The organism is Paraburkholderia translucens, from assembly GCF_020881035.1.
In the GTDB taxonomy this organism is placed as follows: domain Bacteria; phylum Pseudomonadota; class Gammaproteobacteria; order Burkholderiales; family Burkholderiaceae; genus Paraburkholderia; species Paraburkholderia translucens.
Genome location: NZ_JAJITC010000002.1, coordinates 398,831 through 513,181, shown reverse-complemented (window position 1 = coordinate 513,181; position 114,351 = coordinate 398,831). Strand labels below are relative to the sequence as shown.

Below are 114,351 nucleotides of genomic sequence, written 5' to 3'. Positions count from 1 at the left end.
GCGCCCGCTCTACGACGAGCCGTTCGTCGTGGCGCTGCCGTCCGGCCACGCGTGGGAAAGCCGCCCGAAGATCGACCCAAGTGATTTGAAGCAGGAAACCATGCTGCTGCTCGGCAGCGGCCATTGCTTCCGCGATCACGTGCTCGGCGTGTGTCCCGAGCTGATGCGCTTCTCGCAGAATGCGGACGGCATCCAGAAGACCTTCGAGGGCTCGTCGCTCGAAACGATTCGCCATATGGTCGCGAGCGGTGTCGGCATTACGGTGCTGCCGCGCATGTCGGTGCATGAGGTCAAGCCGCATGCGGGCGGGATCGACGCGGGCCTGCTCAGCTACGTGGCGTTCGACGAGCCGGTGCCGGATCGCCGCGTCGTGCTCGCGTGGCGCAAGAGCTTCACGCGCATGCCCGCGATCGACGCGATCTGTGACGCGATCGCTGCCTGCGACCTGCCCGGTGTCAAGAAGCTCGATTTGCCGGCCGCCGTCAACTGACGCATAGCTGCCGCGAAAACGCGCGCCCCTATTGAATAGATATAATTAATCAAACGCAAACATTCAATAGACTTGTTATAGTTTCTTCCACCGATTGCGCGACCCCTTTGATCGACTAGTCTCAACGCCCCGGCCTGACGCTCGGGGCGCGAGACAGTGAACAGCATCGAACCGGGTCGCTTCCCGAAGTGGCGCTTCGCGATTCAGGTCATGCCGGAAGCGGTAAGCAACGGATGGCAAAGCAGTACTAACGCAATCGGCGGCGCGGCGCCTCGTGCTGCGTCCGTCACGATACGATCCGGGAGTACGGTCATGATTCGGATGATGATGGCAAACATCGGCGCGCCGGCCGCGATGAACGGCATGCAGGCGCGTCGGCCGGTGTTGATGTTGCGCAAGGTGGCGGGCTTTGCGATCGTCGCGAGCGGCTTTGCGGTGATCGCCGCGCACGGGTTGCAACACGTGCTGGGCGGCTGAGCATGGGGGCGCCGCAAGGCCGCGCAGCAAGGCTTTGAGGTACGTCTTGCGGAAGCTTTGCGGCATTTCACGCTACACTGTCGAACGTTTTAAGTCTGTTTTTGCAGACCGTCATTTGCCGACCGGTTCGTATAACTCTTCAAAGGAGTCGTCATGGCCAAGAAGGAAGCCGCAGCCGTACAGCATGTCAATATCGGGATCAGCGACAAGGATCGCAAGAAGATCGCCGAAGGGCTGTCGCGTCTGCTCGCCGATACCTACACGCTGTACCTGAAGACCCACAACTTCCACTGGAACGTCACGGGTCCGATGTTCAACACGCTGCATCTGATGTTCGAAACGCAATACAACGAACTCGCGCTCGCGGTCGACTCGATTGCCGAACGCATCCGCGCACTGGGCGTGCATGCACCGGGCAGCTACAAGGACTTCGCGAAGTTGTCGTCGATCCCCGAAGCGGATGGCGTGCCGGCGGCCGAAGAGATGATCCGCCAGCTGGTCGAGGGCCAGGAAGCCGTGGTGCGCACCGCGCGCGCGATTTTCCCGTCGACCGAAGTTGCTAACGACGAGCCGACCGCCGACCTGCTCACGCAACGCATGCAAACGCACGAGAAGACCGCGTGGATGCTGCGCTCGCTGCTTGCTTGAGTTGCCCTTCAGTTGCCCTTAAGTTGCTCTTAAGTTGCTCTTGAGTCACAGCTGAGGCCGGCTCTGGCCACCCCCATGCCGCGTTGAAAGCGAACAGGCCTCCCCGCACGGGAGGCTTTGTTTTTTGCGCCGCCGCCGCGCGAATCCAGGCGCACCGAGCGCTTCCCGTAGAATAGGCGCACCGTGTTCGTACTTCACCGAATTCGTCCCATGTTCGCCCGACTTCCCCTGTATCTGCGCCTCGTGCGCATGGACAAGCCGATCGGCAGCCTGCTGTTGCTGTGGCCGACGCTCAACGCACTGTGGATCGCGTCCGGCGGCCATCCGTCGTGGCAGTTGCTGGTCATCTTCACGCTCGGCACGGTGCTGATGCGCTCGGCGGGCTGTGCGATCAACGACTATGCGGACCGCGATTTCGACCGTTACGTGAAGCGCACCGAAAACCGGCCGATCACGTCCGGCAAGATCAACGCATGGGAAGCTGTCGTGCTGGCCACCGTGCTGTCGCTGATCGCGTTTCTGCTGATTCAGCCGCTCAATGCGTTGACGAAGGAGTTGTCGGTGGTCGCGCTGTTCGTCGCCGGCACGTATCCGTTCATGAAGCGCTTCTTCGCCATTCCGCAGGCGTATCTGGGCATCGCGTTCGGCTTCGGTATCCCGATGGCGTTCGCCGCGGTGCAGGACCATGTGCCGCTGCTCGCCTGGGTGATGCTGGTCGCGAACATCTTCTGGGCCGTCGCGTACGACACCGAATACGCGATGGTCGATCGCGACGACGACATCAAGATCGGCATCCGCACGTCGGCGCTGACATTCGGCCGTTTCGACGTGGCCGCGGTCATGCTGTGCTACGCGGTGACGCTCGGCATCTACGCCGGTATTGGCGTGACGCTCGGGTTTGGCCTGCTGTACTGGCTGGGCTGGGCGGTCGCGGCGGGTTGCGCGATCTATCACTACACGCTGATCCGCCACCGCGAGCGCATGGCGTGCTTTGCCGCGTTCCGCCACAACAACTGGCTCGGCGGCGCGCTGTTCGCGGGAATCGCCGCGCATTACGCGGCGACTTCGTTTTAACTCGCGTTACTGCTTGCCGAACTCGTCGCCCATCTCTCGCGCGCGTGCATCGGCGGCCAGTGCGCCGCGCACGATTGCATCCTTGATGCCGCTCGCGTCGAATGAGGCGAGCGCCGCCGCGGTCGTGCCGCCTTTCGATGTCACGCGCTCGCGCAGCACGCTCAAAGGCTCGTCGGAATTGGCCGCGAGTTGCGCGGCACCCGTGAACGTCGCGACCGCGAGCGCCCGACCCTGAGCTTCCTCCATGCCGAGCTGGCGCGCGGCTTCCTGCAGCGCTTCGATGAAATAAAACACGTAAGCCGGCCCGCTGCCCGAGATCGCGGTCACCGCGTCGATCTTCGCTTCGTCGTCGAACCACACGGTTTCGCCGACGGCGCCGAGCAACTGCGAGGCGAGTGCGCGGCCTGCTTCGTCGACGCTGCTGGTGGCGACGAGACCCGTCACGCCCATGCCGATCAGCGCCGGCGTATTCGGCATCACGCGCACGATACGGTCGTGGCCAGCGAGCCAGCGCGACATGTCACCGATGCGAATGCCGGCGACGATGCTGACGATGAGCTGCGACGCGCGCAGATGCGGTGCAACGGTCTCGGCGACGCTCTTCAGGATCTGCGGCTTCACCGCGAGCACGACTGCGTCGTAATCGGCGAGCGCGGCGTCGGCGGCCGTGCCGGTGCGGATGCCGAATTGCCGCTCGTTGCGCTTGCGCGCGTCTTCGTTCGGATCGATCGCGTACAGGTTAGCGGGCGCGACGCCGCGTTTGATGAGGCCGCCGATCAACGCGGCGGCCATGTTGCCGCCGCCGATAAACGCAATTTTCATGATGGTCCGGATAAGTTCAGTTGAGGTGCGGGAATGCGATGAGGGCTTCGCGCAGGCAGGGTCGCGCGAAGCCCGCAGAAAAGCTCAGTGCGAATAATCGCGCGCACCGAAGATCGCGGTGCCGATACGCACGATCGTCGCGCCTTCGAGCACGGCGGCTTCAAGATCCGCCGACATGCCCATCGACAGCGTATCGAGCGCGAGCCCGCCGTTGCGCAAGCGCTCGAACAGCTCGCGCAGCTCGCGATGCGGCGCGCGTTGCGCGTCGAGATCGCCAGCCGGTTCGGGAATCGACATCAGTCCGCGCAGGTTCAGCTTCGGCAGCGAGGCGATCTGTTGCGCGATAGCGGGCGCCTCGGCGATCGCGACGCCGCTCTTCGATGCTTCGCCGCTGACGTTGACCTGCAGGCACACGTTGAGCGGCGGAAGATTGTCGGGACGCTGCTCCGATAGCCGCTGCGCGATCTTCAGGCGATCGATCGAATGCACCCAGTCGAAATGTTCGGCGACCGGCCGCGTCTTGTTCGATTGCAGCGGCCCGATGAAATGCCATTCGAGCGACGCGCGCAGATCGGCGAGCGCCCGGATCTTGTCGAGCGCTTCCTGCACGTAGTTCTCGCCGAACGCATGTTGACCGGCCGCATGGGCGGCGCGCACGGCATCGGCGGGAAACGTCTTGGAGACCGCGAGCAGCGTCACGGAATGCGCGTCACGGCCGGCCGCTTGCGCGGCCCTGGCGATGCGCTGCTGCACGTCAGCGAGGTTGTGACCCAGATGGTGAAGCAGATCGGACATGGAACGAACCGGTGTTCAGCGAAGACGTTGCCCCGATTATACGGACAGCATGTGCTCGACCAGTTCGATCCAGTGCGCGACCGGCGTCGACGTGCCGCTTTGCAGATGCGCGATGCAGCCCACGTTCGCCGAGACGATGACCTGCGGCTCCTGCGCCTGCAAACGCTCGAGCTTCTGGTCGCGCAGGGCGTAGGACAGCCGCGGCTGCATCAGCGAGTAGGTGCCGGCCGAGCCGCAGCACAGATGGCTGTCGGCGGGCAGCCGCACTTCGACGCCGAGTGCGCCGAGCAACTGTTCCACCTGACCGCGGAGCTGCTGACCATGCTGCAGCGTGCAGGGCGGATGAAACGCGACGGTGTGCACCGAACGGCGCCGCGTGATCGCGACGAGCTGTTCTTCGAACTCGGGCAGGATTTCGGAGAGGTCGCGCGTCAGCTCGACGATGCGGCGCGCTTTTTCCGCATAAGCGGGATCGTGGCGCAGCAGGTGCGCGTATTCCTTGACCATCGCGCCGCAGCCCGACGCGTTCATCACGATCGCCTCAACGCCTCGTTCGACGTAGGGCCACCATGCGTCGATGTTCGTGCGCAGATCGTCGAGCGCTTCGTCGTTATAGCCGAGGTGCAGGCGGATCGCACCGCAGCAGCCGGCTTCGGGCGCGACCAGCGTTTCGATGCCGAGCGCGTCGAACACGCGCGCGGTCGCGATGTTCACATTGGGCATCATCGAGGGTTGCACGCAGCCCGCGAGCATCAGCACCTTGCGTTCGTGTTTCGCGCTCGGCCATTCGAGCGGACGCTGGCGCGCGGGCACCTTGTCGCGCAGCTTCTTCGGCAGCAGACCGCGCACGTGCTGGCCCAGCCGCATCGCGGGCGTGAAGATCGCGCTGTTCGGCAGCACGCTCGCGAGCAGGCGGCGCATCAGCCGCTGATTGAGCGGACGCGTGACTTTCTCTTCGGTCAGCTTGCGGCCGATTTCGACGAGCCGCCCGTACTGGACGCCGGACGGACAGGTCGATTCGCAGTTGCGACAGGTGAGGCAGCGGTCGAGGTGAAGCTGCGTGCTGCGCGTGACCGGCGCGCCTTCGACCATCTGCTTGATCAGATAGATGCGCCCGCGCGGCCCGTCCAGCTCGTCGCCGAGCAGTTGATAGGTCGGGCAGGTGGCCGTGCAGAAACCGCAATGCACGCATTTGCGCAGGATGGCGTCGGCTTCGTCTCCATCGGGCGTATTGCGTATGAAGTCCGCGAGGTTGGTTTGCATCGCGTCGCTCAGAAGTCGGAGTAGAGACGGCCGCGGTTGAAGATGCGGGCCGGGTCGAAGGCGTGTTTGAGGCCGCGATGGATTTTCATCAACGGCGCGGGCAGCGGCGTGAACACGCCGGCGCTGCGGTCGTAGCCGTGGCCGCTGCGGAAGATAGTGGCGTGGCCGCCAGCCTGCTTTGCGCTGATGCGCACGGTTTGCGCGTCGGTGTCGGTGATCCACCAGCGCTGGCCGCCGCCCCATTCCATCAGTTGCGCGCCGGGCAGTTGCAGTGGCTCGGTGATCGACGGTAGCGCGAGCCGCCATAGCGCGGCCTTCGGTGGAATCCCCGCAAAAAACGAATCGGTCTGTTCGCGCAGGCCGGCCCAGAAACGTTCGGCTTCGACCGCATCGACGACTTCGCCGCCGAGCCCGGTGCGCGCGGCCTTGACGGCGGCTTCCGCGCCGCCGAGCCGCACCGCGAGCGTGCCGTTGCGCCAGGCGCTCGCGGTGATCGGCAGCGGCCGGCCGCCCCATTCGTTGAGCTTGCGGACCGCGTCGGTGCCGTTCATGTCGAACTTCAGGGTGGCTTCTGCCTGCGGCCGCGGCAGCACTTTGACCGACAGTTCGAGGATCAGCCCGAGCGTGCCGAGCGAGCCCGCGAGCAACCGCGATACGTCGTAGCCCGCGACGTTCTTCACGACCTGGCCGCCGAAGTGCAGCACCTGGCCCTGGCCGTTCATCACGACAGCGCCGAGCACGAAGTCGCGCGCGGCGCCGACGGCCGGGCGGCGCGGTCCGGAAATCCCGGCGGCGATGCAGCCGCCGAAGGTGGCCTGCGGGCCGAAGTGCGGCGGCTCGAACGGCAGCATCTGGTCGTGCTCGGCGAGCGCGGCTTCGATTTCCAGCAGCGGGGTGCCCGCGCGCGCGGTGATTACGAGCTCGGCCGGATCGTATGCAGTGATGCCGCGATAAGCGCGCGTGTCGAGGATCTCACCTTCCAGCGTCTGGCCATACCAGTCCTTGGTGCCGCCGCCGCGTATGCGCAACGCGCGTCCCTCGGCGCTGGCCGAACGCACGCGTTCGGACCATACGGTGACGATGTCGTCCTCTTCCATGGTGTCCTGCTCGTTGTGTTTCGTTTGATTGTACCGGGCGGGGCCTTGCTGGCAACCCGGAGCGCACCCGCATTGAGGGTCGGGTGCATCGGCCCGAAGAGGACGCCATGCGCCGCCCAGGCCGCACCCGCGCCTGCACCAGCGCGGGCGCGGCGAACGGCGGGCGCATCAGCCGCTAGAAGCGCGGCAGTTCGGGATGAGGCAGCAGCCCGCCGCGCACGTGCATCTTGCCGTACTCGGCACAGCGCGCCCGCGTCGGGATGCCTTTGTCGGGGTTCAGCAGGCCGGGCGCGTCGAAGGCCCGCTTGACCGCGTGGAACGTGTCGCGCTCCTCGGGTGAGAACTGCACGCACATCGAATTGATCTTCTCGATACCAACGCCATGTTCGCCCGTCACCGTGCCGCCCAACTCGACGCACGCCTCGAGAATGTCGCAACCGAACAGTTCGGCGCGGTGCCACTCGTCCTGATCGTTGCCGTTGAACAGGATCAGCGGATGCATGTTGCCGTCACCGGCATGGAATACGTTGATGCAGCGCAGTTGGTACTTCTTCTCCATTTCCTCGATGCGCGCGAGCAGTGGCCCGATACTGCGGCGCGGCACGGTGCCGTCCATGCAATAGTAGTCCGGCGAAATGCGGCCGGCGGCCGGAAACGCATTCTTGCGCCCGGACCAGAAGCGCAGCCGCTCCGCCTCCGTGCGCGAAATCTGGATGCGTGTCGCGCCGTGCTCGCGCAGCACCGCGGTCATGCGCACGATCTCGTTCGCGACTTCCTCGGGCGTGCCGTCCGACTCGCACAACAGGATCGCCGCCGCGTCGAGGTCGTAGCCCGCGTTGACGAACTCCTCGACCGCCCGCGTGGCGGGCTTGTCCATCATTTCCAGACCGGCCGGGATGATGCCCGCGGCGATGATGCCCGCGACCGCATCGCCGCCTTTGACGACATCGTCGAAACTGGCCATGATGACCTGCGCCATTTGCGGCTTCGGAATGAGCCTGACGGTCACCTCGGTGACGATCGCGAACATGCCCTCGCTGCCGATCAGCACCGCGAGCAGGTCGAGCCCCGGTGCGTCCGGCGCGAGTGAGCCGAATTCGACGATCTCGCCTTCCATCGTCACCGCGCGCACGCGCAGCACGTTGTGCACGGTGAGGCCGTACTTCAGGCAATGCACGCCTCCGGAATTCTCGGAGACGTTGCCGCCGATCGTGCAGGCGATCTGCGACGACGGGTCGGGCGCGTAGTAAAGGCCGTATGGCGCCGCGGCCTCGGAGATCGCCAGATTGCGCACGCCCGGCTGCACGGTCGCGGTGCGCGCATACGAGTCGACCTCGACGATCTTGCGAAAACGCGCGAGCGACACCACCACGCCATGCTGAATCGGCATGGCGCCGCCGGACAGGCCGGTGCCAGCGCCACGAGGCACGATGGGCACCTCGAGGCGGTGGCAGATCTGAACGATGCGCTGCACCTGCGATTCGGTTTCCGGCAACGCGACTGCAAGCGGCAGACGCCGGTACGCGGCGAGGCCGTCGCAGTCGTACGCGACGGTGTCTTCCTCGCGATACAGCAGACAGTGGTTCGGCAACACGGCCATCAGCGCCTGCACGACTTCGCGCTGACGCTGCGCGAGGACTTCGGCCGACAGTTCAGCGGGTGCGTTCATGTGAGTTGTCTCCTCGAGGCTTGCGCGGGTCTGGCTTGCCGGTTCGAGCCGGCTGATTCGTGCGGCTTGCTGCGGGTCACTTTCGTATTCGGGCCGGTGCGGTTGCCGCGGGGGAGTTTCAGCGGCTTGCCGCGGCCAGGCCTTGCGGCGCCGATCAGCCCGCCGCCCATGCGAAGATCTTGCCCGGATTCATCAGGTTGCGGGGATCGAGCGCATGCTTGATCGAGCGCATCGTGTCGACCGCGACGTCGCCATGTTCTTCGAGCAGAAAGCCCATCTTGTGCAGGCCGATCCCATGCTCGCCGGTGCAGGTGCCGTCCATGCGCAGCGCGCGCTGCACGATGCGATGGTTCAGGCGCTCGGCTTCCTCGAGCTCTTCGGGCTTGTCCGGATCGATCAGGATCGCGACGTGGAAGTTGCCGTCGCCGACGTGACCGACGATCGGGCAAGGCAGCGGCGAAGCCATCAGGTCCTGCTCCGTTTCGACCACGCACTCGGCCAGACGCGAGATCGGGACGCAGACGTCGGTAGTGACCGCGCGCGAGCCGGGCTTCAGTTGCAGCATCGCGAAATAGGCGTTGTGGCGCGCGTTCCATAGACGGCTGCGGTCCTCTGGGCGCGTCGCCCATTCGAAGCCTTCGCCCCCATTTTGCGCGGCGATTTCCTGCACGAGTTCGGCCTGTTCCTTGACGCCGGCCTCGGTGCCGTGAAATTCGAAGAACAGCGTGGGCGCTTCGCGCAGCGTCAAGTTCGAATGACGGTTGATCGAGCGGATCGCGAGCGAATCGACGAATTCGACGCGTGCGATCGGCACGCCGATCTGGATCGTCTCGATGACCGCGCGAACTGCATCGCCCATTGACGGGAATGCGCACACCGCGGCCGACACCGCTTCCGGATGCGGATAGAGGCGCACGGTGATTTCGGTGATCACGCCGAGCGTGCCTTCCGAGCCGACGAACAGACGTGTGAGGTCATAACCCGCCGACGATTTGCGCGCGCGCGAGCCGGTCTTGATGACGCGGCCATCGGCGAGCACGACCGTCAGGCCGAGCACGTTTTCGCGCATCGTGCCGTAGCGTACGGCGTTGGTGCCCGACGCGCGAGTGGCCGACATACCGCCGATACTCGCGTCCGCGCCCGGGTCGATCGGGAAAAACAGGCCTGTGTCGCGCAGCGCTTCGTTCAACTGCTTGCGTGAGATGCCGGGCTCGACGGTGACTGTCAGGTCTTCGGCGTTGATCGACAACACGCGGTTCATTTCCGACAGATCGATCGACACGCCGCCTTGCACGGCGAGCAGATGGCCCTCGAGCGACGAGCCGTTGCCGTACGGGATGATCGGTACATCGTACCGGCCGCACAGCCGGACGGCGGTCTGCACGTCTTCGGTTGTGCGCGCAAAGACGACGGCATCAGGCAGTTGCGGATCGAAAGGCGATTCGTCACGTCCGTGGTGCGCACGCACGGCTTCGGCAACGGACACGCGCTCACCGAAAGCGGCCTTGAGCTGGTTCAGCAATTCGGCGGGAAACGGCCGGCGCAGCGGGGCCGGCGGCACGGGATGGTTCACGCATGTCTCCAGTCGATCAGAGCAAGTGCTGAGCACTTACCCCGATCCCACGAAAGTTTCTTTGAGTAGCAGCCTGTTTACCGCAGCTGTTTCATTTTACGCCGTTCGCCCGCCAGCCGGCATCGGGCCGGCTGCGGCTCATAGAGTGGCGACGATTCCGCGATGCGTGCAATATGCATGAACGTGGTGGCCGTATCACCACTGAATCCAGGGGGACATCATGGGCAATCGCCTGAGCAAGATCGCCACTCGCACCGGCGACGACGGCACCACCGGTCTCGGCGACGGCCGCCGCGTGCGCAAGGACAGCGCGCGCATCGCTGCGATTGGCGACGTCGACGAACTCAACTCGAATCTCGGCGTGCTGTTGTGCGAAAACCTGCCCGAGAACGTGCGCGCGACGTTGGTCGCGATTCAACATGACCTGTTCGATCTTGGCGGCGAACTGTGCATTCCCGGCCACACGATGATGACCGACCAGCAACTCGCACAGCTCGACGGGTGGCTCGCCGACTACAATGCCACGTTGCCACCGCTGAAGGAATTCATTCTGCCGGGCGGCTCGCGCGCGGCTGCGCTCGCGCATGTGTGCCGCACTGTGTGCCGCCGCGCGGAGCGCGCGATCGTCGCGCTCGGTGAACATGAGGCGCTGAACGCCGCGCCGCGTCAGTACGTGAACCGGCTGTCTGATCTGCTGTTCGTGCTGGCGCGCGTGCTCAATCGCACGGACGGCGGCACCGATGTGCTGTGGCAGCACGATCGCGGCGCGCGTTGAATGGCGAACCCCACGCGCGCATAGAGACGCGCGGAGCTGCGCACGAGCCGACGCTCAACCGACGGCGAGCGTCACCGGCTTGCCGATGCGGCTCAACATTTCGACGAGCGTGTCGATCGTGAACTTACTGGTTTTCTTGTTGACGACGTCGGACACGCGCGGGCGTGACACCATCAGAATTTCGGCCGCCTCCGCCTGCTTCAGATGATGCTGTTCGATCCATGTGGACAGTTCGGTCATCAGCTGCTCCTTGAGCAGCCGTGTGTCATTGATCTGCTTTTGCGATGCAGCGTGAAGGCGCTTCGCTTCCTCGACGGAAAAACCGAGTTCGAGGAACACGTTCGCGCCGGCTCGCGTTACGTGACGAATGTTGGTGTCGATCGTCATGATTCGATGGTCCTGTAGTGGGTGATCGCGCGGTAGCGCGTTTCGGCAATTTTCCTGTCCTGCGGTCCGAGCCTCTGCGTCTTCTTCTGAAAGCAATGCAGCACGTACAGCGCTTCGGCGTATTTGGTCACGTACATCACGCGGAAAATGCCAACTTCGTCCCTGATGCGAATTTCGCGCGTTCCCGCGCCGATGGAGTCGAACGGTTTCCAGTCGTCGGGGTCGAGTCCGGACTGAATCTTGTGAAGCTGAAACCCTGCCAGACGACGTGCTTCATTTGGGAAAGCGAGCAAGTCACGGTAGCTGGAACCTGGCCAGCGAATCTCTTTTTCCTGCTCCATCGCCACCTCGTGTATAAAATCTTATACGCAGTTTCCAACCTGGTCAAGCCGTGCGTGCAACCAGGCAACGAGCTATGACCATACCGAGGCAGCGGGCTGCGTACCATTCATCCGAATGGCCAAAAAAAACCCGACTCGAAATCGAACCGGGTTTTTCCACGGACTGCTGACGAGCCGCCAAAGTGGCGACAGGGCGCGGGTATTCAGTTGCCGCTGCCGCGCGCGATGCGGCGCTGTCTGACCGCTTCGGCGAGGCCTTCGAGCACGGCGACGCTTTCGTCCCAGCCGATGCACGCATCGGTAATGCTCTGGCCGTATGCGAGCTCGCGGCCTTCCTGTAGATCCTGGCGGCCCGCGACGAGGTGCGACTCGACCATCACGCCGACGATCCGCTCGTCACCCGCGGCGATCTGACGGCCGATGTCCGCGCACACCGGAATCTGATTCTCGTGCTTCTTCGAACTGTTCGCATGGCTCGCGTCGATCATCAGACGCGCGGCGAGACCCGCCTTGCCGATGTCGGCGCAGGCCGCGTTGACGCTGTCGGCGTCGTAGTTCGGCGTCTTGCCGCCGCGCAGTATCACGTGGCAGTCCTCATTGCCCGCCGTCGAGACGATCGCCGAGTGGCCGCCCTTCGTGACCGACAGGAAATGATGCGGCTGCGAGGCGGCCTTGATCGCGTCGACGGCGATCTTCACGTTGCCGTCCGTGCCGTTCTTGAAGCCGACCGGGCACGACAGCCCCGACGCCAGTTCGCGGTGCACCTGCGACTCCGTCGTGCGCGCGCCGATCGCACCCCACGAGATCAGATCCGCGATGTACTGCGGGCTGATCATGTCGAGGTACTCGGTACCAGCCGGCAGGCCGAGTTCGTTGATGTGCAGCAGCAGTTCGCGCGCGGTGCGCAAGCCTTCATTGATCTTGAAGCTGTTGTCCATGTGCGGATCGTTGATGAGCCCTTTCCAGCCCACCGTCGTGCGCGGCTTTTCGAAGTACACGCGCATCACGACCTCGAGCTCGCCGGCGAAGCGCTTGCGCTGCTCGATCAGACGGCCCGCATATTCGATCGCGGCCTTCGGATCGTGGATCGAGCACGGGCCGATCACGACGATCAGACGGTCATCCATGCCATGCAGAATGCGATGCATCGCAGTGCGCGAGTCGTAGATCACGTTGGACACCGTCTCGTCGCAGGGAAACTCGCGGATCAGGTGCGCGGGCGGCGTGAGTTCTTTCAATTCGCGGATGCGGACATCGTCGGTATTGTGCGGGGGCATGTGGTTCTCCTGAGTCGGTTCGTAGCGTGTTCGCGCGGGTGGCGACGATCAAAAAATGGTCAACGACAAAATGTCGGATAGGTGTCGAAAAGCGTGAGACGAAAAAAAACCGCCAGGCTGGCTGGCGGTTTTTCGGGAATTCTCGGTGTCCTGCGTGCACTAACACCCCTCTCGATCCGCCAGCGGTCTGAGATACCAAAAAAAGTAAAAATAAAACTTGGCGGACATGGCGAAGTGAAATGCGTCGCTGGTCAAAAAAAGGTGAGTGACTTTATAACCCGCTACAGGCTCGGCTGACAAGCCGGGACATCGAAAAATGCGGAAAACCCGCACGCTTCGCCATTTGTGTGCGCGAAGCGTGCATTTGTCGCGAGATCAGGCCGTGCCGCCGACCGTCATGCGTTCGATGCGCAGCGTCGGCTGACCGACGCCCACCGGCACGCTCTGGCCTTCCTTGCCGCATACGCCGACGCCCGAATCGAGCTTCATGTCGTTGCCGATCATCGTGACGTACTTCAGCGATTCCGGGCCGCTGCCGATCAGCGTCGCGCCCTTGACAGGGTACGTGACCTTGCCGTTCTCGATCATATAAGCCTCGGAAGCCGAGAACACGAACTTGCCGTTCGTGATGTCGACCTGACCGCCGCCGAAGTTGACCGCATACAGGCCCGTCTTCACCGACTCGATAATCTCCTGCGGATCCTTGTCGCCGTTCAGCATGTACGTGTTGGTCATGCGCGGCATCGGCAGCGCCGCGTACGATTCGCGCCGCGCGTTGCCGGTGATCGGCATCTTCATCAGACGCGCGTTCAGCGAATCCTGAATGTAGCCCTTCAGGATGCCGTCCTCGATCAGCGTCGTGCACTGGGTCGGGTTGCCTTCGTCGTCGATATTGAGCGAGCCGCGGCGGTTCGGCAGCGTGCCGTCGTCGACCACGGTGACGCCCTTCGCGGCGACCTGCTCGCCGATGCGTCCCGCGAACGCCGACGATCCCTTGCGGTTGAAGTCGCCTTCGAGCCCGTGGCCGATCGCCTCGTGCAGCAGCACACCGGGCCAGCCCGGGCCGAGCACGACGGTCATCGCGCCAGCCGGCGCCGGACGCGCGTCGAGATTGACGAGTGCGGCGTGCACCGCGTCGTCGACGTAGCGCGACAGCACATCGTCGGTGAAATAGCCGTAGTCGAAGCGGCCGCCGCCGCCGCCGCTGCCGATTTCTCGGCGGCCGTTCTGCTCGGCGATGACCGTGACCGATACGCGCACGAGCGGGCGGATGTCGGCCGCGAAGCCGCCGTCGCTGCGCGCGACGAGCACCACGTCGTATTCGCCGGCGAGGCCGGCCATCACCTGCTGGATGCGCGGGTCACGGCCGCGCGCCATCTGCTCGATGCGCTCGAGCAGCTTGACCTTCGCGGTTGCGTCGAGCGAATGGAGCGGGTCGGACGGCAGGTACAGATCGCGCCCGGCGATGCCGGTCAGCGACGACGCCACCTTGATCTTCTGCTTGCCGCCGCCTGCCTTGGCGATCGCGCGCGTGGCGATGGCCGCCTGGCGGATCGCTTCGGGCGACAGGTCGTCCGAGTAAGCGAACGCGGTGCGGTCGCCCGACACGGCGCGCACGCCGACGCCCTGATCGATGCTGAAGCTGCCAGACTTCACGATGCCCTCCTCGAGACTCCACGCTTCGCTGCGGGTGGCCTGGAAGTAGAGGTCCGCGTAGTCGACGCGGTGCGTGAAGATTTCGGCGAGCGTGCGCGTGAGCAGCGACTCGTCGAGACCATAGGGCGTGAGGAGGATGTCCTTGGCGGCGGCGAGATTACGGATACCGGGTTCGATGATGTTCATGCGAAGTATGTTCTGCTCGATACGGAGAGGTCGGGGAGCGCTTGCGTCGCTATATGCGTGGCAGGCGCCGCAGTTTCAATGTCGGTTTCAGGTCAGCACGCGATGACGCCATGCCGGCAGGCTCTGCCGCACTTCGTCGATGCGCGCGCGATCGAGGTTGCCCGCGACCACGCCGGCGCCCTCGTCGCGCACCGCGACGATCTCGCCCCACGGGTCGATCAGCATGCTGTGGCCCCAGGTGCGGCGGCCATTTTCATGTTTGCCGCCTTGCGCCGCGGCGAGCACGTAGCACTGGTTTTCGATCGCGCGAGTGCGCAGCAACAGCTCCCAATGCGCGCGGCCGGTCGTGTAGGTGAATGCGGATGGCACGACGATCAGCGCGCAATCGCCCAGGCGCCTGTACAACTCGGGAAAGCGCAGATCGTAGCAGACCGACAGGCCGACCCGTCCGAATGGCGCGTCGAAGCCCTGCACGTCGGTGCCGGGGCGGATCGTGCGCGCTTCGTCGAACGCTTCTTCGCCCTTTTCGAAGTTAAACAGGTGGATCTTGTCGTAGCGCGCGGCTTCGTTGCCCTGCGGGTCGAACACGAGCGTCGTGTTCAATACGCGCGATGCCTCGGGCGCGGTCAACGGCATGGTGCCGCCGATCACCCAGATGCGGTGACGGCGCGCGGCGTCGGCGAGAAAGCGCTGGATCGGACCGTCCCGATACGGCTCGCGCACGGCGAGCTTGTCGGTGTCCTTGAAACCCATGAAGCAGAAATATTCGGGCAGCAGCACGAGTTGCGCGCCATCGGCGGCGGCTTCGGCGATCAGGCGCTCCGCATCGGCGAGATTGCGCTCGCGATCCGGCGTGCTGACCATCTGCAGCGCGGCGACCCGGAACGGGCTGCTCAATGGCTCGCCGGATGCCGCGTCGATCGGGGAAGAAGAGGCGTGTGTTTCGCTCATGAGCGTGTCGAAAGGCTCCCGGCAAGGCAGCGGCGCGAAACCTGCGCGCCGCATGCATGGTTCTGGGCTGGCTCGGCCCCGTTGGCGCATTGAGTCGGCGAGGCTGCAGGAGCGGCCGCGAGGTGCGGGACAGCGGCGCCGGCGACGGCGGAGCGGACAGGCGAGATTGCCGGGAGGCGAAACCGCGCGAACCCGGCCAAACTTAGTGCGCTTCCACGGTCGAAGCCGGAACGTCAATCTTACCGCGTTCGGTCGTGACCCGCTCGATGTGCGGTTTCGACCACGAGCCGGTGATCGCGTACTCGCGCGCGAACACCTGCGACACCCCATGCGACAACGCGACATCGGCGACCAGCGCGCCGAGGCCGATCAGCGGATTGATGATCGTCGCGACGATCACCGCGGAGCCGGCGCTGACGGTCGGCACCACGTGCAGGTGCAGGTCCTGGGTCCTCTGGGCGATGTCGACCGAGCCTACCATCTCGGCGCGTGCCGGCGCAGTCACCATCCTGAAGTTGTCGGTGCGGGCGATGCCGTCATGAATCTGCGCGGTCCCGGTCACACTCGAAAACGGCAGGCCTTCGCCGATCACGTCACGGAAATCGAGCGTGGCGATGCGCGCGAGGCTTTGCAGACTCAGCACGCCGAGCAGCGTCGCGACGCCCGGGTCGACCTTGAGGATCTGGCCGTGGCGCAGATCGAGCGCCAGGTTGCCGTTCAGCGTCGAATAGTCGATCGTGGTCGGGCCGCCTTGCCACACGGCCTTGCCGGCAAGCGAGCCGGTGCCGCCCTTGAGCGTCCTCGGCAGACCGAAGCGTTCGAGCATCGCGCCGGCATCCTTGACGTCGAGCTTGAAATCGAACACGGTGCGACGCGGCGTGGTTTCGTCGGCCGACGTGGGCAGCTCGGTCGACGTGCGCCAGTTCGCGGTCGCGGTGAGCGTCGCGGTGGGGTTCGTCACGACGAGCTTGTCGAGCTGCCAGACCGGCACGCCGTTTTCGTCGAAGTTGTGTGCGTCGACCTCGAGCCGGCCGACATTGCGATCGCGCACGATCAGCTCGTTCACGACCAGATCGATCGACGGCATGTTCAGAGCGGGCGCCGACATCGCCGGGCCGAGCAGGTCCCTGTCCTCGACCGACGGAATCACGATCCGCGCGAAGCGCGCCTGCAGCTCGCCCGGAGAATCGGGGGTCGCGCCCGGCAGCCACGATACGTGGCCGGACACCTGGTTCGACGCGATGTTCGCCTGCCACGTGCGGTCCGTGTGCGATGCGCCGACGATCACATTGTCCCAGTGGCGCTTGAGCAGCGTCAGCTTGTCGATGTGCAGCGCGAAACGATTCGGCAGGAATTGCGTGAGCGTCGGATTCGGCGCGGGGGCGGGGGTGGCGGCGGGGGTGGCGGCGCTGCTGGCCGTGTTGCTGCCGTTCGCCCCATTCGCACCGGCCGCGGCCGCGCGCAGCTGCGCGATGAGCGCACGCCAGGCGTCGGCATGGAACTCCTTGACGTCGACGGCGGCGACCACGCCCTCGGACGGCAGGTCGGCGGGGCGGTTCACACCAATCGCGCCGCGCACGACGGTGGGTGGCGTATTGGGCTGCACCCTCGGCTGATAGCGCAGCAGGTACGCGGCGGCGACCGGCCCGAACGTCAGTTCGGCGCGCTCGAGGCCGGCTTCGCCCGGCGCCGTCGCCGGATTGACTGAGAAACGGAGCGGCATCGGCGTGCCGGCCGCCTTCTTGAACGGCGCTGGAAAATCGAGCGCGAGCCCGGTCAGATCGGAGTTGGCGCTGACTTGCGGCAGGCGGCCCTTCACGCCGGTGACGCTCAGCGCATACGGCGCGCTGCCGCTCATATGCGTGAGCACCTGCGTAGCCGGACCACGCAGATTCAGCTCGCGCGCGGCAGCGACAGCGATGTGGCCGTTGAGCGCGAGCGCGTACGTGCCATCCTGGCGAAAGCCGCCGTTCGCGTGCACGTCGCCGCCGAGGAAGCGCCCGGAGAGCCGCTCGGTCTCGGCCGAACGCTCCGTGAAACGCACCCGGCCGGTGAGCTGCGACAGCGGCGGCACGTTGTTCGCGCTCAGGCGGTTGTTCTGGAAGCCGAGCGCGCCTTCGACGCCGATATGCGGCTTCGGCGTGCGCGGGATCGTCAGCTTCAGCGCCAGCGACGCCGACCCTTCGGCACGGATCTTCTCGGTCTGATGCCGCGCCATGATGCCGAGCGAGCTGCCGTTCACGTAGTCGAGCATGTCCGCGAGCGGGCCGCGGCCGTTGCCCTGGATGATCAGGTTCGAGCCTCTCGTGCCGAGATCGTCGATGCGGCCGTTCACGCCGGTCAGCGCGACGCGCTTGTAGCGCCCCCGGTCGATGTCGAAGCGCAGCAGGTTCTGCTTGAGCTCGAACACGCCGTCGATGCCGTCGAGCGGCGGCCACACGTTTGGCGTGCCGTTGCGCATCTTGCGGGGCGGGAACGGCGTTGGATCGAATTTGCCGCCAGTGACGGGCGCGACGATGTGGAAGATCCCGGCGTCGGGGTCGCGCGCGTAGGGGAACTTGGTCAGGTCGCCGTGCACTTCGATCGTGCCGCCACGCGACACGCCAGCCTGCAATCCGTGGCCGAGGTAAATGCGCAGCTTTTCGCTGACCGCTGTGGGCAGATAGCGGGCAATGCGCGTGACCTGCGCGCGCTGGAAGTCGGCCTTCAGGTCGAGCGACCCGCGGCCGTGGCCGGGATTGCTGTAACTCGCGGTCACGGTGGCCTCGACGTCCGGGTTCGATACGCCGAAATCGTTGAGCTTGACCGCGAACGCCGGACGCGTGTCGCCCGGCGCCTTCGCACCCATCGTCCAGTCGGCGCGGCCGTGCAGATGGGCGAACGTGAGGCGCGGATCGTCGAACACGCCTGGCAGCGTGATCGCAACGTCGGACGTGTCGAGGTTCGCGCGGCCGCCTTTTTCGTCGGCGTCGACATTGCCCCACAGGTTTTCGATGCCGGGGACGCCGGCGCGCGGGTGTCCGCGCGGCGTGAGGCCCGGCCCCGGTTCCTGGGCGGCGAAGCTGATGCCCTGCAGATCGCCCTTGAAGCGATAACGCTCGATCGGCTCCGAACCCGCCGGCCGCCGGTCGCCGCCGAACTCGCCGGATTCCGGCTTGCTGCGCTCGACCTCGATGACATAGTTCGCGACGAGCCCGCGCGGATTGATACGCACGAGTTCATTCAACAGGCGCCGCGGCAGCGGCAGCGCGCGGCTGAATTCGGCGAGGATCCCGAGATCGACGCGATCGCCGCTGACTCTCAAAAGCTGCCCATGCTGGAGCGATGCGGTTCGGTAGCGGCCGTCGAGGGTCTCGAAGTGCAGGATGCGCGTGAGCGGGGTGCCGTCTTCGAGCGGCGGCTGGCCGAGCTCGGCTCTCAGGTCCGACAGCTGCAGCGTGTAGTCGCCTTCGCCTGCTCCTACGCGCCATCGAAAATGGGCGACCGGCAGGAGCAGCTTCGGCTGGGTCGGGTGCACGCGCAGCGCGACGTCGTTGCCGTCCAGCTGGCCGGTCGCCTCGGTCATGCGGCCTTCGCGGAAGTCGATCCAGATTGCATTGTCGACGCGGCCGGCGAACGTCTCGATCGGGAATGCGACGTAGCGCGCGAGCGTTGGCAGATCGACCGGGCCCGTCGAGACGTACGCCTGGCCGTTCCAGTTGATCGGTTTGCCGATTGCGGAGAGCAGGGCGTGACGGAAGTGCATGCGGAAATCGATCGGGCCTTTCAGCACCTGGCCGTCGGGCGGCGCCTGCAGCGCCATGCGGTGGTCGTAGCCGTCATTGAGGATCGCGATGCGGATGTCGCGCAGCGCGAGTTCGGGCTCCTTGCGAGTCGCGTCGCGCCAGCGCAGCACCCCGCCGCGCACCACGATCGCCTGCTGGCGCAGCAGCCAGGTGGTCAGTATGGCGTTGCCGCTGTGGCGCGTCGGCACCGGCACGCCCGCGACTGACAGCACGCCGTCCTCGCTGCGCGACACCAGCACGTCCGGCTGATCGACGATCAGACTCGACAGCGCAGGATGAAACAGCCATAGCGAGCGCCAGGACATCGTCGCCGTGGCGTGCGGAATCGTCAGCGCGGGTCGGCCGTCGTGGTCGCGGATGACGAGGTTCGTAACGTCGAGCCCCGGCTGGAAGCCGCTCCAGTGCGGCGCGAGGCGGCCGATCGTGAATTGGGCGTTCAGGGCGTCGGAGACGGCGGCTTCGATGCGCGGCCGGAAGAGATCGGCGCGCGGCAGCACCACGTAGCGCAAGCCGAGGAACAGTCCGGTCGCGATGAAATAGAGGACGAGTGCGAGCGTGGCGAGCACGCGCAACGTCCGACGCAGCACAATGTGGTCGCTTCCGCGCAGATGCCGGACCTGCGATGGGTCTTGCGGGTCGGCGGATTCGTTTCGCTCGGACATGCTGCGGCGGCTGGGCGTATGGTAGTTTTGCGAGTTAACGACGAAATGTAACACACGGCAAAGCGTCGGCGGGCCTCCTGCAAACCCTGTCCGCACGCTGCCTCGCGGACCGCGAGGGGCCTTGCGCGAAGGCATCCGGGGCGGACTTCGGCGCGCTTGTCGCCGTGTGCCGATGACTCAACAGAACGCTACGACGACGACTTCGTGACGACATCCGGACACCGTCTAAAACCGCCGCGCAAATACAATCATGCAACGAGCGAGCCAGATTTTCGATGACTGACGCCATTCTCCTCAGTTCCAGCTATTCGCACTACGCCGCGCGTGCTGCCGCGGCCCGCCCGCAACTCGTCGCGCGTGTCAGCGCGCTTGCCGACGAGCCGCTGACGCGCGAGCGCATCGACGCGCGTCTCGATGCATTGTGTGCCGAGGCGGCGGGGCCAGCCGGTGCTCCGCTCAACGAAGACGCGCTGAAGCGCGCGCTGCGCCAGCTACGCACCGAAGTGTTCTGCGCGGTGATGGAGCGCGATCTGGCCGGCGAGGCCGATATCGCCGAAGTCACCGGCGCGATGACCGATCTCGCGGAAGCGACGATCCAGCGCGCGCTGGCGGTGCTGAGCGCCGAGCTCGAGGCGCTGTACGGCGAGCCGCGCGGCACGCAGGGCGAACGGCTCTCGCTCGGCGTGGTCGGTATGGGCAAGCTCGGTGGGCGCGAGCTGAACGTATCGTCGGACATCGACCTGATCTTCGTTTATGAGGACGACGGCGAGACCGCCGGCGGCCAACGCTCGCCGATCGCGACCCAGGAGTTCTTCACGCGTCTCGGCAAGCGGCTGATCGGCGCGCTCGCCGAAGTCACCGCCGACGGCTATGTATTTCGCGTCGACATGCGTCTGCGGCCGAACGGCGATTCGGGGCCGCTCGTGTGCAGCCTCGGCATGCTCGAAGAATATTTCTACGTGCAGGGGCGGGAGTGGGAGCGCTACGCGTGGATCAAGGGGCGGCTCGTATCCGAGGGGGCGAGCGCCGCGGCGCAGCGGCTGCACAAGCAGCTCGACGCGATCGTCACGCCGTTCGTCTATCGACGCTATCTCGACTTCGGCGTGATCAGCGCGATTCGCGCGCTGCATCTGCAGATTCGCCAGGAGGCGCAGCGCCGCGCCTCGATGCGCCCCGACAAGGCCGACGACATCAAGCTCGGCCGCGGCGGTATCCGCGAAATCGAATTCAGCGCGCAGGTGTTCCAGCTGATCCGCGGCGGCCAGGACGCCGGCTTTCGCGTGCGGCCGACGCTCGCGGTACTGCGCCACGCGGCGACTCACGGGCTGATGGACTCGTCGGTCTGCCTGAAGCTGTCGCAGGCGTACCGCTTTCTGCGCGAGCTCGAGCATCGTCTGCAATACCGCAACGACGCGCAGACCCACGCGATGCCCGTCGATGACGAAGACCGCGTGGCGCTCGCGCGCACGATGGGTTGCGACGACTATTCACAATTGATGACGAAGCTCGACGCGCATCGCGAGTTCGTCGAACAGCAGTTCGACCAGATTTTCGCCGACAAGGTGGGCGGTCGCGACGGTTGCGCCGCGCCCGAAGACGGCGCGGCCGCATGGGTGTGGAGCAGTGCGCTGGCCGACGACAGCGCCGAGGACGCGCTGCGCGAGCGCCTCGTCGAACTGGGGGTGGCCGAGCCCGGCGCGCTGCTCGCGCGGCTGCAGGCGGTGTGGCGCTCGTCGCGCTACGCGGGCCTGAACGAGCGCAGCCGGCAGCGTTTCGATATCGTCGCGCAGCGCGCGCTCGAAGCCGCGCGCACGCTGGAGCCGGCCGGGCGCCGCGGCGATACCGTCGCGCGCTTTTTCGATCTGCTCGAGACGGTGAGCCGGCGCGGCGCGTATCTGGCGCTGCTCACCGAGTATCCGCAGGCGCTCCACCAGGTGCTGTCGGTGCTGGGCGGCTCGCGCTGGGCGGCCGGCTATCTGATCCGCCATCCGCAACTGCTCGACGAGCTGCTCGACGGCGAGGCGATCAACAGTCCGTTCGACTGGCCCGAATTCAAGCGTACGCTGCGCCGGCGGCTCGCGGCCGCCGACGGCGTCGAGCAGCAGATGGATCTGTTGCGCCACGCTCATCAGGCCGAGGTGTTTCGCATTCTGCTCATCGATCTGGCCGGCAAGCTCTCCGTCGAGCACGTCAGCGACCAGCTGTCCGCGCTGGCCGACGCGGTGCTCGACGTGACGCTCGAAGCCGTGTGGAAGCAACTGCCCAAACGTCACCGCGACGCGCCGCGCTTCGCGGTGATCGCCTACGGCAAGCTGGGCGGCAAGGAGCTCGGCTACGCGTCGGACCTCGATCTGATCTTCCTGTACGACGATCCCGACGATGCCGCGGCCGACGTCTACGCCACCTATACGCGGCGCCTAATCACGTGGCTCACGACCGCGACCGGCGCCGGCACGCTGTTCGACGTCGATCTGCGGCTGCGGCCGAATGGCGAGTCGGGCCTGCTCGTCACCGATCTCGACGCGTTTCGCCGCTACCAGCTGCGCGAGGGCGACGCGGCGAACACCGCGTGGGTGTGGGAGCACCAGGCGCTGACGCGTGCACGCTACTGCGCGGGCGATACGGAGATCGGCGCGAAGTTCGAGGCAATCCGCGAACAGGTGCTGACGACGCCGCGCGAAGCGCCGCCGCTCGCGAAGGAGATCGTCGAGATGCGCGCGCGTGTCGAGGCGGGACACCCGAACCATACGCCGGCGCTGTTCGACCTCAAGCACGACCGCGGCGGAATGGTCGATATCGAGTTCACCGTGCAGTACTGGGTGCTGCTGCATGCGGCGCGCGATCCCGAGCTGATTCGCAATACCGGCAATATCGCGCTGCTGCGCGAGGTGTCGCGTTTCGGGCTGATGAGCGAGGTGGAAGCGGAGACGGTCGGCGCCGCGTATCGGCGGTATCGCAAGCTGCAGCACACGCTGCGGCTCGACGGGATGGAGAAGGCGCGGGTCGATCCCGCGCTGGTCGCGACCGAACGCGAAGCGGTGCTGGCGTTGTGGAAGAGGGTGTTCGGGTGACGTTGCTGACGCGCCTTGCGTAGCGCGTCACGCGTGGCCGGGATGGGTGTGACGTCCCGGCCACGCCGGCCCAGGCCATATGTCGTGGCCTGCACGCGGCGCAAGCTCAGGCGGTCAGCATTTCCTTTGCGTGCTTGCGCGTGGTCGCGGTGATTTCGAGGCCGCCGAGCATGCGTGCGACTTCCTCGATGCGGCTCGCCTTGTCGAGCGAGGTCACGCTGCTGAGCGTGCCGCCCTTGCCGTCGCCGGTCTTTGCGACCTGGAAATGATGATCGCCGCGCGCGGCGACCTGCGGCAGATGGGTCACGCACAACACCTGGCGCGCCTCGCCGAGCTGTTGCAGCAGCCGCCCGACCACTTCGGCCACGGCGCCACCGATACCGGTGTCCACTTCGTCGAAGATCAGCGTCGGTGTCGGGCTGGCCGTGCTCGCGATCACCGCGAGCGCAAGACTGATACGCGCCAGCTCGCCGCCGGACGCAACTTTCGCGAGCGGCCGCAGCGGCACGCCGGCGTGACCGGCAACGCGAAACTCGATCTGCTCGAGCCCATGCGCGCCGCCTTCGGGCAGCGGCACCAGCGCGACTTCGAAGCTGCCGCCTTTCATCGACAGTTCCTGCATGCCGGTCGTGACCGCCTCGCCGAGCGCCTTGCCCGCTTTCGCTCGCGCCTTCGACAGCTTTTTCGCCTCCGCGACGAACGCTTCCTTCGCTTGCGCCTCGGCGGCGCGCAGGCCGTCGAGGTCGGCGGCCGCGTCGAGCGCGGCCAATTGCTTGCGGCGCGCTTCGTGTTCTTCGGGGAGCGTCTCGGGTTGCAAGCGGAATTTGCGCGCGGCCGAGTGCAGCGCGTCGAGGCGCTTTTCGACTTGCGCGAGCCGCTCGGGATCGAGCTCGAGCTTCTGCGCGTAATGGCTCAGCGAATACGCCGCTTCCTGCAACTGGATTTCCGCCGGTTCGAGCGCGGCGAGCACGTCGTTCAGGGCCGGGTCGATCTCCGCGAGGTCGCGCACCTTCGTCACGATCGAGCCGAGATGCGTGATCATCGCGTCGTCCGATTCCGACAGCGCACCGAGCGCGCCCTGCACGCCGTCGATCAGATTCGCCGAATGCGACAGCCGCCGATGCTCGGTGTTCACTTCTTCCCATTCGCCCGGTTGCGGCGCGAGCTTGTCGAGCTCGGCGAGCTGCCACGCGAGTCGCTCGCGCTCGAGTTGCAGCTCGCGATCGCGCGTCTGCGCGTGCTCGACCGCTTGCGCCTTGTCGCGCCACGTGCGCCATGCGCGCGTGACCGCGGCGGCCATCTCGGACAGGCCCGCATGCGTGTCGAACAGCTCGCGCTGCGCGTCCGGGCGCATCAGCAACTGGTGCGCGTGCTGGCCGTGAATGTCCACCAGCATTTCGCCGACCTCGCGCAACTGCGCGAGCGTGGCCGCCGTACCGTTGATGAATGCGCGCGAGCGGCCGCTCGCGTCAACCACTCGCCGCAGCATCACCGTACCGCCGTGCTGGCCGTCGTCGGCTGCGCCGAGCGCCTGCGCGTCGAGCCATTGATCGACGAGCGCGTGCGTCTCGAACTCCGCGGTGATGTCGGCACGGCTCTGGCCGGTGCGCACGACGCTTGCCTCGGCGCGCGCGCCGAGCGCGAGTGCGAGCGCGTCGATCAGAATCGACTTGCCGGCGCCGGTTTCGCCCGAGAAAACGGTAAAGCCGCTGTCGAATTCGAGATCGAGCGCGGCGACGATGACGAAGTCGCGTATCGAGAGGTGGCGAAGCATGGAGGTCGTCGGGTGAGCTTGGGATTCGGGTCACGGCCGCGGCGGCGCGCGCGCTTGAACGCGCCGCTCAGGGCCTCGGGTCTTCTTCGTGCGACGGGTACTCGTGCCAGTGCAGCTTCTTGCGCAGCGTCGCGTAATAGCTGTAGCCGACAGGATGCAGAATCGGCACCGTGTGACGCGAGCGGCGAACTTCGATCGTGTCGCCGAGCTCCAGCGACGTGAATGACTGCATGTCGAAATTAACGTTGACTTCGCGCCCGGAGACGATCTGGATGCTGACCTTCGATTCGTCCGGCAGCACGATCGGCCGGTTCGACAATGCGTGCGGCGCAATCGGCACGAGCACGATGCCCTGCAGTTGCGGATGCAGGATCGGCCCCTGCGACGACAGCGAGTACGCGGTCGAGCCGGTCGGCGTCGCGACGATCAGGCCGTCCGAGCGCTGGTTGTACATGAAGCGTCCGTCGACCGACACGCGCAGTTCCGCCATGCCCGAGAAGCCGCTACGGTTGACCACCACGTCGTTGAACGCGAGCGCGTGATAGATCGGCGTGCCATCGCGCACGATGCGCGCTTCCAGCAGCATGCGCTCCTCGCGCTCGAAATTGCCGGACAGCATCTGCGGCACGGTCTCGCGCATGTCGGAAATCGGAATGTCGGTGATGAAGCCGAGCCTCCCGTGATTGATGCCGATCAAGGGCGTGCGATACGGCGCGAGCTGGCGACCGATGCCAAGCATCGTGCCGTCGCCGCCGAGCACCACGGCGACGTCGGCGCGCGCGCCGATCTCACCGGGAGGCAGCGTCGGGTAGTCGGTCACACCGATTTCGGCAGCGGTGTCGGCTTCGAACACGACTTCGAGGCCGAGCTTCGCAATGCACGCGGCGAGTTCGGTGAGCGGCTCGCCGATGCCTGGCGTATTGCTGCGCCCCACGAGCGCGACGGTCTTGAACTGGCTGGTCACTTGCATGCCGGCATTACACCATAGCTGGGGCCTGAAAAGAATCGCAGACCAACCCGGTAGTGGTTTGCCGCACACGCGGCGTCTGCGTAGGTTGCGATTATCGTTAGAATGGTGAAGACCTGATGACATGCGAGCCTGCCGACGGCCACGCATTTGGCGGGAGCGGGCGCCGCGGGCGCTCGCGGCTGCGGTGCCATTGAGCTAAAATTTTTCGTCATGCTAGATCCTCGCGCACAAACCCTCCTCAAAACGCTGATCGAGCGCTACATCGCCGAAGGTCAGCCGGTCGGCTCGCGCACGCTGTCGCGTTATTCGGGCCTCGAACTGAGTCCGGCCACGATTCGCAACGTGATGTCCGACCTCGAGGATCTGGGGCTCGTGATCAGTCCGCATACTTCGGCGGGGCGCATTCCGACGCCGCGCGGCTACCGTCTGTTCGTCGACACGATGTTGACGGTCGAATCCGCCGCCGACGAGGAAGCGGTGATGCGCACCGTCAAGACCACGCTGCAGGCGGGCGAGCCGCAGAAGATCGTCGCCGCGGCGGCGAGCGTGCTGTCCAACCTCTCGCAGTTCGCCGGCGTGGTGCTTACGCCGCGCCGCAGCCACGTGTTCAAGCAGATCGAATTCATGCGCCTGTCCGACAAGCGCATTCTGCTGATCATCGTGACGCCCGAAGGCGACGTGCAAAACCGCATCCTCGCTACCCAGCGCGACTTTTCGCCGTCGCAGCTCGTGGAAGCCTCCAATTACATCAACGCGCACTTCGCGGGCCTGTCGTTCGACGAAGTGCGCCGCCGCCTGCGCGAGGAAATCGACGAACTGCGCGGCGACATGACCTCGCTCATGCACGCGGCCGTCACCGCGAGCACCGACGATTCCGACACCGGCGAGACCGTGCTGATCTCGGGCGAGCGCAATCTGCTCGAAGTCGCCGACCTTTCGTCGGACATGGCGCGCCTGCGCAAGCTGTTCGATGTGTTCGACCAGAAGACCAGCCTCCTTCAGTTGCTCGACGTGTCGAGTCATGCGGCGGGGGTGCAGATTTTCATCGGCGGCGAATCGACTCTGGTGCCGATCGAGGAAATGAGCGTCGTCACCGCGCCGTACGAGGTGAACGGAAAGATCGTCGGCACGCTCGGCGTGATTGGGCCGACCCGCATGGCCTACAGCCGCGTGATCCCGATCGTCGACATCACGGCGCGGCTGCTGTCCATGACGCTGAGTCAGCAGTAGTCCTCGCGCCGCGCGCGGCTGCCGTCTTCGCAGCCCCGTGCCGGCCATCATGCGCGAACGCGCGGCGTCTGCCAATCGTCCGAATGGCCATGGGTGTCTGGCGGGGCCGGGCGGAACCCGCGCCGCTATAATGAATCTCCATTGAATCGACTCGCCGCATGAAGCGGTGATTCTGCTGCCTATGCGTTTCGACCTCGAGCGGCCTTCACAGAACGCCACGTCGCATCGCGTCGCCGTGTTGCTGATCAATCTCGGCACGCCCGACGCGCCGACGCCGCGCGCGGTGCGCCGCTATCTCGCACAGTTCCTCTCCGACCCGCGCGTGGTCGAAATTCCCGCGTTGCTGTGGCAGCTCATTCTGCGTCTGCTGATTCTGCCGTTTCGTGGCCGCAGCTCCGCCAGGAAGTACGCGGCGGTGTGGACGCCCGAGGGCTCGCCGCTGCGCGTGCATACCGAGAAGCAGCTGGAGGGCTTGCGTCATCTGCTGCAACTGAACGACTACACCGTGCTGGTCGATTACGCGATGCGCTACGGCACGCCCGGCATTCCGGCCATGCTCAACCAGCTGAAGCTCGCCGGCGCCGAACGCGTATTGCTGATGCCGATGTATCCGCAGTATTCGTCGTCGACTACCGCGACTGCGTTCGATGAAGCCTTTGGCGCGCTCAAACGCATGCGCAACCAGCCGGAAATCCGCACGGTGCGCCAGTACGCCGATCACCCGGCGTATATCGCGGCGCTCGCCGCGCAGGTGCATCACTATTGGCATCAGCACGGCCGCCCGGACTTCGCTGCGGGCGACAAGCTCGTGCTGAGCTTTCACGGCGTACCGAAGCGCACGCTCGACCTGGGCGACCCGTACCACGAACAATGCCAGCAGACCGCCGCGCTGCTGATGCAGGCGCTCGGGTTGTCGCCGGTGGAATGCCGCATCACGTTCCAGTCGCGCTTCGGCAAGGCCGAGTGGCTGCAGCCCTACACGGCACCGACGTTGAAGGAACTCGGCGCGGCAGGCGTGCGACGTGCCGACGTGTTCTGCCCAGGCTTCACCGCCGACTGCCTCGAGACGATCGAGGAAATCGGCATGGAAGTGCGCGACGAATTTTTGCGGGCGGGCGGCAAGGAGTTTCACCGGATCGCCTGTCTGAACGCGGCGCAGCCGTGGGTTGCCGCGCTCGGCGAAATCGTTGCGCAGCATCTGCAGGGATGGCCGGTGCAGGCGGTACCCGTGCCGCACACCACAGGAGCTTGAGTACGCAGATGAACTATCGCATTTCAACCGAACCGGGCGCCAGGCTGCGCATAGACAAATGGCTGTGGGCAGCGCGCTTTTTCAAGACGCGCTCGCTGGCTGCGGACGCGGTCGAGAAGGGGCGTGTGCGCATCGCCGGTGTGGCTGTGAAACCGGCGAAGGACGTGCGTGTCGGAGATCTGGTCGAAATCGAGATCGAGCGGTTCGTGTGGCAGGTCGAAGTGCTGGGCGTGTGCGACGTGCGCGGCCCAGCGAGCGTGGCTCAGACGCTTTATGCAGAAACCGCGGAGAGCAGGGCGAAGCGGCAGGTCGAGCAGGAGCGGCGCAGGGTGTACCACGAGCCGGCTGCCGCGCTGCACGGGCGGCCGACCAAACGCGACCGGCGCACTATCGACAGATTTTCAGGTGGGGATTGAGGAACTGCTCCATCGTGGCTCTCGCGCCGCCATACTCGGTGGTGTGGTCGTTGACCGCACCGGACATGCAGATGGTCGTGGTGCCCCCGATCAGTACCAATGCGACCACCCCGATTGCAAAGGTCAGTTTCACGGTACTCCCCTTGGGAAGATGGTGGGCTGAAGCAGCGATCGGAACAACTGTAGGGCTTCGGTAAGCCCTTGCGTCAAATTAGGGTTAACGTGGCATTTCTGCTGTATGACTGGAGAATAGGCCAGTTGCGGGCCGCACTCAATGTCTATCTGATCGCGCCACGATAATGGTCGTTACGGCGCATTTCGCCTGCCCGAAGGTGCTGCGAAAAAACCGCCGGAGCCGCTTGAAACGGTCCATTCAGGCCCCATCTGCGGTCCGGACTGGCGGTCGCCGCGAAGGCGCGTGTCGCGATTTTGCAACGCACAAATCGCCGCGTGTTGGAACGGTTTTCACCGTCTTTGGCTTTCACTTTTTTACGACTTTCAGCGACATGGAAAACACGCAAGAGAACCCGACGAGCCAGACTCCCACGCCCGCCGACGAAGCCGCGCGCCAGGCCGCCGAGGCCGCTCAGGCCGCCCAGGCCGCTGCTCAGCAGCCGGACGCCGGCACCGCCGCTGAAGCGGCGCCGGACGCTGGCGAGCAGGCGCTGGCCGAGGCTCAGGCGAAGATCGCCGAGCTGCAGGAGAGCTTCCTGCGTGCGAAGGCGGAAACCGAAAACGTGCGGCGTCGCGCCCAGGAAGACGTCGCCAAGGCGCACAAGTTCGCAATCGAGAGCTTCGCCGAGCATCTGCTGCCCGTGGTCGACAGTCTCGAGGCGGCCGTGGCCCATTCATCCGACGACCTGCAGAAGGTCCGCGAGGGCGTCGAGCTCACGCTGCGCCAGCTGAGTGGCGCGCTCGAGAAGGGCCGCGTCGTCGCCATCAATCCGGTTGGGGAAAAGTTCGACCCGCATCGTCATCAGGCAATTTCGATGGTGCCGGCCGACCAGGAGCCGAACACCGTCGTCGCGGTGTTGCAAAAGGGTTTCGTGATCGCGGACCGCGTGCTGCGTCCCGCGCTCGTGACGGTCGCGGCGCCGAAATAAGTACGGCGAGGCGCGCGCCGGGCGTGTGCGCCCGTCGCGCCTGCATCGTCGTTTCGCATCGCTTCGCGTCGCAAAACGTCCAGTCGATTCAGGCACTTGCGGCCAGCAACGCCGGGTCGCCGTGCAGGCTGACGGAGCGGGCGCGCAGCGAAGTTTCAAGGGCCCGCCCCGTGATTGAAAAAAATTAAAGACCGCATCGCATAAAAGGTCTTGAAAACGATGTGGCCGCACTTATGTTGAGTGCAGGTATGAATTGAGAGCGGATCGCCCCGCCGCCAGATGGGCCAACCGGGCGCTTTCCGCAGCGATCAAAGTCAGGAGATTCGTAAAAATGGGCAAAATCATCGGCATCGACCTCGGCACGACCAACTCGTGCGTGGCGATCATGGAAGGCAACTCGGTCAAGGTCATCGAGAATTCGGAAGGCGCGCGCACCACGCCGTCGATCATCGCGTACATGGAAGACAACGAGATCCTCGTTGGCGCGCCGGCCAAGCGTCAGTCGGTCACGAACCCGAAGAACACGCTGTACGCGGTCAAGCGCCTGATCGGCCGCCGCTTCGAAGAAAAGGAAGTGCAGAAGGACATCGGTCTGATGCCGTACCGGATCGTCAAGGCCGACAATGGCGACGCATGGGTCGAAGTGCGCGATCAGAAGCTGGCGCCGCCGCAGATTTCCGCTGAAGTGCTGCGCAAGATGAAGAAGACCGCTGAGGATTACCTCGGCGAAACCGTCAGCGAAGCGGTGATCACGGTTCCGGCGTACTTCAACGACAGTCAGCGTCAGGCCACCAAGGACGCGGGCCGCATCGCCGGTCTCGAAGTGAAGCGGATCATCAACGAACCGACCGCAGCCGCGCTCGCATTCGGTCTCGACAAGGCTGAAAAGGGCGACCGCAAGATCGCCGTGTTCGACCTCGGTGGCGGCACGTTCGACATCTCGATCATCGAAATCGCCGACGTCGACGGTGAAATGCAGTTCGAAGTGCTGTCCACGAACGGCGATACGTTCCTCGGCGGCGAAGACTTCGACCAGCGCATCATCGATTACATCATCAGCGAGTTCAAGAAGGAGCAGGGCGTCGATCTGTCGAAAGACGTGCTCGCGCTGCAGCGCCTGAAGGAATCGGCTGAAAAGGCGAAGATCGAGCTGTCGTCGAGCCAGCAGACCGAAATCAACCTGCCGTACATCACGGCGGACGCATCGGGTCCGAAGCACCTGAACCTGAAGATCACGCGCGCCAAGCTCGAAGCGCTGGTCGAAGACCTGATCGAACGCACCATCGAGCCGTGCCGCGTCGCGATCAAGGACGCAGGCGTGAAGGTCGGCGAAGTCGACGACGTGATCCTGGTCGGCGGTATGACCCGTATGCCGAAGGTGCAGGAGAAGGTGAAGGAGTTCTTCGGCAAGGACCCGCGCCGTGACGTGAACCCGGACGAAGCCGTGGCCGTGGGTGCCGCGATCCAGGGCCAGGTTCTGTCGGGCGACCGCAAGGACGTGCTGCTGCTCGACGTGACGCCGCTCTCGCTCGGCATCGAAACGCTCGGCGGCGTGATGACGAAGATGATCAACAAGAACACCACGATCCCGACCAAGCACGCGCAGGTCTACTCGACGGCTGACGACAATCAGAGCGCCGTGACGATCAAGGTGTACCAGGGCGAACGCGAAATGGCAGCGGGCAACAAGCTGCTCGGCGAGTTCAACCTCGAAGGCATTCCGCCGGCACCGCGCGGCGTGCCGCAGATCGAAGTGAGCTTCGACATCGACGCAAACGGCATTCTGCACGTCGGCGCGAAGGACAAGGCGACCGGCAAGGAGAACCGCATCACGATCAAGGCGAACTCGGGTCTGTCCGAAGCCGAAATCGAAAAGATGGTGAAGGACGCCGAAGCGAACGCGGAAGAAGATCACAAGCTGCGTGAGCTGGCCGACGCCCGCAATCAGGGTGACGCGCTCGTCCACAGCACGAAGAAGGCGCTGACCGAGTACGGCGACAAGCTCGAAGCTGGCGAGAAGGCCAAGATCGAAGCCGCGTTGAAGGACCTCGAAGACGCGCTCAAGAGCAGCGCGAGCGACAAAGCCGCGATCGAAGCGAAGATCGAAGCGGTGGCCACGGCCTCGCAGAAGATGGGCGAGAAGATGTACGCCGACATGCAGGCTGCGCAAGGTGCCGAGGCGGCAGCGGGCGCGGCGGGCGGTGCCGGTGCATCGGCGGGCGCGAGCGAGCAGGCCGACGACGTGGTCGACGCTGAGTTCAAGGAAGTGAAGAAGGACTAAAGCCAGGTCGGCATCCGACCGTAAAGCCGTGCACAGCAATGTGCACGGCCCGGCTGCACGAGAACGGCGCCCCTCTGGCGCCCTCAAGTGCAAGAGCGGTTTTCTCGCGCCTGGCGAGCCTTTTGGGCTCTCCGGGCACGTTTGTTTTATGGAGGGCGTTGTTTTGAACCGTGCTCTGGCGCGGCGCAGACAGCGGCCGGACGAGTCGTGAGACTCCACAGCATTCACAAGGAGCTGCCGCGTCGCTTTGCGCGGCGGCGTTGAACCGATATGGCGAAACGGGATTACTACGAGGTTCTGGGCGTCGCAAAGAACTCGAGCGACGACGAAATCAAGAAGGCTTATCGCAAGCTGGCGATGAAGTACCACCCCGACCGCAATCCGGGCAACAAGGATGCGGAAGAGCATTTCAAGGAAGTGAAGGAAGCCTATGAAATGCTGTCGGATTCGCAAAAGCGCGCTGCGTACGATCAGTACGGCCACGCGGGCGTCGATCCGAACATGGGTGGGGCCGGCGCGCAAGGTTTCGGCGGCTTTGCCGATGCGTTCGGCGACATCTTCGGCGACATCTTCGGCCAGGCGGCCGGCGGCGGACGCTCAGGCGGCCGCGCGGGCCCGCAGGTGTATCGTGGCGCCGATCTGCGCTACAGCATGGAAATCACGCTCGAGCAGGCCGCGCACGGCTACGACACGCAGATTCGCGTGCCGAGCTGGGTCTCGTGCGAAGTGTGTCACGGCTCGGGTGCGAAGCCGGGCACCAAGCCGGAAACCTGCCCGACCTGCAGCGGCTCGGGTTCGGTGCGCATGTCGCAGGGCTTTTTCAGCATCCAGCAGACTTGCCCGAAGTGCCACGGCTCCGGCACCTACATCCCCGAACCGTGCAATCACTGCCACGGCGCAGGCAAGGTGAAGGAAACCAAGACGCTCGAAGTGAAGATTCCGGCCGGTATCGACGACGGCATGCGCATCCGCTCGGCCGGCAACGGCGAGCCGGGCATCAACGGCGGCCCCTCGGGCGATCTGTACGTAGAGATTCATATCAAGCAGCACTCGGTGTTCGAGCGCGACGGCGACGATCTGCATTGCCAGATGCCGATCCCGTTCACCACCGCGGCGCTCGGCGGCGAGATCGAAGTGCCGACGCTCGCCGGCCGCGCGAGCTTCACGGTGCCCGAAGGCACGCAGTCGGGCAAGACGTTCCGTTTGCGCGGCAAGGGCATCAAGGGGCTGCGCTCGAGTATCGCCGGCGATCTGTACGTGCACGTGCAGGTCGAAACGCCGGTCAAGCTTACCGAGGCGCAGCGCGATCTGCTCAAGCAGTTCGAAAAGGCGCTCGTGGAAGGCGGTGCGCGGCATAGTCCGCAAAGCAAGAGCTGGTTCGATCGCGTGAAGAGCTTTTTCGATTGATCTGATTTGGCGGTCAGTATGGCGGTGAACAGTCGCGACGCGGTGTTCGCTCTACTCGACGATTGCGGTGCAACGGCGGCGCTTCCGTCGAGCCGCTTGTACACGGGTTTCGTGCGCGAGCGGGTGTGTACCGGGGCGGCGCAGCTCGAAGCGGTGTGCGACGGCGTCGCGGCGGATACCCGCAACGGTGTGCACGCCGTCGTGCTGGCCGACTATGAATTTGGGCGTTCGCTTGTCGGCATCGATCAGCTTCGGCCCACTGAAACGCAGCGTGGCAATGCCACGCTGCGTTTTTTATTGTTCGAACACTGCACGAAGCTGGCGCGCGAGGAGGTCGACGCGTGGCTGATGGCGCGCGATAACGGCGCGCTGGAGCCGTCGGTCGCGGGCACGGCGAACGTGCGCGAAAGCGTCGATCGCGCGCAGTTCGAAGCGGCGATCGACGCGATTCACGCCGCCCTGTGCGCGGGCGATTCCTATCAGGTCAACTACACGTACCGGCTCGGCTTCGACGTGTTCGGCTCGCCGCTCGCCTTTTATCGGCGTTTGCGCGCGCGTCAGCCAGTGCCGTTCGGCGCGTTGATCGGGTTGCCGGACGATGCGTGGGTGCTGTCGTGTTCGCCCGAGCTGTTCGTCGAAAAGCACGGCGCGACGCTGCGCGCGCGGCCCATGAAAGGTACGGCGCCGCGCTCGGATGATCCCGTCACCGACCAGGGCAACGCCAGGTTTCTCGCCAATGACCCGAAGAATCGCGCCGAGAACGTGATGATCGTCGATTTGCTGCGTAACGATCTGTCGCGGGTCGCCCGGATCGGGTCGGTCAACGTGCCCGCGCTTTTTTCCGTCGAGCCGTATGCGTCGGTGTGGCAGATGACGTCGACGGTGGAAGCGACCTTGCTCGGCGGTACCTCGTTTGCGACGATTCTGCGCGCCCTGTTCCCCTGCGGCTCGATTACCGGTGCGCCCAAGCATCGCACGATGCAGTTGATCGACGAGCTGGAAAGCACGCCGCGCGGGCTTTATACCGGTGCGATCGGGTGGCTCGATGCGCCGGGCGACGATCACGATTGCGGCGACTTCTGTCTGTCGGTGGCAATCCGCACGCTGACGCTGACGGCGTCGGCGCAATCCGGCGGCATGGACTGCCTGCGCGGCAGCATGGGCATCGGCGCGGGCATCGTGCTCGACAGCGTGGCCGCCGAGGAGCACGAGGAGTGTCGATTGAAAGGACGTTTTCTGACCGGCGCCGAGCCGGGCTTCGACCTGTTCGAAACGATGTACGTGACGCGGGAAGACGGCGTGCGCCATCTCGAGCGGCATCTGCTGCGCTTGTCGTCGAGCGCCACGACGCTCGGCTTCGGGTGCGACGAAGGGCGCATTCGTGAGGAGATTGCCGCGCAGTGCGCGCGGCTGCCGGCGCAGACTCCGCACCGCATGCGGCTAGCGTTGAGCAAGAGCGGCGCGACGCAGATCACAGCGGCGGTACTTGCGCCTCTGGCGGATGCGATCGTAGGCGTTCTGCTTGGCTCCGACGCGCAATTCGCGCCGACACACGCCGCCGATCCGCTGCTGCGCCACAAGACCACGCGCCGCGCCGACTACGACCGCGGGTGGCGCGAAGCGGAGGCCAAAGGCGCCTTCGATACGCTGTTTTTCAACGAACGCGGCGAGCTGACCGAAGGCGGCAGGTCGAACGTGTTCGTGAAGCTCGCGGGACGATGGTGGACGCCGCCGCTCGCCTCAGGCCTGCTGCCTGGCGTGATGCGAAGCGTGTTGCTCGACGAGGCATCGGGCCTGCAGGCAGCTGAAAAAGTGCTGACCCAGGCTGATGTGCTGAACGCCGACGCGCTGCTCGTGTGCAACGCGTTACGCGGCGCGGTACCGGCACGGCTCGTTCGTTAGAGCGCTGATGCCGGAATGCCGCGCGCTCGCGCGGCAAGTAAGGATTAAAACGTGTGCTCGGCGCCCGGAAACGTACCGTCCTTCACCGCTCGCACGTAGGCCTCGACGGCAGCCTGAATGCTCGGCTGTCCCTGCATGAAATCTTTCACGAAGCGCGGCCGCTTGCCTGGGAAGATCCCGAGCATGTCATGCAGCACGAGCACCTGACCCGAGCAGTCGAGGCCCGCGCCGATGCCGATGGTCGGAATGCGCAGCTGCTTCGTGACTTCTCCCGCGAGTTGCGAGGGGATCGCTTCCATCACGATCAGTTGCGCTCCGGCTTCCTGCACAGCGAGCGAATCGCGCAGTAGTTGGCTCGCGCCCGCTTCTGTCTTGCCCTGCACCTTGAAGCCGCCGAACGCATGCACCGACTGCGGTGTGAGACCGACGTGCGCGCACACCGGAACCGAGCGCTCGACCAGAAACCGCACGGTGTCCGCGAGCCATTCGCCGCCTTCGAGTTTCACCATTTGCGCGCCCGCGCGCATCAGTTCGACCGAACTCCGGAACGCGTCTTCGCGCGTGCCGTACGTGCCGAACGGCAAGTCCGCGACGATCAGTGCCGACGGCCGGGCGCGCGCGACGCTCGCCGTGTGATACGCGATGTCGGCAAGCGACACCGGCAGCGTGGTCGCCTGGCCTTGCAGCACGTTGCCGAGCGAGTCGCCGATCAGCAGCGTGTCGACTCCCGCGCGATCGAGCAGCGCGGCGAAGCTCGCGTCGTAACAGGTGAGCATCGCGATCTTTTCGCCGGCGTCGCGCATTGCCTGCAGTTTCGGCACGGTAATCGCGCTCCGGCCCGCTTCCTGCAAATAAGTCATGGTCAATCCAATCAGATAAAAGACATGGCCGCCGCCGCTTACAGCGACGTGCCTTTGACAAAGAATTCCTTGCGGCCGCGCATCGTCCCGATGCGTTCGGCGAGCAGCGCAAGGTCCGCGTCGGAGTCGAGCGGATTCAGGTGTTCGGCGTTGACCGTCAGCACGGGCGCGTGGTCGTAGTGGTAGAAGAATTCGTTGTATGCGTCGCACAGCACGCGCAGATACGCATCGGAAATCTGCAGCTCCATCGGCACCGCACGCTTCTGGATGCGCGCGAACAGCACCTCGGGGCTCGCCTGCAGATAAACGACGAAGTCCGGCGCCGGCGCGCTGGCGTCGAGCCGTCCGGCAAGCGAGCGATACAGCTGCCACTCGTCTTCCTGCAAGGTCAGACGCGCGAAGATGTCGTTTCGCTGCGTGACGAAGTCGGCGATCAACGGCGTGCCGCCCGCCTGCGCGGCGCTCACTTCCTGCGCCTGCTGCGCGCGTTGTAGCGCAAAGTGCAGCTGTACAGGCAGTGCATAGCGCGCGGTGTCGCGATAGAAGCGTTCGAGAAACGGATTGTCTTGTGGCCGCTCGAACAGTTCGTGCATCGACCAGCGTTGCGCGAGGCGCCGCGCGAGCGACGTTTTGCCGACGCCAATCGGCCCTTCGATCGCGATATAGCCGAACGGCGGGTGCAACTGCGGCGCGGTAACCGTGAGCGGCGGCGAACTCATTCGCAGCGGCCTTTGTCGGCGGAATTGCCGGTCAGCGCATTGAGCATGGGACACTGGCAGGGCGACTTCACCTTCTCGATGCGCTGATCGCTGACGCTGTCGAGCAGCGCGGCGGCCCGGCCATGTCGCGGAATGACGATCGCCGCGTCGATCTCGACGAGCGGTACCAGCGCAAACGCGCGCTCGACGAGGCGCGGATGCGGCACGATCAGATCGGCTTCGTCGATGGACTGATCGCCGAACAGCAGGATGTCGAGGTCGAGCGTGCGCGGCGCGTTGCGATATGGCCGCTCCCGGCCGAACTGATGCTCGATCTTGTGGCAAAGCGCGAGCAGTTGCCGCACGAGCAGCGTGGTTTCCAGCTTGACGACGCAGTTGAAAAAGTCGTCGCCGCCCGCGTCGATCGGGGCAGTACGATACAGGCTCGATTTGGCGAGCACGGTGATGGTGTGCTGTTGGGCGAGGCACACCACCGCGTCTTTCAGGGTCTGGCGCGCGTCCCCGAGATTCGCGCCGAGGCCGAGATAAGCAACCGTCATGGCATAGCTTCCTGCATCTATCGTTCGACGGCTTTCCGCGAACGCCGCGTCAGTCTTCGTACGAGCCTTCACGGCCCGCGTCGTTGTCCGTGCGTTCGGCGGACGAGCCGCCCTCCACTCCGTCGCCTGATTTGCGGTTTCTGGCGCCACCGCGCCGCCGTCGTTTTCTTGGGCTCCGGTCCTTCCCGCCTTGCGTGAGCAATGCTTCGCGAGCAGCGGCGTCTCCTTCGATGAACTCCGTCCACCATGCACCGACCGACTCGTCGAGTTCGCCCGATGCGCAGCGCAACAGGAGGAAATCATACCCCGCTCTAAATCTTTGGTGTTCCAGCAGCTTCATCGCGCTCCGGCCCGAGCGCTTTTCGAGGCGCAGTTGCAGGCCCCAGATTTCGCGCATGTCGGCCGAGAAGCGCTTGTGGATCGCGAGCTTTTCGGTCTGCATATCGAGCACTTCGTCCATCGCGCGATGCAGCGCGGGCACCGGATATTCGCCTTCGGCCTCGAATTTCTGCCAGCGCTGCTGCACGTCGTGCCACAACAGTGTCGCGAACAGGAAGCCCGGCGACACCGGCTTGCCGGCGAGCACGCGGGCGTCGGTATTGGAGAGCGCCAATGAAATGAATTTTTCGCCGGTCGGCTGCTCGAGCACGACGTCGAGCAGCGGCAGCAGCCCGTGATGCAGGCCTTCCTGGCGCAGCCGCTTCAGGCACGCGAGCGCGTGACCCGAGAGCATCAGCTTCAGCATTTCGTCGAACAGACGCGCCGCGGGCACGTTGTTGATCAGATCGGCCATCTTCCCGATCGGCGCGCGCGTGGCGTCGTCGATGTCGAAATCGAGCTTGGCGGCAAAGCGTACGACACGCAGCATGCGCACCGGGTCTTCGCGATAGCGCGTGGCCGGGTCGCCGATCATGCGCAGCAGGCGCGCGCGCATGTCGGCCATGCCGTTGTGATAATCCAGCACGGTTTGCGTGGCCGGATCGTAGTACATCGCGTTGATCGTGAAGTCGCGGCGCGTGGCGTCCTCGTGCTGCTCGCCCCACACGTTGTCGCGCAGCACCCGGCCGCTCGCGTCGACCGCGTGGGTGCGACGGTCGAGCTCGTCACGCTTCAGACGCTTCGGGGGCGGCGCGTCGGCCGCGGGCGGGTCGACCAGTGCGCGGAACGTCGAGGTCTCGATGATTTCCTGGCCGAACTGCACGTGCACGATCTGGAAACGCCGGCCGATGATGCGCGCGCGACGGAAGAGCTTTTGCACCTGCTCGGGCGTCGCGTCGGTCGCGACGTCGAAGTCCTTCGGCTTTACACCAAGCAGCAGGTCGCGCACCGCGCCACCGACGATGAACGCGCGGAAGCCCGCCTGCTGCAGTCCCTCGGTCACACGGATCGCGTTGCGTGAGATCAGCGTGGGGTCGATGCCGTGCACGTCGTGCGGAATGATGACGGGTACGTCCGGCTCGCGCGGCGCTTTCGCGGCGGCGGACTTGCGACGCGGCCGCGCGGTCGTGCCGGAGCCGGACTTGGCGCGCGCCGTCCTTTTGCCATGAGCGTCGCTGTCGGCGCTGGCCGCGGCGTGGGTTTCGGTGGAGAGCGTGTCGTCAGCGGTCGCCGTGTCCTGGCCGAATAGCTTGCGGATGAGTTTCTTGATCACGAGGGTTGGAAGAGTTCGAGGATGCGCCAGCCTTTGGCCTGCGCATGAGCGCGCAACGTGTCGTCCGGATTGGTCGCGATGGGATCCGTGACTTTTTCGAGCAGCGGGATGTCGTTGTGCGAATCGCTATAGAAATAGCTGTGCTCGAAGTCGCTCCAGCTCTTGCCGAGCGACGCGAGCCACATTTCGGTGCGCACGATCTTGCCTTCCTTGTAGCTCGGCGTGCCGGTCGGGCGGCCGGTGTAGGCGCCGTGCGGATCGCCGCCGACGGTCTCCGCCTCGCATGCGATCAGCGTGTCGACGCCGAACGCCTGCGCGATCGGCCGCGTGATGAATTCGTTGGTCGCGGTGACGACGCAGCACAGGTCGCCCGCTTCGCGGTGCTGTTTCACGAGCTCGAGCGCGACCGGCTGGATGGCCGGTGTGATGACCTCGTGCATGTACTGCGCATGAAGGTCGGCGAGCTGCGCGCGCGTGTACTTCGCGAGCGGCGTCAGCATGGCGATCAGATAGGCGTGAATGTCGAGCTTGCCGGCCTTGTAGTCGGCGTAGAAGCGGTCGTTTTCGCGGGCGAAATTTTCGGCGTCGACCATGCCTTTTTTCACCATGAAGCGGCCCCATTCGTGGTCGCTGTCGGTGGGGATGAGCGTGTGGTCGAGATCGAACAGTGCAAGGTTAGCCATGGGGGCCTATTTTACTTGAAGCGGACAGAGCGGCGTGTGAACCCGGCGCGGTGGCGGGATCGGGCGAGGCGAGCATGGTGCGCAACAGCGGCAGCGTGACCGCGCGCTTCTGTTCGAGCGAGAAGCGGTCGAGCGCGTCGAGCAGCGCCATCAGGCTCGGCATGTCGCGGCGAAAGTGCGTGAGCAGGTAGGCCGGCACGTCGTCGGCGAGCATGATGCCGCGCTCGCGCGCCGCGCGTTTCAACACCGCGGCCTTCGCGTCGTCGGGCAGCGGCGCGAGGTGAAACACGAGACCCCAGCCGAGCCGCGTGCGCAGATCTTCGCGCACCGTCATGCCGATCGGCGGCGCGTTGCCCGCGGCGACGAGCGCGCTCGTCGGATGCGCGCGCACTTCGTTGAACAGGTTGAACACGGCGATCTGCTGCGCGGCCGAAAGCGCGTCGCAGTCGTCGATCGCATAGAGCGCGACGCGCGGATCGAAGCCGAAGGCGGCGAGGCTGCTTTGCGGACCGGCGAAGCGCGCATGGCCCGGCGGCGCTTCATGCACGAGCGCCTGCAGCAGGTGCGTGCGGCCGCTGCCGGCTTCGCCCCAGACGTAGAAGGTGCGATCGGCGACCGGCCCGGCGGCGAGCGCGTTGTCGAGCTCACGCAGGCGCGTGACGAGCTCGGCGTTGGCGCCGGCGAAGAAATTGTCGAATGTCGATGGCGGCGGGGTGCCGAGATCGAGCGTCAGTTGACGAAGCACAGTAGGTTAATGCCGAAAATGAGGTTCGGGCCGCGAGTGGCCCGGACCTCGGGGCCTGGAACGTTGCCAGGCCGTCAGTTGTCGTAAAGCGTGCTCGCCGGGTTGCCAGGCCGCGCGTCGCGAGGCGCGGCGGATGGAATTGCGCGGGCCGGCGCCGGAATCGGGGTCTCGTGCAGCAAAGTCGTTTCCCGGATCTCGACGCAACGCGCGATTTCCAGCCAGCCGGCCAGCATCGGGTAAAATTGCATTTTACCGACCTTCGAGCTTTTCCCCATGAATCAACCGAAATCCACCCCGCATTCAACCGATTCGGCCCAAGGCTTGTCGTATCGCGACGCCGGCGTGGACATCGATGCGGGCGACGCCCTCGTCGACGCCATCAAGCCCTTTGCCAAGAAAACCCTGCGCGACGGCGTGCTAGGCGGCATCGGTGGATTCGGCGCGCTGTTCGAAGTGCCGAAGAAGTACAAGGAACCGGTGCTCGTGTCCGGCACCGACGGCGTCGGCACCAAGCTGCGCCTCGCATTCCAGCTGAACAGGCACGACACGGTCGGCCAGGATCTGGTCGCGATGAGCGTCAACGACATCCTCGTGCAGGGTGCCGAGCCGCTGTTCTTCCTCGACTATTTCGCCTGCGGCAAGCTCGACGTCGGCACGGCGGCCACCGTGGTGAAGGGCATTGCGCAGGGCTGCGAGCTGTCGGGCTGCGCGCTGATCGGCGGCGAAACCGCGGAAATGCCTGGCATGTACCCGGACGGTGAATACGACCTGGCCGGTTTCGCGGTCGGCGCGGTGGAAAAGAGCAAGATCATCGACGGCAGCAAGATTGCCCCCGGCGACGTGGTGCTCGGCCTCGCCTCGAGCGGCATCCATTCGAACGGCTTCTCGCTGGTGCGCAAGATCATCGAGCGCGCCAATCCCGATCTGAACGCCGACTTCGACGGCCGCACGCTCGCCGAAGCGCTGATGGCGCCGACGCGCATCTACGTGAAGCCACTGCTGGCGCTGATGCAGCAGATCGAGGTCAAGGGCATGGCGCACATCACGGGCGGCGGCCTCGTCGAGAACATTCCGCGCGTGCTGCGCGAGGGCCTGACGGCCGAGCTCGACCATCGCGCGTGGCCGCTGCCGCCGCTGTTCTCGTGGCTGCAGAAGCACGGCGGCGTCGCCGATGCCGAAATGCACCGGGTGTTCAACTGCGGTATCGGCATGGCGGTGATCGTGTCGGCGGCGGATGCCGAAGCAGCGATCGGTCTGCTGTCCGCGGCGGGCGAGCAGGTCTGGAAGATCGGCACGGTCCGCGAAAGCGCGGCGGGCGAAGCGCAAACGGTCGTGGTCTAAAGATTGACGCGAGTTCGCGTGGTGCGCCGCAACGGTGCGCCGCGCGGGCTTCGAATCCCCTGCTTCAAATCCCGCGCTTTACATCCTCCCGCTTCAAACCTCTTCGCTTCCTTCGCCCTGATCGGCGTCTCAGATGAGCGACTCGATCAACTCCACTACCCGCGCCGTCGCGTGCGGATCGCAGCAATCCACCACCTGTCTTTCCGGCATGCTGCGCAGCCATGTGAGCTGCCGCTTGCAGAGCTGCCGCGTTGCGAAGATGCCTTTGTCGCGCATGGTCCGATAGTCGACCGCGCCATCGAGGTACTCCCACACCTGCCGATACCCGACGCAGCGCATCGACGCCATTTCGGGCAGCAGATCGCCGCGCGCGCGCAGCTTCACGACTTCATCGACGAAACCGTGCGCGAGCATCGCATCGAAGCGCTGCTCGATGCGCGCGTGCAGCACGCCGCGCTCGGACGGCTCCAGCGCGACCGGCACGAAGCGCCACGCCGACGCGGCATCGTCGATGCGCGCGGGCGCGACGAGGAGCGTCGACATCGGCTGGCCGGTCAGCAGGAACACCTCCAGCGCACGCTGGATGCGCTGCGAGTCGTTCGGCGCGAGACGCGCGGCCGTGACGGGATCGATCCCGGCGAGCCGCGTGTGCAGCGCCGGCCAGCCGTCGCGGGCGGCTTCGGCGTCGAGTGTCGCTCGTACTTCGGCATCGGCGGAGGGCAGGTCGTTGAGTCCCTGCGTGAGCGCCTTGTAGTACAGCATCGTGCCGCCGACCAGCAGCGGCAGCCGCCCGCGCGTATGAATCTCGCCGACGAGCCGCAACGTGTCGGAGCGAAACTGCGCGGCCGAGTACGAGTCGGCGGGGTCGACGATATCGATCAGATGATGCGGCGCGACCGCGCGTTCCTCGGCGGTCGGCTTCGCGGTGCCGATGTCCATCTCGCGATAGACGAGCGCCGAATCGACGCTAATGATCTCGACCGGCCGCCGCGCGGCGAGAGCGAGCGCAGCGGCGGTCTTGCCCGACGCGGTGGGGCCGAGCAGGCACGGGATGGGGGTGGGGCGTGACGTCATGGGCAAACGCGCGCGCGGCGCAACGGTGTGATTCAGCGCGGTGCGTTACTGCCCGCGCATGAAGAGCCGATCGAGATCGGCCAGCGTCAGCTGGTACCAGGTCGGACGCCCGTGGTTGCACTGGTCGGCGCGCTCGGTCGCTTCCATCTGGCGCAACAGCGCGTTCATTTCGTCGAGCGTCAGACGCCGGTTCGCGCGCACCGCGTGATGGCACGCGAGCGTGCCGAGCAGTTCATGCTGACGCTCGGTTAGCACGCGCGAGCCGCCGAACGCGTGCAGGTCGGACAGCACCGCGCGCGCGAGCGCTTGCAGATCGGCGTCCTTCAGCAGCGCGGGTACCGCGCGGATCGCGAGCGTGGTCGGCGACAGCACCGCAAGGTCGAAGCCGAGCGCATCGAGTGTGTCGCGCTCTTCCTCGACCGTGCCGATCTCGACCGGGTCGGCCTGCATCGTCTGAGGGATCAGCAGCGGCTGCACGGCGATCGTGCGATCGGCGAGCGCGTTCTTGAACTGCTCGTACAGGATGCGCTCGTGCGCGGCGTGCATGTCGACGATCACGAGCCCGTGGCGGTTCTGCGCGAGCACATAAATGCCGTGGACCTGGCCGAGCGCGAAGCCGAGCGGCTGATCGTCAGTGGCGTCGAATGCGGGAGATGCCGGGCGCGACGCGAATGGCGCTGCGTCGTATGGCGACGTCGAATCGATGGCCGAGTCGCGCGCTTCGAACAGCGATGCCCCTTCGACTCGACCGGCAAGCGGATCCTTGCGGCCGAACAGCGCGTCGTAACCCGCCAGCGGTTGCGCAACCGGCAGCGTGCCTTGCGTCATGCGCGCCTGGCGCATCCAGGTGTTGCCCGGCTGCGAGGCGCCGAAGCTGCTGAATCCGCTGCCGCCAGCAAGGCTGTCGCGGCTTCCGGCGCCAAAGCCCGCGCCGCTCGAAAGACCGGCGCCGGTGCCGATGCCGTCGCTGGCGCGACTTGCACCACCAGGCGGCGTCGAACCAAACGAAGCGGGGCCACCGTTCGACGGCTCCAGATACGCCGCATGTCCACCTGCCGTGGTTTCCGGCGACGCGCCCGCGTGCCGCGCGAGCGCGCGCTGCACTGCATGGAACACGAACTGGTGGATCGAGCGCGAGTCGCGGAAACGCACTTCGATTTTCGACGGATGCACGTTCACGTCGACGCCTTCGGGCGGCAGATCGAGAAACAGCACGTACGACGGAAAGCGCTCGCCATGCAGCACGTCTTCATACGCGGCGCGCACCGCATGCGTAAGCAGTTTGTCGCGCACGAAGCGGCCGTTGACGAAGAAATACTGCTGGTCCGCGCGGCCGCGGCTCGCGGTCGGCAGACCGGCGCAGCCGTAGATCGCGAGCGGGCCGGCGGATTCGTCGAGCGGCAGATGGGCGGTCGCGAACGTTTCGCCGAGAATCTTCGCGACGCGCGCGGGCGGCTCGCTGGCATTCCAGTGCTCGACGGCCTTGCCGTTGTGCAGCACTGAAATCGCGACATCGGGCCGCGCGAGCGCGGCACGGCGGATCTGTTCCAGACAATGGCCGAGTTCGGTCTGCTCGCTCTTCAAAAATTTTCGGCGCGCGGGCGTGTTGAAGTACAGCTCGCGGACTTCGATCGTGGTGCCCTGGGCGCCGGCGGCGGGGCTCAGCACGCCGGTTTGCGCATCGATGCGCACCGCATGCGGCACGTCCGCGGTGCGGCTCGTGATGCTCATCTGCGCGACCGACGCAATCGAAGCCAGCGCTTCGCCGCGGAACCCGAGCGTGGCGACTGCCTCCAGTTCGGCAAGCGAGCGGATCTTGCTGGTCGCATGGCGGGTCAGTGCGAGCACGAGTTCGTTCTCGGGGATGCCACAACCGTCGTCGGTGATCGAGATGCGTTTGACGCCGCCCTCATCGAGCAGGATGCGCAGTGTCCGCGCGCCCGCGTCGAGCGCATTCTCGAGCAGTTCCTTGACCACCGACGCCGGCCGCTCAACCACTTCGCCAGCGGCGATCTGGCTGATCAGTTGATCGGGGAGGGGCTGGATCGCGCGCAGCGGACGCGGCGCGGGCGCCCCGCTGGAGGCGTTGGAGAGTGCGGTCGAGGCGGGGGTGCCGGCAGGCGTTTCGGAGAACTCGGACATGGCGAAATTATAGCGACTCGGCGCACGCCGCCCAGGCATGTGTCCAATCAACAGATTTTCAATCGACCCGAGGCACTTTCTGTATCATGTCGCGGTCAATTCGCAGCGATCGGCCCACAGCTTGCTACCTCTATTTCCGGGTCGCGCGGCGGCCGTTTTCCCATCCACGCACATACTGGTTTAAAGGACGTTCCTTGGATACGTTGCTACACTTTGCCAACCTTGTCCTGCACATCGACAAGTTTCTCGGGGACTTCATTCACGTATACGGCGCCTGGGTCTACGCGGTGCTGTTCGCGATCGTGTTCGCCGAAACCGGGCTCGTCATTCTGCCTTTTCTGCCGGGCGATTCGCTGCTGTTCATCGGCGGCGCGTTCTGCGCGACCGGGCAGATGCATCTTGGGCTGCTGATCCTGTTGCTGCTGGTGGCGGCGGTCGCCGGCAATACGACGAACTACATGATCGGCCGCGCAATCGGCCCGCGCGTGTTCAATACGCACATTCCGGTGCTCGAGCGTTTCCTCGATCGGGCCGCTCTGCAGAGGACCCACAACTTCTACGAGAAGCACGGCGGCAAGACGATCGTGCTGGCGCGTTTCATCCCGGTCGTGCGGACGTTTGCGCCGTTCGTCGCGGGCGCGTCGGCAATGACCTGGAGCCGCTTCCAGTTGTTCAACGTGGTCGGTGCGCTGTCGTGGGTGCTCTTGCTCGTGCTGCTCGGCTATTTCTTCGGCAACATCCCGTTCATCCGTCAGTACCTGAATGTGATCGTGCTGGTCGGTATCGGCGCGGCGATCGTGCCGGTCGTGCTCGGTGGCTTGTGGAAGATGCTGCGCAAGCATGACGCAAACGTGAGTCAACACTGACGACGGGCTGTTTGCTGTACTTCGGGCCTTGAAAACACAAAGGCGTCGCGAAACTCGCGACGCCTTTTTTCATGCGGCTGCCCGAACGCCGGTCGCGTTCGCGCGGACGTCCGATGCCGTCAATCGCTCGTGATCGCGCGCGGCGCGAGCGGTGTTTCCGGCGTCGGATAGCCGGCTTCCTTGAAGGTCTGCACGATCGCGCGATTGGTGTCGAAGTAGACCTGCCAGTAGTTCTGGTTGGACGAGTAAGGGCGCACGCACAGCAGCGGTCCTTCCGGCGTGAAGCTCAGGATCTCGATGTCGGGCGCCGGGTTGACGGCCACGTTCGGAATCTTCGTGACGGCGGCTTTCAGGCGCGCGATCGCATCGGTCGGATCGACGCCATTGGCGATCTTCGCGGTCAGCTCGACGCGCCGGAACGGCAGCACGCTGAAGTTGGAAATCGTGTCGGAAAAGATCTTGTTGTTGCCGACGATGGTCGTCACGTTGTCCGGCGTGACGATCGTCGTGCCGAACAGACCCAACTCAGTGACGGTGCCGGTGACGCCCGCGGCAGTGACGAAATCGCCCACCTTGAACGGCCGCAGCACCTGCATGAACACGCCGGCCGCGAAGTGCGCGAGGAGGCCGCCCCACGCGGTGCCGATCGCGAGGCCGAGACCGGCGAGCAACGCGGCGAACGACGTCGTCTGCACCCCGAAGATTTCCAGGATCGCCAGAACCAGCAGCAGGTTGAGCAACGCGCCGAGAATCGACCCGAGGTAGTGGGCGAGCGTCGGATCGACCTTGCCGTTGCGTGCGAGCATCTTGCGCAGCAGGCTGGAGATCAGCCCGATGACCCAGCGGCCGACAATCCACAGCACGATGGCGCCGACGACCCTGGTGCCGATGTCGACGCCCCGGGTCATGATGAATGTGCGTACGGTTTCGATATCCAAGATGTTTCCTCGTTATTAGTTGCCATCAAGGGATTGAACGGCGGTGTTGCCGTGACCCGCAGCACGCGGTCTTCGGGAGTTATAGGCAACGGCGCCCGCTTGCGCAAGCACCGTTCCTGGCGCGAAGCCGAAGAAATCCTCGGACGAAGAGGCCCGTCGGGCATCAGATGCTCGCCCCGCGCATTCACCTGCCGCTGTGGCGAAAACACCAAAGCAAGGTTGTTTGAATTTTGAAAAGTCGCGCCCTGCGTTTATCCGTGCGAGGATGAAATCGTCGGTAGTCCCGATACGAAGATCCAGAGTCACGGGGGCTCGATGAGCAGCATTCCGCTAATTTGGGCAGCAGTGCCGCATAACGGCGATGGCGTTGTCTTTCAGATCCGGCTTGGCCGCGGACTTCAGCGTTTTCATGTGTCGCGGCGCGTGCTCGAGCGCGTGTTCGAACTCGAACGAAAAGCGTCCGACACGCGCCAACTCGAATTTTTCTACGCGCACGAACAGCGCATCCTCGAGCTCGCCAGTGCAAAGCGTTCGACGCCCAACTCGACCACTGTTTCACTGCAAGCCGCCGATTTCGGCGTCTCGAATGACAGGGAGCGTTGGGCGAGGCCGAGCGGCATCGCGCACGGCCTCATCTAGGGGAGCTGGCGCGTTGACCCATGGACGCGCATGAAGAATGACGACCGGCCAGATGGCAGGTCGTCACTTGTGAATCGAACAACTCGCTCAGGACTTCGGCACGAGTGCGACGCCACGCAGCGCCTGACCAAACGGCGCGGTCTGCATCACGGTGAATCCTTGCGCCGAACTCACCGTCGAGCCGCTGATGCTCACCGTGATCTTGACGAGCTGGTTCGAGTCGGCGCCCGCGTCGAACGCGGTGCCCAGGCTGTTGCCGATCGTCGAGGTTACCGCGTAGATCGTGAACGAACCGTCGCAGTTGACCTGGCCCGTGATGTTGCGCAGGCCGTCGGGCGTGGTCGTGTAGCTCGCGCCCTTCGTACCGTACACGCCGGTGGTGTCGGTCACTGTGTAAGGGGTGCCGAGGTTCAAGCCCTTCGTCAGGTTGGCGAGCGGCTTCCACGTGCCGTTCTGGTTCTGATAGACCCACAGGCCGCCGCTGCCGCTCACCTGGTCGCCCGCAATGCCGTCGCCTTCGTCGGCGACGAACATGATCGACGGATTCGACGCGGGGATCCACATGCCGAACGGATAGACCGTGCCGGTCACCTGGCTCGGCGACGTGAGCGCAGTCAGGTTCGTCGCGAGGGCCGTCGTGAAGCCCGGCACGATCGTGATCGCGGCGTTTTGCGGCAGCGTACCGCCATTGGCGAGCGCGCCGGTCGCGCCCACCTGGTACACGGTGTTCACGCCATTGCCGCCACTACCCTTGGAGACATACATCGTGCCGTCCGGGCCGACGAAGAGCCCGCGGAGGTTGACGTCCTTGCCGGTTTTGTCGGCGGCCGTCGGGGGCGTCGTCGGCAGGCTCGTGATCGAGAAGCCGAACTGATCGCCAGTCGCACTGCCGCCCGTGATCGAACCCATCGACGCCAGTGAGCACGCCGTTCCAGCTGGCGCGACCGCGTACGTGCCGGTGCCCGTGCCGGACTGGAATGCACCGATCACCTGCGTGAACGCGCATTGGCTGCCGGGGGCGATCGTTTGCACGCCGGTGTTCATCGTCAGCATGTCGAGCTGCGCCGTCGTCGGCTTCGGATTCTTGCCCGAATTGCCGGCATTACCGACGATGTAGTACATGCCGTTGGCCAGCACCGCTGCGCGGCTGTTGTTGCCAGCGTAGGCGTTGGTGTTCGTGAACGACAGGCTGTTGTCGGCGAAATTCAGCTGCGCGACGGTACGGTAGGTCGGCGTTGCGACATCGGTATTGGTCGTGTCGACCACGCCCGGCGTGTTCGAGTTCGAGATGTCGGCCTGGTCGATCGACGTGTTGTAGCCGGTGAAGGTCAGCGACTTCTGATCCAGCGACACGTTCAGCGCAAGCTCGGACTTCGAGGCGAAGCTGGTGGCGAAATTGACGTTGTTTTTCGCGGCCTGCGCGGTGATGTCCAGCGTTTGCGACGGGCTCGTAGCGTTCGGTGCCCACTGATCGAGATAGGCTTCCGAGGTCACGCCGAAGTTGGCGTCATTCGCGTCGTTGGTGAACACATTTGGAAAGGTGCCCGGCGTGACAGCGGTCACCGGCGCTGCATTGGTGGTCGTGGGTGTCGCGTTATAAGGCAGCGTGCCGCTCAGGGTGAACGTCGGGTCGTAGGCCGTGCGCGAAACCAGCAGGTTGCCAGGCGCGTAGTTGCTGGTGGAAGTCGTGGACGTGGTCGGCGTGCCCGGGGTGCTGCTCGTGGTGCCTTGCGACGCCGGGTTTTGGTTGCTGCCGCCGCAGCCGTAGATGGCGGAGATCAGAACCGCGATCGGAAGCGCCTTCAGGGTAGTTTGCATTCGGTTCGCTTGAGTAGGTGGTGAATTTTTTTGAAAGTTGCAGCCGGTATTGCAATGCGCGAGGCTACAAACCACCCGTGGCACGAACATGAATCAAAAATTACTAAAAATTATGAATGCGGCGATGCGTGGGTGCTTTTCGTCCTGATCCACGAATGCGTTCTTCGAATCGTGACCGGGAGCGTTGGCTAGACCACTGCCAGGCGCTTCTGAGAAGCACGCTTCAGGGCTTACCGTCCGGTTCTTGCCCGTGTCCCGGGAAACCAGCGGGGAAGCATGGTGATCAGTACGTCATCCTTGAGGACGATGTGATGGAACAGGGCAGCGAGGGCGTGCAGTCCCGCAAGCCACATGATCGCGTCGCCGAGCAACTTGTGGATCGATGCGAACGTTGCGCCTGCACCGTGTGAGATGCCGATTAAAGGTGGAATCTCGACTCCGGCGACGAGCGTCAGAGGGTGTCCTTCGAGCCACGCGCCAGCCACAGCGGTCAGCGGAAGCGCAATGAGCAGCAGATACAGCAGCGATTGGACGACTGTCGCCACGAGATCCATCCAGCGTGACCCGGAGGGTGCCTTGGGTTGGGCATCGATCGTCCGCCACAGCAATCGGATGACAGTGAGCGCGAACACGCACAATCCCAATGTCTCATGGAGTCGCCGGTCGAACTCGTGGACGGACGAGTACACGCGCTGCTCCGATCCGCCTGGCCCATACACAAATGCGACGAGGACAAGAACCGCAGTACACCAATGGAAGAATTGGGCTATCGAGCCGTAGCGCAGGCCAGTGCTTTTCACCATCGGGCTTCTCCTTTGCTGGTCAAGTTGAGCGTCAATCGAGCGATCAGTAGGGCTGCAGACGAAGAGCCGGTCGCGTAGGCGGACCATTATCGCTCTCCCGTCGATCGATGGGGCGGTTCTCGAAGGCGCTCTAGTCGGCTGGCAAGCAGCGCGGTCGAGCAAGGTGGGCACGCGATCCACAACACGGTCGCACGTCCCGTCGGCAGCGCATACACCGACGTTGCCAACGTGTCGCGACCGGAGTGCCGGCCACCGGAATGCCGGCCACCGGAGTGCCAGCCACCGAAACGCGGCCGCCCTGCGCGAGCGAAGACAGTGGAAAGGTCAGCGAGGCTTTTCGCGGACCAAAGAAAAAGGGCCTAGCCGAAGCTAAGCCCTTGAATCTTTTGGTAGGCCGTACTGGATTCGAACCAGTGACCAACGGATTAAAAGTCCGCTGCTCTACCAGCTGAGCTAACGACCCAAAAGAGAAGCGAGATTGTATCGGCGCATCAATGCCCTGTCAACTCTGCACGGCCATCAGGCCAAAATGAAAAGCCCGGGCATCGCTACCCGGGCTTTCCAGCGAGAGGCGCGCGTGACCATCACTTCAGACACTGCGCGTTACTGCCAACTACATCAATGCGCGATCAATCCGCCACCACGTCCTACTTGATTTGCGACAGCTTGCTCTGCGCCGACTGCGCGACGTCCGAGCCGGCGTATTGCGCGACGATCTGCTCGAGCGTCTTTTTTGCCGCGGCCTTCTGGCCTTGTTCGAGCTGATTGTTTGCGATCGCGAGCAGCGCTTCCGGAGCACGCGGATGCTGCGGGTACTTGGCCACGATACCTTGCCAGATCGCCGTCGAGCCCTTGTAGTCGCGCAGGGCATACAGCGCGTTGCCGAGCCAGTATTGCGCCGTCGGCTGATACGGGCTGTTCGGATATTTGGAGATGAAGCTGCGGAACGATGCCGCGGCGTTCTTGAAATCGCCGCTGCGGAATTGCTGTGAAGCCGCGTTGAACGCATCGGTCTCACCCGGCTGGACCTCGCCCTGGACGCCATCCACCGTCTGTTGCTGCGGCTCGAATTTCTTCAGGCGCGCGTCGAGATCGGTGTAGTAGTCCTTCTGCTGCTTTTGCAGCGTCGTGAGCTGGTTCGCCATGTCCTCATTCTGTCCGCGCAGCGTTGCGACCTGCTGGTTCAGCTGGTCGAGTCGGTTGGACTGATCGAGAATCGTGCGCTGCGCCGCCGACAGCTGGCTCGACAGACTGTCAGTCTTCGAGCGCAGATCGAGAATGGCCTGGCGGGCCTGATCGTCGTCGAACATGCCCGCATGGGCAGGCACGGCCGCGAGGGCCGTGCCTGCGACGCAGGCCGCTGCGGCAAACCGCAGCCATGAGAAACGATGCGTCATTCGGCTTATCATCCGTTGACTTACTGTTGATACACGAGGTCAGCGCGGCGGTTCTGTGCCCACGACGCTTCGTCATGACCCGTTGCCAGCGGCTTTTCCTTGCCGAGGCTCACGGCTTCCATTTGCGAATCCGGCACGCCCATCAGCGACAGCGAACGGCGCACGGCTTCAGCACGCCGCTGGCCGAGTGCGAGGTTGTATTCGCTGGTGCCGCGCTCGTCGGTGTTGCCCTGGATCAGCACGTGACGCTGCGGGTGGCTCTTCAGATACTGCGCGTGTTGTTGCAGCAGCGGTTGATAGTCGTCCTTGACCGAGTAGGCGTCGAAGTCGAAGTAGATGCTGCGCTTAGCGAGCGGGCTGTTCGGATCGTTCAGCGGGTCGACGTTGACCGTCGCCACGTCGTTCGGGTTCGGTTGAGCGCCGCCAGCGCCCTTGTTGGCATTTTCGTCGAGCTTCACGCCCGAGTGACATGCGGCCAATGCACCGACCATCACGACGGCGAATGCGAAACGAAGTTTGGACATCATTTGATTACTCTCCTTGTGTTGTTGCATCAACGTTATTGCATAAACGGGCCCCAGGACGGCTCGCGTACGTTGCCGCCTTGAACGGACAGGACCTGCCGAGTGCGACCGTCGGTCGATACTGCGGCCAACACGCCACGGCCGTTCACCTCAGTGGCGTAAAGAATGTACTGACCGTTCGCCGCGAAGCTCGGCGATTCGTCATGTGATGTGTCCGTCAGGCCCGTGGCGGTCCCGCCTTGCAGGTCCTGGAGATACAGCTTGAAAGCACCGCCGACGCGCGAGATGTAGGCAAGCTCCTTGCCGTCAGGACTCACACGCGGGCTGGTGTTATAGCTGCCCGTGAACGTGACGCGTTGCGCGCTGCTCGCGCTTTCGCCTTGCGCCGGCATTTTATAGATTTGCGGTGCACCGCCGCGGTCGCTGGTGAAATAGATCCATTGACCGTCAGGGGAGTAGGTCGGCTCGGTGTCGATCGAGCTGCCCTGCGTGAGACGACGCAGGCCGCTGCCGTCCGCGTTGACCGCGAAAATCTGCGTATTGCCGGTGCGCGACAGCGCGACTGCGAGCGTGCGGCCATCCGGCGACCAGGCCGGCGCACTGTTGTTGCCCTTCTGATCCGACACGATCACGCGACGGCCCGTGGGCAGGTCGTGAATGTAGACGATCGGCTTTTTCTTTTCGAACGATACGTAGGCGACCTTGGTGCCGTCAGGCGACCAGGCGGGCGAGATGATCGGCTCGGGGCTCGACAGCGCGATATGCGCGTCCTGGCCGTCCGAATCGGAAATCTGCAACTGATAACGGCCGCCCGTCTTGATCACATACGACAGGCGCGTCGCGAACACGCCGCGGTTGCCCATCAGCTTGGCGTAAATGTAGTCAGCGACCTTGTGTGCGCTCATGCGCAGGCCGCTTTCCGGGCTCACCAGCACGAGGCCGCCGAGGCTTTCGCCCTTGACCGTATCGTACAGCTTGAAGCGCACTTCGTACTGGCCGTTGGGAAGACGGTTCACGCTGCCCGCGACGAACGCGTTGGCGCCTTTGGCCTTCCATGCGCCGAGGTCCACGGAATCGGTTTCGGAGACCGGTGTCGAACCTGCGTCGACATTCGTGAATTTGCCGCTGCGTTGCAGATCCTGACGCACGATCGTGCTGACCTGCTGCGGGGAGTTCGCTTCATTGGCGAAATTCGCCGTTGCGATCGGAAACTGGGTGGATCCGACGCCCGTCACGAGGACGTTGAGTTGTGCGTTGGCGGCGCCGCCGACGGCGATCAGGCACGTTGCCACGAGTGTTCGCAGGCCTAGCTTGGTCATCAAACTCATGCTGTATGGGTTCCTCAAAACGGTTTTACTCAATACTCAAAGACAGCAGACAGACCGGAAAACGGCTATTTCGTTCCCACGCAACGCCGCGCGGGGCGGGTGGGGCGTTGGCCGTCAGTCGGCTGCCAGGCCGTAATCAACCTGCCGGGCGCAGCGTGATATAGAAGCTCTCCGGTGTCTTGCCGTTGACGTCCTGCGGCATCGGATTGGAACGCTGGACGGCGCGCAGTGCAGCTGCATCCCACGCGTCGTTACCGCTGCTGCGTGACACGCTTGCGCTCAGCAAGGTGCCGCTCGGTGCGCAACGTACGGCGATCACGGTCTCCAGACCTTCAGTTTCGCCGCCCCACGAAATGTTCGGCCGCACGACCCGGCGCACCTTGTCCGCATAGCCCGGCGATGCCGCCGTGCCTCCCGAGCCGCTGCCCGTTCCGGTCTTGCCGAGGCCATTGCCCGACGACCCCGCTGGACCAGCCATGCCCTGCATCTGCGCAAGGCGTGCGCGACGCTCGGCGTCGAGCTGCTTCTTCGCTTGCGCGGCTGCATCGGCTTGCGCCTTGGCCTTCGCCGCTTTCTCGGCGTCAGCCTTCTTCTGCGCTTCCGCCTGAGCCTGCTTTTGCTGCTGCTCCTGCTGTTCTTTCAGTTGCTGCTGCTTCTGCTGCTCGGCGAGTTGCTGTTGCTTGAGCTTCTCGGCCTGCTGCTCCTGTTGCTGCTTGAGCTTCGCCGCTTTCTGCGCGGCGAGCTGGGCCGCCTGCTGCTGCGCCAGCTGCTGCTGACGCTTCGCTTCCGCTTCCTGCTGCTCTTTCAGTTTCTGCTGGCGCTGCTGTTCGGCCAGTTGCGCGGCGCGAGCCGCTTCCTGTTGCTGGCGCTTCTTCTCCTGCAGCGCGATGTCAGCCTGCTCGTCGCGCACGGGCGGGGCAGGGGCGACCGGAGCGGGCGCGGGCGGTGGTGGAACCGGATGCGGGATCGCCGAATCCGGCACCTCGGTCCACAGTTCCGCTTGCTCACCCTCGGGCGTGCTGTTCTGCCACTGGATGCCGTGATACAGGAAGAATCCGAGCAGCGCATGCATCACCAACGCGAACAGAAAAGCTCGCCCGGTGCCGCGTTCACGCGGTGGCTGAAGCGGATATTCGGAGTTCTTGCGGATCATTGCGATTTGACGAGCAATCCAACGCGCTTGACGCCCTGAGCCTTCAGTTCAGACATCACGTTCATCACGACTTCGTACTTCACGGTTTTGTCGGCGGCGATCACGACGGGCTGATCGGGGTGCGATTGTGCGCGATCGGCGATGAAACCGTTGAGGCCAGCTTTCGTCATGTCTTCCTGCTGCTGCGTGCCGGAGTCGTCCTTGTACTTGACGCTCATGTTGCCGTCGGCGCGGATGTTGACGATCACGGGCGGCGTCTGTTGCTGCGGCGCGGCGCCGCCGACGGTCGGCAGATTGACGATCGACGGCGCGATGAGCGGCGCCGTGACCATGAAGATCACGAGCAGCACAAGCATCACGTCGATGTACGGCACGACGTTGATGTCGGCCATCGCGCGCCGCTGGCGCGAGCCGCGCATGCTGGAGGAGCGGGAGCCTGCCATCGTGGCCTCCTTACTGTGCCTGGCGCTGCAGGATGTTCGAGAACTCTTCGATGAAGGTTTCGAAACGGATCGCCAGACGGTCGATGTCGTGCGCGTAGCGGTTGTAGGCGACGACGGCCGGAATCGCGGCGAACAGGCCGATCGCGGTGGCGGTCAGTGCCTCGGCGATGCCCGGCGCGACGTTCGCGAGCGTGGCCTGCTGCACATTGGCGAGGCCGCGGAACGCGTTCATGATCCCCCAGACCGTGCCGAACAGACCGATATACGGGCTGACCGAACCGACCGACGCGAGGAACGCGAGGTTCGCTTCGAGCACGTCCATTTCGCGCTGGAACGCAGCGCGCATCGCGCGACGGGCTCCGTCGAGAATCGCGCCGGAATCGTTCAGGCGCTTCTCTTTACCTTTCAGGAATTCGCGCATGCCGGACTCGAAAATCCGCTCGAGTGCGCCAATCGTGTGGCGGTTGTTCGCGGCGCTCTGATACAGCGCCTGCAGGTCGCCGCCCGACCAGAAATCACGCTCGAAGCGCTCAGTTTGCGCGCGCGCCCGGCGAATCGCAAACCACTTGCGGAAGATGAAAGTCCAGGAGAGCAGCGACAGCAACAGCAGCAAAGCCATAACGGCCTGGGCCAGCAGGCTCGCGTTGAGTACGAGTGAAACGATCGACAGATCTTGTGTAGTGTTCATAAAGGTTCGTTTTAACGTCCCGGGAAGGGGGCGTCCGGCTGCAAGGCCGCTTCAAGCTTGCCGTGGGCAAAACGGAAGCTTCGGCGATATCGAAGCCGAACCATGCTTTGTGTTACCTGACCGGTATGAGTTCGCTGGCCCCGTAACAACGAGGCGCCGGCGTCGTTCGTTGACATGTCGCCGCTGTTCAAGCCCCGTGCTGGCTCACGCCCGCCCCGCGTCGCAGGGCGGCGAGAACCGGAGCCGGAATCGCGGCCGGCCGCAGCGTCGCGCGGTCCACGCAGCCAACCCGGATCGAACCGGTAGCCAGCAAGGCACCTTCACGCCACGCTTCCTGCGCGAAGTCTAGCGAAGCTCGGCCAAGACGCTCGATCCGGCTGACGATTCTCACGATGTCGTCGAGCCTGGCCGGGGCCCGGTAGTCGACCGCGGTACTGCGCACGATAAAAATCGCGTCGCTTTCTTCCGCTAGCCGGTGCTGGTCGACACCGCACGCGCGCAGCCATTCGGTGCGCGCGCGTTCGAAAAATTTCAGGTAATTGGCGTAAAACACGATGCCGCCGGCGTCGGTATCTTCGTAGTACACGCGGATGGGCCACGTGTAGCCGATTTCCGCGCCGGGCTGGCTTCTCGACATATTCATGCGGCGCATTCTACCGGAACGCACACTAAGGGGTCTGTTTCAAAGTGTGCGGTCCGTGTGGCGGGCTTCGGCGGGGATCGTGGCCGGCTGTGCCGGGCGCGCCGGGACTGCGAGGAGCGGGACGCCGCCGCCCTGCGAAAAACCATCAACGGGAGTGGCGAGGCGAATTGCCGCACCGGCGGGCGTCCCCGCCCGCTCCCAAACTCAGCCGCGATGCACGGCCAGACCGCCGAACGACTGCGCGACCGGCATCAGCTCGATCGTATTGATGTTGACGTGGGCCGGGCGCGTGGCGATCCAGTAGATCGAATCCGCGATGTCTTCGGCCGTCAGCGGCTGCACGTTTTCATAGACCTTGGCGGCCTTCTCGTCGTCGCCGCGGTAGCGCACGTTCGAGAATTCGGTGCCGCCGCACAGACCCGGCTCGATGTCGGTCACGCGCAGCGCAGTGCCGGCGAGGTCGGCGCGCAGGTTCAGGCTGAACTGGCGCACGAACGCCTTGGTCGCGCCGTACACATTGCCGCCCGCATACGGCCAGCGGCCCGCCACCGAGCCAAGATTGAAGACATGACCGCGATTGCGCTCGACCATGCCGGGCAACAGCGCATGCGTGACCTGCACGAGGCCCGTGCAATTGGTCTCGATCATGGTGTTCCATTCGTCGAGGCTTGCCTTGTGTGCCGGTTCGGTGCCGAGCGCGAGGCCGGCGTTGTTGACGAGCACGTCGATCGCGGCGAACCCGTCCGGCAGCGCGGCCGGCACGGCTTCGACGGCGGCGCGGTCGCGCACGTCGAGCTCATACGGCAGCAGCGCGTCGCCGAGCTCGTCGGCGAGCGCCTGCAGGCGGTCCTTGCGGCGGGCGGTGGCGACCACGCGATGGCCGCCCTTGACAAATGCGCGGGCGATGGCGGCGCCGAACCCGGCCGACGCTCCAGTGACAAACACGATCATTGCAGTTCCCTGGTCGGTAAGAGACAAAGGCCCCAAGCCTACTTCCAATGCGGCGTTGCGGCAAGAACGCACGAGCCGGATCGGCGCCTGTCGCGGCGGCGCGCAGCGGGTCTGCGACGCGGGCAGTGCGCTTCCGTCAGACGGTTGCGTGGCGGGCGCGCCCGCATGGCCGGATGGCGCGCCAGCGGCGGCTTGGGCGCCTGCAAGCCGGTTGCCTATTCGGGGCTCTTCCAATACACTAACGCGCTCGACCCTGCGTGACTGGCGATAGAACCGAGTCGTCCGACTCAGCCGATTCAACCAATCGGGTTCAAGGTGGAACAACCCACCGTGAAGCGCAGGGTGCCGTTTTGCCGTTCGCCTGGGCAGCCGTGAACCGCGCGCATGAATCTGCGCTGACGGTGGCTGGCCTACCTCGCGTGTGCGGCGTCTCTCCATTCGCCACGTCACGGCAGACCTCACCACCCGCAGCGATGCATACTCCGCTGTGTACCCTCTACGCAGGATTCGGCGCACGACCCGGTCAACCTGAAAACACTCAACGGAACCCGTATGTTTGACAGAGCCCAAAGCACCATCGCCAACGTCGATCCTGAACTCTGGAAGGTCATCGAGCAGGAGAACCGCCGTCAGGAAGAGCACATCGAACTGATCGCGTCGGAAAACTACACGAGCCCGGCCGTGATGGCCGCGCAAGGCTCGCAACTCACGAACAAGTACGCCGAAGGGTATCCGGGCAAGCGCTACTACGGCGGCTGCGAATACGTCGACGTCGCAGAGCAACTGGCGATCGATCGCGTGAAGCAGCTGTTCGGCGCCGAAGCCGCGAACGTGCAGCCGAACTCGGGCTCGCAGGCGAATCAGGGCGTGTTCTTCGCGATGCTCAAGCCGGGCGACACGATCATGGGCATGAGCCTCGCGCACGGCGGTCACCTCACGCACGGCTCGCCGGTCAACATGTCGGGCAAGTGGTTCAACGTGGTCAGCTACGGCCTGAACGAAGCCGAAGACATCGACTACGACGCTGCTGAAAGGCTCGCACACGAACACAAGCCGAAGCTGATTGTGGCGGGCGCATCCGCGTTCGCGCTGCGCATCGATTTCGAACGCATGTCGAAGATCGCGAAGTCGGTCGGCGCCTACTTCATGGTTGACATGGCGCACTACGCCGGTCTCGTCGCCGCGGGCGTCTATCCGAACCCGGTGCCGCACGCCGATTTCGTCACCACCACCACGCACAAGAGCCTGCGCGGCCCGCGCGGCGGCGTGATCCTGATGAAGGCCGAGTTCGAGAAGCAGATCAACTCGGCGATTTTCCCGGGCATCCAGGGCGGTCCGCTGATGCACGTGATCGCCGCCAAGGCCGTGGCGTTCAAGGAAGCACTCTCGCCGGAATTCAAGGCCTATCAGCAGCAGGTCGTCGAGAACGCGCGCGTGCTCGCTGAAACACTGGTCAAGCGCGGTCTGCGCATCGTGTCGGGTCGCACCGAAAGCCACGTGATGCTGGTCGACCTGCGCGCGAAGAAGATTACCGGCAAGGCTGCGGAAGCGGCGCTCGGCGCGGCGCACATCACGGTCAATAAAAACGCCATTCCGAACGATCCGGAAAAGCCGTTCGTGACCTCGGGCATCCGCCTCGGTTCGCCGGCCATGACCACGCGCGGCTTTGGCGTGAAGGAAGCCGAGCAGGTCGGCAACCTGATCGCCGACGTGCTGGACAACCCGGAAGACGCCGCGACGATCGAGCGCGTGAAGGCGCAGGTCGCCGACCTGACCAAGCGTTTCCCGGTCTACGGCTAAGCCGTCATGCATTGCCCCTTCTGCCGCCACGCCGATACGCAGGTCGTCGACTCGCGCGTATCCGAAGACGGCGCGACGATTCGCCGGCGCCGCCGCTGCCCGGCCTGCGACAAGCGTTTCACGACGTACGAGCGGGTCGAGCTGGCGTTGCCGTCGGTCGTCAAGAAGGATGGCACGCGCACGGAGTTCGATCGCCGCAAGATCGTCGCCAGCATGCAACTGGCGCTGCGCAAGCGCCCCGTTGCGGTGGACGCGATCGAGGCGGCGGTCGCGCGCATCGAGTATCAGCTGCTTGGCAGCGGCGAGCGCGAGGTGCGTAGCGAGCGCCTCGGCGAACTCGTGATGAACGAGTTGCGCGCGCTCGATACGATCGCCTATGTCCGTTTCGCTTCCGTGTACCGGCGCTTCGAAGACGTCTCCGAATTCGAGGACGTGATCGAGGAATTCCGCCGCGCCTCTTCCCCGCCCAAGCCTTCCCGCAAGCGCTGAGCGTGCGCGTGCCGCACCTGAGCCGCGGTCGTTCGCATTCATCGCCTCGCGCCTTTCGCGCCTTTTTTCACGCATTGCTTCTCCCGCCTCCGTGATGGATCGTCACGTGCATTCTCGCGTGCGCCAGCGTCTGAATGCCACCTGGCCATTCGGACGATGGTGGGAATCGCCGTAAATCGCTAGATTGGCTGCATCCGTTCAAACGATCAGGTATGCAGATGAAATGCAAGGAGACTCACCGGCCCTCGCGCGCCGGTTTCACGCTCGTTGAAACGCTGGCGGTGATCGCGCTCCTGATGCTGATTGCCGTGATGGCAATGCCGTCGTTTGCCGCATGGCATATGCGCGATCAGGTCGACGCGCGCGCGAGGGCGCTGCTATCGACGCTCGCCTATGCCCGCAGCGAAGCGCTACGGCGCGGTACGCGCGTCACGGTATGCCGCGTCGATGCGGCGCGCGTTTGTCTTGCGTCGGGCCGACCCTGCGCCGACGGCATCGTCGATTGGGCCTGCGGTTGGGCCGTGTTCGCCGAGCGCGGCGGCAAGGCGTCGCTGCTGCGCGCGCAGCCGGCGCTCGCGGCGGTGAGCATCACCGGCGTCCAGACGGATATGACGTTCACACCGCCGGCTGGGCAACTGATCGGCGCGTTTCGCAGTTTCGACATTGCGCCGCGAAGTCCAACGAAATCGATGCAGGGGAACCCGTGGCGGCGCTGTATCAGTATCGCGGCAGGTGGTCGCGCGCGGCTCGCGGAGGGCGCGTGTGGAGCGACGTCATGAGGCGGTCCGTACTCGATACCGGTTTGCGCGCCCGCGCATCGGCCTGCGTCGGCAGTTCGCTGATTGAGGTGATGCTGGCGGTAGCATTGATCGCGATAACCACTTTGGGTTTGATCGCGGCTCAGGTGTGGACCGCACGCGAAGCCCGCGCAATGGCGCTGCGCGAGAACGCCACGTGGCTAGCCGATTCGATTGCCGAAGCGGCGAGTACGTCTTCCATGGGGGAGCTTGCGCTCAATCAATGGAGCGCGCGGGCGAGGGCTGCGCTGCCGCACGCCGAGGTGTCGATTGGCGAGAGCGGCGCGGTCGCGACGGCGCGCGTGACGTGGGCGTTCGTGCAGGACCGGCCGGCTGCTGGCCACGTGATCGACAAACCGGAGTCTTGCGGCGGGATCGATGCGCCAGCCGGATCATCGTGCGTCGCGTTGGCGTTCGCGAAATGAAGCGGCCGTATTGCGCGCGCGGCCATACGCTGATCGAATTCGTGATCGCGATGGCGCTCGGGCTGATCGTGACAGCGGGTGCCGTGTCCCTCTACACGGCGCAGCGCAACGCGTTCGTGCAGGCGAGCAACGCAGCACGGATTCGCGAAGCCGGATTGACCGCGCTGATGCTGATCGGTCAGCAATTGCAGATGGCCGGCTTCGTTCCCGCCGATGTCAGCGGCTACGACGCCGCGCCTGCGTTGTTCGGCTGCGCGGGCGGTCGTCCGACCGGCGCCGACGACAGCCTCGCCTGCACCCCGCTGAGCACCGGCTCGGATGGCGTCGCGATCCGTTACGTTGCAGACGTCGTATCGACGTGGCCATCGTCGAGCGGTCAGATCACCGACTGCGTCGGGCAGGCCGTCAAAGGCGGCGACACGGCGCTCGGTGATCAGGGCGTGCCGGTGGTCAATCGCTACTTCGCCAATGTCAGCGGCTCGACCGGGGAGCCGGAACTCTACTGCGTGGGCAGCGGCAATGCCGGGTCCGCGCAGCCGCTGGTGGAAGGCGTCGAGCGCGTGCGGCTGCGCTATTGGCTGGCCGGCGCGGCGGATGCGGTGACTGCGTCGGCAGTGCCGGTGGATCAATGGTCGAACGTCGTCGCGGTCGATGTCTGCGTACTGGTGCGCGGCGCGCCGCAAGGGCAGCGCTCGCGGTACGTCGACTGCGATGGCGCGAGCGCGCTCGGCACCGACTTGCGGCCTCGGCAGGCGTTTTCTCGACGCGTTGCGCTGCGCAACCGCATGGAGGTGCCGGCGTGATGGACCGTGACACGGCAACGCTGCGCGGCAAGCCAGAATACTTAGATAAGCGAAGTTGTCGAACCCATGTCCGCCGTGGGCATCAACGCGGTGTCGTGCTAGCCATCGTGCTGTTGGTCTCGGCCATGATGCTCGCCACGTCCGCAATCTGGTTCGAGACATCGCTCGCGGCGGCTCGCGCGGCGACCAATGTGCGCGACCATCTGCAGGCTTTCCATGCGGCGGATTCAGCGCTGACCTTGTGCGAGCGCGACGTGCTGTCGACAGGCGACGCGGCCCCAGCGCCGCTCGTCCCCGGCAAGCCGGCCCAATGGAAGCTTGAGGCCGCGTTCGATACAGGCGCCGTCACCCCTGTCGCTCAGTGGCCCGGATCATCGCGCGCGCCGCAATGCCTGATCGAGCCTTGGCGTCTCGCGAGTCGACCCAACGCCAACGCCTATCTGCTGACCGCGCGCGGCTTCGGCCAGAGCAGCGAGTCGCAGGTCTGGTTGCAGATGGAGCTGGTGATCGAGGATGGCGCGATCGAACGTCATTGGCGGCGCGTTGCCGCGCGCCCATTCTGAGGAACGCACCGACCGGAGACGTATGAGAAGGCCAAATATATGCGCATTTACGCTGATCGAACTCGTGATCGCGCTCGCGATTGTCGCCACGCTTGCTGCGTTTGCGATCCCTACGTACCGCAGTCACATCGCGCGCACGCATCGCATCGATGCGGCGTCGGCGCTCTATCGGGCTGCGCAATTCGTCGAGGGTGCAGCGAGCGATGGCGTGCCTGCCTTGCCTGCGGGACTCGATCAGGCACCGCAGTTCGGCACGCCGGTGTATCACGTGCGCGTGTTGCCCGCGGACGACACGAACGGCGGCTATTGGATCGAAGCGGCGCCCGCGGAAGCGGGCCCGATGCGCGACGACCCTTGCGGCACGTTCGTGCTGGATGCGACAGGTCAGCGGGACAACAGAAACGACGCGGGCGGCCCTGTACCACCAGGCAGTGAATGCTGGAATACGGGTTAGCGGATCATTGAAATCCACTCACGACGGCAGCGAGCTCGATAGGCGCTTCACATCGACTCGGCCCGCGCGGTGGCGGATTGCGCCGCAGCGGAAGCTGCCGCTGGGTCGTTCTTCATCTGCTGCCAGATGCGGAATGCTTCCCACACTCCGAGCGCAATGCCGCCCCACTTGAGCGCGGGCTTTGCGCCCGAGACGATCGTCGAGCGCAGCGGTTTGGCGAGCAACAGCGAAACGATCGAGCTGACGAACGGATACTGCTTGAGCAAGGCGCCGATGGTGCCCGCGTTGAGCACACTCGCCTTCGCACCCTTGCCGACGCGCACGCCGCCTAAACCGGGAATGACGAACTTGAGCCAGCTGAAACGCGTGACGGCCTCCCGAAATTCGAAGGTGGCCTGTGCGAGTTCGACGCGCTCGACGTCGGCACGCACGAGCAGCAATTCCTTGCGCAGCGCCCGCAGATGCGGCGCGCTCAAATCCTTCGGAAGGCGCTTGCTGCGAAAGGCGGTATCGGATCGGGAGGGGCTCATGGCATGTCGGCGGCAATGGAGGTGGGGCGATGGATTGGATGCAGTCAAACCTGCCCGTCAGTCGCGGTTGCGAAACGCTTCACGATCCTTCTGGAACTCGGCGATGGTCGCTTCGAATACCATCGGCGCGTTGCGCAGACCGCTGCGCGCCTTCAGCGCACAACCGAGGCCGGCAATCGCGTAGACCGCGGTGATGCCGGCGAGCGCCTGCCATCGGTAGGTGTCCCAGAATGCAATAGCGATCAATGCGGTCAACGCGATCAAGGCCATCGACGCGAGCATCATCGCGGCAAGGCCGAGAAACAGCACGCCAAGCAGGCGGTCTTTTTCTTCGGCGAGTTCGATGCCCACCAGTTCGAGCCGTGTTTGCAGGATCGCAAACACGGAACTGAGAATGCGGCGCAACGGGCTGTGCTGTGCGCGATGCGAGTGTGTTTCGGTCGTCATGGCTGTGGGCGTTGCGCGTGAGGGTCTATCCGGCGCGCACGCGCGCCAGCAGAAGGGGACCGGCCAGGCTCGCGCCGGTCCGCCCATTTCGACGATGCGCCGGACGGGCCTGCTCCGGCGGCCTCACCGGTCTTTATTTGCGATTGATCAGCAGACCGACCAGCACGCCGACGCCGGCGGCGATGCCGATCGACGCCCACGGGTGCTCGTGAACATAGTCGTCGGTGGCGCGGGCGGCCTTCTTGCCTTTTTCGACGACCACGACCTGAACGTCGGCTGCCTTTTCTTTCGCTTGCTTCAGGCGCGTCAGCGCGGTCTCGCGCAGTTCCGACGCGCGTTCGCCGGTAGCGCTCGCGGCCTGTTTCAGCAGGTCTTCAGCGTCCGCGAGGACGGTTTTGATATCCGACATCAATCTCTCCTTGTTGACTTCCGACATTGACAGCTCCCTTTGTCTCACGCTACGCGAGAATCGTAACCAAAGAAACGGTTGCTGGCGAGGCATAGTCGCGGCTGCTTGCCGCCGCTGCATCAACCGTTCCCGACAGCGCACGGCGTTAAGAAAACCCAGTTGAGGGCGCTCTGCTCCAGACCGATAAGGGATTGAGTTGATCTGTCCCGCAAAGTTTCCGTCAAATGGGAGAAAATTACAAAAACGCATAAAGTACTGACGCGATGTTGGTTCGCCACGCACCACCGCTGCCTTATGCTTTATAGCGCTTTATGGCGACGATCCACCGCGGACACACGCAAACCATCCCGAATACCTCAAGGAGATGCACTATGAGTCTACGTCTTGGCGACATTGCGCCGGATTTCGAACAGGAGTCGAGTATTGGCCGTATCAGGTTTCACGAGTGGCTCGGCAATAGCTGGGGCGTGCTGTTCTCGCATCCGGCCGACTTCACGCCGGTCTGCACGACCGAGCTGGGCCTCACCGCGAAGCTCGCGAGCGAGTTCGAAAAGCGCAACGTGAAGACGATCGCGTTGTCGGTCGACAGCGCGGAGTCGCACAAGGAGTGGATCAAGGACATCAACGAGACGCAGGCCGCCAACGTAGGCTTTCCGATTCTCGCGGACGGAGACCGCAAGGTTTCCACGCTGTACGACATGATTCATCCGAACGCGAACGAGACCTTCACCGTGCGTTCGCTGTTCGTGATCGATCCGAACCGGAAGGTGCGTCTGATCATCACCTATCCGGCGAGCACCGGCCGCAACTTCGACGAAGTGCTGCGCGTGATCGACTCGCTGCAGCTGACCGACAGTCACTCGGTCGCGACGCCGGGCAACTGGAAGCAGGGTGATGACGTCGTGATCGTGCCGTCGCTGAAGGACGAGGAAGTCATCAGGCAGAAGTTCCCGAAGGGCTACAAGGCGCTGCGTCCGTATCTGCGCCTGACGCCGCAGCCGAACCGCTAAGCGGCGCGGCACCGAATGAAAAGCCGGCTCGAGGGAGCCGGCTTTTTGCCGTCATCGGTACTGCGACATCGGAATCAGAAGAACGCCTGAATGCCCGTCTGCGCACGGCCGAGGATCAGCGCGTGAACGTCGTGAGTGCCTTCGTAGGTATTGACGACCTCGAGGTTCACCAGATGTCGGGCGACGCCGAACTCGTCCGAGATGCCGTTGCCGCCGAGCATGTCGCGCGCGAGGCGGGCGATGTCGAGTGCCTTGCCGCACGAATTGCGCTTCATGATCGAGGTGATTTCGACGGCGGCGGTGCCTTCGTCCTTCATGCGGCCGAGCCGCAGCACGCCTTGCAGGCCGAGCGTGATTTCGGTCTGCATGTCGGCGAGCTTTTTCTGGATCAGCTGGTTGGCGGCGAGCGGCCGGCCGAACTGCTTGCGATCGAGCACATACTGACGCGCGGTGTGCCAGCACGCTTCAGCCGCGCCGAGCGCACCCCAGGCGATGCCGTAGCGCGCCGAGTTCAAACACGTGAACGGACCGCGCAGGCCGCTCACGCCCGGCATGATGTTCTCTTGCGGCACGAACACGTCGTCGAGCACGATTTCGCCGGTGATCGACGCACGCAGCCCCACCTTGCCGTGGATCGCCGGCGCCGACAGACCCTTCCAGCCCTTCTCGAGAATGAAGCCGCGGATGTGGTCCTTGCCGTCTTCCTCGAGCTTCGCCCACACGACGAACACGTCAGCGATCGGCGAGTTCGTGATCCACATTTTCGAGCCCGACAGCGAGTAGCCGCCATCGACCTTCTTCGCGCGCGTGACCATGCCGCCCGGATCGGAACCATGGTTCGGCTCGGTCAGACCGAAGCAGCCGATCCACTCGCCGCGCGCGAGCCTGGGCAGATATTTTTCCTTCTGCGCGTCCGAACCGAATTCGTGGATCGGCACCATCACCAGCGACGACTGCACCGACATCATCGAGCGATAGCCGGAGTCGATACGTTCCACTTCACGCGCGATCAGCCCGTACGCGACATAGTTCAGACCGGGGCCGCCGTACTGTTCGGGAATCGTCGGGCCGAGCAGGCCGAGCTCGCCCATTTCGCGAAAGATCCCGATGTCGGTCTTTTCGTGACGGAACGCTTCGAGCACGCGAGGCTGCAGCTTGTCCTGCGCGTAAGCCGCAGCGGCGTCGCGCACCATGCGTTCGTCTTCGGTGAGCTGCTGATCCAGCAGCAATGGGTCTTCCCAGTGAAACTGCGCGGCTACGGCCATGACGTATCTCCCGATTCTCTCGCTCGGAACGAGCTTGACTTGAGTTCCGCCCTGCGAAACAATGTTTTGCAAACGACGATCGAGTGTAGCACCCTATGAGGCTGCCATCCACATTCTCCGCCGCGCTCGACGAACGCAAGTTCGTCGTGGCCCTCGCTCGCGGGCTGGACCTGTTGCGCGCGTTCCGGCCGGGCGAAACGATGCTCGGCAACCGCGATTTCGTCGAACGCACGGGATTGCCGAAGGCGACCGTGAACCGGCTCGCTTACACGCTGAGCGTGCTCGGCTATTTGCGGCTCGACGAAACCCACGGCAAATATGCGCTCGACGCGGGCGTGCTGTCGCTCGGCTTCGCGCTGCTGTCGGGTACCGACACGCTCGAACTCGCGCGCCCGCACCTGCGCAGCCTCGCGCGCGAGGTCGGCGCGGCGGTCTCGCTCGGCTGCCGCGACGGACTCGACATGGTGTACCTGGAGACGATCCGCAGCGAAACCGCACTGACGCTCGGCCTCGCATCCGGCTCGAAACTGTCGATGCTGACGAGTTCGATGGGCCGCGCGTATCTTGCCGTGCAGCCGCCCGACGCCCGCGCCGCGCTACTCGCGGAACTGAAGAAAGCGGCCGGCAAGGCGGGGCCGACGCTCGTCGCCAAAGCGGAAAAGGAGATCGCCGCGTTCGCAACCGAGCACTGCTGCTACTCGTTTCGCGCGTGGCACGACGACGTGAACGCGGTCGCGGTGCCGTTTCGCGAGCCGCGCGAAAAGCGCTGGCTCGTGCTCAGCTGTAGCGGGCCCGCGTCGTCGATGGGGGAGCAAGTGTTTCGCGAGAATGTCGCGCCACGCCTGAAGGCGCTCGCGCGGCGCCTGGGCGAGCCAGGCTGAGGCAAGCCAGGCCGAGGTGATCCAGGGGCGCCCCGGCCCGCTGGGCGCACACCGTGTCACGCCGCCCGGTCGTGATAATGCGCGGTGAACAACGGCCCCTGCACGAAGCGCACGTCGTACTGCTGGAGTGCCAGGAACTGCGCCTCATCCATTACGCGATTGAAAATCAGCGGCACCCGCAGCCGGTTCGCGTAGCCGACGAGCGGCTTCACGGTCGCGTCGCGCAACGCGATCGCCGCATCCATCTTGATGAAGTCGAGCCGCGCGGTTTCCGACACCGACAGAATCTGCCCCGCGTTCGACAGGTTGCCCGCCACCTTGAACCCGTAGTGCTGATAACTGCGCGTCAGATAGCCGAGAAAAGTCTTGTGCGCGACCGCCGCTGGCGGCAGCTCGATCACGATGCGCGCCGGACTCAGGTTGAACGACGTCAGCACGCTCGAAAAATGCCGTCCGTGGTCGTACTTCACGCTCTTCAGCAGCCGCTCGTGCACGCGCAGAAACAGGAGCCCATGCCGCTGCGCGCCGAAGAAGTTGATTGCGTGCAGCGCGCGCGACATGCGGTCCAGCGCGACCAGCCGTTGGTCGTCGGCGATCTTGTCGAACGGATCGAACACGTCGAACGGCGGTGCGTCGAGCCTGTGCGTGACCGCCTGAAAGCCGAGTTCGTCTCCGAACCGGTCGACTCCCTCCGCGCCGCACGATAGCGACTGCGCGAGGCCATGCACGCTGATGTCGAAGATCGGTTCGTAGGCGCTGGCGAGTTCGATGCCGTCGAAGCGCGCAAGCGCGATGCCTCCGTGCGTGCCGTGTCCCATCGCCAGATGCTCGCCGAGAAACGGGTGATGAGCGGCGCGGGCGATCAGATCGGGGATGGTCGGCGAAATCATGAGGGCGGATGAGTGGCGACGGTGAACGCGCACCGGGCGCGTGACGACGCGACGCGATGGTCGCATCCATTGATGGTAGCAGTCCGCGCCGTGCTCACATGAACAAAATGTTCATAACGATATTGGCCGCATGCTTATCGGCCAGGGGGCTGAGCGGGGTGTGAACAACATCCGGAGCGCTATTCCAAGGGTATACGTTAGTTTCACTATCCGTGATTGGTTTTACGATGCGTAACTCCCGGCGTCGCCAAAATTAATGGAAAAGCGCTCGTGAGCGTGACGCGGCAACGCAGCCACGTGACCCGAGTGAAATCGGTCCGGCTGCACGGATCACGTATTAGTCTGGAAGCAGCAGCGCAACCCGCGGAGAACCATGTATGGATACCTCAACTCATACGCCGGCTGACGAGCGCCTGCGGCTCGATATCGAGCCCGGCTACCAGTCCGGTTTCGCGAACGAATTCGCAACCGAGGCCTTGCCGGGCGCGCTGCCGACCGGCCGTAATTCGCCACAGCGCGCGGCCTATGGCTTGTACGCCGAACAGCTTTCGGGCACCGCGTTCACGGCGCCACGCGCTCACAACCGCCGCTCGTGGCTGTACCGCATCCGCCCGGCCGCCATGCACAAGCCGTTCACGCTGATACCGTCGGAGCGCCTCGTCGCGAACTTCGCCGGGGTCCCGCCGACGCCGCCGAACCAGCTGCGCTGGGACCCGCTGCCGATGCCAACCGAGCCGACCGATTTCATCGACGGCTGGGTCACGATGGCAGGAAACGGCTCGGCCGAAGCGATGAGCGGTTGCGCGATTCATCTATACGCGGCGAACCGCTCGATGCAGGACCGCTTCTTCTACAGCGCCGACGGCGAGCTGCTGATCGTGCCGCAACAAGGGCGCTTGCAGATCGCGACCGAGATGGGCCGCGTCGATATCGAACCGTTCGAAATCGCGGTAATCCCGCGCGGCGTGCGCTTCGCCGTGAGCCTGCCGGACGGCAGCGCGCGCGGCTATATCTGCGAGAACTTCGGCGCGCTGTTGCGTCTTCCGGACCTGGGGCCGATCGGCTCGAACGGTCTCGCGAATCCGCGCGATTTCCTGACGCCGCATGCCGCGTACGAAGACCGCGAAGGCGCCTTCGAACTCGTCGCGAAGATGAACGGCAATCTGTGGCGCGCGGAGATCGGTCATTCGCCGCTCGACGTCGTGGCCTGGCACGGCAACTACGCGCCGTACAAATACGACCTGCGCCGCTTCAACACGATTGGCTCGATCAGCTTCGACCATCCCGATCCGTCGATCTTTCTGGTGCTGCAATCGCAAAGCGACACACTGGGCGTCGATACGATCGACTTCGTGATCTTCCCGCCGCGCTGGCTCGCAGCCGAAGATACGTTCCGCCCGCCCTGGTTCCATCGCAACGTCGCGAGCGAGTTCATGGGTCTCGTGCATGGCGTCTATGACGCCAAGGCCGAGGGCTTCGTGCCCGGCGGCGCGAGCCTGCACAACTGCATGTCGGGCCACGGCCCGGACGCGGACACGTTCGAGAAGGCGTCGCATATCGATACCTCGGTGCCGAAGAAGGTCGACGACACGATGGCCTTCATGTTCGAGACGCGCACGCTGATCAGGCCGACGCGCTTCGCGCTCGAAACCGCGCAACTGCAGGCGCATTACTACGAATGCTGGCAAGGCCTCAGGAAACACTTCAATCCGGAGCAACGGTGAACGTCGTGAGCGATCTTTGGGCGACGCTCGACAGAGATGCCGATCGGCTACAACGGACACGCGTCGTCGGTGGTGGTGAGCGGCACGCCGGTGCGCCGTCCTAACGGTCAGCTGAAGCTGCCGGATGAGAAGCGCCCGGGGTTCGCGCGTGCCGCAAGCTCGATATCCAACTGGAGACGGTTTTCGTTATCGGCGGCGGCAATGCGCTGGGCGGGCCGATCGCGTGCGCTCACCCGCCCAGCAACCCAAACACCGCGACCCCGTTCGTCGTGCCGACATACACTTTGCCGTTCGCGATCAATGGCGTGATGAACTTGTTGCCTGTGCCGAACTGATCGCGCGTGCCCATCTGGTTGCTGTTGTACAGCTCGGCGAGCGTGACCGGGTCGAACGCATGCAGTGCCGCGATGGTGCCGTTCTCGGCGGCCCACACGATGCCGTTCGTGGCGCCGTTCGCCGAAATGCTCGGGGTCGTGCCGGGATAGACGAAGGTCATCGCGCTCTGCGCTGTCGGCGTGATCGACAGCTTCGCATTGGTCACGGTGAACGCCTTCAGATGATCGCCGACCGAGCCGAAATACACGCGCCCGTTGAAATACGCTGGCATGCCGAACACGCCCCCGGCCAGCTGCGCGGGAAGCTCCTGATAGATGTTGTTGACCGTCGCGTTGAACCTGCCCATCGAGTCGCGATTCGCCACGTAAATGGTGCTGTCCTTGCCCGCGCCGACTGCCAGATGCTGCACGACGCCGTTCGCGTCGGTCAGGTCCGGCAGCACGAGCGCGCCGCCGGAACCCAGGTCGATGTCGCCGCTGGACTCCTGAACGACGTTCGTCATCGCGAAGTAGTCCGCGACCGACAGGCCACCCGACGTACCGAGCTTCAGGAACGCATTGCCGAAGTCGTTGCTGGCCGGGAAGCCGCTCGCGGTGAGCGTGGTGTCGAAAGTGCCGTTGGCATCGAGCAGGTAGATCGACGAGCCGTCCGAGGCCGGACCCGCGCCGCTCATCCAGATCGCGCCGCCCTTGCCGTTGGGCGTCACGTTGAGGACGCTGGTCTGCTGCAACGTGTCGGCGCTGTAGCCCATGATCCAACCGGTATAGCCTCCGTCGTCGCAGTGCGAGGTCCACGTCGTGTAGACCGTGTTGCCGAGCTGCAGCAGCGCCGCGCGCTCCGCGTACAACGATGGCGTGAACGGCACGACGCCGTTCGTACTACCCGCGCCTGCGCCCGGGTAAGAGGCGGCAATTTCGGTGGGACCGTTCAGCAGCTCGGCGCCGGTCGCGAGGTCGAGCGCATGGATGCGCTGATGATAGCCGCCGGCCGCGTCCTTCGACATCGCGACGGCGAAGAGTGTGCCGTGCGCCCCGCGCGAACGGTCGATCACCGGTGTCGATGTGATGCCGATCACGTTCACGATCTGGCTGCAGCCGCGGCTATCGCTCGGGGTTTCGCCGGCGCTTAGCGTGCTCACCTCCCATAGGGTCGCGCCCGTGTCGGCGTCGAATGCGAACACGCTGTCATTCTCGGTGGCGACGTACAGCACGTTGTGCGTGCCGCCGGCGATCGGCAGTGAACCGACGAATAGCGGCTGCGCATCGACCTTGCCGTCGACGGCAAAGAAGCCGACCTTGCCGAACGTCGATGCCGTCACGTTGGCTGGCGTCAGCCTGGTTTCGCCGAGGTTCTGGCCGGTGCGCGCGATGTCGTTGTGATAGGTGAGCACGTCCTGCGCGGCCGCCATCGATGTGCCCGAACCGCTGCCCGATGGAGCGGTGCTGCCGCCTGCGCTCGCTCCCGACGGGGCGTTGTCGTTCCCGCTTCCGCCGCCTCCGCAGTTCGCGGCCGCGATCGCGCCTATCGCGATCGCCGCGCCCAGCAGGCAGACACGGCGCAACGTGCGCAGCGATACCATGACGGTCTCCCCGTTGCTGGCGGCGGCGCCACGAAATATGGGCCGTTTATCGACTGCCCGCGCAACGTGGATTGAAGATTATCACCCCGCGTATCGATCTCAAAACGCGGCAGCCAGGGTCTAATCGTCAACTCGGTGCAGGAAGGGTTCGCGTGAGCGAGCTTTATTGAATGTGCGCGGATTGGCTGTGTTGCCGCGCTATCGTCAGACCGTACAGACGGATGCGCGTAAGACGCTTGTGGTCATCGATGCCGATCGCGAGCGTTGGCGCAATACCGTACCAGTGAGTCACGGAGCCCCACGACAGGTCAAGGATGCCATGACGAGGTTCGTAAAAAACCTCTGGGGCTCCGATGTCCTGCGCATGTCCGTGTTCGTCGAATTGGGTTTCGATGTGCGGCGTTCTGTTCGCCGGGTCCGTGAATTGCTCAGCAATGCGGACGGTCCATCGCTCGGGATTCGTGTAAAAGTCCAAGCCGGCCAATCGGCGCTGCTGATCGAGATGCATCGACAACGTGCCCGCCGTCATGACATAAGCAGGCGCGCCAATGCCGAAGCGCGCGTCCAGCACGTCGCTGAGACTGGCTTGCGGTTCTGGCGGCGAAGGCAAAGGTGGACAGTTGACCTCACAGAACACGGTGAAGCTTTCTTCATCCCACCGCGCCGTGGCGGAAACGCCGGGAGTAGGGGCAGTCGTGTGAACGGTGGGATGCTTCAACCCGCCACCGCCACCCGCCGTTCGATCGACACCGACCACAACGTCAGCAGCAGCGCGCCGAGCGCGGTCACGACGCCGACCCACGGCAGTGTCGTGAGTGGCGCGCCCGCGCCGATCGCCATGCCGCCGAGCCACGCGCCGGTCGCGTTGCCGAGATTGAACGCGCCCTGGTTCAGCGTCGACGCAAGATTCGGCGCATGGCTCGCGCGGTCGACGATCAGCATCTGCAGCGGCGGCACAATAGCGAACGCGAGCACGCCCCACGCGAATACGGTCAGCATCGCCGGAATGCGCGCGTGCATCGTGCCCGCGAACACGCACAGAATCACGACGATCGCCACCAGGAACGCGACCAGCGACGGCATCAGCCGCCAGTCCGCGAGCTTGCCGCCGAGCGTGCTGCCGACCGTCAGGCCGAGGCCGAACAGCAGCAGTACCAGCGTGACCGCATGCGGCGTAAAGCCGGTCACGTCCTCGAGAATCGGGGTGATATAGGTGAAGGTCGAAAACAGGCTCGCCGACGCGAGCACGCTGATGCCGAGCACCATCAGCACCTGCGGATTCTTCAGCACGCTGAATTCGCGCACGAGGCTTGCCTTGTGCATCTCGATCCTGGCGGGCAGGCACGCCGCGAGCGCGGCCGCCGCCAGCACGCCGATGCCGGTCACGGCCCAGAACGTCGCGCGCCAGCCCACCGCCTGGCCGAGCGCGGTGCCGAGCGGCACGCCAAGCACGTTAGCGAGCGTGAGGCCGGTGAACATCAGCGCGATCGCCTGCGCGCGGCGATTCGGCGCGACGAGCCCCGCCGCGACCACCGAGCCGATGCCGAAGAACGCGCCATGGCAGAACGCGGTGACGATGCGCGCGGCCATCAGCACCGCGTAGCCCGGCGCGATCGCGCACAGCAGATTGCCGGCGATGAATACGCCGATCAGGCTCATCAGCGCTTTTTTTCGCGGCATGTTCGCGACCGCGATTGCAACGATCGGCGCGCCGATCGTCACGCCGAGCGCGTATGCGGACACCAGCATGCCGGCCGCCGGAATGGACACGGACAGATCGCGCGCGACATCGGGCAGCAGCCCCATGATGACGAACTCGGTGGTACCGATTCCAAACGCGGCAACGGCAAGGGCAAGCAGAGGCAAAGGCATGGCGATGATGGGGTGTAACGCGTGATGCGGCGCGATAAGCGGGCGCCGGGCGGGCGTTCCCGAGGCGGGAATGCCGTCGCCATTTAGGGGGAAAGCAGTAGGGGATTCTACCTAAGTCAAATCTGACTTGCCGAATGCCGGGGGGAGGTGTGGTTTTTTGTGGAAAGCGGTGACGGGATGGCCGAGCCGCCAGCGCGGCATTCAACGCCGCGCGAGGTTGCGCCCGAGGGCCGCGCAGCCCGCATCGGTCAGCGCTTCGACCACGGCGCTGCGCTCGTCGGGCTTGAAGTCGGCGATCCAGATCACGCGGCAACGCGCGGGCGTGTCGGGCATGACCTGCAGCGTCGCGTGATGATGCTCGAAGCGTGCGCCGCCCACCGAGTAGGCGAGCCGCATGTGGGCATCGTCGACGGCAATCACGCGTTCCTCGATCACGGTGCCGTCGGCGAACGTGACCCAGCGCAGGTCGCCTTCCATGCGCGCCGCGATCAGTACGCCCGCGAAGACGCTGGCAACGTCGGCGGGATCGCGCAGCGCCGCCCATGCACTGGCCGCGGGGGTATCCACTGCGATTTCCCGGTAGATCGTAGCCATTGAAGTCACTCTCTTTCGCTTCGGGTAACGGTGCTGCAACGTGCGCTCGCAGGAACCTCAAGTATCGCGCGGCGCTGCTTGATCCGCATCGAACGATTCACCATGCCGCCCCGCGCCCGACGCAAAGCGCGCCGCGCCCGCCATGCCCTCGGCGAGGAGGGCCGCGTAGCCGCCTGAGCCTTCGCGACGCAACGCTTCGGCGAGATCGTCGAGCGTGCTGTTCTCCAGCGCGGAACGGCGGTCGGCGAGCAGCGCCACTTGCGGAAACGCGGCGAGCTGCGCGGCCAGTTGCTCGGCGGCCGCGCGCGCTTCGCCCTTCGGCACCACGCGGTTGGCGAGTCCGAACGCGAGCGCTTCTCGCGCATCGACCGCGCGGCCGGTCAAGATCAGATCGAGCGCGCGCGACAGCCCGATCAAGCGCGGCAGCCGGATCGTGCCGCCGTCGATCAGCGCAATGCCGACGCGTCGGCAGAACACGCCGAGCACCGCGTCTTCCTCGACGACGCGCAAATCGCACATGGCGGCAAGCTCGAGCCCACCGGCGACCGCATGGCCGGCGATTGCGGCGATCACCGGCTTGCTGAAGCGCATCCGCGTCGGTCCCATCGGGCCCGGGCCGCTGCCGTCCGCGTGCAACTCGTTGCGGCGGGTGTCGTCGGCGAGCGCGCTCAGGTCCGCGCCCGCGCAAAACGTGCCGCCCGCGCCGAACAGCACGGCCGCGCGCCACGCGGGTTCCGCCTCGAAGCGGCTGAACGCGGCGCTCAACGCATCGGCCATCTGGCGATCGACCGCGTTGCGCCGTGCGGGCCGATCGAGAACGATCGTGGCCACACCGGTGTCGTCATTCGACTCGATGCGCACATGGTGGGTGGAATATTGACTGGCTATCATCGTTATGTATCTGAAGGGTATCTAACGGTCGATGATTGGCTGCTGAGCGGGCAGTGTGGCGTCACGCTGATGCAGCATAACTAATCCGGTGGGTTGTCATGTTCCTTACACATCCGGCTCGTAGCGTTAGCGCTCTATTGATGCGCTGGCGTCCTGTCGCCCGCTTGCCGAGCCTGCCTTTGTCCTTGCCATTGCCTAATTCATCACCGGCCTGCGCCGATGCGGTCTGGATCGTGCCCCTGCAGGAGCATTCGTGGTACGACCATGTGCGCCTGAAGCGCGTATTCCTCACCGACGGCACACGTCATCAGGTCGTGCTCGTCGATCTGCGCAAGCTGCTCGTGTGCGCCGATCGCGACAACACCGATTATGTGCTCAAGCCTGTCGCGGAGTGGCACGCGGGCAAGGTCCGCGGCATTCGCGAGTTTCTCGATCCCGACAGCCCACGCGTTCCGCAGATGCCGTACGTGACGATCTCCACGCGTCGCGCGCCGGGACTGCTCGGCTGGGTCGGCATCGAGCGCGAGGGGGTGGTCGCCTTTCGCAACGGCCAGCATCGCGCGCGCTATTTGTCAGCGGCGGGCGCGCGCTGGTGTCCGGTCGAAGTGCACGAGCGCGAGGCGGTATTGCTGCGCGAACTGTGCGGTGCGGCCGATGATGCCCGTACCGCGATTCGCACGACCCAACTGGGCGGCGAGGGCGCCGTCTAGCTGTCGCCGCGCGCGGCAATGCGCGCACCACCCAGGTCTCGCCGCTAGTGCGCCGCATGCACGATGTTGCGCGGCGTGCCCGCCTGCCATGCCGCGATGTTCGCGAGCGTGGTTTGCGCGATTTCGGCCATCGCCTCGTGCGTGAAGAACGCCTGGTGCGCGGTGACGATCACGTTCGGGAACATCAGCAGACGCGCGAGCACGTCGTCCTGTAGCGGCAGATTCGAATGATCCTCGAAGAAGATGCCGCCTTCTTCCTCGTACACGTCGAGCCCCAGATGGCCGAGCCGGCCGTCTTTCAATGCGCCGATCAGCGCGTTCGACTCGACGAGCCCGCCGCGCCCGGTGTTGATCAGCATCGCGCCGCGCTTCATCTTTGCCAGCGCGGCGCTGTCGATAAGGTGATAGGTCTCGGGCAGCAGCGGACAATGCAGACTGACGATGTCCGCTTGCGCGAGCAACGTATCGAGCGGCACGTAGCGCGCGCCGAGCGCGAGCAGTTCGTCGGCGGGCGTGCCCGGATCGTAGGCGAGGACCTGCATGCCGAAGCCCGCCATGATGCGCGCGAACACCCGGCCGATGATGCCCGTGCCGATCACGCCGACCGTCTTGCCGTGCAGGTCGAAGCCGAGCAGCCCATTCAGCGAGAAGTCGCCTTCGCGGGTGCGCGCGACCGCGCGCGGCAGGCGCCGGTTCAGCGCGAGGATCAGCCCGACCGCATGTTCGGCGACCGCGTACGGCGAGTACGCCGGCACACGCGCGACCGGCATGCCGAGTCGCTCGGCCGCCGCGAGATCGACGTGATTGAAGCCCGCCGAGCGTAGCGCGATCATGCGCGTGCCGCCGGCATGAAGCCGCTCGAGCGTCGCGGCGTCGACATTGTCGTTGACGAACGGGCAGACCACGTCGTAGCCATGCGCGAGGATGGCGGTCTCGGTGTCGAGCAGCGATTCCTGGAAATGCAGTTCGTAGCCGTGCGCGGCATTGGCTTCGGTAAACGTATCGATGTCGTATTGGCGACTGCTGAACAGGATCGTGCGCATATCAGATTCCGAAGAAGCGTGCCGCGAGAAATTGGCCAGGAGCAGATCTGCTTCTTCTCGATGTTAGGCGAGTTCGCGATGAAAGTAACTGTCCGACGACCGGCTAGCCTGGCCAAAAAACTTGCGCAATCGTGCGGTTCGGTGAATGATCGGACGAACGGCCTCGAGCGGCGTGCCCGCCGCGAGGCCGTTCGTTCCTTCGTGCTCCAAATTCACACACCGATCATGCCGATATCCACCTCCACTACCGCAGCTTCGTCCGTCCCGTGTCCGGTTGTCGAATCGCTCGACGCCATCCTTCCCGAAGAGCCGCTCCTGATGATGGGTGCCGGCCCCGTGCCGATTCCCGCCGCGGTGGCGAAGGCCAATGCGATCGTGATCAACCATCTGGGCGGCACGATGGCGAAGGTAGTGAACCAGGTGAAGACGATGGCGCGCTATGTGTTCCAGACGCAGTCGAAGTGGGTACTCGGCGTCGCGGGACCGGGATCGGGCGCGATGGAGATGGCGATCTCCAATCTCGCATGGGAAGGCACGCGCATGTTGTGCATCAGGAACGGCTTCTTCAGCGACCGGATGGGCGAAATGGGCCGGCGCGTCGGCGCGCGTGTGAGCGTGCTCGAAGTCGCGGACCGCACGGTCGCGAGTCTGGACCAGGTCGCCGAGGCGCTGCGCCGCGAGCGTCCCGAGGTCATCACGGTGGTCCAGGGCGAGACGTCGAACACCGTGTGGAACCATCATCTGAAAGACATCGCCGCGCTCGCGAAGGAAGCGGGCGCACTCGTGATCGTCGACGCCGTCTGCACGCTCAGCACGATGCCGCTCGAAATGGACGCCTGGGGCATCGACGCGGTGATTACCGGCGGCCAGAAGGGCTTGTCGTCGATTCCGGGCGTGTCGCTGATTGCGTTTTCAGATGCCGCGTGGGCGCGCGTCAAAGACCGCCCGGTGCCCAATACGCACTGGTGCCTCGATGCTTCGCTGGCGGAAAACTTCTGGCACAACGCCGGCTATCACTACACGGCGCCGGTGTCGGGCGTACTCGCGCTGCACGAAGCGCTGCGGCTCGTCTGCGCGGAGACGCTGGAGAAGCGCTTCGCGCGTCATCTGAAATGCTCGCTCGCGTTGCAGCAGGGCGTCACTGCGATGGGCTTGCAACTGTATGCCCCCGAGAATTGCCGGCTCAACTCGGTGGTCGGCATCGAGGTGGCGGACGGCCTGAGTCCCGCCGACGTCTGCGCGCATATCTCGCGACAACATCAGGTGGAAATCTCCGGCTCGTTCGGCCTGCCGATCGTGCGTATCGGCCAGATGGGCGAGCAGTGTCGCGAGCACAACCTGTTTCGCACCGTCCACGCGCTCGGCCGCACGATGGTCGATCTCGGCGTCAAGGTCGATCTGCCGGCGGGCGTCGCGGCGCTGGAACGCGGGTTGTCGGAAGGGAAGTAGCGGAATGTGCAGACGGGCGGCGGCCCGTCTTTGTCCGAAGCCGCGCCGAACTCGATTTCGGCATAGGCTCGATTGGCCACGTCGCCATTGACAACACCTGTCCATGCATCTGGATCGAGCCGGATGGTGTCGCCGGAAATCGTGGCGATACCTCTGGCCCTGCGATCGGCAACATCTTCCATTGACGCTCTGACGCGGATTGCACACAGATTCGTGAGCGTCGAAAAACTGCCGACCCCTTGCGAGTTGCCCGGAGCGAGAGAAACCGGCGAGATTTTGGCGGTCGGTCAGGGGCAATTTCGTGCTTGAATGTTTCGCATGGCATCAGGACCAGCCGTGCAACGGATGCCGAAGGCGGCTTTTGCGTGGCATTTGCTTCGCAGGCGGGAAACAGACATAGAGACATGGCGGGCATCGCCACCCCCAAAAACGCTCTCGGGATAATAGAATGCGGGCAATAGATAGAACGATCGAATTGAATTACCTGCAAATCGTCGCGTTGATCGTTTGCGTTTTTCTTTTGCAGGTTGGATATACGTTCCACCTCTCGGTAGCGGGGGCGTTTTTCCTCGTGGTGATGATTTGCGGTATTAGAAGGCTGACCGTTCCTGCACTGGTTTTTGGCTTGATTGGCACGGTGCTCATTTTTCTGCCAATTATTTTTTCGCCAGTAAATGATTTTTCCGATGACGCGTTATACAGATCTCTCAGAGAGGGGCTCGGATTCTTCGTCATCATTTCACTAAAGAACGTCAGGCTGGTGATTGGCAATAGAACGCATCTGCGGATAAAGCTCGCGATCTGGATCATCACAGTGGGCCTCCTTCTGATCACGGCTCTCCAGGCGATCGATATATTTGCATTGCACAGCGGAAAGTTTTTCATGCCGTATAGCCTGTTTCCCGGGCCAATTGATCTGGAACACTGCTGGACATTGGCTTCCTGCTGGTCGGAATTTGGCCAGTCGCGCGGTACCTCCGTGGTGATACGACCTGCTGCAACCTATGCCGAGCCTTCCTATCTGGGATTCGTCGTCTTATGTCTCGCGTTTGCCAATCAGAAAGTGAATTCCGGGAACAAGATCGCAAGGAATTGCATTACCTTCATCGCGTTGATTATCGTACTGTTGGCTCAGACTGTTTCTGGGATTGTTTCGCTGGCCATATTTCTATTCGTCGCCAACTGGAAGTACCTGTCGAAGAACATCGGATTTCTCATTTTTGGCGCCGTCTTCATCATCGTTTCGGTGCTGCTGCTAAGTGGCAGATTCGAAGCGTTGATGGGGGGCTCAGACGAGTCTGGGCTCATTCGGCTGGTATATCCGCTACAGACAGTAGGGGAGGTATTTTTGCAGGGGTATATCTTCGGCATTCCCATGGATTACGTTCCGCTTGTTTTAAAGGGTGCGGGAGCGCAAGGCTTGCATACTGCCAGCGATAATGCTTTTATCAATATGTTCATACTTTATGGCGTAAGTGGATTGGCGGTTCTGGCCATTCTTTTTTTAAATATGGGCTTCGCTGAAATCGTGTTCCTGTTGCTTTGCATGCAATTTAACGGCGTCATATTCGTATATGACAAGGTCGTAATGATTTCGTTTGCCTTGCTTCTCTATCATGCGCACTTTCAAATCAGGGGCGCTTCGGAACCGGCGGCCGTGGGCAGCACCCTGCATTACCCTGCAGGAACTCTGGTCGATGAAATCCCAGGCAAAATCGCCCGGCCAGCCGTACCGGCTCCAGGAACCACCTGAAGTGACTTACTCGATGCAATAGGAGGAAGCGTTGTACAACGGACGGATGCCGAACGCATTGAAATTCTTGGGCAACCTGGTCGCCACCGCCGCGATGGTTTTGTGCTCCGGGCACGCAAATGCCATTACGTTTTATGTTGCGCCTGATGGAAGTAACAGGGCGTCGGGTTTGTCACTTGAGCGCAACGGTGTCGACGGGCCGCTGGCGGACATTGGATCGGCGGTAACGCGCGCAATCGAATACCGGCAGAAGCATCAGTCGTCGTCTACATCCGTCGCCATCGCCATTGCGGACGGCGTCTACCGCGTCTCCGAGCCGATTGTGCTCGCCGCTGGCGCATCCGGATCGGCGAATGCGCCGCTGCGAATTTATGCAATGCATCCGGGGGCGGTATGGATCAGCGGGGGCAAAGCGCTCACCGGATTTCGGCCGCTCCGGGTCGGCGAAGCGAACGAGTTGCCCGCCACGTCGAGGTCCGCGGTTCGCGTCTATGATTTTTCTCGCAACGGGCCTGCGTTACACGGCTTGCAGCCACACGGCTGGGGCGAAGAGCCATCGGTTGCAAACACGGAACTTTATTTTGGCGACCGGCGAATGCCGATGGCGCGCTGGCCACAGACGGGCTTTGCTCGCATCGAGGCGGTAAGAGGCCATACCGGCCGACAGTTCGAGTCCGAGCAGCCGCTTCCAGCAGGCTCTATTCTGGGAAAAGAATCATGGGCTGTCGGCTATTGGTACTACGACTGGGCGATGGAAGTGCTGCCGGTCAGGGCACTGAACGGCAGCCAGAATGATTTCGAATTGGGCGGCACTCCAAGTTTCTCCACTCGTGCGGGGCAACGTTTTTTTCTGGTAAACGTCCTGTCGCAGCTCGTATCGTCCGGTGAATGGGTTCTGGATGCAGCGAACCAACGGATCTACTTTTGGCCGCCATCGAGCGATCTGTCGCAAACCGAAATATCTGATGCCGAATCGCTGGTCAGAGTCGAGGGAGCGAGCCACATCGAATTGGACGGCTTGAATTTCAAACTGGCACGGGGCCCTGCAATCGTCATTCGCGACTCCCGGAATGTGCGAGTGAACCGCGCCGAAATCCGGAACATCGGAGGGCGAGCCATCGATGCGACGGGCAAGGGAATCGAAGTTTCAAATTGCCTGATTCATGACGTTGGAAACGGCGGCGTGTCCATTGCCGGTGGCGATCGAAAAACGCTGGCGCCTGGCGGTTCCGTTGTAAGAAACAACGAGATATACGATTTCAATCGATGGAACTATACATATCGCCCGGGAATCGGCATGCAGGGTGTGGGTAATATCGCCGAAAACAATATAATCCACGATGCCCCGCACCTGGCAATCTTGCTTGGCGGCAACGACAATATTATTAGGTTCAATGAAATCTATAATGTTGTGGAAGATACCAGTGATGCTGGGGTTATATACCTCGGGCGTGACTGGACACAGCGCGGTAACGTTATAAGCGACAACTATATACATAATATTGGCAAATCATCGCAAGACGCCCGAGGCGTTTACCTGGATGATCAGGTGAGTGGCACGGTCGTTGAGAGGAACGTCTTCTACAAGGTGCCGCGGGCCGTCTACGTGGGAGGCGGGAGAGACAACGTTATCGTCGGAAACCTGTTTGTTGAAAGCACGCCGCCAATAAGCATCGATGACCGCGGCCTTTCCTGGCAAGCAGACTGGGTTCGCGATCCGGGCGGCCCGTTTCGGGAAGCCTTGAAAGCGGTTCCTTATCAGGGAATCACATATGCGAAATATCCGCATCTCAGCACGATTCTGGTGGACGATGTCGGAGCACCAAAATACAACATTGTGAGTAGCAATTTGATGATTAGAAGCGGCTGCGTCAGTCTGTCAGGCGACGGTTTTCGGAATGGTGATTTCTCCCTCCGGTTGACTGATAATGTGTGTGTCCCGGGAGGCGATGTGTTTCTATTTTCAGATAAAATACCCAAAATCGAGGATTTCGTGTTGCCGGCGACTCTTCGTTCGCGACCGTCCGGTTTTGTCGGAGCAGCTGTGAGACGCGTTGGTCCGCAGGCGGAGTAAGGTCAACCATGACTCGCAGGTGAAATAGTTCTGTGGCATTAAGCGGTTCTATCGCGCTAAGGAGCAGTGGACCATCCCATGCGAAGTGGACAGGACTATTGACTCGGCCCTCAACAACTCATTTCCCATGCTGCAGACGTTATGTCATGACGTCTGCGACAACGCTGGGTAGAACGAGGCAACGAGAGAGAAGACACGAAGAAGCCGCAACTTCTCCATGACAGTCGTGTCGACGAATACGCGCTTGACGCTCGATGCCTTGATCACGCCCGGACCTTTGGCGGCTTCGATGGTCTCGGCCAGCAACTCTTCAACGCCTGCTTCCCGCAGACGCTTTCGCCAGCGCGTCAGGCTCGACTGTCGACCCTTGCTGGACACGAAGCTCTCGTTCATCAGCACGCCAAACCGATCCCAGTTGATCAGGTCAGCCACGCGCACCAGCGGATGCCGGAAGAAATCTTCTTGCGGGACAGGCGTCTTCGGAGCCATCTCCACCTCGTCGAAAAATGCAGGAGTCTGGCGTTAATATGCCAGGTTCCTGCAAGCCTCCCAACCTCATTTCCGCTTCCAAGCGCCGTCCCACTCGGCCTTCCAAATTATTCAGGGCGGACTTTTAGCCACTGCTTCCTATCGGACGAAACAGGTCACGAAGTTAATGCCGACAGGAAAAATGAAACAGCTCCTGCGGGTAATTTCGCAACAGCTTTTAAATTGGGGAGCATGCAGGGCGCGGTAAACGCAAACATTTATATGAGGTAAGAAATATGTGTTGCGGAATAGCTGCGACCCATTAAAACGATTCGCATTGCATTTAAAACTTGGCAGCATCTGCTGCATGATGGCTGAAACCGACGGTGTAGTGCGCCTCCGGGATCAGGCGTGTGCCGCTATCCTGATCCTCATAGCGGTGTTGCGCGGCAAAGAATCCGTATGATCTCCACATCTCGAACCGGGGAATAGCCATGCATATGTTCGACGTGCTCACTTATATCGCCCATACATTGCGTTCGGGCGAGCGCGTAGCCGCTGCCTCTATTTTCTGTCTTGCCATCGAGATAATGCTGCCGTATGGCAAGGTGTCCTTTTTATCGCGCGCGCGCGGCATTCTGTTTCAGATCTGTTACCTGGTTATCGGGGGGATTTTCATTGAAGGATATCAGTCTCTAATAGCCGCATTGCATATCCGGCCGCTTTTCTCGATTTCGCTCGACGGCGTATTGAATTCGCCACATCCTGTCTGGCGCGGTGCCGGCATCGCCCTTGCCTTCGCTGGGGCTATATTGATGGGCGATTTTCTGTACTACTGGTTCCATCGCGCGCAGCATACCTTCGGTTTCTTATGGCGGTTCCATCAGGTCCACCATTCGATCCGCGAAATGAGTGTATGGAATTCCAATATGCATATATCGGAGGAATTGATTCGTCCTCTCGTTGTCACGCTCCCAATGGCACTCCTGATCAGCTTCCATCCCCCTTTCCTGTGGTCGTTGATTGGCATGGTGATACTCATGCAGGGCACCTTTGAGCACGCGGACACACGCGTCCACTTTGGCCCGCTTGGCTATCTGTTTGCAGACAATCGGTTTCACCGAATTCATCATTCGGTCGAGTTGCGCCATTACAACCGCAATTTCGCTGCAGTCGTGACGCTGTGGGACGTTTTGTTTGGAACCGCACATTTCCCGAAGAAAGGCGAATGGCCGAACGTCGGTCTTGACTACACTGATGAACCGAACGGACTTTTCGAATACCTGACAATGCCATTCACCGTCAGCCTACCCGCGACCGGTGCACAAGCCCCATCCTCACGGAGTGCGGAATGATGTCCCCCTTTGCAGCGACATTGGGATCGCGGCTTGCCGATGCGAAAAACAGGCCGTCCGGTTTCGACTACATGCGTCTGGTGCTCGCTGTCCTCGTGGTCGCGAGCCACACCATCAACGTCTGTTATGGCCACGCGTTCACTCTAGCGGTATGGTCCGGGCCCGCGCGGGCACCACTCGCGCTGATTTTGCCGATGTTCTTCGCCCTGAGCGGCTTCCTGGTCGCCGGCAGCTTCGAACGGTGCCGCACGATCGTGTCCTTCTGCGGGCTGCGGGTGCTGCGGCTGCTCCCCGCATTAGCAGTAGACACGCTGATCGCCGCATTGCTGATCGGCCCGTACTTTACGACGCTGCCGCTTCATCAATATTTTACTGATCCCCAGTTCAGGGCTTACTTCCTGAACATGCTCGGAGACGTCCATTACGCGTTGCCCGGCATGTTCGCCAGCAATCCGTGGCCCGATGCAATCAATCAGCAATTGTGGACGTTACCCTTCGAGCTGGCCTGTTACGTCGCATTGACGATTGCCTCGTATGCCGGCATGGCACAACGACCGCACCTTTTGCTTGGCGCATCGATTGCTGCGAACGTGGTGCTCGTTGTGCATGGGCTCCGTCCTGGTTCGGTTGCCGTGACGGTGCACGGACCGATGCTCGTCCTCTGTTTTTTTTATGGCGTATGCGCGTACCAGTTTCGCGACCGGATCGTCTGGAGCGCACGGCTCTGCGTGCTATCTGGCGTCGTCGCGCTGATTTGCCTGTCCGTTCACGGCGGGGATTACTTCGCAGCGCTGCCAGCCACCTATCTGACAGTCTTTCTCGGGCTCACGCAGCCTCGACGCCACCGTTTTGTCGCAAGCGGCGACTACTCATACGGCATCTTTCTATACGGTTTCCCGATACAGCAAACTGTGGCCGCGATGCTTGGCCCGGCCGCTCTTACCTGGTACGTTCATTTTCCGATTTCGCTCGCCCTTACGCTCCTCTTTGCGATGATGTCGTGGCATGGCGTGGAAAAGCGTGCCTTGAAACTGCGCGGCTTGCTAAACCGTATCGAAGACGGTGCGTTGCGCATTGCCGCCGCCGTGCCGGGAGGGAGATATCTGGTACCGGCGCTGGCTGTCCGAATCGCGAAGTCGCCGACCTTCGAATGATCGGCGGACAAAGTGAGGTAGTGGCGTTTTCCCCGAACGTCGTCAGGCTGGTGGAGGGCATCGCAGTAGTTCGGGGCGTTCGACCGTCGGTGTAGATGTCCCGACGATTGCAATTCCCGCAGCTTTTGGAGCGGATGGACTCGAATGTTTGTGCGGAGGCGGGGTACGCTGGAGACGACGGCCCGATGGAGACTCGGGCGAACGGCTACCGGCATCCTGCAATCCGCGGATTCATTGTTGTTGACATCGGTACGAAGGATTCGCATCGCCGGCCCGTTGTTGCGACGGAACTCTAAGATCTAATCGTCGAGGCCAAACTTGAAGGTTTTCGCTGATGAAAGTGTTTCCAATGGCCTTCAGGCCAGCATGGTGGAATCCGCGGCCCCGCCGGTACGACTGCCTGGCGAGCCCACCGCGCAATCGATCTTTCGTGAACCGTGGTGGCTCGATATTGCTACCGGTGGCCATTGGAGCATGGTCAAGGTTCAGCGCGGTAAAGAGTTGCTCGGACAGTTGCCTTACTATTCCACTCGCAAGGGCGGGTGGGTGATTTCTCGCTTGCCGCCGCTCACGCGCACACTGGGCCCGGTCATCAAACCGATGGGCCTTGATCCCGCCCGTGAACAGCGTCATCGCCAGGTCATCACATCGGAACTGATCGAACAGTTGCCGCATTTCGACTGCTTCTATCAGTTGTTCGACCCGCGAGTCGAAGATGCGCTCGCTTTTTCGCTGCACGGTTTCACGGTCTGCGCGCGCTATACGTTTCGGATCTCGCCAGAGCGCACGGCCGATGAGGTTTGGGCGCGGCTGCATACCAAGACGCGAAACGTCATCCGCACCGCGGGCAAGAAACTGACCGTCGCGCCGGTCGCCACGCCAACTGAGTTCATGAATTTCTACGATGCGAATCTGTTCGAACGCGCGCGCACGAACGCCTACGGAAGTGACGTGATGCGCGAACTCATCAGCGCGTTCGTCGATCGAAAAGCCGGGCAATTGCTGGGCGCGTACGGCCCCGGAGGCCAACTCGTGGCCGCCATCGGTCTCGTCTGGGACCAGAATGCGATGTACTACCTGTTGTCATCGCGCAAACCCGAGGCGCATAGCGGTGCGATCAGCTTGCTGCTCTGGACGGCGATTCAGCGGGCGCTCGAACGCAAACTGACGTTCGATTTTGACGGCTTCTCGTGCGTTGGTACATACAAATTTCTGGAAGGATTTGGCGGTACGCTGACGCAGCGTCTCAGTGTCGAGCGCATGAGTACGATGTATTCGATAGTGCGAACACTCAAGCGCCGGATCGTTCCCGGTTCGGGCACGGTGTTTTCTCACACCCTCTGACAGGCGGTTCATTCAACGCAGTGTTCGATTACGAACGGTGCGACACGAAGAAGACATATAGGCTGTTCGTTGACGGCCCTTCGAATAGCGTCGATTGAAGATGCGGGCAATTTGCCGACCGGAAAAACCGGCACGGCCGGCGCACGAGTGCGCCGGTCGTGTTGCTGTTCTGCAATTTGTGCATGCCCGAAGTCCAATCAGGATTATTTTCAGCCCTGCCGGCCTGGCAGCAATTCTTTCCCGATACGACGCGAAGGCAAACCCCATTTGATATGTGCGGTGAAGTACCGTCAACGGGCACGTGCACTTGTAGAGTTCCCGCAAATCCTTGCAGCGGAGAAGAAATCCAATGGCCTTCGATCCTACTCTGCTTTACCGACGCAACAGGGACGCGGGACAGCTTCGTCTGTCCGATTACACCAGCGTGTTGAAAGTGCACTGGCGGCTCATCGTGAAGGTCGCGCTCGCGGTCTTCGCGCTCGGCGTGCTTTACGTTTTACTGGCACCGCCCACCTATCGCGCTGACGCGCTGATCCAGGTCGACAATCAAAACCCCAACACCGACCCTGCATTCAATCAGCTCGCCGCGATCTTCAATGTGAGGACCACTTCGGACACCGAGATGGAGGTGCTCGGCGCACGGCTCGTGATCGGCGAGGCGGTGCGTAAGCTGCATCTCGACATCGAAGCGAAGCCCCGCCGTTTTCCGTTGCTGGGCGGATTGACCGCACGTTTTGCGGCCGACGGCCAGCCGGGCGCGTCGGTCCCCGGTCTCAGGGGCTTTGCATGGGGTGGCGAACGCATCGACGTTTCCCGTTTCGATATTCCGTCATCGCTCTTCAACAAGCAGTTCGTGGTCACCGCTACGGGCGATGGCCGTTTCGAACTCACAGACCCGCAGGGCACGTTGGTCGCGGACGGAGTAGTAGGCACAGTCGTTACGGGGACGACGGCATATGGTCCGGTGAAGCTTCTGATCGACAAGCTCGTTTCGGGACCGGGCACCGAATTTACCCTGACGCGCTCGCCCTTGCTTGAAACGATCACCGACCTCCAGAACAAGCTGATCGTCGCAGAGCGAGTCAAGCAATCGGGCATGATAGGCATTGCGCTAGAGGGCCCGGACCGCCAGAAAGCGACTGACACCGTCAATACCATCGCGCGTGAGTACTTCAACCAGAACAACGCACGCAAGGAGTCCGATGCTGAGCGCTCGCTTGCGCTCTTCGACCAGCAACTGCCGCGTCTGCGCGCCGAAGTGGACGACGCGGAGCAGCGCTATAACGCATTCCGCGAAACCCATGGCGCAGTGAATCTCGATGAGGAGAGCCGTCTTCTGCTACAGCAGGCGGTCGAGCTCGACACCAAGCTCACGGACTTGAAACAGCAAAGCTCGGATCTGGCGCAGCGCTTTAACGTTGCGCATCCGGCGGTCGCGTCGGTCGACGCGCAGATCGTCGACCTTCAACGTCGCCGGGACGCATTGAGCCGGCAAGTGGCGGGGCTGCCTGCTCTCGAGCAGGCCTTGATGCGTCTGCAACGGGAGGTGCGCGTCAGCACGAGCCTGTATACGAATCTGTTGAATCGCGCGCAGGAGTTACGCGTCGCCAAGGCCGCGCAGGCATTGAACGTGCGCGTCGTGGATTTCGCACTGTCGCCCGATCGGCCTGTGAAGCCGAAGGTGCCGCTTGTGCTGGCCCTTTCCTCGGTGTTCGGCCTGTTGCTCGGCACGGTATGCGCGTTCGTGCGGCAGGCGGGCTCAGGGGGAACAGAGAGCAGCTACGACATCGTGACGGTGACGGGCGTGCCGGTGTCAGCCGTCGTGATGCGTAGCGACAGGCAAGCCCGGTTGCAGAAAGACGCCCGGCGCTCGCGAGGCGGTCCCCCGCTGCTCGCGGTACATGATCCCAAAGATGTGGCCGTGGAAGGCATTCGCAATCTGCGGACCATGCTGCAATTTGCGGACGTATCGACAACCAATCCCGTCATTGCGCTGACTGGCCCGCATTCGGAAGTAGGCAAATCGTTCCTTGCCGCCAATCTTGCCGCCGTCATGGCGACGGACGGTAAGCGCGTCGCCATTGTCGACGCCGACATGCGCCGTGGCGACGTTCACGACTACTTTGGCGCAAGCGCGAGCCCGGGACTGGCCGAAGTTCTCGAAGGTGACGCCGTCGTGGAAGACGCGCTGATCCGCGACGTCGCCCCCGATGTGGACTTGCTGCCATGCGGTTCCTATCCGTCCAGACCTGCCGATCTGCTGAACTCCGCGCGCTTTGCCGCCTTGATAGAGCAACTCTCGCTGCGGTACGACAAGGTGATCATCGATACGCCTCCCATCCTTGCCGTGACCGATGCGATGCTCGTCTGCAAGCACGCCGGTACGATTCTGATGGTGGTGCGATACGGCAAGGAATCGCTCGAGGACATCAGTGAATCGGTAGGCCGGTTGCGCGTAGCTGGCATGGTGCCAAGCGGGATTCTTTTCAACGATATACCGCCTCACAGCAGAAGTTACTCGTCGTACTACGGCCACGCGTAGGCAAGTCTGGCTCGTACGATATAGACACTGCGGACGTCGTCAAGTCTGCCTGGGGTTCCTGGTTCGCCGAAGCTATATGAAGACATTTCGCCTTCTCCGTGCACTCCGGTTTTCGCTCGCGCGCATGCCCATTCTCTCTGGTGTCGCGGCGAACTCCTACAATCAGGTCGTCACCGCAGTCATACAGCTCGCGTCGCTGCCTTTCTTCCTGCATTACTGGGGCGCGGAGCGCTATGGCCGATGGTTGATGATCGCGGCGATACCGGCCTACTTCCAGATGTCCGACGTCGGCCTCAGCGCAGTCGCGATGACCAAGACCTGCATCGCCTGGGCAAGAGGAGACATCGACGCCGCCAAGGTGACGTTTCGAAGCGCGCTGCTCGGCGTCACGCTGTTCGCGCTCGCCGGCATGCTCCTCACCGCCCTTGGCTGCGTCGTTTTCTCTCCAGCCGGCAAGGAGGGCGGGGGCGCGTTGGTGCTGCTCATTGCAGGCGCGCTGCTGAGCACGTACTCGAGTCTGTATGACGCATGCTTCCGGATTATCGACCGCTACGCATACGGCACGTTCATCCAGTCGTCGATCAGGCTCGGCGAATGGGCTGCGGGACTGGCTGCGCTCGCTTTCGGCGCGAATTTTTTCGGCGTGGCGTTGGCCATGTTTGTCACGCGCCTCATCTGTCAGACCGCGCTCACGCTCTATGCGCACAGGCTCGTGCCGCAACTCGGCATCAGCTTTACCGGGGCGTCGTTGACGGAGATACGTGAACTTTTGCCTCTGGGCTTCGCCTATCTTGGCTTTACGCTCGGCTCTGCCCTCAGTGTCCAGGGTCTGACTCTGCTCGTCGGGAACGTGCTCGGCGCGCGGGCGCTGGTGGTCTTCTCCACCTACCGGACGCTTTCTCGCACGGTGACGCAGCTGATCAACGTGGTTGGCCATTCGATCTGGCCGCGCTTTTCGATGTTGTACGGACTCGGTCAAACCGCGGTCGCGGAGCGGCTCAGAGTACGGACCGAACAGGCGCTGATCGCGGCGTCAGTGCTGTGCCTCACCGGGATCGCGCTAGCGGGACGATCCATCATCGCTTTCTGGGGGCGCGGCGGACTCAGTTACGAGCCGCAGGTGTTGTTGCCGCTTCTCGGCGCGACCGCCTTGACCGCTGTTTATCAGGTCAAGCTCATCGCGCTCATCGCGACGAACCGCCACATCGGGGTATCGCTGCGCTTTTGCATTGTCAGTGCACTTGCCCTGGTGATGGCTCGAGTGCTCGTGCCGACTCTCGGCATCGCGGCACCGATAGCCGCGGTCGTCGGCATCGAACTCGCGATGGTCGTCGTCGTCAATATTGCCTTCGCGGCAGCAAACGAGCCGTCGCGCGCCAACGAACCGCTTGCGTCGCGGTAATGGGCACGCTATTCATCCCGTCCTGCGACGTCTGCGGCAAAATCGGACAAAACGAAGCTGGTGCCTATATTGAATATTTTTGTGAGGAGATATTGTGTTCGCCACCGCGACCGCGGTGTTCCGAACTTTTTCAACGATGCTGCGATGTGCGTGGACCTAATGACGATATTTAACTAACCACCGGGAACCCAATAAAACATCGACTAGCGGAATACGAATCGCTTTTCGATAGCTATCGCGATCGTCTATTGAGGAGAATCGCCGATGTTCGTCATCATCGCCCCTTACAGCGTCAAGCACGGTTCAGATTTCGGCAACCCCGCAGCGAAAACCAAGATGGGTTTTTTCCTGTCGCTCCTCGCGCGGCTGGAGAAGAAAATCGTGCTGGTGAACACGTTGCACGCCAAGCAGGTCTGGCAGAAGCGTGAAGAATATACCTGTCGCATTGGGGACGCCTCGGTACGCGAAATCGTTTTGCGGCAGTATCCGGTGCGGCCGATCGGCAAGCTCCTCAACCTGTTCGAGGTGGATGCGGTAGCAAAGGAAATCGCCCAAGCGGGGGAACCCACGCTCATCTGGGCATATAACGGGTACGCGTTCGAGGCAATGCTCGCGCGCGCGCTGAAGCGGCGCTTCAACGCACCTTTCGTATTCGAGTACGAAGACGCGGCGATGGCGCGGCGCAAATGGCATCCGAAGACCTGGGTCGATTTTCTCGCCTGGCGCTATCTGCTGCCGGAGCCCGATCTGTGCCTGGCCGTCAACCGTTCGCTTCTGAAGCGCGAGCGCCGCCGCAGTGGCTGCGATGCTCAACTCTGCCCCGGCGTCGTGTCGGCCGGGCTTATCGAAGCCTGCACCAAGCGGCCGGCGTTCTCCGAGGAACGAAGGCAGCAGGTCGTGGTTGGCTATTTCGGCACGCTTCATCCCGAGAAGGGCGCTGACTGGTTGCCGGAGATGGTCGAGCGCCTCGGAGATAACTTCGTCTTCCATGTGTCGGGAAGAGGACCACTTGCCGAACAGTTCGAAGCGCTGAGCGCTCGCCGTCCTAATTTTTTCTTTCACGGATACGTCGATCAGGACACTGTCTACGAACTGATGGCGGATTGCGACGTCCTTCTGAATCCTCATCAGTCGATCGAGGCTTTGGGTGGCGGCCTATTTCCATTCAAAGTGATCGAGTATGTCGCTACGGGACGATTGGTCGTCTCGACCGCGCTGCCGGATGCGAATCTGGCGGTCGCATTTAAATCCATCGTTTTCGTCGAGCACGACATTGCATCGTTCGTCGCCGTGTTGAATGTGGCAAGGCAAGTCTATGAACAAAGACGCGCGCGGATCGACATCGCGGTGGCGGACGTTCGGCGCCGATTTGGTGAGCAGGGGCTCTTGCGGACACTCTCCGACGTTCTCGTCGCGTCCCGCGAAGTCGAGGCCGACCAGATCGATGCAGGCGTGCTCGAATTGATCGAGGCGCAACGCAAAGCCGAGCTGCTGCAGAAGCAGCCGCTTAACCCCAAAAACGCCAACAGAACGAATGTTGAAGTCGTCGCCAGCAGATGATGCGGCCGGCGACTTTCATGAGCGCGTCGTGCATGGCCACGAGGCGTTCGAACCAGACGCGGGGGCGCCTGAGGTGCAGCCGCGCGTCGCATCGGACCGAGGATGCTCATCATGCGCAATACGCCGATCGAAGCTGCTGTGAGCCCTGACATTGCCGCCCGTCCCGTTACAGGTTCCTTCTCTCACGAAGTCCGCGTGTGCCGCTCGCCGGCCGACGTCGCACGACTGCGTGGGGCATGGGAAACACTCGCCATCGCATACCGGCCTGGCCTCGATTTCACGTTCAGCGAAGTAGCGGCTGAGCACGCATTCGCGCGCGGCGAGACGGTCAGCGTCGTGCTGGTGTCGGACGGCGCGGCGCTCGTCGCCCTCTGGCCGCTGATGATCGGGCGGCGGGGCGGATATCGCGTCGCCCGCACGCTCGGCTGCGGAAACGACGAGGAGTACGGCGGCCCGCTCCTTGCCGATCCTGCCGATGCACGCGTCTACACCGCCGCGCTCGACGCGTTGCGCGACGTCAAAGCCGACGTGCTGGAGCTGCGCATGCTCGACTGCAATGCCCCGCTCGCCGCCGCACTCGCCCATACGCCCCAGTCGTGGGTAAGGGGCGCAATACCGGCACGTTGGCGCCGCCTGGACGGCTACTCGATCGCGCTGTCCAGTTTCGCAACCTACGACGCCTATCTCGCCACGCGGCCCGAGTCGCTGCGGGGACCCCTGCGCCGTCGTGCGCGGCGCCTCGCCGACCGGGGTCAGGTGGAGTACGGCTGGTGCCAGAACGCCGACGACGCCCGTGAGGTGCTGACCTGGCTCTTTGCCAACAAGCGCCGCTGGGCACTCGCTCGCGGGCTCCACACGGCGTATTTGATGGACGATCAGTTGCGCGATTTCTTCATCGACCTCGCGAGACGAATTGATCTCGTAACAACGCCGCTCGTTTATTTTGTGAAACTGAACGGCTCGCCCGTGGCTGCAGCGCTCAATATCGTCGGGCCGCGCACCATCGAGTACTACATCACCACCTACGACGAAGCGTATGCCGCGTTCTCTGTCGGCAACCTCCTCATCGACCGCATCGCGCGATGGGCGCACGCGAGCGGCCGCGATGTCGACTTCCGGCCGTACTATTCCATCTACAAGGAACGATGGTCCAATCGTAAAACCTGGCACGAGCACCGCTTCATCATGCTCACGTGGCGCGGCCGGCTCGCCGAGGTACCGCTTGCGATGGAGCAGATCAGACGCATCGTTGGCAAGATCCGCGACCTGGCTGTGGACCGGCTGCGCGCGAAGGTGCCGGCCCCCGGTGAGACGCCGCAGGCGCCAGAGGGCACATCGCAGGACGCATGAGGGACAGCGAAGCAGGCCCCGCGCCGGAGCCTGCCGACTACGCGCGCCGGTCAGCGAGAACTCACTGCGCCGCGGACAGGTTGCCTGCCTTCGCGTTGCGCAGATACAGCACGGTCGACAGCACGACCGCGGCGGCTGCCGCGATCGCGGCAAACAGAAACACCGAGCCATAACCGAACTCGCCGGCGATATATCCCGCCAACGGGCCGGTGATGCCGAGCGACAGATCCAGAAACACCGAGTACGCGGACAACGCCGCGCCGCGGCTCGCCGGCGGCACGAGCCCGACCGCCTCGACGCCGAGCGCCGGGAACACCAGCGCGAAGCCGAAACCGGTCAGCGCCGCGCCCGCGAGCGCGATATGCGGCACGGGCGCGAGCCACAGCATCAACAGACCCGCGCATTCGAACGAGAACGACGCGATCGCGACACGAAAGCCGCCGTAGGTCTTGATCGTGTTCGCGAACAGCAGGCGCGCGCCGATGAACAGCGTGCCGAACAGCGTCAGGGATAGCGCCGCATTCGGCCAGTGCTTCGCCGCGTAGAACAGCGTGATGAAAGTCGCGATCGAACCGAAGCCTGCCGAGCCGAGCGCGAGGCCCATGCCGTGCGGCAGCACGCGCGTGAACACGCTGCGATACGACATCCGCTCGCCATGCACGACCGGTACGGGAGCGATCAGACGCGCGAGGTAGTAACCGAGCGCCGCCAGCGCGATCACCAGAATGCCGAGCGCGGTAAAGCCGATCGAGCGCGAGATCGCCACGCCGAGCGGCGCGCCGATCGCGAGCGCGCCGTAGGTCGCGATGCCGTTCCACGAAATCACCCGCGCGTTGTTGGACGTGCCGACCCGGCCGATCCCCCACAGGATCGCGCCGGTGCCGCACAGACTTTCGCCGAAGCCGAGCACGAGGCGGCTGCACACGAGCAGAGCGAGGCTCAGCACCGGCCAGTGACCGGTCAGCGCCGCGAGCAGCAACAGCGCGCCGCTCGCGCCGCAGCCGATGAGACCGATCGACACCGTGCGCTTCGGCCCGAGCGTATCGGCCGAGCGGCCCGCGAGCGGCCGCGATGCGAGCGTCGCGAAGTACTGCACGCTGATCGCCGCGCCGGCCAGCACCGCGCTGTAGCCGAGGTCGGCGTGCACATAGCCGGGCAACACCGCGAGCGGAATGCCGATCGTCAGGTAGCAAAGAAAGGTGAAAAAGACGACCGGAATGATCTGCAGGGTCGTCGCAAATTCGCTGCGGGCGGACGCGGAGTCGGTGGACATCGGGAAAACGACAATTGATATCGGCGGGAAGGCGTGATTTTCCCATGGAACCGATTCCTTTGCTGGAAATGATGGCGGCAAGGCGCCTCGATAGACCTTTCATTTCGTGCGCCAACGCCGAATTTATTGGCGTGGCGCCGTGGCATGTCACTATCGGATATGTCGGTTGAACTGCAAAAGCCCCTGGAAGGCGGCAAAAATACTCAATCAACATAAGCGCCACCGCACCCAAATCCGTCTCGACATCGCGCGGGAAATATGTCCCCCATGCGATCGGAGCTATGGGTTGTGTTTATTGACGGTGATAGCTTTCAAACCATCGACGCGGCATGTCCGCGTGAACACCGATCACACGAGAGCAACGAGACATGACCGAGCCGATTCGCTTCTATCACCGCAACGCGATCCGCGAAATCCGGGATGCGGCCGTCACGCGCACGGTGCTCCAGTATCTGCGCGAGGACGCGCATTGCACCGGCACCAAGGAAGGCTGCGCCGAGGGTGACTGCGGCGCCTGCACCGTCGTGATCGGCGAGCGCAATGCGGCGGGCGGCGTCGATTTCAAGGCGGTCAACGCCTGCATCCAGTTCGTGCCGACGCTCGACGGCCGCGCGCTCTTCACCGTCGAAGACCTGCGCCAGCCGGACGGCTCGCTGCACCCGGTGCAGCAGGCCATGGTGGACTGCCACGGCTCGCAGTGCGGCTTCTGCACGCCGGGCTTCGTCATGTCGATGTGGGCGCTCTACGAGAAGCACGGCCACGAGCATCGCTGCGCGAACCGCACGGTGCCGTCGCGCGAGGCGATCAGCAATGCGTTGACCGGCAACCTGTGCCGCTGCACCGGCTACCGGCCGATCGTCGACGCGGCCGAGCGCATGTTCGACGCGCCCGCGCCGCAAGCGCCGCTCGACGTAAAGGCGCTCGCCGCCACGCTCGCGACGCTCGAGCGCGGCGACACGTTCCACTACGAGCATGCGGGCCAGCGCTTCGCCGCGCCGCGCACGGTCGCGGCGCTCGCGCGGATCAAAGAGGAACAACCGGCCGCGCGCATTCTCGCGGGCAGCACCGATATCGGCCTGTGGGTCACCAAGCAGATGCGCGAGCTCGGCAATCTGGTCTACGTCGGGCAGATCGCCGAGCTGCAAAAGCTCGAAACCAGCGACGACTGGATCGAAATCGGCGCGGGCGTCAGCGTCGAAAAAGCGTATGCCGAGATCGCGAAGCAGTATCCGGAGCTGACCGAAATGTGGCAGCGCTTCGCGTCGCTGCCGATCCGCAACGCCGGCACGCTCGGCGGCAACATCGCGAACGGCTCGCCGATCGGCGATTCGATGCCGGGGCTGATCGCGCTCGGCGCGCGCGTGATCGTGCGCGGCGGTGACATCGAGCGCGAGATGCCGCTCGAAGACCTGTACCTCGCGTATCAGAAGAAGGCCATGGCCGAACACGAGTTCGTGGTCGGCCTCAAGGTGCCCGCGCGCGGCGGCGCGCGCGCGAACCTGCGCTTTCGCACCTACAAGCTGGCGAAGCGCTTCGATTCGGATATCTCGGCCGTCTGCGCGGCGTTCTCGTTCATCGCCGACGGCGAGGTGATCCGCGAGCCGCGTATCGCGTTCGGCGGCATGGCCGCGACGCCGAAGCGCGCGCTCCATGCCGAAGCCGTGCTGCGCGACGCCGAATGGCATGAGGCGAGCGCGCAGGCCGCGATGCTTGCCCTCGGCAACGACTATGCACCGCTCACCGACATGCGCGCGACCAGCGACTACCGCCTCGAAGCGGCGAAGAACACGCTGTACCGCTTCTGGCTTGAAACGCGCACGCGCGAGCCGCTGCCGAAGAGCGCGCTCGACGTGCGCGCGGTCGCACCGGCTGGCGCGAGCGCCTGAGCGCCGCGCGTTCCGAACGCTTACGGAGAGCACGACAATGAACCAGCAAGCGGAACCGTTTCTGAAAGAGGTTGAGGATCTCGACGACTTCACCCAGGTCCACGTATCGCGTCCGCACGAGTCCGCGCATCTGCACGTGAGCGGCCGCGCGACCTACACCGACGACATTCCCGAGCTGGCCGGCACGCTGCACGCGGCGCTCGGGTTGTCGTCGAAGGCGCACGCGAAGATCGTCTCCATCGGCTTCGACAAGGTTCGCGCGACGCCCGGCGTCGTGGCGGTCTTCACTGCCGACGATATCCCCGGCGTCAACGACGTCGGCCCGATCATTCACGGCGACGATCCGATTCTCGCCGACGGCGTCGTGCAATACGCCGGCCAGCCCATGTTCATCGTCGTCGCGACCTCGCGCGACGCGGCGCGTCTCGGCGCGCGGCGCGCCGACGTGGTCTACGAGGAGCTGCCGGCGGTGCTCACGGCGCAGCAGGCGCGGGCGGCGAACCAGTTCGTGCTGCCGCCGATGAAACTCGCGCGCGGCGATGCCGGCGCGAAGATCGCGCGGGCCGCGCACCGCGAGGCCGGTGAGATGCTGCTTGGCGGCCAGGAGCAGTTCTATCTGGAAGGGCAGATTTCGTACGCGGTGCCAAAGGACGACGACGGCATGCACGTCTACTGCTCGACGCAGCACCCGACTGAAATGCAGCACCTCGTCGCGCACACGTTGGGCGTCGCTTCGCACAACGTGCTGATCGAATGCCGGCGCATGGGCGGCGCCTTCGGCGGCAAGGAATCGCAGTCGGCGCTGTTCGCCTGCTGCGCGGCGCTTGCCGCATCGAAGCTGCTGCGCCCGGTCAAGCTGCGCCCCGATCGCGACGACGACATGATGGTGACGGGCAAGCGTCACGATTTCCACTACACGTACGAAGTCGGTTACGACGACGAGGGCGTGATCGAAGGCGTCGCGGTCGACATGACCTCGCGCTGCGGCTTTTCGGCTGACCTGTCGGGCCCGGTGATGACGCGCGCGTTGTGCCACTTCGACAACGCGTACTGGCTCTCCGACGTATCGATCGACGGCTTCTGCGGCAAAACCAACACGCAGTCGAACACGGCGTTTCGCGGCTTCGGCGGCCCGCAGGGCGCGTTCGCGATCGAATACATTCTCGACAACGTCGCGCGCTCGTGCGGCATGGATGCGCTCGACGTGCGCCGCCGCAATCTGTACGGCAAGACCGAGCGCAACCAGACGCCGTACGGCCAGGTGATCGAAGACAACGTGATTCACGAGCTGATCGACGAACTCGAAGCGACCAGCGACTACCGCGCGCGCCGCCAGCAGATCGACGAATTCAACGTGAACAACGAGATCCTGAAGAAGGGCCTCGCGCTGACGCCGGTCAAGTTCGGCATCGCGTTCAACGTGACGCACCTCAACCAGGCCGGCGCCTTGGTGCACATCTACACCGATGGTTCGGTGCTCGTGAACCACGGCGGCACCGAAATGGGCCAGGGGCTGAACACGAAAGTCGCGCAGGTCGTCGCGCATGAACTCGGCGTCGGCTTCAACCGCATCCGCGTGAGCGCGACCGATACCAGCAAAGTCGCCAACACGTCCGCGACGGCCGCATCGACCGGCTCCGATCTGAACGGCAAGGCCGCGCAGGACGCCGCGCGCCAGCTGCGCGCGCGGCTCGCTGCGTTCGCGGCCGAGCGCTTCGGCGCAGGCAGCGTCGCTGCGCGGGACGTGCGCTTCGCACACGAGCGCGTGGTGATCGGCGAGGCGGTCGTGCCGTTCGAGGAAGTGGTTGCGAAGGCTTATCTCGCGCGCATCCAGCTATGGTCCGACGGCTTCTACGCGACGCCGAAGCTCTACTGGGACCAATCGAAGCTGCAAGGCCGGCCGTTCTATTACTACTCGTATGGCGCGGCGGCGTCGGAAGTCGTGATCGACACGCTGACCGGCGAAATGCGCGTGCTGCGCGCCGACGCGCTGCACGACGTCGGCGCCTCGCTGAATCCGGCGCTCGATGTCGGCCAGGTGGAAGGCGCGTTCATTCAGGGCATGGGCTGGCTCACCACTGAGGAGCTATGGTGGAACGCGGGCGGCAAGCTGATGACGCACGCGCCGTCGACGTACAAGATCCCGACCGTCGGCGACGTGCCGCCGGTTTTCAACGTCAGCCTGTTCAGGAACCGCAACGCGGAGGACAGCATTCATCGTTCGAAAGCGACCGGCGAGCCGCCGTTGCTGCTGCCGTTCTCGGTGTTTTTCGCGGTGCGCGACGCCGTGTCGGCTGTGGGCGGCCACAAGGTCAACCCGCCGCTCAATGCGCCCGCGACCAGCGAGGAAATCCTCAAGGCGGTCGGCGCGGTGCGCTCGATGACCGCGGCCGCGCGGCAGGCGTAATGGGGGCGAGCGAGTGGGAGCGCAATATGGAAGCACGCCTGAATGATTTTCAGGGCGCAACGAGCGTCATCAACGATGGCTCACCGATGCATATCGTGCTGTTCGGTGCGGGACACGTCGGCCATGCGCTCGTGCGTCTGCTCGGCAGCCTGCCGTGCGTGGTCCACTGGGTCGACCAACGCGATGAGCTGTTCCCCGATGAAACGCCGCCCAACGTGCAGGTCGAAGCGACCGACACGCCCGACGCGATCGTCGACACGGCGCCGGCCGGCGCGTGGTTTCTGGTGATGACGCACAACCATGCGCTCGATTTTTCCCTCGCCGCGCGCATCATGCGACGACGCGATTTCAGTTATTTCGGCATGATCGGCTCGAAGACGAAGCGCGTGAAGTTCGAGCGCCGTCTGCTCGCGCGCGGTGTGGAACTGGAGCGGCTCGCGCAAATGACCTGTCCGATCGGCGTCGAGGGGATCGCGGACAAGTCGCCCCAGGCGATCGCGATCGCGGTGTGCGCGCAACTGCTGCGGTTGAGGACACGGCAGGCATGTCTTGCGCGCGAGACTGAGCAGATCGCAATTTAGGTCATACGGCGCGGCTGCCGGTGCGCAGCCGCTGTTGTCCCTTCGCCCGAGGCGGTTTGCGCGCGACCAGTTGATCCGACACCTCGGACATCAACGTCCTCAGCCAGCCGATGTCGCCCGGCCGATCCGGCTGCGTATGCCACAGTTGATAGCACCGGATGCGCGGAAACGCGATGGGCACGTCGACGACCGCGAGCGGCAACATGCTCGCGTAGTGCATGGCAAAACGGCGCGTCGTCGTGAAGATCAGATCCGATTGCAGAAGCGTCTGCGCGACGAGCCCGAAGTAGGGCAGCGTCACGACGATGCGCCGGCTCGCCTTGGCGCGCGCGAAGCCCGTATCGATGGCGCCGCCGCGCGCGCCGCTGTACGGGGTGGGCGCCAGATGCGGCGCGGCCAGATACGCTTCGCGCGTGAGCGGCTCGCGCGTCAGGGGATGGTCCGCGCGCATCATGCACACGACGGTATCGGCGAACAGGTCGCTGCGCTCGAAGCGAGGTTCGGGCTTGGGCCAGTTGCCGATCACGAGATCGAGTTCGCCCGCGTCGAGCGCGGCCGAATGATCGAGCAGCGGCCCGAGCGATTCGACCTCGAGCCGCGCGTGTGGCGCCGCTTCACGAAAGCGCGCGATCACGGTCGGCATGAAGAAGTCGTTCAGATAGTCGGGCGCTGCGACGCGGAACGTGCGGCGTGAACGGCCCGGGTCGAAGTCGCCGTGCGGCGTCGCGACGAAATCGACATCGCGCAGCACGCGCTGCGCGGCTGGCAGCAGCGACTCGCCGTATTCGGTCGGCACCATTCCCGACTTGCCGCGCACCAGAATCGGATCGCCGAGCGTTTCGCGCAGCTTGCGCAGCGCGGTGCTGATCGCGGGCTGGGTCTGGTTCAGCCGCAAGGCGGTCTGCGTGACGCTGCGCTCGACCAGCAGCGTGCGCAGCACGCGCACGAGCCAGATATCGAGTGATGCGGCGGTGTCGTCCATGATCTGTCGGGCCGAAGCCGCCATCAAGGCACGGTCCGCTGCCGCAGCCGGGTCATGCCGGCTTGTCCGCCAGCCCCCACGGCAGCGAGCTGATGCGCTTCACCTCGCGCGATTCGAGCCAGTTCGGCGTGCGTGCGCAGTACAGCACCATCGGCAGCGCGTCCTCGCCCCAGAACAGCTGATCGTTCAGGCGAAACGTCGGCACGCCATAGACGCCGAGCTTGATCGCATCGGTGGTGTTGCGTTGCAGTTGCGCCTTCACGGCTTCGTCCTGGACCAGCTCGGGGCCGTCCGGCTTGCCGACGCGCTCGCACAGCTCGGCGAATGCTTCGTCGCTCGACGGATCGCGCCCCTCGCGCCAGATGAAGCGGAAAATCTCGCGTACGAATTGCACGTCGCCGTTCGCGGCGGTCGCGAGCAGAAGAGGCTTCGTCGAATCGAACGGATGGGCGGGCGGCATTTTGTACGGAATGCCCAATTGTTCCGCGCGAAACAGCGCGTGCCGGTACATGAACGTGCGCTTGGCGGGCACGCTGTACGCGGAGCGCTGGCCCCAGTGGCGATAGAGGTCGTTCAGCACCACCGGCGTGAACGCGAAGTCGAAGCCGGGCCATTTGTCGTATTGCTCGAGCAACAGGTAGGTGAACGGCGAGACGAAATCGTAGAACCACAGCGGCTGTTGGGCGTCGATGCCAACGGTCATAAAGGTCTCCCGGATTGCCTGTGTCGGACGACGCGCAGGGCGCGTCCGTTAGCGCGTCAAAATTGTCATGATCTTACGCGGTGCGGCCCCGGCTTGCACCGGTCGATATCCCCTGGTGGCCGCGCTTCGAGCGCGGATTCCGGCGGATTCGTCGGAGCGCTCAATCCTTGACTTTATCGGTTGCCTCCTCGTCGGCCTCGTCCGGGGCGCGCGGCGTCTCGCGGCTTGCCGCCAGCCGCCGCCGCACGAAGCCGATGTGCTCGCGCAGCACGTAGAACTGGTCCGCGTAGGCGAGCGGCATCTTCATGCCGTTGACCGATTCCTCGATCCTGTCGAGCCGGTCGAGCAGCGACGCCCGCTCGTCAGCCGAATGTTCGCCGAGCGCGCTGCGCTCGATCGCGATCAGCGAGCCGTACCAGCGATAGATGCGCGACTTGACCCGCCACGCGTACAGCCCGGGCACGACGCGCAGCGCCGGCACGAGCAGCACGATCAGCGGCACCACGATGACCAGCAGGCGGTCCGCGAGACTCGCGATCCAGAACGGCAGCGTCCGGTACAGGAAGCTCTTGCCCGACTTGTAGTAGCGCGCGGCGTCGTCGGAGAGCGGGAAGTCGTGCGCGAGCGGCGCGGGAAATTCACCGGCGCGCTGCATGGTCGTCGCGCCGCCGTGCACCTCGCGCGCGGCTTCGATCAGCAGATCCGACAGCGCCGGATGCAGCGAATCGCGCGCGACCAGCTCGGCGGTCGGGGCGACGATGCTAATGGAGGTCGCCGGCAGGTTCTTGCCGAGGTCGAAGGCGCCCATCGGCACCTTCAGGTGTGTCAGGTACGGAAAGCGGCGCGTGTACGCGTCGGCCTGGGTGAAATCGTAGAACCGAACATTCTGCGTGCGATAGAGCTTGCTCATCACGGCCGGCTGCGCCGAGTCGCCGGCCAGGAAGGTCGCGTCGATCTTGCCGTCGATCAGGGCGTCGGCGGCCTCGTCGCCCGTCAGCGGCAGCAGCTGGGTGGGACCGCCCGGCACGATGCCGTTGGCCTTCAGCAGTGCGAGCGCGAGCTCATGTGTGCCGCTGCCCTCGGGGCCGATTGCAAGGCGCTCGCCCTTGAATCCGGACAACCAGTCGACGGGTGCGCCGCGATAGAAGATCGCGAGCGGCAGGTAAGCGACGCTGCCGAGCGACATCAGGTTGGGGCTCTTGTCCGTCGTGACACGGGGCATGCCGCTCTGCACGAAGCCGACGTCGACTTTCGCGTTCGGGTCCGACAGGCGCTTCAGATTTTCCTGCGAGCCCTGCGAGGCCAGCACGTTCAGCGTGATGCGGTTGCGCGCGAGGATCGCCTTGTATTTCTGCGCGGCGTTCCAGAACGTGCTGCCGACGGGGCCGGCGCTGATCGTCAGCGTATTCGGGGGCGCGGGCTGGATCAGCCGCACGGCGGCCCAGACCGCGACGACCACGAGCAGCGCGAGCGGGCCGAACGAGACCGCCAGATCGCGCCATGAGATCGCGACAAAACGGGCGACGAGACGGGGAGGCCGGGTGCGGCCGGTATCAGGCTTCATCGGATCATCTGAAAGCGACCGTCGATAGGGCTCGAATGGACGAAGGCGGCTCGGCGGCATACGGGGATTGACGGCGCGCCGGCACGCGTCGCGCCGATGGTACCTGAGATTCGCGCGGCCGCGACACGCGGGGCCGCGCGTCACCCCGAAAACGCGTAACAAATGGTGAACGCCGGCACGACGCCGGTGCGGATTGCGCCCGGGCCACGGCACGCGCCCGCCCTTATCCGGCGCGCATGAAGCGCCCGCTGTGGGCGCGCCCGCCCGCGCGCTAAACCCTTTGCGCTTCTGTCCGGGCTAGATTAAATTGTGCATCGCTACCGCGATGCCAACGTTTGCGGCGCGAGCCCGGCAAGACGGACAAGAACCGGGTGCGTCGGCCGGCTTCGCGGTTGGCGGGTTGCCTGCCGTGCCGCATCAGGCGCCGTCGTTACCGGCGGACCCGTGACGCACGGTCGCCGGCAATCAGCCTCTCTCGCCTCTTGCACATCGTGTCACAGCCGTAGCCGGCCATTCCTGACGCGCGCATTCGCGCGGCCATGGCCGCCCGTAGTCGTAACGAAGCCGCTTGCACATGCGGTCCAATGTGAAACCAAGGAGAAGAGAGCTATGAAGATGGTCGGTCTGAAAACACTGGGTTCGGTCGTGGCGATGGTGGTGGCCTGCAACGTCTACGCTCAGACTAACGCAACGGACACGGCGTCGGCGGCAGCGGCCGTCAAGGCCGGCAAGCACGCGAATCACGAACTTGGCCGGAAGGTGCGTGCCGCGCTCACCAAGGTCCAGGGTCTCGACGTGTCGCACATCGCCGTGCGTGCGCGCGGCGGCGCGGTGACGCTGACCGGCTCGGTGCCCACCGAGGGGCAGATCGGTCTGGCCGGCGATGCCGCCAAGGGTGTGGAGGGCGTGACATCGGTGACGAACAAGCTGTCGGTAGTGCAGCAGTAAGCGATGCGCGTGCGCGCGGCGGCGCCGCCGGATTGACGCCGCGTTTGCATCGCGTCACGCGATCTATCAACCCCGAGGCTCCGGTAGGCTCGCCGGAGCTTTTTTTGCGCCATGCGTTCCGGTGCCCCTATGAGCGCGGCCGTCGCGAGTTCGTGCGCTGCAACACAGTGCTGACGCATCGCGAGGCGTACCGTGATAAGCGGGGAACGGGGGGCCTGGCTCATGGAAACCATGCGGTTTCGGTATATCGATCTGCCGATCAGCGATCGCGCGGCGTTCGAACTGGTGTGCGCTCGACACGGCTTCGCGCCCGCGCATTTCGACGTCAGCGCGAGTGCGGCACCGGGCGAGCCCGCGCACGAGCGGGTCGTGACCGTGCGGCGCGGCGACTGGTCACGGTCGTATCGCGACCGGCACGGTCAGTGGATCCGGCAGTTCGAGGCGGATCTGACTTTCCGGTTTTTCAACTAGCGTAACGCCGTCTTCTGCGCGTCACGACAGCACCAGCCGCACGCCGACCAGCGTCAGCGTCGCCGCGAGCAGATTGCGCAGCAGCGCGTCCGGCGCGCGCGCCGACAGATAGCTGCCGATCGCGATGCCCGGCAGCGATCCCGCCAGCAGCGACAGCAGCATCGACCAGTCAATCGAGCCGAGCAGCCAGTGTCCGGCGCCCGCGAGCAAGGTAAGCGGCACCGCGTGTGCAATGTCGGAGCCGACAATACGCTGGGTCGGCAGCAGCGGGTACAGCAGCAACAACACCGTCACGCCGATCGCGCCCGCGCCCACCGACGTCAGCGACACCAGCGCACCGAGGATCGCGCCGGTCAGCATCGTCAGCACGAGCGTGCGCCCCTGGCTCGGCGCGCGCAGCTTGCGCGCGCCGAGCGCCGCAAGCTGCGGACGAAATACAAGCGCGATCGCGGTAATCAGCAGCGCCGCGCCGAGCACGACCTGGATCAGCCGGCTCGCGCCTGGCGTGTCCATCCCAAAGCGATGCAGCAGGATCAGCGTGACGGTCGCCGCGGGCACGCTGCCGGCCGCGAGGCGCAGCGTGACCTGCCAGTCGACCGAGCCCTTCAGGCCGTGCACCAGCGTGCCGGTCGCCTTGGTGACGGCCGCGTACAGCAGGTCGGTGCCGACCGCGGTGGCAGGGTGCACCTTGAACAGCAGGACGAGGATCGGGGTCATCAGCGAGCCGCCGCCGACGCCTGTCAGCCCGACCAGAAAGCCGACGAACAGTCCGGAGACGGAGTACAGCAGATCGATATGGGGTAGAGCCATTGAACGGACAACTGACGCAGCGCGCTTGAAGGGTTGGGCGGCAAGGCCGGCGTACGCGCCGGGGCAGGTGGGTGCGGCGGCGAGCGATGCGCCGCGCGCTCGCGCGGCCCCGCTGCCTGTGCGGCAAAAGGCGCTATTGTCGCAAAACTGCCGCGCCTGCGTGCGGCATGCGCTCAGAGCGCGCGGCGGATCTCGACGGCGCCGAACACCGCGAGCGTGAACCCGACCACACGATCGATCGCGACGCGCAGCCTGGTGCCGATCGCATGACGCGCGAGCGACACCATCGTGACGAGGCAACACCACCATGTGATCGAGCCGGCGAACACGCCGCCGACCGTCGTCAGCGCGATGGCTGGCGAAAATGCGCCGCGCGGCGCGAGCGTCGTGAACAGCGCGGCGAACATGATGACGGTCTGCGGATTGGTCAACGTCAGCAACAGCGCGCTCGCATAAGCGCGCAGCGCGCCGGCGCGGCCGATCTGCGCGAGCTTGCCGTTGCCGTTGCCGTTGCCGTTGCCGTCAGCGGCTTCGGCGGGCGGCTTCTGCAGCAGCGCGCGCACCCCGAGATACAGCAGGAACAGGCCCGCGAACAGATGCAGCGGACGGTCGTAGGCGAGCATGAACTGCGAAATGCCGACGAGGCCGAGCGCCGCGATGAGCCCGTAGACAGCGTCGCCGCTGGCGATGCCGAAGCCGATCGCGAGTCCAGCGCGCGGGCCGCCCGTCAGCGTGCGGCGGATGCACAGCATGCCCATCGGGCCGACCGGCGCGGCAATCGCGAGGCCGACGCCGGCAGCGGTGAAGAAGAGACTAGTGGTGGACACGAAGAGAGCCCCTCGATCGAATGTTCTGGGTGTGGCGCTTGTTGTGCCGGCAATGCTCGCGGTGGTTCATGCGGCCTCGCGCGGCCTGGGCGCAATTGTGCAGGCACGATGCTCGCAGAGGGCAGGGCCAACGCACCCGCCAGCATAGCCAGAGCGGCGAGCGTGGGCAAGACCGCGCCTTCAATACGACCAACGCGGGATTCACGAACAGCGGACGGAACCGCGCGGTGCAGCCGTTTTAGCGGAAGTACGCCTTGGTGTTCTCGTGGACGTCGGCGCGTGCAAGCAGTTCGGCCGGTGCGAGCCAGAGATACGCGCTGTGCTGGTCGAGCCGTCCGATCGGCGCGGCGCTCGTCGGCGGCAACGCATAGGCCAGCACGATGTAATGCGTCGACACGTGCGGCTCGGCCGCAAAGTTGTCGCTGTAGTGATGTTCGAATACGCCTTCGAACCGCGCGGCCGAACGTGTCAGATTCATGAGGCCCAATTCGGCGTCGGCGATGCGAGTGAAGGCGGCATCGAGCGTTTCATGTTTTCGAATGCGGCCGCCCGGCACGAACCAGGTGCCGCGCGCCGGGCGGTTGCGGCGATGGCCGAGCAGAACGCGTCCGTCGGCATCGCTGACGATCAGGTCGATCGCGATCAAAGGCGTCAGACGCACGACGTTGAGGAGATCGCTCCGTGTCAGCATGGGTTCTCCAACAGGTGAGGCGCTGATCAGGCGCGCGATGTTCCGAGGCGCGATGCCCCGCGGTGCGGTTCGGTGCATCAGGGATCCTGACGATGCTCGTCGCTGCGCATGAGCCGGTCCGACACGTGTGCCAGCAGCAACGCGAGCGACACCACACCGAACGTCACAAAGAGGAGCGCCCCGATCATTGCAGCCAGTATTAGGGTAGTGCTGATCAAGGCCGGTTAACACTGCTGGTTGCGACCACGACATGCGTCAACTTCCGGGATCGGTCATAACAGCCTGCCCACAACTGCGCCCACTGCGCGATCGTGTTCATCTCGTCGAGCAACGCTTCGCCTTGCGCAGGTTTGCGCGGCGCCCCGCATTCCGCGCATGGGTCGACAGCCATCGCCAGTGTCAGTTGCATCATCACGCTTTTACTTTCCCTGTTGTCCGGCGACGCCGCGACGCATCATCTGTGCGACTCCATGCCATTGTCAGCCATGCTAAGCCGTTCGAGGGGCGACTCTATGTGCGGCATCCGACGCTGATCCCATCGGGATACGCCGAACCATCGACACATCGCGCCACTGGCGCAATACATACACTTCGGGCAACGGGCCAGAACAGACTGCGTTCCCCGTCCTCAAATTGTTCCGTATCTGTGTTTCACAATTGAAACATTAATTGCGCCCTCTATATCCGTTTTATCCAATAACGGTCAATTAAGTATTTAGAAGCCGATTGGGTGTTTATATTGGACGCCGGATTCTTAATCGCGCCCCAGCATGCTATCCGCAGCACAATTCCAGCCAGTGGCCGCCCGGCGAGTGTCGTCGCGGAGAAGCGGATTGCACTCCTCTTCCCGCGCGAATGCGAAAAAATCACTTTAAATCTGTGCAGTAACGGGGGGATCAGATGGTAAGACCGTCTTTTCCGAGTGGGCCCGTAGTGTGCGCTGGCGTACGCAGTCGATTTTCTATCTGCATTAGGATTTGCGAACTACGTATTCATTCATGTGGGGAGTCGGCCATTAACTCATTGATAAGCCGGCGCCGTCGGGAGGGCTGTTCCGAATCTGCCTGACGGGCCACTTCATCGATGAGCCCCATGTCCGCAATGACGGTCACGGCGGCCCGATGCTGGAATGGCCGCCGCGCTGATTCGTCGTACAGAGTCAGCCTCGATGCGGCCGCCATGGATGAAGGGTAGCTCCGCTTTCCGTAGAGAGGATGACTATGACGTGCGCGAGTCTCGAGTCTGACATGCTGCGCTGGGTGCATGCTCCGAACAAGGGTGTGCGTCGCATCGCGATACTGATGTTCAACGATTGCTCGCTGCAGGGAGCGGGAGTCGTCGCCGAGGTGTTCCAGGCAGCCAATGAACTGGCATCGTCCGGCTCCGGTGGTTGGTTGTACGAAGTCTCTTTCCTGTCCGCCGACGGCGGCATGGTGATGTCTTCGTCGGCGCTGCGAGTCTGGACAGACGGACTCGACGCGCGGCATTGCGGCGGCTTCGATGCGGTGTTCATCGCGGGCGGCAAGGGCGCCGGCGCCGCCGCCGAAGACGAGCGGCTGATCGCATGGCTGCGCCGCATTCGCCCCAGCACCGGCATGATCCGTCCGATTGCGGAAGGACGCGCGTTGCTCGAGACGGCTTACTGGTCCGACAGCAGGCACGGCGGCGACATCGGTAGGCAGACGAATGTCGCTCGTCCGGTGCAGGGAGCCGATGGAGGCGACCGCCTGGAATCGATGAGAAGCGCGCTCGCGATGATCAAGCGCGATCTCGGCGGCGCGATTGCGCGCACGGTGGCCGAACGCCTGCTCGCCGATTCGTGTTCGAACCTGACGCCGCTGCTCGGCGAAGACGGTGGCATGAGCCCGGGCGACAAGGTGCGCGCCGCAGCGCGCTGGCTGCAGGAGAACTGCCAGCAAGCCATTTCGATCGCCGACGCCGCGCAATTCGCGGCGATGAGCGAGCGCAACTTCTTGCGTCGCTTCAAGATGGAAATGGGCATCACGCCGTCCACCTTTCTGCTGCACGAGCGTCTCGCGGTGACTTGCAGCCTGTTGACCGAATCCGAATTGCCAGTCGACAAGATTGCTCGCCGCACTGGCATGGGTAACGGCGACCGCCTCGCCAAAGTATTCCGGAAGCGGATGAGAATTTCTCCCACCGAGTTCAGGATTCAAAGCCGGCGCATGGTTGGCGAATTGCAGACGTAGAACGATCCCGGCGGCCGCGCGAAGAACGCCGCCGCCGGGAGCAGATATTCGTGGATCTGGAAGAATAAAAGGAATCCGAACATGTTGACGCAAGGACCGGTGTGCGGCACATCTGCCAATCTGGACGGCGCGCGTTGTGCGCACATTGTCCCAGTCATTCTTGCGGGGGGCTCGGGGACACGGCTATGGCCGGTGTCGCGCGAGAACTTCCCGAAGCAGCTGATCGACGTGGTCGGCTCCGATTCACTGCTGCAGGCGACCGCGCGACGCATGGACGGCTTCCCGTCCGGTTGGAGCGTGGACGCTGCGCCGATCATCGTGTGCGGCGAAGAGCATCGCTTCGTGATTGCCGAGCAGCTTCATGAAAATGGCGTTGACGCGCGTCTTATCGTCGAACCGGCACGCCGCGACACGGCGCCCGCGCTGACGCTGGCGGCGTCACTCGCTTGCGCGGACGGCGGCGACGCCATTCTCGTCGTGATGCCGGCCGATCATTCGATCTCCGACGTGCCCGCGTTGCAACGCGCGCTGGAGTGCGCGGCGCGCCACGCGGAACAAGGCGCGGTGGCGACGCTCGGCGTGCCCCCCACGCACCCCGACACGGGCTTCGGCTATATCCGGATCGGCGGTGCCCTGGCCAGCGGCGCGCATGCAATCGACGCCTTCGTCGAGAAACCGGCGCAGGAAATCGCTGCGCGGTACGTGGCGGCCGGCACGTACTGGTGGAACAGCGGCATCTTCATCGTGCGCGCGAGCGTCTGGCTCGACACGCTCGCGCGACTGCAACCGGACATGCATGCGGCCTGCGAGCGGGCATTCGCAGGCGGCCGGCGCGACGGCGCGATATTCCGTCCGTCGCTGGACGCGTTTCTCAGCGCGCCCGCGGACTCGATCGATTACGCGGTGATGGAGCACCTGGCCGATAGCAAGGGCCCAGGCGCGGCCGGCAACACGAACGGCAGCGATAGCACCGGCGCAGCGCAGCACAGTGCGCCGGCTGCGATACCCGCCGGCGTTGTCGTGCGGCTCGATGCGGGCTGGTCGGATCTCGGTTCGTGGGACGCGGTATGGGCCGCGATGGAGAAGGACGCCGACGGCAATGCCGGGCGTGGGCGCGTCACGTTTGAAGGCGCGCAATCGTGCTACGCGCATTCGGAAGGACGGCTGGTTGCTTGCGTCGGCACCAGCAACGTGGTGGTGGTCGAGACCGCCGATGCCGTGCTGGTGGCCGACCGCGCGCATGTGCAGGACGTCAAGGGTCTGGTGGCGCGCATCAAGGCGCAGCGCGCGCCTGAGGCCGACGCGCATCGCAAGGTGCGCCGCCCTTGGGGTTTCTACGATTCGATCGACCACGGCGAGCGTTTCCAGGTCAAGCGCATCGTCGTGACGCCGGGCGCACAGCTTTCGCTGCAACTGCATCACCACCGCGCCGAGCATTGGGTGGTCGTGCGTGGAACGGCACTCGTCACTCGTGGTGAAGAGCAGTTCCTGCTGAGCGAAAACGAATCCACCTTTATCCCGCTCGGCACTCGTCACCGGCTGGAAAACCCGGGGAAGGTGCCGCTCGAAATCATTGAGATCCAGTCAGGCACCTATCTGGGTGAAGACGACATCGTGAGGTTCAACGACACCTACGGCCGCTGCTCCTGAGCAGCACGCCGGACTTCATTTGTGGACGGAATGGCAACGCAGAGGCAAGCAGAATGCGCTCCTTTCAGGATTTATTCGCGCGAGTGTTCGACGTCGCGCTGATATTGGCGGGTGCGACGGCGGCGTCGCAAGCCCGCTTTGAGTCTCTCGCGCAATCCGGGTTCCATTGGGCGCTCGTGATGTTTTCCGCCGCGTTCGCGCTGGCCATCTTTCCGGCGTTCGGCGTGTACGAATCGTGGCGCGGCCGCTCCAAGCTGGCGCTCGCCGGTCAGGTCTCGCTCGCGTGGTTGATGGTGCAGAGTTGCGCGCTCGTGCTGATGTATTCGCTGCATCGCAGCGACCTCGTGTCGCGGCTGTGGTTCACATACTGGACCGCGATGTCCAGCAGCCTTCTGATCGCGAACCGGGTCATCACGCACGCGGTGCTGGCACGCGCTCGCGGCGCGGGCATGAACCTGCATCAGGTGGCGATCGTCGGCAGCGGCTCGCAATGCGACGCCATCATCCGCCGTATCGAATCCGCGCCCGGCGCCGGCTTTCGCGCAACGGCCGTGTACAACACGCGACCGGACACCTCGCAGGTGACGAGCCCGCGCGTGCCGGTGTTCGACACCGTCGATCAGCTCGCCGACTACATCCGCAGGAACGACGTGCACGAGCTCTGGCTGATGCTCTCGCTGTCCGAGGAGCCACTGATCTGCGCGTTGATCGACGAGTTCCGCGACGATCTGGTGAATATCCGCTTCGTGCCGGACGTGCGCAGCCATGCGCTGTTCGAGGGCAGCGGCGTAATCGATCTGCTCGGCGTGCCGGCGATCAATCTCGTCGCGTCGCCGCTGTCTCCCAGTTCGATGCTGAGAAAAGAGATCTTTGACCGGGTCTTCGCGGCCACCGCGCTGATCTGCCTCGCGCCTTTGATGCTGGCCATCGCGATCGCGGTGAAGCTGTCCTCGCGCGGGCCGGTGCTGTTCAGGCAGCAGCGCAAGGGCGCGGACGGACGTGTCTTCACGATCTACAAGTTCCGCTCGATGCGTCTGCACACGGAAGCCAAAGGCACGCTCAGTCAGGCCACGCGCAACGACAAGCGCGTGACGAAAGTCGGCGCGTTTCTGCGTCGCACGAGCCTCGACGAGCTGCCGCAATTTTTCAACGTGTTGCTTGGCGACATGTCGGTCGTTGGACCGCGTCCCCATGCACTCGAGCACGACGACCTCTATCAGAAAGTGGTCGCGGGCTACATCAATCGCTATCGGATCAAGCCGGGCATCACGGGGTGGGCACAGATAAACGGCTTTCGAGGCGAGACCGACCGCATCGAGAAGATGGAGCGTCGCGTCGAGCATGACCTGTACTACCTGGGTCATTGGTCGTTCGCACTCGATATGCGGATCATCGGCGCGACGATTGTCGCTGGACTGGTGCATCGAAATGCTTACTAGAACGTCAATAACAACGCCTCGGGGCGAAGGAGGAAAGATCATGAACTCGCTTGCTTTTCGCATAGGAAGTCTGGTGGTTTTTACGAGTGCCGCACTGCTTTCCGGCTGCTCGATCGTACCGGGACAACGGATGATCACGCCGGCCACGATTCAGGAAACGGGCGGCGAGTTCAGTCCCGAAGCCTCGCAACAAAAAGAAATTCCGATTACCGATATCAACCTGGCGTTGGTCAAGAAGCTGAATGCCGACCAGAAGGCCTTGGCGCTGTCGCCGGAGACGACGGCGCTGTTCGGCAAGCCGGCCGTGTACAGGGTCGGTCCCGGCGACGTGCTGCAGATCGTCGTGTGGGATCACCCGGAACTCGCGGCCGCGCTCGGCCAGCCGCCGACGAACTCGCGTAACTCCGACGCCATACCGGGCTTCCTGATCGACGAGAAAGGTGACATCCAGTTTCCGTACGCGGGCAACCTGCATGTCGCGGGCAAGGATGCCGCGACGATCCAGCGCGAGCTGTATCAGCGTTTGAGCAAGGTGTACCAGAAGCCTGAGGTGACAGTGCGCGTCGCGTCGTTCCGTAACGCGACGGTGTATGTCGACGGCGAAGTGCGCACGCCGGGCACGCAGTGGATCAACGATATTCCGTTGTCGCTGACGAACGCGATCGCGCTGAGCGGGGGCTTCAGCACGACCGCCGATCGCAGCAAGGTCCAGCTGATCCGCAACGGCACGACTTATACGCTGAACATCGACGACCTCGTCAAGCGCGGCCGCAATCCGTCGGATATCTATCTTCAACCGGGCGATACGGTTCGCATCAACGGGCGCGAGGACAGCGGCGTCTACGTGATGGGCGAAGTCAACAAGCCGGCCACGGTGCTGCCGTTGCGCGACGGCTCGCTGACGCTGTCGCAGGCGATCTCCGATGGCGGCAGCTTCGACTCGAACACGGCCGCAGGGCGGCAGCTATTCGTGATCCGCGGTTCGACCAGCGACTCGCCGCAGATCTATCACCTCGATGCGACTACGCCGGTGGCGATGCTGCTCGCGAACCAGTTCGAGCTGCAGCCGAAGGACATCGTGTACGTGGGCCAGGGCGGTCTGGTTCGCTTCAACCGTGTGCTGAACCTGCTGCTGCCGGCGATCAACGCGGCGGTGACGGGAGTCGTCGTGTCGAAGTGACGCGTGCGTGACGTGATATCTGAACCGGCAGGCCCTGTTGGGTGAAAAGATGGCGATCAATTACGAAGACCGTTACGCCGGCGTGTATGAACCGGGGAAGCTGCATCTGTCCGACTACGTTCGTACGATCGTGCGCGGTTGGCGCACGATCGTGACGGTGACGCTGATCGCGCTCGTGCTCGGCTGCGCGTACGCGTTCCTCGCGCCGCCGGTCTATCGTTCGGACGTGCTGTTTCACGTCGAGGACAGAACGGCGAACGTCAACGCGAACGGCCGGGATGCGGCGCCGCCGCGTCCCGGCTCGTACGATTCGAAGCCGTCGACCGCGGCGCAGATCGAGTTGCTGAAGTCGCGTCTCGTCATCGAGGAGGCGGTCCGCGCGCTGCACCTCGACATCACCGCGAGGCCGCGTTATCTGCCGGTGCTCGGCAGCAAGATTGCGGGACTCGTGAATGGGCATTGGTGGTTCAGGCTGCCGTCGTTCATCAATCTGTCCGGGTTCGCGTGGGGCAACGAGAGCATCGCAGTGTCGCGCTTCGACACGTCGAAGGACTGGTACGGCGAAACCTTCACGCTCGTCGCGGGCGCCGACAACACCTACATGCTGCGCGATCCTCACGGCGCCGCGATCCTGCCGGGCCGCGTCGGCGAGACCGTGCAGACCGATACCGCCGTCGGTCCGGTCACGCTGCACGTCGACCGGCTGGTCGGCGCGCCCGGCTCGCGTTTCAAGCTGACGCGCGCGTCGACGCTCGGCACGGTCGAGCGTCTGGCGCAGAAGCTGGTGGTCCAGGAAACGGCGGAGGATTCCGGCGTGATCCGCGTGAGTCTCGAAGGCGCCGACGCCGCGCTGACTGCCGCGATCGTCAACAACGTGGCGCGCGAATTCCTGCGCCAGGATCTCGCGAGCCGTTCGACCGAGTCCGACCACACGCTCGCGTTTCTCGAACAGCAACTGCCGGATGCGCGCAAGGCGCTCGACGACGCGGAAGAGCGCTACGGCAAGTTCCGCAATACCCATGGCACCGTCGATCTCGGCGAAGAAAGCAAGCTGCTGCTGCAGCAGATCGTCGACAACAAGACGAAGCTGATGGATCTGCAGCAGCAGCGCGCGGAACTGTTGCAGAAATTCACGCCGAGTCATCCGACGGTGGCCGCGCTCGATGCGCAGATCGCCGCGTTGCAGGGCGCGCAAAAAGCGATGAACCAGAGCGTCTCGACGATGCCCGACACCGAGCAGACCGCGTTGCGTCTGCAGCGCGACGTGCACGTCAACACCGAGCTGTACACGAATCTGCTCGACAGCGTGCAGCGGCTACGGGTGGCGCAGGCGGGACAGGTGGGCGGCGTGCGCCTCGTGGACTTCGCTGAAGCCCCCGACGATCCCGTGCGGCCGAAGCGCATGCTCGTGATCCTGAGCGCGCTCGGCAGCGGCCTCGCGCTCGGCTTGCTGCTGATCTTCCTGAAGCGTGCGCTGCGCGGCGGCG

The 114,351-nt window shown here is 64.2% G+C and carries 102 protein-coding genes, 1 tRNA gene, 2 pseudogenes and 1 riboswitch (2 of these 106 only partly in view); of the genes and pseudogenes, 49 read left to right on the top strand and 56 right to left on the bottom strand.

The features are described from left to right. From LJ655_RS05555 to ubiA, 4 genes are all read left to right on the top strand, one after another. Nucleotides 1-490 carry the 3' portion of a LysR substrate-binding domain-containing protein gene (locus tag LJ655_RS05555; protein WP_230560247.1) on the top strand. It extends 470 nt beyond the left edge of the window, so the window shows 490 of its 960 coding nt (coding positions 471-960); its start codon lies off the left edge, out of view; it ends in the stop codon at nt 488-490. A 312-nt stretch (nt 491-802) separates the two neighbouring features. Beyond that, nucleotides 803-967 (top strand): hypothetical protein, encoded by a 165-nt coding sequence (locus LJ655_RS05550; protein WP_230560246.1) that lies wholly within the window; start codon nt 803-805, stop codon nt 965-967. 153 nt (nt 968-1,120) lie between these two features. After that, the gene (locus LJ655_RS05545; RefSeq protein WP_230560245.1) at nt 1,121-1,615 is read left to right on the top strand and encodes a Dps family protein; all 495 of its coding nucleotides are present in this window, start codon (nt 1,121-1,123) and stop codon (nt 1,613-1,615) included. A 210-nt stretch (nt 1,616-1,825) separates the two neighbouring features. Continuing rightward, on the top strand, nt 1,826-2,689 hold the full coding sequence (ubiA, locus tag LJ655_RS05540; RefSeq protein WP_230560244.1) for a 4-hydroxybenzoate octaprenyltransferase: 864 nt from the start codon (nt 1,826-1,828) through the stop codon (nt 2,687-2,689). Between the two features lie 6 nt (nt 2,690-2,695). Here the strand turns inward: ubiA and proC are convergent, their stop codons facing one another. The 6 genes from proC to LJ655_RS05510 all read right to left on the bottom strand — a co-directional run bounded on the left by proC (nt 2,696) and on the right by LJ655_RS05510 (nt 9,908). After that, the gene (gene proC, locus LJ655_RS05535) at nt 2,696-3,511 is read right to left on the bottom strand and encodes a pyrroline-5-carboxylate reductase (RefSeq protein WP_230560243.1); all 816 of its coding nucleotides are present in this window, start codon (nt 3,509-3,511) and stop codon (nt 2,696-2,698) included. 84 nt (nt 3,512-3,595) lie between these two features. Next, a complete protein-coding gene (locus LJ655_RS05530) occupies nt 3,596-4,306 on the bottom strand; it encodes a YggS family pyridoxal phosphate-dependent enzyme (protein ID WP_230560242.1) in 711 nt (236 codons plus the stop codon). A gap of 36 nt (nt 4,307-4,342) precedes the next feature. Continuing rightward, entirely contained in the window at nt 4,343-5,569 is a 1,227-nt protein-coding gene (glcF, locus tag LJ655_RS05525) for a glycolate oxidase subunit GlcF (RefSeq protein WP_230560241.1), read from the bottom strand. An 8-nt stretch (nt 5,570-5,577) separates the two neighbouring features. Next, nucleotides 5,578-6,666 (bottom strand): glycolate oxidase subunit GlcE, encoded by a 1,089-nt coding sequence (glcE, locus tag LJ655_RS05520; RefSeq protein ID WP_230560240.1) that lies wholly within the window; start codon nt 6,664-6,666, stop codon nt 5,578-5,580. 175 nt (nt 6,667-6,841) lie between these two features. Beyond that, nucleotides 6,842-8,335, bottom strand: coding sequence for an FAD-linked oxidase C-terminal domain-containing protein (locus LJ655_RS05515; RefSeq protein ID WP_230560239.1), 1,494 nt, complete (start codon nt 8,333-8,335; stop codon nt 6,842-6,844). Nucleotides 8,336-8,489: 154 nt separating this feature from the next. After that, entirely contained in the window at nt 8,490-9,908 is a 1,419-nt protein-coding gene (locus tag LJ655_RS05510; protein ID WP_230560238.1) for an FAD-linked oxidase C-terminal domain-containing protein, read from the bottom strand. Nucleotides 9,909-10,128: 220 nt separating this feature from the next. Here LJ655_RS05510 and LJ655_RS05505 point away from each other — a divergent pair, with 220 nt between their 5' ends. Next, nucleotides 10,129-10,683: a cob(I)yrinic acid a,c-diamide adenosyltransferase gene (locus tag LJ655_RS05505; protein ID WP_230560237.1), complete on the top strand. Its 555-nt coding sequence runs from the start codon at nt 10,129-10,131 to the stop codon at nt 10,681-10,683. Nucleotides 10,684-10,737: 54 nt separating this feature from the next. Here the strand turns inward: LJ655_RS05505 and LJ655_RS05500 are convergent, their stop codons facing one another. The 6 genes from LJ655_RS05500 to LJ655_RS05475 all read right to left on the bottom strand — a co-directional run bounded on the left by LJ655_RS05500 (nt 10,738) and on the right by LJ655_RS05475 (nt 19,928). Continuing rightward, the gene (locus tag LJ655_RS05500) at nt 10,738-11,070 is read right to left on the bottom strand and encodes a helix-turn-helix domain-containing protein (RefSeq protein WP_230560236.1); all 333 of its coding nucleotides are present in this window, start codon (nt 11,068-11,070) and stop codon (nt 10,738-10,740) included. Further along, nucleotides 11,067-11,411 (bottom strand): type II toxin-antitoxin system RelE/ParE family toxin, encoded by a 345-nt coding sequence (locus tag LJ655_RS05495; protein WP_230560235.1) that lies wholly within the window; start codon nt 11,409-11,411, stop codon nt 11,067-11,069. The genes LJ655_RS05500 and LJ655_RS05495 overlap by 4 nt, the downstream gene beginning before the upstream one ends. Before the next feature lie 203 nt (nt 11,412-11,614). After that, a complete protein-coding gene (gene aroG / locus LJ655_RS05490) occupies nt 11,615-12,688 on the bottom strand; it encodes a 3-deoxy-7-phosphoheptulonate synthase AroG (RefSeq protein ID WP_230560234.1) in 1,074 nt (357 codons plus the stop codon). 375 nt (nt 12,689-13,063) lie between these two features. Beyond that, complete coding sequence (tldD, locus tag LJ655_RS05485) at nt 13,064-14,530, bottom strand: metalloprotease TldD (protein WP_230560233.1); 1,467 nt, start codon at nt 14,528-14,530, stop codon at nt 13,064-13,066. An 87-nt stretch (nt 14,531-14,617) separates the two neighbouring features. Continuing rightward, nucleotides 14,618-15,481: a carbon-nitrogen hydrolase family protein gene (locus LJ655_RS05480; protein ID WP_230560232.1), complete on the bottom strand. Its 864-nt coding sequence runs from the start codon at nt 15,479-15,481 to the stop codon at nt 14,618-14,620. A 202-nt stretch (nt 15,482-15,683) separates the two neighbouring features. Then, nucleotides 15,684-19,928 (bottom strand): YhdP family protein, encoded by a 4,245-nt coding sequence (locus LJ655_RS05475; RefSeq protein WP_230560231.1) that lies wholly within the window; start codon nt 19,926-19,928, stop codon nt 15,684-15,686. Between the two features lie 242 nt (nt 19,929-20,170). Here LJ655_RS05475 and glnE point away from each other — a divergent pair, with 242 nt between their 5' ends. Beyond that, nucleotides 20,171-22,999, top strand: coding sequence for a bifunctional [glutamate--ammonia ligase]-adenylyl-L-tyrosine phosphorylase/[glutamate--ammonia-ligase] adenylyltransferase (gene glnE, locus LJ655_RS05470; protein WP_329959680.1), 2,829 nt, complete (start codon nt 20,171-20,173; stop codon nt 22,997-22,999). A 106-nt stretch (nt 23,000-23,105) separates the two neighbouring features. Here the strand turns inward: glnE and recN are convergent, their stop codons facing one another. Together recN and LJ655_RS05460 are read right to left on the bottom strand one after the other, a co-directional pair. After that, entirely contained in the window at nt 23,106-24,773 is a 1,668-nt protein-coding gene (gene recN / locus LJ655_RS05465; RefSeq protein WP_230560229.1) for a DNA repair protein RecN, read from the bottom strand. Nucleotides 24,774-24,840: 67 nt separating this feature from the next. After that, nucleotides 24,841-25,743: an NAD kinase gene (locus LJ655_RS05460; RefSeq protein WP_230560228.1), complete on the bottom strand. Its 903-nt coding sequence runs from the start codon at nt 25,741-25,743 to the stop codon at nt 24,841-24,843. Between the two features lie 210 nt (nt 25,744-25,953). Here LJ655_RS05460 and hrcA point away from each other — a divergent pair, with 210 nt between their 5' ends. From hrcA to LJ655_RS05445, 3 genes are all read left to right on the top strand, one after another. Next, on the top strand, nt 25,954-26,973 hold the full coding sequence (gene hrcA, locus LJ655_RS05455) for a heat-inducible transcriptional repressor HrcA (RefSeq protein WP_230560227.1): 1,020 nt from the start codon (nt 25,954-25,956) through the stop codon (nt 26,971-26,973). Nucleotides 26,974-27,154: 181 nt separating this feature from the next. Further along, the gene (gene hemH / locus LJ655_RS05450) at nt 27,155-28,225 is read left to right on the top strand and encodes a ferrochelatase (protein ID WP_230560276.1); all 1,071 of its coding nucleotides are present in this window, start codon (nt 27,155-27,157) and stop codon (nt 28,223-28,225) included. An 8-nt stretch (nt 28,226-28,233) separates the two neighbouring features. Then, nucleotides 28,234-28,641, top strand: a complete 408-nt coding sequence (locus LJ655_RS05445) for an RNA-binding S4 domain-containing protein (RefSeq protein ID WP_230560226.1) — start codon at nt 28,234-28,236, stop codon at nt 28,639-28,641. On the opposite strand, the gene LJ655_RS05440 is transcribed toward LJ655_RS05445, so the two are convergent. After that, nucleotides 28,613-28,774, bottom strand: coding sequence for a hypothetical protein (locus LJ655_RS05440; protein ID WP_230560225.1), 162 nt, complete (start codon nt 28,772-28,774; stop codon nt 28,613-28,615). The genes LJ655_RS05445 and LJ655_RS05440 overlap by 29 nt on opposite strands. Before the next feature lie 373 nt (nt 28,775-29,147). On the opposite strand from LJ655_RS05440, the gene grpE reads away from it, so the two are divergent. The 4 genes from grpE (at nt 29,148) to pabB (ending at nt 35,334) form a co-directional block, all read left to right on the top strand. Then, a complete protein-coding gene (grpE, locus tag LJ655_RS05435; protein WP_230560224.1) occupies nt 29,148-29,744 on the top strand; it encodes a nucleotide exchange factor GrpE in 597 nt (198 codons plus the stop codon). Nucleotides 29,745-30,075: 331 nt separating this feature from the next. Next, nucleotides 30,076-32,025 carry a molecular chaperone DnaK gene (gene dnaK / locus LJ655_RS05430; protein ID WP_230560223.1) on the top strand — a complete coding sequence of 650 codons (1,950 nt, stop codon included), beginning with the start codon at nt 30,076-30,078 and terminating at the stop codon, nt 32,023-32,025. 270 nt (nt 32,026-32,295) lie between these two features. Continuing rightward, nucleotides 32,296-33,432 carry a molecular chaperone DnaJ gene (dnaJ, locus tag LJ655_RS05425; RefSeq protein WP_230560222.1) on the top strand — a complete coding sequence of 379 codons (1,137 nt, stop codon included), beginning with the start codon at nt 32,296-32,298 and terminating at the stop codon, nt 33,430-33,432. 18 nt (nt 33,433-33,450) lie between these two features. After that, nucleotides 33,451-35,334: an aminodeoxychorismate synthase component I gene (gene pabB / locus LJ655_RS05420; RefSeq protein WP_230560221.1), complete on the top strand. Its 1,884-nt coding sequence runs from the start codon at nt 33,451-33,453 to the stop codon at nt 35,332-35,334. Nucleotides 35,335-35,378: 44 nt separating this feature from the next. On the opposite strand, the gene panB is transcribed toward pabB, so the two are convergent. The 7 genes from panB to LJ655_RS05385 form a co-directional block, all read right to left on the bottom strand. Further along, entirely contained in the window at nt 35,379-36,194 is an 816-nt protein-coding gene (gene panB / locus LJ655_RS05415) for a 3-methyl-2-oxobutanoate hydroxymethyltransferase (protein WP_230560220.1), read from the bottom strand. Nucleotides 36,195-36,232: 38 nt separating this feature from the next. Continuing rightward, complete coding sequence (locus tag LJ655_RS05410) at nt 36,233-36,913, bottom strand: deoxynucleoside kinase (RefSeq protein ID WP_230560219.1); 681 nt, start codon at nt 36,911-36,913, stop codon at nt 36,233-36,235. After that, the gene (folK, locus tag LJ655_RS05405) at nt 36,910-37,452 is read right to left on the bottom strand and encodes a 2-amino-4-hydroxy-6-hydroxymethyldihydropteridine diphosphokinase (RefSeq protein ID WP_230560218.1); all 543 of its coding nucleotides are present in this window, start codon (nt 37,450-37,452) and stop codon (nt 36,910-36,912) included. Before folK ends, LJ655_RS05410 begins: the two co-directional genes overlap by 4 nt. Nucleotides 37,453-37,501: 49 nt before the next feature. After that, nucleotides 37,502-39,103: a polynucleotide adenylyltransferase PcnB gene (gene pcnB, locus LJ655_RS05400; RefSeq protein WP_230560217.1), complete on the bottom strand. Its 1,602-nt coding sequence runs from the start codon at nt 39,101-39,103 to the stop codon at nt 37,502-37,504. After that, the gene (locus tag LJ655_RS05395) at nt 39,100-39,786 is read right to left on the bottom strand and encodes a histidinol-phosphatase (RefSeq protein ID WP_230560216.1); all 687 of its coding nucleotides are present in this window, start codon (nt 39,784-39,786) and stop codon (nt 39,100-39,102) included. The genes pcnB and LJ655_RS05395 overlap by 4 nt, the downstream gene beginning before the upstream one ends. Then, nucleotides 39,779-40,531, bottom strand: a complete 753-nt coding sequence (hda, locus tag LJ655_RS05390; RefSeq protein WP_230560215.1) for a DnaA regulatory inactivator Hda — start codon at nt 40,529-40,531, stop codon at nt 39,779-39,781. The genes LJ655_RS05395 and hda overlap by 8 nt, the downstream gene beginning before the upstream one ends. Nucleotides 40,532-40,605: 74 nt before the next feature. Next, on the bottom strand, nt 40,606-40,779 hold the full coding sequence (locus tag LJ655_RS05385) for a hypothetical protein (protein WP_230560214.1): 174 nt from the start codon (nt 40,777-40,779) through the stop codon (nt 40,606-40,608). 25 nt (nt 40,780-40,804) lie between these two features. Here LJ655_RS05385 and purM point away from each other — a divergent pair, with 25 nt between their 5' ends. Next, nucleotides 40,805-41,872: a phosphoribosylformylglycinamidine cyclo-ligase gene (gene purM / locus LJ655_RS05380; RefSeq protein WP_230560213.1), complete on the top strand. Its 1,068-nt coding sequence runs from the start codon at nt 40,805-40,807 to the stop codon at nt 41,870-41,872. A 129-nt stretch (nt 41,873-42,001) separates the two neighbouring features. On the opposite strand, the gene miaA is transcribed toward purM, so the two are convergent. Both miaA and mutL read right to left on the bottom strand, forming a co-directional pair. Continuing rightward, nucleotides 42,002-42,946, bottom strand: a complete 945-nt coding sequence (miaA, locus tag LJ655_RS05375; RefSeq protein WP_230560212.1) for a tRNA (adenosine(37)-N6)-dimethylallyltransferase MiaA — start codon at nt 42,944-42,946, stop codon at nt 42,002-42,004. 45 nt (nt 42,947-42,991) lie between these two features. Beyond that, a complete protein-coding gene (gene mutL / locus LJ655_RS05370) occupies nt 42,992-45,088 on the bottom strand; it encodes a DNA mismatch repair endonuclease MutL (RefSeq protein ID WP_230560211.1) in 2,097 nt (698 codons plus the stop codon). A 194-nt stretch (nt 45,089-45,282) separates the two neighbouring features. On the opposite strand from mutL, the gene LJ655_RS05365 reads away from it, so the two are divergent. Then, nucleotides 45,283-45,954, top strand: a complete 672-nt coding sequence (locus LJ655_RS05365) for a VTT domain-containing protein (protein WP_230560210.1) — start codon at nt 45,283-45,285, stop codon at nt 45,952-45,954. A 119-nt stretch (nt 45,955-46,073) separates the two neighbouring features. On the opposite strand, the gene LJ655_RS05360 is transcribed toward LJ655_RS05365, so the two are convergent. After that, complete coding sequence (locus LJ655_RS05360; protein WP_230560209.1) at nt 46,074-46,892, bottom strand: mechanosensitive ion channel family protein; 819 nt, start codon at nt 46,890-46,892, stop codon at nt 46,074-46,076. Nucleotides 46,893-46,907: 15 nt separating this feature from the next. Next, on the bottom strand, nt 46,908-47,198 hold the full coding sequence (locus tag LJ655_RS05355) for a hypothetical protein (RefSeq protein WP_230560208.1): 291 nt from the start codon (nt 47,196-47,198) through the stop codon (nt 46,908-46,910). A 9-nt stretch (nt 47,199-47,207) separates the two neighbouring features. Here LJ655_RS05355 and LJ655_RS05350 point away from each other — a divergent pair, with 9 nt between their 5' ends. Next, on the top strand, nt 47,208-47,531 hold the full coding sequence (locus tag LJ655_RS05350) for a hypothetical protein (RefSeq protein ID WP_230560207.1): 324 nt from the start codon (nt 47,208-47,210) through the stop codon (nt 47,529-47,531). Between the two features lie 87 nt (nt 47,532-47,618). Here LJ655_RS05350 and LJ655_RS05345 read toward each other — a convergent pair whose 3' ends face one another. From LJ655_RS05345 to ydfG, 11 genes are all read right to left on the bottom strand, one after another. Continuing rightward, a complete protein-coding gene (locus tag LJ655_RS05345) occupies nt 47,619-49,349 on the bottom strand; it encodes a hypothetical protein (protein ID WP_230560206.1) in 1,731 nt (576 codons plus the stop codon). A gap of 230 nt (nt 49,350-49,579) precedes the next feature. Next, entirely contained in the window at nt 49,580-50,152 is a 573-nt protein-coding gene (locus LJ655_RS05340; protein ID WP_230560205.1) for a cytochrome b, read from the bottom strand. A gap of 387 nt (nt 50,153-50,539) precedes the next feature. After that, nucleotides 50,540-50,615, bottom strand: a tRNA-Lys gene (locus LJ655_RS05335). Nucleotides 50,616-50,799: 184 nt separating this feature from the next. Further along, nucleotides 50,800-51,549, bottom strand: a complete 750-nt coding sequence (gene ybgF / locus LJ655_RS05330; RefSeq protein WP_230560204.1) for a tol-pal system protein YbgF — start codon at nt 51,547-51,549, stop codon at nt 50,800-50,802. Between the two features lie 20 nt (nt 51,550-51,569). After that, nucleotides 51,570-52,076, bottom strand: coding sequence for a peptidoglycan-associated lipoprotein Pal (gene pal / locus LJ655_RS05325; protein ID WP_230560203.1), 507 nt, complete (start codon nt 52,074-52,076; stop codon nt 51,570-51,572). Between the two features lie 32 nt (nt 52,077-52,108). After that, nucleotides 52,109-53,401 (bottom strand): Tol-Pal system beta propeller repeat protein TolB, encoded by a 1,293-nt coding sequence (gene tolB / locus LJ655_RS05320; protein WP_230560202.1) that lies wholly within the window; start codon nt 53,399-53,401, stop codon nt 52,109-52,111. Between the two features lie 136 nt (nt 53,402-53,537). Continuing rightward, nucleotides 53,538-54,554, bottom strand: a complete 1,017-nt coding sequence (gene tolA, locus LJ655_RS05315; RefSeq protein WP_230560201.1) for a cell envelope integrity protein TolA — start codon at nt 54,552-54,554, stop codon at nt 53,538-53,540. Next, nucleotides 54,551-54,997: a protein TolR gene (tolR, locus tag LJ655_RS05310; protein ID WP_230560200.1), complete on the bottom strand. Its 447-nt coding sequence runs from the start codon at nt 54,995-54,997 to the stop codon at nt 54,551-54,553. Before tolR ends, tolA begins: the two co-directional genes overlap by 4 nt. Nucleotides 54,998-55,007: 10 nt before the next feature. Further along, entirely contained in the window at nt 55,008-55,685 is a 678-nt protein-coding gene (gene tolQ / locus LJ655_RS05305; protein ID WP_012431821.1) for a protein TolQ, read from the bottom strand. Nucleotides 55,686-55,872: 187 nt separating this feature from the next. Then, nucleotides 55,873-56,337, bottom strand: a complete 465-nt coding sequence (gene ybgC / locus LJ655_RS05300; RefSeq protein ID WP_230560199.1) for a tol-pal system-associated acyl-CoA thioesterase — start codon at nt 56,335-56,337, stop codon at nt 55,873-55,875. A gap of 195 nt (nt 56,338-56,532) precedes the next feature. Beyond that, nucleotides 56,533-57,279, bottom strand: a complete 747-nt coding sequence (gene ydfG, locus LJ655_RS05295; protein WP_230560198.1) for a bifunctional NADP-dependent 3-hydroxy acid dehydrogenase/3-hydroxypropionate dehydrogenase YdfG — start codon at nt 57,277-57,279, stop codon at nt 56,533-56,535. Between the two features lie 247 nt (nt 57,280-57,526). Next, nucleotides 57,527-57,653, top strand: a riboswitch (ZMP/ZTP riboswitch). Nucleotides 57,654-57,831: 178 nt separating this feature from the next. On the opposite strand from ydfG, the gene glyA reads away from it, so the two are divergent. The 7 genes from glyA (at nt 57,832) to LJ655_RS05260 (ending at nt 62,610) form a co-directional block, all read left to right on the top strand. Next, nucleotides 57,832-59,079, top strand: coding sequence for a serine hydroxymethyltransferase (glyA, locus tag LJ655_RS05290; protein WP_230560197.1), 1,248 nt, complete (start codon nt 57,832-57,834; stop codon nt 59,077-59,079). A gap of 6 nt (nt 59,080-59,085) precedes the next feature. After that, on the top strand, nt 59,086-59,568 hold the full coding sequence (nrdR, locus tag LJ655_RS05285) for a transcriptional regulator NrdR (protein WP_008919734.1): 483 nt from the start codon (nt 59,086-59,088) through the stop codon (nt 59,566-59,568). Nucleotides 59,569-59,780: 212 nt separating this feature from the next. Then, nucleotides 59,781-60,347 carry a GspH/FimT family pseudopilin gene (locus tag LJ655_RS05280; protein WP_230560196.1) on the top strand — a complete coding sequence of 189 codons (567 nt, stop codon included), beginning with the start codon at nt 59,781-59,783 and terminating at the stop codon, nt 60,345-60,347. Beyond that, nucleotides 60,344-60,790, top strand: a complete 447-nt coding sequence (locus LJ655_RS05275; protein WP_230560195.1) for a type IV pilus modification PilV family protein — start codon at nt 60,344-60,346, stop codon at nt 60,788-60,790. The genes LJ655_RS05280 and LJ655_RS05275 overlap by 4 nt, the downstream gene beginning before the upstream one ends. Continuing rightward, complete coding sequence (locus tag LJ655_RS05270; RefSeq protein ID WP_230560194.1) at nt 60,787-61,593, top strand: PilW family protein; 807 nt, start codon at nt 60,787-60,789, stop codon at nt 61,591-61,593. Before LJ655_RS05275 ends, LJ655_RS05270 begins: the two co-directional genes overlap by 4 nt. A gap of 95 nt (nt 61,594-61,688) precedes the next feature. Continuing rightward, entirely contained in the window at nt 61,689-62,156 is a 468-nt protein-coding gene (locus LJ655_RS05265) for a pilus assembly PilX family protein (RefSeq protein ID WP_425605771.1), read from the top strand. Between the two features lie 22 nt (nt 62,157-62,178). After that, complete coding sequence (locus tag LJ655_RS05260; RefSeq protein WP_230560193.1) at nt 62,179-62,610, top strand: type IV pilin protein; 432 nt, start codon at nt 62,179-62,181, stop codon at nt 62,608-62,610. Nucleotides 62,611-62,657: 47 nt separating this feature from the next. Here the strand turns inward: LJ655_RS05260 and LJ655_RS05255 are convergent, their stop codons facing one another. The 3 genes from LJ655_RS05255 to LJ655_RS05245 all read right to left on the bottom strand — a co-directional run bounded on the left by LJ655_RS05255 (nt 62,658) and on the right by LJ655_RS05245 (nt 64,023). Further along, complete coding sequence (locus tag LJ655_RS05255; RefSeq protein ID WP_230560192.1) at nt 62,658-63,140, bottom strand: DUF3318 domain-containing protein; 483 nt, start codon at nt 63,138-63,140, stop codon at nt 62,658-62,660. 57 nt (nt 63,141-63,197) lie between these two features. Further along, nucleotides 63,198-63,587 carry a phage holin family protein gene (locus LJ655_RS05250; protein WP_230560191.1) on the bottom strand — a complete coding sequence of 130 codons (390 nt, stop codon included), beginning with the start codon at nt 63,585-63,587 and terminating at the stop codon, nt 63,198-63,200. A gap of 133 nt (nt 63,588-63,720) precedes the next feature. Next, nucleotides 63,721-64,023: an ElaB/YgaM/YqjD family protein gene (locus LJ655_RS05245; protein WP_008919742.1), complete on the bottom strand. Its 303-nt coding sequence runs from the start codon at nt 64,021-64,023 to the stop codon at nt 63,721-63,723. 344 nt (nt 64,024-64,367) lie between these two features. On the opposite strand from LJ655_RS05245, the gene LJ655_RS05240 reads away from it, so the two are divergent. Continuing rightward, nucleotides 64,368-65,006 (top strand): peroxiredoxin, encoded by a 639-nt coding sequence (locus LJ655_RS05240; RefSeq protein ID WP_230560190.1) that lies wholly within the window; start codon nt 64,368-64,370, stop codon nt 65,004-65,006. A gap of 74 nt (nt 65,007-65,080) precedes the next feature. Here LJ655_RS05240 and LJ655_RS05235 read toward each other — a convergent pair whose 3' ends face one another. Beyond that, nucleotides 65,081-66,271 (bottom strand): acyl-CoA dehydrogenase, encoded by a 1,191-nt coding sequence (locus LJ655_RS05235; protein ID WP_230560189.1) that lies wholly within the window; start codon nt 66,269-66,271, stop codon nt 65,081-65,083. Between the two features lie 95 nt (nt 66,272-66,366). Between LJ655_RS05235 and LJ655_RS05230 the strand changes: the two genes are divergently transcribed. Continuing rightward, on the top strand, nt 66,367-67,152 hold the full coding sequence (locus LJ655_RS05230; RefSeq protein ID WP_230560188.1) for an IclR family transcriptional regulator: 786 nt from the start codon (nt 66,367-66,369) through the stop codon (nt 67,150-67,152). Nucleotides 67,153-67,208: 56 nt separating this feature from the next. Here LJ655_RS05230 and LJ655_RS05225 read toward each other — a convergent pair whose 3' ends face one another. After that, nucleotides 67,209-68,042 carry an EAL domain-containing protein gene (locus LJ655_RS05225; protein WP_230560187.1) on the bottom strand — a complete coding sequence of 278 codons (834 nt, stop codon included), beginning with the start codon at nt 68,040-68,042 and terminating at the stop codon, nt 67,209-67,211. Between the two features lie 377 nt (nt 68,043-68,419). Between LJ655_RS05225 and hmgA the strand changes: the two genes are divergently transcribed. Together hmgA and LJ655_RS05215 are read left to right on the top strand one after the other, a co-directional pair. Beyond that, complete coding sequence (gene hmgA, locus LJ655_RS05220) at nt 68,420-69,766, top strand: homogentisate 1,2-dioxygenase (RefSeq protein WP_230560186.1); 1,347 nt, start codon at nt 68,420-68,422, stop codon at nt 69,764-69,766. 30 nt (nt 69,767-69,796) lie between these two features. Beyond that, nucleotides 69,797-69,996, top strand: a pseudogene (locus LJ655_RS05215) (fumarylacetoacetase); the annotation flags it as partial. Here the strand turns inward: LJ655_RS05215 and LJ655_RS05210 are convergent. From LJ655_RS05210 to LJ655_RS05190, 5 genes are all read right to left on the bottom strand, one after another. Further along, nucleotides 69,996-71,681, bottom strand: coding sequence for a PQQ-binding-like beta-propeller repeat protein (locus LJ655_RS05210; RefSeq protein WP_230560185.1), 1,686 nt, complete (start codon nt 71,679-71,681; stop codon nt 69,996-69,998). The pseudogene LJ655_RS05215 and the gene LJ655_RS05210 overlap by 1 nt on opposite strands. A gap of 163 nt (nt 71,682-71,844) precedes the next feature. Further along, a complete protein-coding gene (locus LJ655_RS05205; RefSeq protein WP_230560184.1) occupies nt 71,845-72,399 on the bottom strand; it encodes a hypothetical protein in 555 nt (184 codons plus the stop codon). Further along, nucleotides 72,396-73,553, bottom strand: coding sequence for an MFS transporter (locus LJ655_RS05200; RefSeq protein WP_230560183.1), 1,158 nt, complete (start codon nt 73,551-73,553; stop codon nt 72,396-72,398). Before LJ655_RS05200 ends, LJ655_RS05205 begins: the two co-directional genes overlap by 4 nt. A gap of 201 nt (nt 73,554-73,754) precedes the next feature. Beyond that, entirely contained in the window at nt 73,755-74,147 is a 393-nt protein-coding gene (locus LJ655_RS05195) for an SRPBCC family protein (protein ID WP_230560182.1), read from the bottom strand. Between the two features lie 57 nt (nt 74,148-74,204). Next, the gene (locus LJ655_RS05190; RefSeq protein ID WP_230560181.1) at nt 74,205-75,038 is read right to left on the bottom strand and encodes a crotonase/enoyl-CoA hydratase family protein; all 834 of its coding nucleotides are present in this window, start codon (nt 75,036-75,038) and stop codon (nt 74,205-74,207) included. 98 nt (nt 75,039-75,136) lie between these two features. On the opposite strand from LJ655_RS05190, the gene LJ655_RS05185 reads away from it, so the two are divergent. After that, nucleotides 75,137-75,748 carry a plasmid fertility inhibition factor family protein gene (locus LJ655_RS05185; RefSeq protein ID WP_230560180.1) on the top strand — a complete coding sequence of 204 codons (612 nt, stop codon included), beginning with the start codon at nt 75,137-75,139 and terminating at the stop codon, nt 75,746-75,748. A 44-nt stretch (nt 75,749-75,792) separates the two neighbouring features. Here LJ655_RS05185 and LJ655_RS05180 read toward each other — a convergent pair whose 3' ends face one another. Next, a complete protein-coding gene (locus tag LJ655_RS05180; RefSeq protein ID WP_230560179.1) occupies nt 75,793-76,791 on the bottom strand; it encodes a 2-hydroxyacid dehydrogenase in 999 nt (332 codons plus the stop codon). 225 nt (nt 76,792-77,016) lie between these two features. Between LJ655_RS05180 and LJ655_RS05175 the strand changes: the two genes are divergently transcribed. The 3 genes from LJ655_RS05175 to LJ655_RS05165 all read left to right on the top strand — a co-directional run bounded on the left by LJ655_RS05175 (nt 77,017) and on the right by LJ655_RS05165 (nt 82,067). After that, nucleotides 77,017-78,240, top strand: a complete 1,224-nt coding sequence (locus LJ655_RS05175; protein ID WP_230560178.1) for a pyridoxal-phosphate-dependent aminotransferase family protein — start codon at nt 77,017-77,019, stop codon at nt 78,238-78,240. Nucleotides 78,241-78,688: 448 nt separating this feature from the next. Continuing rightward, complete coding sequence (locus LJ655_RS05170; RefSeq protein WP_230560177.1) at nt 78,689-79,993, top strand: hypothetical protein; 1,305 nt, start codon at nt 78,689-78,691, stop codon at nt 79,991-79,993. A 31-nt stretch (nt 79,994-80,024) separates the two neighbouring features. Beyond that, the gene (locus tag LJ655_RS05165) at nt 80,025-82,067 is read left to right on the top strand and encodes a right-handed parallel beta-helix repeat-containing protein (RefSeq protein WP_230560176.1); all 2,043 of its coding nucleotides are present in this window, start codon (nt 80,025-80,027) and stop codon (nt 82,065-82,067) included. A 210-nt stretch (nt 82,068-82,277) separates the two neighbouring features. Here the strand turns inward: LJ655_RS05165 and LJ655_RS05160 are convergent. Then, nucleotides 82,278-82,556: pseudogene (locus LJ655_RS05160) on the bottom strand (IS5/IS1182 family transposase); the annotation flags it as partial. A gap of 473 nt (nt 82,557-83,029) precedes the next feature. Between LJ655_RS05160 and LJ655_RS05155 the strand changes: the two are divergent. The 7 genes from LJ655_RS05155 (at nt 83,030) to LJ655_RS05125 (ending at nt 93,242) form a co-directional block, all read left to right on the top strand. After that, nucleotides 83,030-83,890, top strand: coding sequence for a sterol desaturase family protein (locus LJ655_RS05155; protein WP_230560175.1), 861 nt, complete (start codon nt 83,030-83,032; stop codon nt 83,888-83,890). After that, on the top strand, nt 83,887-85,044 hold the full coding sequence (locus LJ655_RS05150; protein ID WP_230560174.1) for an acyltransferase family protein: 1,158 nt from the start codon (nt 83,887-83,889) through the stop codon (nt 85,042-85,044). The genes LJ655_RS05155 and LJ655_RS05150 overlap by 4 nt, the downstream gene beginning before the upstream one ends. Before the next feature lie 318 nt (nt 85,045-85,362). Beyond that, nucleotides 85,363-86,388, top strand: a complete 1,026-nt coding sequence (locus LJ655_RS05145; protein ID WP_230560173.1) for a GNAT family N-acetyltransferase — start codon at nt 85,363-85,365, stop codon at nt 86,386-86,388. 349 nt (nt 86,389-86,737) lie between these two features. Beyond that, on the top strand, nt 86,738-88,930 hold the full coding sequence (locus LJ655_RS05140; RefSeq protein WP_230560172.1) for a polysaccharide biosynthesis tyrosine autokinase: 2,193 nt from the start codon (nt 86,738-86,740) through the stop codon (nt 88,928-88,930). Nucleotides 88,931-89,054: 124 nt separating this feature from the next. After that, nucleotides 89,055-90,332, top strand: coding sequence for a lipopolysaccharide biosynthesis protein (locus LJ655_RS05135; protein ID WP_230560171.1), 1,278 nt, complete (start codon nt 89,055-89,057; stop codon nt 90,330-90,332). Nucleotides 90,333-90,596: 264 nt separating this feature from the next. Continuing rightward, nucleotides 90,597-91,892, top strand: coding sequence for a glycosyltransferase (locus LJ655_RS05130; RefSeq protein WP_230560170.1), 1,296 nt, complete (start codon nt 90,597-90,599; stop codon nt 91,890-91,892). Between the two features lie 336 nt (nt 91,893-92,228). Further along, on the top strand, nt 92,229-93,242 hold the full coding sequence (locus tag LJ655_RS05125) for a GNAT family N-acetyltransferase (protein WP_230560169.1): 1,014 nt from the start codon (nt 92,229-92,231) through the stop codon (nt 93,240-93,242). A 61-nt stretch (nt 93,243-93,303) separates the two neighbouring features. Here the strand turns inward: LJ655_RS05125 and LJ655_RS05120 are convergent, their stop codons facing one another. Then, nucleotides 93,304-94,515 carry an MFS transporter gene (locus LJ655_RS05120; protein WP_230560168.1) on the bottom strand — a complete coding sequence of 404 codons (1,212 nt, stop codon included), beginning with the start codon at nt 94,513-94,515 and terminating at the stop codon, nt 93,304-93,306. A gap of 44 nt (nt 94,516-94,559) precedes the next feature. On the opposite strand from LJ655_RS05120, the gene LJ655_RS30055 reads away from it, so the two are divergent. The 4 genes from LJ655_RS30055 (at nt 94,560) to xdhC (ending at nt 99,389) form a co-directional block, all read left to right on the top strand. Beyond that, nucleotides 94,560-94,685 carry a hypothetical protein gene (locus LJ655_RS30055; protein ID WP_268991325.1) on the top strand — a complete coding sequence of 42 codons (126 nt, stop codon included), beginning with the start codon at nt 94,560-94,562 and terminating at the stop codon, nt 94,683-94,685. 198 nt (nt 94,686-94,883) lie between these two features. Continuing rightward, nucleotides 94,884-96,401, top strand: coding sequence for a xanthine dehydrogenase small subunit (xdhA, locus tag LJ655_RS05115; RefSeq protein WP_230560167.1), 1,518 nt, complete (start codon nt 94,884-94,886; stop codon nt 96,399-96,401). A gap of 37 nt (nt 96,402-96,438) precedes the next feature. Further along, a complete protein-coding gene (xdhB, locus tag LJ655_RS05110) occupies nt 96,439-98,808 on the top strand; it encodes a xanthine dehydrogenase molybdopterin binding subunit (RefSeq protein ID WP_230560166.1) in 2,370 nt (789 codons plus the stop codon). 26 nt (nt 98,809-98,834) lie between these two features. Then, nucleotides 98,835-99,389, top strand: coding sequence for a xanthine dehydrogenase accessory protein XdhC (xdhC, locus tag LJ655_RS05105; protein WP_230560165.1), 555 nt, complete (start codon nt 98,835-98,837; stop codon nt 99,387-99,389). Nucleotide 99,390: 1 nt separating this feature from the next. Here xdhC and LJ655_RS05100 read toward each other — a convergent pair whose 3' ends face one another. From LJ655_RS05100 to LJ655_RS05090, 3 genes are all read right to left on the bottom strand, one after another. Continuing rightward, nucleotides 99,391-100,371, bottom strand: a complete 981-nt coding sequence (locus tag LJ655_RS05100; RefSeq protein ID WP_230560164.1) for a LysR substrate-binding domain-containing protein — start codon at nt 100,369-100,371, stop codon at nt 99,391-99,393. 52 nt (nt 100,372-100,423) lie between these two features. Beyond that, nucleotides 100,424-101,074 carry a 2-hydroxychromene-2-carboxylate isomerase gene (locus tag LJ655_RS05095; protein WP_230560163.1) on the bottom strand — a complete coding sequence of 217 codons (651 nt, stop codon included), beginning with the start codon at nt 101,072-101,074 and terminating at the stop codon, nt 100,424-100,426. Nucleotides 101,075-101,234: 160 nt separating this feature from the next. Next, complete coding sequence (locus LJ655_RS05090; protein WP_230560162.1) at nt 101,235-102,638, bottom strand: TAXI family TRAP transporter solute-binding subunit; 1,404 nt, start codon at nt 102,636-102,638, stop codon at nt 101,235-101,237. 609 nt (nt 102,639-103,247) lie between these two features. On the opposite strand from LJ655_RS05090, the gene LJ655_RS05085 reads away from it, so the two are divergent. Beyond that, the gene (locus tag LJ655_RS05085) at nt 103,248-103,586 is read left to right on the top strand and encodes a BON domain-containing protein (protein ID WP_230560161.1); all 339 of its coding nucleotides are present in this window, start codon (nt 103,248-103,250) and stop codon (nt 103,584-103,586) included. Between the two features lie 222 nt (nt 103,587-103,808). Continuing rightward, a complete protein-coding gene (locus LJ655_RS05080) occupies nt 103,809-104,057 on the top strand; it encodes a hypothetical protein (protein ID WP_230560160.1) in 249 nt (82 codons plus the stop codon). Nucleotides 104,058-104,078: 21 nt separating this feature from the next. Here LJ655_RS05080 and LJ655_RS05075 read toward each other — a convergent pair whose 3' ends face one another. The 3 genes from LJ655_RS05075 to LJ655_RS05065 form a co-directional block, all read right to left on the bottom strand. Further along, entirely contained in the window at nt 104,079-104,867 is a 789-nt protein-coding gene (locus LJ655_RS05075; protein WP_230560159.1) for a sulfite exporter TauE/SafE family protein, read from the bottom strand. 173 nt (nt 104,868-105,040) lie between these two features. Further along, nucleotides 105,041-105,694, bottom strand: coding sequence for a LysE family translocator (locus LJ655_RS05070; RefSeq protein WP_230560158.1), 654 nt, complete (start codon nt 105,692-105,694; stop codon nt 105,041-105,043). 238 nt (nt 105,695-105,932) lie between these two features. Then, complete coding sequence (locus LJ655_RS05065) at nt 105,933-106,385, bottom strand: GDP-mannose mannosyl hydrolase (protein ID WP_230560157.1); 453 nt, start codon at nt 106,383-106,385, stop codon at nt 105,933-105,935. A 1,220-nt stretch (nt 106,386-107,605) separates the two neighbouring features. Between LJ655_RS05065 and LJ655_RS05060 the strand changes: the two genes are divergently transcribed. The 5 genes from LJ655_RS05060 to LJ655_RS05040 form a co-directional block, all read left to right on the top strand. Next, nucleotides 107,606-108,595 carry a helix-turn-helix domain-containing protein gene (locus tag LJ655_RS05060; RefSeq protein WP_230560274.1) on the top strand — a complete coding sequence of 330 codons (990 nt, stop codon included), beginning with the start codon at nt 107,606-107,608 and terminating at the stop codon, nt 108,593-108,595. 81 nt (nt 108,596-108,676) lie between these two features. Further along, complete coding sequence (locus LJ655_RS05055; protein ID WP_230560156.1) at nt 108,677-110,245, top strand: sugar phosphate nucleotidyltransferase; 1,569 nt, start codon at nt 108,677-108,679, stop codon at nt 110,243-110,245. A 53-nt stretch (nt 110,246-110,298) separates the two neighbouring features. Then, nucleotides 110,299-111,684, top strand: coding sequence for an undecaprenyl-phosphate glucose phosphotransferase (locus tag LJ655_RS05050; RefSeq protein ID WP_230560155.1), 1,386 nt, complete (start codon nt 110,299-110,301; stop codon nt 111,682-111,684). Nucleotides 111,685-111,724: 40 nt separating this feature from the next. Then, nucleotides 111,725-112,864 carry a polysaccharide biosynthesis/export family protein gene (locus tag LJ655_RS05045; protein ID WP_230560154.1) on the top strand — a complete coding sequence of 380 codons (1,140 nt, stop codon included), beginning with the start codon at nt 111,725-111,727 and terminating at the stop codon, nt 112,862-112,864. Nucleotides 112,865-112,913: 49 nt separating this feature from the next. Further along, nucleotides 112,914-114,351, top strand: the 5' portion of a protein-coding gene (locus tag LJ655_RS05040; protein WP_230560153.1) for a polysaccharide biosynthesis tyrosine autokinase. It continues 797 nt past the right edge of the window; only the first 1,438 of its 2,235 coding nucleotides appear in the window; the start codon lies at nt 112,914-112,916; its stop codon lies off the right edge, out of view.

Coding starts and splice junctions, on each gene's coding strand:
- LJ655_RS05340 (WP_230560205.1), bottom strand. CDS start 50,152: ATGGTGAAAAGCACTGGCCTGCGCTACGGCTCGATAGCCCAATTCTTC.
- LJ655_RS05395 (WP_230560216.1), bottom strand. CDS start 39,786: ATGGCTAACCTTGCACTGTTCGATCTCGACCACACGCTCATCCCCACC.
- ybgF (WP_230560204.1), bottom strand. CDS start 51,549: ATGACGCATCGTTTCTCATGGCTGCGGTTTGCCGCAGCGGCCTGCGTC.
- LJ655_RS05515 (WP_230560239.1), bottom strand. CDS start 8,335: ATGAACGCACCCGCTGAACTGTCGGCCGAAGTCCTCGCGCAGCGTCAG.
- LJ655_RS05385 (WP_230560214.1), bottom strand. CDS start 40,779: ATGCAATTTTACCCGATGCTGGCCGGCTGGCTGGAAATCGCGCGTTGC.
- LJ655_RS05200 (WP_230560183.1), bottom strand. CDS start 73,553: ATGCCTTTGCCTCTGCTTGCCCTTGCCGTTGCCGCGTTTGGAATCGGT.
- LJ655_RS05230 (WP_230560188.1), top strand. CDS start 66,367: ATGAGGCTGCCATCCACATTCTCCGCCGCGCTCGACGAACGCAAGTTC.
- LJ655_RS05065 (WP_230560157.1), bottom strand. CDS start 106,385: ATGCTGACACGGAGCGATCTCCTCAACGTCGTGCGTCTGACGCCTTTG.
- glyA (WP_230560197.1), top strand. CDS start 57,832: ATGTTTGACAGAGCCCAAAGCACCATCGCCAACGTCGATCCTGAACTC.
- LJ655_RS05530 (WP_230560242.1), bottom strand. CDS start 4,306: ATGTCCGATCTGCTTCACCATCTGGGTCACAACCTCGCTGACGTGCAG.
- tolQ (WP_012431821.1), bottom strand. CDS start 55,685: ATGAACACTACACAAGATCTGTCGATCGTTTCACTCGTACTCAACGCG.
- miaA (WP_230560212.1), bottom strand. CDS start 42,946: ATGACGTCACGCCCCACCCCCATCCCGTGCCTGCTCGGCCCCACCGCG.
- LJ655_RS05210 (WP_230560185.1), bottom strand. CDS start 71,681: ATGGTATCGCTGCGCACGTTGCGCCGTGTCTGCCTGCTGGGCGCGGCG.
- LJ655_RS05195 (WP_230560182.1), bottom strand. CDS start 74,147: ATGGCTACGATCTACCGGGAAATCGCAGTGGATACCCCCGCGGCCAGT.
- aroG (WP_230560234.1), bottom strand. CDS start 12,688: ATGCCCCCGCACAATACCGACGATGTCCGCATCCGCGAATTGAAAGAA.
- LJ655_RS05155 (WP_230560175.1), top strand. CDS start 83,030: ATGCATATGTTCGACGTGCTCACTTATATCGCCCATACATTGCGTTCG.
- LJ655_RS05075 (WP_230560159.1), bottom strand. CDS start 104,867: ATGGCTCTACCCCATATCGATCTGCTGTACTCCGTCTCCGGACTGTTC.
- LJ655_RS05050 (WP_230560155.1), top strand. CDS start 110,299: ATGCGCTCCTTTCAGGATTTATTCGCGCGAGTGTTCGACGTCGCGCTG.
- LJ655_RS05255 (WP_230560192.1), bottom strand. CDS start 63,140: ATGAGCCCCTCCCGATCCGATACCGCCTTTCGCAGCAAGCGCCTTCCG.
- tldD (WP_230560233.1), bottom strand. CDS start 14,530: ATGAACATCATCGAACCCGGTATCCGTAATCTCGCCGCCGCCAAGGAC.
- recN (WP_230560229.1), bottom strand. CDS start 24,773: ATGCTTCGCCACCTCTCGATACGCGACTTCGTCATCGTCGCCGCGCTC.
- LJ655_RS05505 (WP_230560237.1), top strand. CDS start 10,129: ATGGGCAATCGCCTGAGCAAGATCGCCACTCGCACCGGCGACGACGGC.
- glcF (WP_230560241.1), bottom strand. CDS start 5,569: ATGCAAACCAACCTCGCGGACTTCATACGCAATACGCCCGATGGAGAC.
- LJ655_RS05260 (WP_230560193.1), top strand. CDS start 62,179: ATGAGAAGGCCAAATATATGCGCATTTACGCTGATCGAACTCGTGATC.
- LJ655_RS05410 (WP_230560219.1), bottom strand. CDS start 36,913: ATGAGTTCGCCGCCGCTCACGGTTACCGCGCCGCAGTTGCACCCGCCG.
- LJ655_RS05080 (WP_230560160.1), top strand. CDS start 103,809: ATGGAAACCATGCGGTTTCGGTATATCGATCTGCCGATCAGCGATCGC.
- grpE (WP_230560224.1), top strand. CDS start 29,148: ATGGAAAACACGCAAGAGAACCCGACGAGCCAGACTCCCACGCCCGCC.
- hmgA (WP_230560186.1), top strand. CDS start 68,420: ATGGATACCTCAACTCATACGCCGGCTGACGAGCGCCTGCGGCTCGAT.
- tolB (WP_230560202.1), bottom strand. CDS start 53,401: ATGAGTTTGATGACCAAGCTAGGCCTGCGAACACTCGTGGCAACGTGC.
- LJ655_RS05130 (WP_230560170.1), top strand. CDS start 90,597: ATGTTCGTCATCATCGCCCCTTACAGCGTCAAGCACGGTTCAGATTTC.
- LJ655_RS05270 (WP_230560194.1), top strand. CDS start 60,787: ATGAAGCGGCCGTATTGCGCGCGCGGCCATACGCTGATCGAATTCGTG.
- LJ655_RS05190 (WP_230560181.1), bottom strand. CDS start 75,038: ATGATAGCCAGTCAATATTCCACCCACCATGTGCGCATCGAGTCGAAT.
- LJ655_RS05055 (WP_230560156.1), top strand. CDS start 108,677: ATGTTGACGCAAGGACCGGTGTGCGGCACATCTGCCAATCTGGACGGC.
- mutL (WP_230560211.1), bottom strand. CDS start 45,088: ATGTCCGAGTTCTCCGAAACGCCTGCCGGCACCCCCGCCTCGACCGCA.
- pal (WP_230560203.1), bottom strand. CDS start 52,076: ATGATGTCCAAACTTCGTTTCGCATTCGCCGTCGTGATGGTCGGTGCA.
- xdhB (WP_230560166.1), top strand. CDS start 96,439: ATGAACCAGCAAGCGGAACCGTTTCTGAAAGAGGTTGAGGATCTCGAC.
- LJ655_RS05100 (WP_230560164.1), bottom strand. CDS start 100,371: ATGGACGACACCGCCGCATCACTCGATATCTGGCTCGTGCGCGTGCTG.
- xdhA (WP_230560167.1), top strand. CDS start 94,884: ATGACCGAGCCGATTCGCTTCTATCACCGCAACGCGATCCGCGAAATC.
- ybgC (WP_230560199.1), bottom strand. CDS start 56,337: ATGCGCCGCATGAATATGTCGAGAAGCCAGCCCGGCGCGGAAATCGGC.
- LJ655_RS05495 (WP_230560235.1), bottom strand. CDS start 11,411: ATGGAGCAGGAAAAAGAGATTCGCTGGCCAGGTTCCAGCTACCGTGAC.
- LJ655_RS05240 (WP_230560190.1), top strand. CDS start 64,368: ATGAGTCTACGTCTTGGCGACATTGCGCCGGATTTCGAACAGGAGTCG.
- LJ655_RS05550 (WP_230560246.1), top strand. CDS start 803: ATGATTCGGATGATGATGGCAAACATCGGCGCGCCGGCCGCGATGAAC.
- LJ655_RS05345 (WP_230560206.1), bottom strand. CDS start 49,349: ATGCAAACTACCCTGAAGGCGCTTCCGATCGCGGTTCTGATCTCCGCC.
- LJ655_RS05150 (WP_230560174.1), top strand. CDS start 83,887: ATGATGTCCCCCTTTGCAGCGACATTGGGATCGCGGCTTGCCGATGCG.
- hrcA (WP_230560227.1), top strand. CDS start 25,954: ATGCTAGATCCTCGCGCACAAACCCTCCTCAAAACGCTGATCGAGCGC.
- hemH (WP_230560276.1), top strand. CDS start 27,155: ATGCGTTTCGACCTCGAGCGGCCTTCACAGAACGCCACGTCGCATCGC.
- LJ655_RS05045 (WP_230560154.1), top strand. CDS start 111,725: ATGAACTCGCTTGCTTTTCGCATAGGAAGTCTGGTGGTTTTTACGAGT.
- glcE (WP_230560240.1), bottom strand. CDS start 6,666: ATGGAAGAGGACGACATCGTCACCGTATGGTCCGAACGCGTGCGTTCG.
- purM (WP_230560213.1), top strand. CDS start 40,805: ATGAATCAACCGAAATCCACCCCGCATTCAACCGATTCGGCCCAAGGC.
- tolR (WP_230560200.1), bottom strand. CDS start 54,997: ATGGCAGGCTCCCGCTCCTCCAGCATGCGCGGCTCGCGCCAGCGGCGC.
- LJ655_RS05250 (WP_230560191.1), bottom strand. CDS start 63,587: ATGACGACCGAAACACACTCGCATCGCGCACAGCACAGCCCGTTGCGC.
- ydfG (WP_230560198.1), bottom strand. CDS start 57,279: ATGATCGTGTTTGTCACTGGAGCGTCGGCCGGGTTCGGCGCCGCCATC.
- LJ655_RS05135 (WP_230560171.1), top strand. CDS start 89,055: ATGCCCATTCTCTCTGGTGTCGCGGCGAACTCCTACAATCAGGTCGTC.
- folK (WP_230560218.1), bottom strand. CDS start 37,452: ATGACGGTTGCTTATCTCGGCCTCGGCGCGAATCTCGGGGACGCGCGC.
- nrdR (WP_008919734.1), top strand. CDS start 59,086: ATGCATTGCCCCTTCTGCCGCCACGCCGATACGCAGGTCGTCGACTCG.
- LJ655_RS05085 (WP_230560161.1), top strand. CDS start 103,248: ATGAAGATGGTCGGTCTGAAAACACTGGGTTCGGTCGTGGCGATGGTG.
- LJ655_RS05475 (WP_230560231.1), bottom strand. CDS start 19,928: ATGTCCGAGCGAAACGAATCCGCCGACCCGCAAGACCCATCGCAGGTC.
- dnaK (WP_230560223.1), top strand. CDS start 30,076: ATGGGCAAAATCATCGGCATCGACCTCGGCACGACCAACTCGTGCGTG.
- LJ655_RS05235 (WP_230560189.1), bottom strand. CDS start 66,271: ATGGCCGTAGCCGCGCAGTTTCACTGGGAAGACCCATTGCTGCTGGAT.
- LJ655_RS05175 (WP_230560178.1), top strand. CDS start 77,017: ATGCCGATATCCACCTCCACTACCGCAGCTTCGTCCGTCCCGTGTCCG.
- LJ655_RS05545 (WP_230560245.1), top strand. CDS start 1,121: ATGGCCAAGAAGGAAGCCGCAGCCGTACAGCATGTCAATATCGGGATC.
- LJ655_RS05120 (WP_230560168.1), bottom strand. CDS start 94,515: ATGTCCACCGACTCCGCGTCCGCCCGCAGCGAATTTGCGACGACCCTG.
- LJ655_RS05500 (WP_230560236.1), bottom strand. CDS start 11,070: ATGACGATCGACACCAACATTCGTCACGTAACGCGAGCCGGCGCGAAC.
- LJ655_RS05275 (WP_230560195.1), top strand. CDS start 60,344: ATGAGGCGGTCCGTACTCGATACCGGTTTGCGCGCCCGCGCATCGGCC.
- LJ655_RS05460 (WP_230560228.1), bottom strand. CDS start 25,743: ATGCAAGTGACCAGCCAGTTCAAGACCGTCGCGCTCGTGGGGCGCAGC.
- LJ655_RS05225 (WP_230560187.1), bottom strand. CDS start 68,042: ATGATTTCGCCGACCATCCCCGATCTGATCGCCCGCGCCGCTCATCAC.
- LJ655_RS05445 (WP_230560226.1), top strand. CDS start 28,234: ATGAACTATCGCATTTCAACCGAACCGGGCGCCAGGCTGCGCATAGAC.
- ubiA (WP_230560244.1), top strand. CDS start 1,826: ATGTTCGCCCGACTTCCCCTGTATCTGCGCCTCGTGCGCATGGACAAG.
- LJ655_RS05280 (WP_230560196.1), top strand. CDS start 59,781: ATGCAGATGAAATGCAAGGAGACTCACCGGCCCTCGCGCGCCGGTTTC.
- LJ655_RS05350 (WP_230560207.1), top strand. CDS start 47,208: ATGAGCAGCATTCCGCTAATTTGGGCAGCAGTGCCGCATAACGGCGAT.
- LJ655_RS05480 (WP_230560232.1), bottom strand. CDS start 15,481: ATGAGCGAAACACACGCCTCTTCTTCCCCGATCGACGCGGCATCCGGC.
- LJ655_RS05245 (WP_008919742.1), bottom strand. CDS start 64,023: ATGTCGGAAGTCAACAAGGAGAGATTGATGTCGGATATCAAAACCGTC.
- pabB (WP_230560221.1), top strand. CDS start 33,451: ATGGCGGTGAACAGTCGCGACGCGGTGTTCGCTCTACTCGACGATTGC.
- LJ655_RS05060 (WP_230560274.1), top strand. CDS start 107,606: ATGACGTGCGCGAGTCTCGAGTCTGACATGCTGCGCTGGGTGCATGCT.
- dnaJ (WP_230560222.1), top strand. CDS start 32,296: ATGGCGAAACGGGATTACTACGAGGTTCTGGGCGTCGCAAAGAACTCG.
- tolA (WP_230560201.1), bottom strand. CDS start 54,554: ATGATCCGCAAGAACTCCGAATATCCGCTTCAGCCACCGCGTGAACGC.
- LJ655_RS05140 (WP_230560172.1), top strand. CDS start 86,738: ATGGCCTTCGATCCTACTCTGCTTTACCGACGCAACAGGGACGCGGGA.
- proC (WP_230560243.1), bottom strand. CDS start 3,511: ATGAAAATTGCGTTTATCGGCGGCGGCAACATGGCCGCCGCGTTGATC.
- xdhC (WP_230560165.1), top strand. CDS start 98,835: ATGGAAGCACGCCTGAATGATTTTCAGGGCGCAACGAGCGTCATCAAC.
- panB (WP_230560220.1), bottom strand. CDS start 36,194: ATGACTTATTTGCAGGAAGCGGGCCGGAGCGCGATTACCGTGCCGAAA.
- LJ655_RS05185 (WP_230560180.1), top strand. CDS start 75,137: ATGTTCCTTACACATCCGGCTCGTAGCGTTAGCGCTCTATTGATGCGC.
- LJ655_RS05090 (WP_230560162.1), bottom strand. CDS start 102,638: ATGAAGCCTGATACCGGCCGCACCCGGCCTCCCCGTCTCGTCGCCCGT.
- LJ655_RS30055 (WP_268991325.1), top strand. CDS start 94,560: ATGGAACCGATTCCTTTGCTGGAAATGATGGCGGCAAGGCGCCTCGAT.
- LJ655_RS05180 (WP_230560179.1), bottom strand. CDS start 76,791: ATGCGCACGATCCTGTTCAGCAGTCGCCAATACGACATCGATACGTTT.
- LJ655_RS05095 (WP_230560163.1), bottom strand. CDS start 101,074: ATGACCGTTGGCATCGACGCCCAACAGCCGCTGTGGTTCTACGATTTC.
- LJ655_RS05170 (WP_230560177.1), top strand. CDS start 78,689: ATGCGGGCAATAGATAGAACGATCGAATTGAATTACCTGCAAATCGTC.